Source organism: Streptomyces bathyalis (genome assembly GCF_015910445.1).
Classification (GTDB): domain Bacteria; phylum Actinomycetota; class Actinomycetes; order Streptomycetales; family Streptomycetaceae; genus Streptomyces; species Streptomyces bathyalis.
Genome location: NZ_CP048882.1, coordinates 1 through 113,704, shown reverse-complemented (window position 1 = coordinate 113,704; position 113,704 = coordinate 1). Strand labels below are relative to the sequence as shown.

Genomic DNA, 113,704 nt, shown 5'->3' with positions numbered 1-113,704 from the left:
AGTGCGAAGTTGCGGTTCAGGTGCGCTGATGTCTTGAAGTGGCTTGAACAGCAGAAGATGTGAAATGGGGAGTATGGTGGCCAGCAGTCTCGCGAGGGGCATGGGGAGCTTTTTTAAGAACTGCTCCTGCTCCAAGCCGACAAAGTGTGCTCACCTGTACACTATACGATTCCGCGACGGGGCCGGGAAGCAGCGCGAGGAGACTGGGTACCCAAATCAGGATGCTGCCAAGGATCGTCTCACGGCGCTGTATGATGCGAAGCGCAAGACTCCAGTTTCTGTGGCAGAGACTCGGTCGCGCCTGAGGCGGATGACATTTGAGGAGTATTCCGAGGAGTGGCGTGGCCGGCAGCGTGAAATTCTGGAATATTCGACTGGGGCTGGGCACAAGAGTCATCTGAGGGTTCATTTGTACCCGGAACTTGGCTCCAGGAAATTGGAGACATTCGATTCAATGGTGCTCGAGCGCTTCATTGCCACTATGGAGCGCAATGGTGTGAAGCTTGGCACTCAGCGCAATGTGTATGGAACTCTCCATGCTATTCTTCTGGATGCCTTCAGGAAGGGGGGTATCCCCGAGGATCCCACTCTTGGGGTCCAGCCGCCAAAGTATGTTCCTGACCGTGCTGTCGTGCCCGACCAAGATTACATACGGTTGGCTATGCGCAAGGCTGACTTTCAGCTCGCCATCTTGGTGACCATGATGTATGGGTGCGGGCTCCGCAACGGTGAGGCACGTGCCGTGAACATCAATAACATTGTTGCCGATGACGTGTACCGCGTGACGGAGCAAATTCATCACGACACCTACACGCCAGCCCCCTTGAAGCACCGCAAGGAAGGAGAATTCCGAGAGGTTCCGCTCCCATGGTCAGTCAAGCTGGCAATTGAGCGTTTTGTTGATGAGTATGGAATGAGCGACGATGGGTATCTCCTGCGCGGGCCGAGGGGTTACTTTACCTTCAGAATGGAGAGTAACCGTGCGGGTATGCTTTTCAAGCAGGCGCCTCCACCGGAAGGCATGACCCTGTACGGGTTCCGTCATTTCTTCGCCTCCAATTGCCTCAGTCGCGGTATCCCTATCACGGATGTGGCAGAGTGGATGGGGCATCGAAACATTCAGGTGACGTACCGGACTTACCGGCACCTCATGCCGGGGTCGATCTCGAAGGCCGCCAAGGTGCTTGAGCAAGGCCTAGCCGCGTGAGTCGAGGGGTGTCCCACATCGTCGCGGAGACTCGGTGGCCGAGCCGATCGACGTCTGGGCCAAGGCTGATGCTGACCTTCTGCTGATCCCAAGACCGCTACGTAGTGCCTGACCTGCATCGCGGCTGCATTGGTGCCCCTTCGGCTTCCACTGGCACCGGCCCATCCAGCAGTGTGCCAACAGCCCCATGGTCTGTTCCGGTTGCTGCTCGGTCTTCCGCAGAGAGGTGCTGGTGGACTTCGGCGGCTTCCCCGAGCGGACGATCGTCGAGGACATGGACTTCACCTGGTCCCAGCAGATCGCGGGACGCCGTGCGCGCTACGTCGGTGACGCGGTCGCTTTGGCCGCGGACCCGGAGACGCTGCTCTATATGCGCAAGCAGGTGTGGCGGTGGATGGCCGGCTTCTGCCAGAACGTGCGCCTGCACACAGGGCAGTTGCTGCGCAGGAAGCCGATACTCGCAGTGTGGGTGCTGTTGGCGATACTAGAGATCCTCACGGCGCCCCTCTGGTGGAGCGCTCCATTCGTCCTGACGCTCGGCATAGGGCGCCCTGCTCTGCCCACCGTGCTGTGGTGGCTGGGCGCGGAGCTGGCCTTCACGCTGCCGCCTCTGGTGTACGCAGCACGAAGACGCCAACTCCCGCTGGGGCGTGTGCTGTTGAACATCCCCTGCGTCTATCCGGCCAAGGTCGTGAATCTGCTCTACGCGTGGAAGGCCGTCGTGGTGGAGCTGGTGCTCGTTCCGCTGCGTCTCTCGCACGGTCTGATCGTCTATGAGAAGGGGAGGGGATCGGCGGTCGCATGAGCCCGTGCCGTCGGCGGCGTGACCCCCCGAGTCCAAGAATCGCCTAGTCGACCAGGGCAAGTCCCGCGTAGTTCTCAGCGAGTTCGGTGGCGGCGGCGCGTGAGGAGGCGATGCGGTCGAGTTGGGACAGCTGGAGCCGGGTGTCGAAGGGTGACTGATCGGGGGAGGTGTGCAGCGTGGTGGTCATGAAGTAGGAGAAGTGCTCGGCTCTCCAGACCCGTCGAAGACGGTCGTCGGAATAGCTGTCGAGAGCGGCAGTGTCACCGGAGGTGCAGTAACGGTCGAGCGCACGGGCCAGCACGGCGACGTCGGCGACAGCGAGGTTGAGCCCCTTGGCGCCGGTGGGCGGAACGATGTGGGCGGCGTCGCCCGCAAGGAACAGCCGCCCGTGTCGCATGGGTTCGGTGACGCTGCTGCGCATGGGCAGCACTGCTTTGGAGGTGATGGGTCCCCGGTTGATCCTCCATTCCTGGTCGTCGCTGAGGGCGAAGCGAGCGTCGAGTTCGTCCCAGATCCGCTCGTCCGGCCACTCACCGGGATCGGTTCCGTTCGGCACCTGCAGATAGAGGCGGCTGACGGATGGCGAACGCATGCTGTGCAGGGCGAAACCGCGCGGCGAGTGTGCGTAGATCAACTCGTCACAGGAGGGAGGCGCTTCGGCCAGGATGCCGAGCCAGGAGTACGGATACTCGCGCTCATAGGTACGGGCGACGGAGGCAGGGAGTGCGCTGCGTGAGATGCCGTGGGAGCCGTCGCATCCCACGACGAAGTCGCAGCGCAGGGTCCGCCGGCGGCCCTCGTAGGTGTAGTGCAGCACGGGCCTCTCGGAGTCCGAGCCGGTCTCCTGCGTTGCCTGTTCCCCTCCCTGGGTGAGGCCGGAGACCGAGTGGACTTCGGCGTCGAAGAGCAGGGGTGCGCCGTTGGAGAGTTCGGAGAGCTGAAGGGAGATGAGGTCTTTGACGATTTCCGTCTGGGCGTAGATCGTCACGCGGCGGCCGCCCGCGAGAGTGGGGAAGTCGATGTGCTGGGAGCGTCCGTCGAAGCGAAGCTCGATGCCGTCGTGCACCAGGCCTTCGCGGTCCATCCGCGCTCCGGCGCCGCAGTCGCGCAGCACGTCCACCGTCGTCTGCTCCAGCATCCCGGCTCGCTGCCGTTGCTCCGCGTAGGAGCGGTCACGACTTTCGAGGACGACGCTCGAGATGCCGGAGCGGTGAAGGAGCCGGGAGAGCAGCAGACCCGCCGGGCCTCCGCCGATGATGCCGACGGTGGTCTCCTCCGGGACGTGAGCTGCGGGGCCGCCGGTCGAGCCCTGCGTCATCGCCGGTCTCCGAGGCAGTGGACCGGCGCGGGATACGGGGGCGCGGCTTCGATGCGCAGGATGCACATGCGGTGATCGTCTCAACAGCGTGGGCGACTGACCAGTCTTACGGAACGCTGACATACCTCCCGGTTCGGCCGGTCAGGGATCCGCCAGCCGTAACGTGGCGACATGCGCGTACTGGTGACAGGCGGTTCGGGGTTCATCGGGTCTCACATCGTGACGGTGCTCGAAGCCGTGGGGCACGAGCCCGTGGTGTTCGACAGGGCAGCAACGGACGGGCTCCGCGGAGATGTACGGGACGCGGATGCTGTGAGGGAGGCTCTCAGAGGAGTCGACGCGGTGTGTCACCAGTCGGCGATGGTGGGGCTGGGCAAGGGCTTCGCGGATGCGTCCGCGTACGTGAGCAGCAACGACCTCGGTACGGCAGTGCTGCTGGAGCAGATGGCCGACGCCGGAGTGCACAGGCTGGCTCTTGCCGGGTCGATGGTCGTGTACGGAGAGGGGCGGTACAGCTGTCCTGTTCACGGGGTGGTGCGGCCCGGCCCTCGGTCCGTACCGGACCTGGACAGCGGCCGCTTCGAGCCCCCCTGCCCGCGGTGCGGAGCCGCGCTCGCCCCCGAACTCGTCGACGAGGACGCCCCCGCCGACCCCCGCAACGTCTACGCCACGACGAAGCTGGCACAGGAGCATCTGTCGGCCGCCTGGGCGCGTGCCACCGGAGGCCGGGCCGTCAGCCTTCGCTATCACAACGTCTACGGAGACGGAATGCCGCGGGACACCCCCTACGCGGGGGTGGCCTCGTTCTTCCGCTCAGCCCTGGAACGCGGGGAGGCCCCCCGGGTGTACGAGGACGGTTCGCAGCGGCGCGACTTCGTGCACGTCGACGATGTGGCGGCGGCGAACGTCGTCGCGCTGGAGGCCCTCGACGAACTGCCGGTCGGTGGCCTGCGCGCGTACAACACCGGGAGCGGACAGCCGCACACCGTGGGGGAGATGGCCGATGCGCTGGCGGAGGCGTTCGGCGGGCCGAAGCCGGTGGTGACGGGGGAGTACCGCCTGGGCGACGTACGGCACATCACCGCGTCCTCCGAACGCTTCCGCCGTGAGCTGGGCTGGAGCGCGCACGTGCCGTTCGCCGAGGGGATGGCACGCTTCGCGAAGGACCAACTGGCCGCCCCCGCCAGACCCTGAGAAGCCCCGCGGGCTCGCTCAGCATCCGTGCTCGTGGGGCGGTCGCGGGCATCGAACGGGTCCGGCGCGCCCACCGCCCCGTGGACCATGACCAGCCGCCTGCGGCTCCGAGGCCTCGCCGGTCAACTGCGCGTACGGAGCGGTCCGATGAGCTGACGTCCGCGTCGGGGGAGGTCAGCGGGCAGCCGGGAGCATGACGTCGAAGCGGCAGCCGCCAGGCACGTTGCGTACGGCGGCCTGCCCCTTGTGGGCCTCGACGATGCCGCGCACGATTGCCAGTCCGAGCCCGGCGCCGCCGGGCGGCGTGCGGGCGTCGGTGCCGCGCCAGCCGGTGTCGAAGACCCGTGGAAGGTCTTCCGCCGGGATGCCTCCGCAGCCGTCGACAACCGACAGCACCACCGAGTCCTCAACCTGTCGCGCGGAGACGGCGACCGTGCCGTCCGCGGGCGTGCGGCGAATGGCATTGACGAGGAGGTTGGCCAGAACGCGGGACATCTCCTTGCCGTCCACTTCCATCGGGATCTGCTCGACGCCGGCGGCCGCGAGGCGAACCCCTAGCTCGCTGGCGAGGGCGTCGGCGCCGGCGAGGGCGTCGCTGACGAGGTCGTACGCGGAGATACGAGTCCGGGACAAAGCGAGCGAACCGGCCTGGATGCGGGAGAGTTCGAAGAGGTCGCCGACCATGCCGGAGAGCCGTTCGACTTCCCCGCGTATCTGCCGGTGGTAGCGGGCCGGGTCCTCGGCGATGCCGTCCTCCAGCGCCTCGGCCATCGCACGCAGCCCGGCCAGCGGTGACCGCAGGTCGTGAGAGATCCACGCAACGAGTTCGCGGCGTGAGGCCTCCAGAGCGCGCTCGCGTTCGCGCGAGAGGGCGAGCCTTGCGCTGGTGTCCGCCAACTGCCGGGAGAGCGACGTCAGTTCGGCCGGCATGGGTGTGGTCGGCTGCACGAATCCGCCGACGGCCTGACCGGCCCCATCCGCCCCCGACGGGAGCAGACCCCCCGCCGCAGACTGACCGCCGTCTTCGCCACCGGGGGAGGCGGCACCCAGCGCAGTACGGTCTGCTTCGCCCCCGCCCCCGCCCGCCGTACCGCCGTTGCCTGCGGCTGCTCCGGAGCCGCCCGTCTCGCCCAGAGCGCGCGCCGCCCGCTCCAGCGCTCGGTGCCCGCCGATCACCCACCGGCCGAGCCACAGGGCGGTGGCAGTCGCGGTCACACCCGCCATCACGCACACCGTCGTGACCACGCCGAGGTCGTGCTTGTTGAGAAGCATCGCCCATGCCACCGACAGGGTCCCGGCCAGCACCGAACCGACCGCGACAGCGGTGAGGACCGCCAGCGACACGGCAACCGACCGGCGTCGCAGAGCGCGCAGCGCGACCAGTCCGGCCAGGCCGACGGCCGCCGCTCCCAGGGCCGCGTAGAGCGCGATGAGCAGCAGATCACGCATCACGGCCTCCACCGGCGCCGACGCCGCCTGCGCCCGCGTCACCGGCGGCCGGACCACCGCCACCGCCGTCGTCGAAGCGGTAGCCGACACCCCACACCGTCGTGATCAGCCGCGGGTGTGCGGGATCGGCCTCGACCTTGTGACGCAGACGCCGCACGTGGACGGTCACCGTCGACAGGTCGCCGAAGTCCCAGCCCCACACGTCCGCCATGAGCTGCTCCCGGCTGAACGCCCGCCCCGGATGCCGCAGGAAGTGCGCGAGCAGATCGAACTCTCGAAGGGTCAGCGACAGAGCTCCCCGTGCGTCGGAGACGGAACGGGCGGCCGGGTCGAGTGTGATGCCGCCACCCGTCAGCAGCGGACCCTCCGGCGGCGGCGACCCCGCGCGGCGCAGCACCGACTCGACGCGGAGCACCAGTTCACGCGGAGAGAACGGCTTGGTGACGTAGTCGTCCGCGCCCACCTCGAGGCCGAGGATGCGGTCCTCCTCGTCGCCGCGTGCCGTCAGCATGACCACCGGCACCGGTCCTTGCCGGCGCAGCTGCCTGCACACCTGAAGGCCGTCCAGTCCCGGCAGCATCAGATCGAGCACGACGAGATCGGGCGGGGCGGCCTGAGCCCGGGACAGGGCGTCGAGCCCGTCGGCCGCGCGGTCGACGACGAACCCGGAGCGGTCGAGGTAACCGGCCACCACTTCCGTGACGGTCGGATCGTCGTCCACGACAAGGACCCTGCGGGCCGCGGCCGAAGGCTGTGTTCGCATATGGCGAGTCTGGCACCGGGCCGGGCGCGGTGGCCCTGTCGAGGCGTCGCCCGGGCACGGATGTCAGCCTTCCGTAAGGTGGGTCGATCCCTTATGTCCGTTATGGGCTCGTAGGGTGAGGCAGATGGAGATGACCACCAACTCGCAGCCCTGGCACGGAGACCTGGTGCTTCCCTGCCTGAACGAGGCTGAAGCGCTGCCATGGGTGCTGGAGCGGATTCCGGCCGGATGGCGGGCGATTGTCGTCGACAACGGCTCGACCGATGGCTCCGCGGGCATCGCGCGCGACTACGGCGCCAGGGTGGTGCGCGAGGAGCGCCGTGGGTTCGGAGCGGCCTGCCACGCGGGGTTGTTGGCAGCGGAGGCCGAGTTCGTTGCGTTCTGCGACTGCGACGCCACGCTGGACCCGGGCATGCTGCCGCGCGTCTCGGCGCCGGTCCGTGAGGGAACGGCGGACCTCGTGCTGGCACGGCGTCGCCCGACACGGCGCGGGGCGTGGCCGCTGCACGCCCGCCTCGGGAACCGCGCCCTCTCACGCATGGTGCGGCGCCGAACCGGCGTGAGGCTGCACGACCTTGGTCCGCTGCGCGCTGCCCGTCGCGAGGCGCTCCTCGAACTGGGCCTGACGGACCGCCGCAGCGGCTACCCGCTGCAAATGGTGGTGCGCGCCGCAGACGCCGGCTGGCGCATCGACGAGACGGAGGTCGACTACCTGCCTCGTTCGGGCAAGTCGAAGGTGACCGGCACCTGGCTGGGCACCTGGCATGCGGTGCGCGACATGCAGGCGGTGCTGCGATGACCGGCGGCGGCCAGGACGGCAGCCGGGCCCTGCACGGCGACGCCATCGATGCCTCTCCACCCGCGCTCACCGCCGCGCGACTGCCGCTGCCCGCAGCGGCGTCAGGCTCCGGGACCGGCCCCGATCGACGCCCCGCACCGGGGGGACCGGGGGCCGCGAACGCACCCGCCCCCACGACACTTCTCGTGATCGCCAAGGAGCCTGTGCCAGGCCGGGTCAAGACACGGCTGACGCCCCCGTACCGTCCCGAGGAGGCGGCCCGGTTGGCCGAGGCCTCGCTCGCGGACACCCTGGAGACCGTCGCGCGTATGGACGTGCGCCGACGTGTGCTCGTGCTCGACGGGCGGCCGGGACCCTGGCTGCCCGCCGGGTTCGAGGTGGTGCCGCAGCGCGGCGGCGGACTCGACGAGCGGATCGCGGCCGCGTTCGGGCTGTGCGACGGCCCGGCGCTGCTCATCGGCATGGACACCCCCCAGATCACGACGGACCTGCTCGCCCTCGCCACGAACTCCGGCCCGTGGGACGAGCGCGACGCCTGGTTCGGCCCGGCCGCCGACGGCGGCTTCTGGGCACTCGGCATGGCGCGCCCCCAGCCCGAACTCGTGCTGGGCGTACCGATGTCCAGGGCGGACACGGGCACGCGGCAGCGGCGTCGGCTCATCGAGGCGAGTCTTTCCGTACGGGACCTGCCGGTGCTCCGCGACGTGGACACCGCGGCCGACGCCGCCCGCGTCGCCGAACTCTCCTCGGGACGCTTCGCCTCCGTGCACGCGGATCTCACCCGGGCGGTGGCGCCGTGAGCGCACCCGCCCTCGCGTGGTGTACGGAGCAGGACCCGTACGCCGACGCGCTCCGCGCCGGCCGTGGTCCGCTGTTCCTGCGGCGCCCCGACGGCTGGCTGCTGCCGCTGGAGGTGGAGCGGTGGTGCGCACGGGCAGACCGGGCGGACATGAGCGTCCTGCGGCGATGCACGGGAGCGGTTCTCGACATCGGCTGCGGCCCCGGGCGGCTGGTGGCCGCGCTGTCGGGGCTGGGCGTCCCCGCGCTGGGCGTCGACACCTCTCCCGCCGCGATCTCCCGCACGCGCGGGGCGGGTGGCGCGGCTCTCCAGCGGTCCGTCTTCGACCCGCTTCCGGGTGAAGGACGCTGGCAGAGCGCACTGCTGCTGGACGGAAACATCGGCATCGGAGGCGATCCGTCGAGGCTGCTGGAGCGCATACGTGAGCTCCTTGCACCCGACGGGCTGTTGTTCGCGGAGGCCTCGTCCGACGAGGTCGAGGAGAGGAGCGAGGTGCGCCTCTGTGACGGCACCGGCGGTCAGGGCCCCGCATTCCTGTGGGCGAGGCTGGGCCGCGAAGCGCTCCGGGAGCAGGCGGAGGCAGCGGGTTGGAGCGTCGTGGAGGAATGGCGGTGCGGCGAGCGGCCGTTCATGGCCCTCGGCCGCGCCGGCGCGGCGCGTCCGTCCTGGCGGCCAGGCAGCGGTTCGGGCCTCTCGGCCGTACTCACCAGCCGGTGATCAGCAGGTGATTGACCGTCAGTGCGGTGACCGCCTGCGCCCCAAGCCACCAGCGGCGGCCGCACTGCGGCAGCAGCGCCGTCGCCGGTAGCAGCCACAGGGTGAACGGCAGCCAGATGCGTTCCGTCTCGCCCTTGCTCATCCCCGAGAGGTCCGCGGCCAGGACGCAGCACACGCCACCCGCGACGAGCAGCAGCAGGGCGGCGCGTGCAGCCGGGCCCGTCCCCTCGACGCCGGCTGCCCCGCTACCCCCACGGTTCCTGCCGGCCCGGTGAGCAATGGCGGCGGCCCCCGCCCTGCGCAGTGAAGCGACGACGGCAGGGCCTGCCACTGCGGTCTGCGCCGCCAGGTTCGCCCAGACGAAGTAGCTATATGGGCGCACCGCTGCGGCCCCCTGGTAGTAGCGCTCGACGAGGGTGGACCAGCCCTCGAACCACCAGAACCCGGCCGCAGTGAAGAGTACGAACCACGGCGCCATGCCCAGCAGCACCAGGGGAACGGGACGCACCGCACGCGCCGCGACCAGCACCGCCAGGGCGAGGAACCCCATCAGGATCAGCCCGTACGACAGATAGCAGGTCAGACCGAAGAGCAGTCCCGAGCCCAACGCGGCGCACGCAGGGGCCCGTACGCTCCGCGTCGCCGACAGGGCGAGCAACGCCAGCGCCCAGGCGCTCACCGCGGTGAAGTAGCCGTCGGCCGAGACACCCGTCCACACCACGGCGGGTGCGAGCACCACAAAAGGGGCGCAGCTGCGGGCGGCCTGCTCCGAGACCAGTGAGCGGACGGTCACCAGCACAGCCGCGACCGCGGAGGATCCGGCGGTGATGACGAAGACGGTGGCCCAGACGCCGCCGCCGAGTCCGATCCGGTCGAGCCCGACGAAGGTCAGCAGCGCCGCGGGCGGATGGCCCGCGACATGCGGGGGCCAGTTGTCCGGCGCGCCCATGAGGATGCGCGCCGTGAAGCCACGCAGCGTCGCACCGATGTCGTCGACGTCTCCGACGGACTGCAGATACTCATAGCCCGTCGTGAGGCGCGTGGCGACCCCGCGATGCCAGCCGTCCACCAGCGTCAGCGACCAGCTCCACGCCATCCCGCCGGCCCACGCCGCGGGCAGCAGTGCGCGCCAGGGCAGGGCCCCGGCCAGGCGGGGCCCGTAGGCGATGACGAGCACGGCAACGGCGGGCGCCAGTACGGTGCCGGGTCCCGCATGCGGCATCCAGTACGCGTAGAGAGGCGGCCAGCGCAGCCGCAGCGTGCCGGCACTGTCGTCGTATGCGCGCCCCACGAGCGCCGCCGCCGCGAGGAGCACTGCGGCAGCCGCCACCGCGCAGAGGTCGGCGACGGTGCTGCGGCGGCCCGTCCCGGAACGGGCTTCGGTACCGACCGCGCCGGCTCCGGGGCGTCCGCTGCCGTTGTCCGGCCTGTCGATGCGGGTCGAGGTCGTCACCTGCTCACCGTAGGGCGCTGACCAGCGTCGCAGCGGCTCCTCAGAGCAGACGTCACGGAGCTGTCAGATCGGCGGCCTCACCCACGCGCCCCCCGGGGCGGCGATCGGTCCGTGAGCTGCCGGTCCCTCAGCAGACCGCGACCGTGGCACCGCCTTAAACGCCCAGGCGACCGGGCGAATGACCCCGGAAGGACTGCGTGGCGAAAATGTGACCCTCCGGCATCTTGCGCAATTAGGACATGCGAGCGCACTCTCGACATCAGTGGTCACCAGGGCTCGGCGACCGGCCCTGTACTCCCGTTCGCTCCCGTGGGGGGTGGCGAGCGGGGGCGCCCCGTCTGCTCCTGTGGGGGGAGCAGGCGGGGCCTCGCCTTTTGCGGCCCACTTGTGGCACCTCCCGCCCCGCAAGTAGGCGCCCCACCGGATGAAATCGCGACAATGTGAAAGTTCAAGCCGATAGCTTGCTTTCCAGACATCACGGGCGCACTCTCGGCATCACCCCCCACTCCGGCCCGGGCCTCATCCCGTCCGCCGGGTGGGGTTCTCCGTCTCCCGGTCCGTCGCCGCGGGGTACCGGCACCGTTCCCCCAGGGTGCGGGACATGTACGACGGCGGGCCGGGTCCATGGCTCCGGAGAGGGGCGCTGACGATGAGAACGCGAACTGCCCACGTGGGGCTCGCACTTGCCGTTGGCCTCCTGCTCGCCGGATGCGGGAGCGCCGGCAGAGGTGAGCCGAAGGCGGCCGGGGTCAAGCCGTCCGGTCCCGCGTACGGCACATTGATCGGCCAGTGGCTGGACGGCCAGCAGGATCAACTGACGTCCCTTCAGGCTCTGTTGACCGACCTGAAGACGGGTCCGCACCCCAGGGCCTGCATCACGCTTCAGGCCCTGGTCGAGAAGATGCGCCAGGGGAAGGGCTTTCCGGTGCGCGCCGATGAGGCGGACGCGTACGAGGGGGCGCGTGCATGGCGGGCCGGCCTGCGGCACTACGCGAACGCCGCGGACCACTGCGCCGAAGGCGACGAGGTCCTGATGAACCAGCAGATCCGGGAGGGCCGCGACCAGATGAGCACGGTCACCGACATCATCATGGCGCACTCTGAGTGAGAGCCCTCCAGACCGAGCGAACCCGCCAAGGTGGCGAGTCGTGTCCTGCAGCGAGGAGGTCGCCATGCGGAAGGCTCAACCGGCCCGCCGGGGCACACCGTTACCACCGTGACGACGCGCCCGGTGATCAATCAGCCGAAGCCCTCCCCACTCGGCCGTCGGGAGGGCTTCGGTGCATCCCGGCCGTCGTCCGTAACGGATTATGAAAGTTCTGCCGCTGACGTTGACGGCAAACAGGACAAGGCGCACGATTCCAGCCATCCGGTGCGGCCCGGTCCTCCCCGACTTCATCCGCACCGGAGATGGGCCCCGCCGGCCGTTGCCCTCGGCGGGTCGGTGGGGCCCTCCTCGATAGGACGCGGGGTCCGGGAAGGACGCATTCCCGCACCGTCCAAGCGGCAGGCGGCCGCCGATCCTTCCCGGCCGCGGGCCCGTGCCTAACGCGCCCGGTCCGCGTCCGTCGCAGCCCGCACGGGCGGCAGGAACTCGCGCACCAGAGTGCGGTGCCACCACTCGCCCGTCTCGCGCCGCTCCTCGCGTGTCGTGAACCGGTAGCGGTACAGCAACGCCCGTACGTGCGTGGGCGGTTCGTGCGGGAAGGGGTTGCGGCGCAGCAGCCGCAGCGTGTCGCGGTCACCCTCGAGCAGGCGGGCCACGAAGGGTTCGAACCAGCCGGCCGCATACGCGGGGGAGAGGGCGGCGAACCACATCTGCCAGTCCAGGCGCAGATGGTACGGAGCGAACTGGCGCGGCAGACGGCTCACATCACCGGGCTTGCCCTTGAAGTCGTACTCCCGCCAGACCGTCTCCCCATCGGGCGCTTCCTCGTCGGTGCCCTCCAGGACGATCTCGTGCCGCACCCGGGTGACGCTGCCGAAGGCACCGTAAGTGTTCACCAGATGCAGGGAGTTGAAGGAGGCGTTCATCTGCTGGCCCCGGCTGATCATGTTGCGCACGGGCCAATAGCTCAGCGCCAGTACGAGCGCCGTGACGGCGCAGACCACCACCACGTACCACAACGGCGGCGCGGCGAAGGACGGCGGCGGCCCGGAGAAGGCCGAACTGTCCACGGCGGCAAGGGCGATGACGATCGTCAGCCAGTTCAGCCACGAGAAGTTGCCGGACAGCACGAGCCACAGCTGGGTGACGATGACGATCGCTGCCGCGAACGTGGCAACCGGCTGCGGCATCAGCAGCCCGAAGGGCACCACCAGTTGGGCCACATGATTGGCCGCCGTCTCCACGCGGTGCAGCGGCTTCGGCAGCCGGTGGAAGAACCAGCTCAGCGGACCCGGCATCGGCTGCGTCTCATGGTGGTAGTCCAGGCATGTCAGCTCCCGCCAGCAGCGGTCACCGCGCCACTTGATCAGCCCCGCGCCGAACTCCAGCCGGAAGGCCAGCCAGCGCAGCAGCCAGAGCACGAGCACAGGCGGAGCGATCTCGTCGTTGCCGAGGAACACCGCAAGGAAGCCGGCCTCCAGCAGCAGCGACTCCCAGCCGAAGCTGTACCAGATCTGCCCCACGTTGACGATCGAGAGATACGCGAGCCACAGCACGGCCCACATCAGCATCGACGCCCACAACGGCACGGCGTCCGCGGCACCCGCCACGATCGCCGCCGACAGCGCCGCACCGCCCCAGCACACGCATGCGAACAGCCGGTCGGAGCAGCGCCACTGGAAGAGGCTCGGGAAGGCGCGGAAGGGCGCATGCCGCACGAACCGCGTCACCGGCGTCAGGCCGCGCTCACCGATCAGCGCCCGGAACTGCAGCGCTCCCGAGACGAAAGCGACCAGATAGATGCCGGCCAGTGCCCTCTGGAGCACGAGCCGGGTCAGCCAGTAGTCGGATGCCGCAAACCAGTCCATGTGGCACGGATACCACCGTCGCGGGCTGTCATGGGTGATGAACAGAGTGAAGAGGCCGTCGCCGGGCGGCCGCCGTGTGCCGTGCGATGCTGTGACCTGCTGGCCGGGCACGTGGACGGCCGGAGCGTTCGCCGAGGAGACACATGCCGCTGACCGACATGCCGCTGGAGCAACTGCGCAGCTACCGGCCCGAGACCGCCGCACCGGAGGACTTCGAGGACTTCTGGGCCGGCACCCTCTCCACAGCCCGGGAAGCGGCACGCGCGGCACCGCCCCCGACCTTCCCACGCATCACGGACTCCCCACTGCGCACCGTGGACGTCCACGACGTGCGCTTCCCGGGCTGGGACGGGCAGCCCGTGGCGGCGTGGCTGCTGGTGCCGCGGGGCGCGGACGCACCGCTGCCCACCATCGTCAACTACATCGGCTACGGCGGCGGAAGAGGACTCCACACGGAACATCTGCTGTGGAGCGCGGCGGGCTACGCCCACCTCGTCGTCGACAGCCGGGGCCAGGGCCACGCCACCCCCGACCCCGATCCGGTTCCGGGACCGCACTACGTGGGCGGCTTCATGACCCGCGGCATCGACGGCCCCGAACATCACTACTACCGCCGTCTCATCACCGACGCGGTGCGGGCGGCCGAGACCGTGCGAGGCCACCCCGCGGTCGATCCGGCTCGCGTGATCGTCACCGGCCACAGTCAGGGAGGCGGTCTGGCCCTCGCAGTCGCAGCCCTCGCCGGGACGGAGGTCGCGGCGGCACTCATCGACGTGCCCTTCCTGTGCCACATCCGGCGCGGCGCCGAGCTCGCCGTGGCCGGCCCGTACCCGGAGATCGCGCACTATCTCGGAGTCCACATGCGTGACGACCCCGAGAGTGTCTTCTCCACGCTCGACTACTTCGACGGGCTGCACTTCGCCCGGCGTGCCGCGGTGCCCGCGCTCTTCAGCGTCGCTCTGATGGACCCCGTCTGCCCGCCGTCCACCGGCTTCGCCGCGTACAACCACTACGCGCACTCCGACAAGGAGGTCGTGGTCTGGCAGTTCGGCGACCACGGCGGAGGGCGGGGCTCGCAGACCCTCCATCAGCTGCGCTGGCTCGAAGGCCGCGGACTCGGGCCGGACGGTGCGCAAGGGACCACCTGATCATTGCGTCGACCCGCGTCACCGCACCGCTCGCGCCACCTTCTCCGAGGCGCCGCCGACCGCCACGCCCAGCACGATCAGCGTGATGCCGGCGAAGACCTCGTAGCCGCTCAGGAATCCGATCCGGTGCACCAGGCCCCACAGCTTGAACCAGCCGAAGAAGTGATGGGCGACGGCCCCGACGCCCTGCGCGATCAGGATGAACGCGAGGAACTCCAGAAGTTTCTTCATGATCGCAGGCTAGGAACGCCGGTGCGGCGGGTCAGTCGGCCGAAGGTATCTGCCGTGGCAACTTCCGTCGCGTGTTCACCGCTCCGAATGTGGCCCTCGGTGGCAGGCCGCTGCCTCGGGCTCAACCGGCCCCCGCGAGATCAGTCAGCGGGCTGGGACGGCTCCGGCGGGCCGGTCAGTTCCCGCTTGAGGATCTTGCCCATGTCGTTGCGGGGCAGGGCATCCCGGAAGTGCACGCTGCGGGGCCTCTTGTGCGGGGCGAGCTGCCCGGCGACGAAATCCGCCAGCTCCTCGGCTGGCGGCGGCGACGCCGGGTCGGCCGGCACGATCCAGGCGACGACGTGTTCGCCGAGATCCGGGTCCGGTGCGGCGGTGACGGCGGCCTCCGCGACCCCCGGATGCGACAGCAGCACGTTCTCGATCTCGCCCGCACCGATCTTGTAACCGCCGCTCTTGATGAGGTCGGTGGCCTTCCGCCCCACCAGCCGCACGTAGCCGTCCGCGTCCCGCGTGGCCATGTCGCCCGTGCGGAACCAGCCGCCGTCGAAGACTCCGGCTGTGGCGTCCGGGCGGTTGAGGTATTCGGTGAACAGATTGGGGCCGCGCACCTGCACTTCCCCCACCACGTCCGTGCCCTCGGCTGATTCCTCGCCGCCCGTGCCGATCCGTTTGCCCGCGTCATCGACGAGTCGCAGGTCGACATCCCGCAACGGCACGCCGACGGTGCCGGGGCGGGGCTCCCCGTCGGCGCGCACGCTGGTGTTCATCAGCGTCTCTGTCATCCCGTAGCGCTCGATGACGTGGCGGCCCGTCGCCGCCGTGATGCGCCGGTGGTCGTCCAGCGGCAGCGGAGCGGAGCCGGAGACGAGCAGCCGCGCGCCGGAGAGCGCCTCAACGAGCCCGGGTTCGGAATCCAGGGCATCGGCCAGCCGGTGGTACATCGTGGGCACGCCGAAGAGCATGGTGCCGCCCCCGGTGAGAGCGTCCGCCACTCCCTGCGTGGAGAACCTCCCCAGGTGGTGGAGGCTTCCGCCGCGGCGCAGAGGCCCGAGGACACCCAGGATCAGGCCGTGCACGTGGAACAGCGGCAGCGCGTGCACGACGACGTCGTCGCCCGTCCACTGCCAGGCGTCCTCCAGCGCGTCGAGTGTGACGGCGACGGCTCGGCGGGAGAGGACGACGCCCTTGGGTGGTCCGGTGGTGCCGGAGGTGTAGACGATGAGCGCCGGCGATTCGGCGTTGGGCTCGGGTGCGAGGTTCCACGCTGTGGCATCGGCTTCCGCCGTGACGACGATGTCCGTGCGGGGAACCGCGGCCAGTGCCTCCGGCAGCTCGGCGTCCGGCTCTGCCAGAACCATGGCGGGTGCGCTGTCGGCGACGACGTGCGCCAGCTCGCGCTCGCCGCTGCGCGGGTTGACCGGCACCACCGGAATTCCGGCCAGCAGCGCGCCCACGACGGCGACGGCCGTCTCCAGGGTGGGGGTCGCCCACACCGCGATCCGTCCCGCGTCACCGATGCGGGTGGCCATCTCGCCCGCCGCGGCCGCGAGTTGCCGGTAGCTGAGGGCACGCTCACCGAAGCGCAGCGCAATGCGGCTGGACTCGGTGTGCAGCGCGGGCAGGAGCAGTGACACCCGGTTCTCCTCAGACGATCCCGACGTGGAACCGTCAGCATCTCATCCGGCTGTGACGTTGCCGCCTGCCTGGGGAAAGAGCGCTGTGAACGCTCCGGCCGGATCGGTCAGGCCGCGTGCGAACGGCTCGTCGAAATGCCGCACGAGGAAGAGCAGGAACGCGATCAGCGCGGTGAAGATACCGGCCAGCAGCAGCTCTCTCGTCGATCGCTGGATCTGCAGGGCGAAGAGCATCCCGACCGACACCACCGCACCGGCGAACAGTCCCAGCCAGACGACGCCCGGCAGAGTCGGCTCCGCACTGCCCGCACGGCTGGTGCGTGCGGCGTCGACCGCCGCGACCCTGTCCGCCAGTGCCGCGTAGGCCTGCTCCTCGCGTGCCGTGCTCGGCTCCCAGTCCAGTACGTCCTTGCGCAGGTCCGCCAGCAACTTGCCGCCGTGAGGGGTGAGCCGGCCATGCTCGACCATGTAGGGCCACTCCGTGGCGACGGTGTGATGCACATAGGCGGCGACGTCCGACCTGATCCGCTCGCGATGGACGGCGGGCACGGCACGCGCGCGTTCATGGACCTCGTGGAGGGCCTGTGCCTCGTCGGTGGCCACGCCGTCGGCGACGTTGCGTGCCTCCCAGACGCCCGCGATGGCCAGGCCGAGCACGATCGCGTACACGACCCCGGTCATCATCGTCATGTACTCGATCACGTCGGGGGTTTCGGAGGGGTCGTCACCGTCCGCGCGCCGCTGCCGGAGCACGACGGCCCAGGTCACGGCGGCGCAAGCGGTGAGGATCGCGAGGATGAGGACCAGCCATTCGGGCACGGTTGCACTCCCGGGTGATCGACGGGACGGACAGCGGACGGGGGAGTGAAGGCGCCGGGCGGGCGCCTTCACTCATCGGCCGAAGGGGGACGACGACGGGGGTGAGCCCGAACCGGCGCCGCCACGTTGCGAGTTGCCGGAGCGGCTGCGGGCGCGCAGTGCTGCTGCGGCGAGCACCGCGGGAGCCACGAGCAGCAGAAGGCGGCCGGTGAGCGGCAGCCGGGCGGTGTCGCTCCGGGGGACCGGTTCGAGGCGCGCGGGTGCGGTCAGACGGGAGTGAGTGGGAGCGGGGGAGGGGGCGGGTGCCGTCTCGGGTGGGTGCTGCCGCGTCTTGGGAGGCGGTACGTGTGCGGGGCGCGGCGAGCGGTGCACGACCGGGGCCTGAGCCTGTGGTTCGTCGCTGGGAGTCGGCCGCGGGGCGGCGGAGGACGGTGTCGGCTGGGGCGTGCTGGGGGACGGCGGCGGAGTGGGTGTGGGCGTGGGCGTCGGGACGGGAGGGGGCGGAACTTCGGGCTCGCACGTGCACTCCCAGGAGCAGTGCCGTGCGGCCAGCGCCAGCCGCAGGTGGGCCGCGACGACGGTGAGCGACACGACGTGGCACCTGCCGCCGTGCGCCGAGAGCTCGATCCGGGCACCGGCCGCTTCGAGTGAGAGGCCGAGGCCTTCGGGCAGGCGGTCCGGGACGTCGTTCACGCGCTCCGGGACGCTGTTCACGCGCTCCGGGACATCGCCCACGCGGGGTGTGGGTATCCGGCCGGTGCCGTCGTCCGCTCCGGCCGGCGGCGGGGAGGACCAGGCCGCCGCGGGTGCGCTGCACGTCAGAGCAAGTGCCGCACCGGCCACGGCGGTTGATGCTGCGCGGTGCCATCTGTGGCGTCGTGTCACATGATCGAGCATGTGGGCCGCCGCCTCCGCACGGCAGGGCATCACCCGGGTATTCGCCCGAAGTGCTGAACTGCGACGGCGAAGTTGACGAGCTGGTCGGTGCCGGAGGGCACGCCAGAGACCTTTGCCCCAGCTCATCGGCCGTCCGTACGGACGTGTGCGGTACTCGGGCTTCAGCGCGCGACGGCGTACGGCAACGGGTCGTCGAGCACGGACCGTACGACCGAGTGCGCCGCGCCCAGTGACGGACCGTCGCTGCCGACAGCCGAGACAGCTACCTCGGGCACCGCGTCCGGAGCCGCCGTGCGCTGCCGCAACTCCCGCTCCAGCGGGGGCAGTAGCCACGGTGCCAGCCCGGCGAGGGCGCCGCCGAGCAGCACCGCCCGCGGATCGAGGAGGTTGACCGCGCCGGTCAGCGCGATGCCAAGTGCCTTGCCCGCGCGGCGCAGAGCCCGCAGCGAGGCCTCGTCGCCGTCCTCGGCCCGGGCGCGCAGCCGTGCCAGCGCCGCGGTGCGCCCGCCGGCGCCGCGTACCGCGATGCCCGCGGCGCGCAGCAACGCCGCCTCTCCGGCGTACTGTTCGAGGCATCCGGAGCCGCCGCACGCGCAGCGCGGCCCGTCGGGCTGCACCGGGACATGGCCCAGTTCCCCGGCGAACCCCCTGGTGCCGCGCAGGAGTTCACCGTCGAGGACGACCCCGGCACCGATGCCGACCTCGGCCGAGACATGGATGAAGTCACGCCGTGCCGTGCTCTCTCCCGAGAGCCAAAGCTCCGCCAGCGCAGCGAAGTTGGCCTCGTTCTCCACCCTCAGCGGAAGCGGTGGTCCTGCCGGTGCGAGATGCGCCGCGAGGTCCGTGTCGTGCCAGCCGAGGTTCGGCGCGCGCACCACGTTCGTCGACGAACGGCTGACGAGCCCGGGCACGGCGACGGCCAGGCCCGCCGGGCGCAGCCCCGCGGCGCCGGCATCCGTGACGACGCGGTCGAGGAGCGAATTCAGCCGCCGCAGCACGGAGTCGGCCCCGGCCTCGCCGTTGGGTCTCTCATCGCCCTCACGGACCCGGACCCGGCCTCCGAGGTCGACGGCGCACACGGTCAGATGATCGACGCCGATCTCGGCACCGATGCCGCACGGGCCCATGCCGGTGAGGGCGAGCGCGTTGCCGGGCCTGCCCACGCCGCCGGAACGTCCCGGACCCAGCTCGACGAGGAAGCCCGCGCGCAGCAGCTCTTCCACGAGCGTGGAGACAGAGGCACGCGTCAGCCCGATCCTCGCGGCGATGGAGGCACGCGACACCGGACCGGCGGCGGCCACCGCGTACAGCACACGCGAGAGATTGCGCTGACGCATCTCCTGCTGCGAGTTGGGCGGGACTGCCATGAACCTAACGTCCGTTCCTCCGGGTCGAATCGACGTACCGCTCGCCGGGCCGGACGGTCCGCGGCGGGGGTGTCAGCGCTGCCGGAGCAGAGTATCCGCACCCGCGAGGGTGTCCGCGACACGGGTCAGAGTGGCTTCGTCCCGCGGGACGGCCTCGTAGGCAGGGCCGTCCGCGGTGCCCCAGCGCCGCGCCACTGCTGCCGGGTCCTCCTCCAGGAGCAGCCCCGCCGCCTGGGCCGCCGCCCCCAGCGCCACGAGCTCCTCGGCCCGCGGCACCTGCACCGGCCTGCCCGACAGGCGCCGCACCGTCTCGCGCCAGGCGGTGCCCTTCGCGCCGCCGCCGATCAGCAGCAGCGGTGCGTTCTCGTCGGCGTTCTCCTCCTCCAGCACCTTGTCGAGTGCCCGCAGCAGCGCGAAGACCGCCCCGTCGTAGGAGGCCTGCAGGATCTGGCCCGCGGTGGTGTCATGACGCAGGCCGCTCAACAGCCCTGATGCGTAGGGGAGGTTGGGCGTGCGCTCCCCGTCGAGGAACGGCAGGAGCGCCGCCTCGCCGCCGGCTTCGACGGCCTCGCGGTCCAGGGAGAGCAGTGCGGCGACGCGGTCGACGGCGAGCGTGCAGTTGAGGGTGCAGGCCAGCGGGAGCCAGTCGCCGCGTGCGTCGGCGAAGCCCGCGACAGTGCCGGTCGGATCGGTGGGCCGCCGCGAGGAGACCGCGTACACCGTTCCCGACGTGCCCAGGCTCAGTACGGGCTGCCCCGGACGCAGTCCCAGCCCGAGTGCGGCGGCCATGTTGTCGCCGGTGCCGGCCGCAACCAGCGCGCCCGCAGGCACCGGCAGCCCGGGCCGTACGGTGCCCGCCGCCTCGCCCGGCGTCGTCACGCGCGGCAGCAACTGCGGTGCGAGGCCGATGAGTTCGAGCATGTCCCCGTCGTAGGCGCCGGTCGAGCTCGCCCACCAGCCGGTGCCGGAGGCATCGCCCCGGTCGGTCGTGCCCTCGCCGGTGAGGCGCCCCGTCAGATAGTCGTGCGGCAGCCTGACCGCTGCCGTGGCGGCGGCGGCCTCGGGCTCGTTCTCGCACAGCCACGCCCACTTGGTGACGGTGAAGGCCGGTGCGGGCACGCTGCCGAACCGGTCGGCCCACGCGGCCGGACCGCCCAGTTGTGCGATCAGCCGGTCGCTCTGCGGCGCGGAGCGCACGTCGTTCCACAGCATCGCGGGACGCACCGGCCGTCCGTCCGCATCCAGTGTCACGAGCCCGTGCTGCTGCCCGCCGACGGACACCGCCGAAGCCTCCTGCGCCGCACGGCCGCACTGCTCGAGAGCGGTGCCCAGCGCCTGCCACCACTCCTGCGGATCGCTCTCGTGGCCCGGCCCCGGAGTGACGGTGTGCGGCGCCTGGCCGCGGGCGACGACCTCGCCGGTGGCGGCATCGACGACGAGTGCCTTGGTCGACTGCGTGGAGCTGTCCACGCCGATGACGAACGGTCCCTCTGGTGCGGACATGAAACCCCTCAGCCTCCTTCTTCGCGGCCTCTTCCCACGCTGCGGCCCTGGGCGCATACTAATTTGTCAACGGTCATGACTAATAGCCGTGTGCGCGAGGAAGCGCCACGGGGAGAGGGCGGCGGAATGAACTACGCGCCGACGCCGGAGGACAGGTTCAGCTTCGGTCTGTGGACGGTGGGTTGGCTGGGACGCGACCCGTTCGGCGAAGCGACCCGCGCCCCCCTCGACCCGGTCGAGGCCGTGCACCGGCTCGCCGGACTGGGCGCCTGGGGAATCACCTTCCACGACGACGACCTCATCCCGCACGGCTCCGCGCCTGCCGAGCGCGAGGGCCACATCAAGAGGTTCCGGCAGGCCCTGGAAGCCACCGGCATGGTCGTCCCCATGGCGACGACCAACCTCTTCTCCCACCCGGTCTTCAAGGACGGTGCCTTCACCGCCAACGACCGCGACGTGCGCCGATACGCCCTGCGCAAGACGATGCGCAACGTCGATCTCGCCGCCGAACTCGGCGCGAGGACGTATGTGGCCTGGGGCGGCCGCGAAGGGGCGGAGTCCGGTGCGGCCAAGGACATCCGGGCGGCGCTGGACCGCATGAAGGAGGCGTTCGACCTCCTCGCCGAGTACGTCACCGAACAGGGATACGACCTCCGCTTCGCCATCGAGCCCAAGCCGAACGAACCCCGCGGCGACATCCTGCTGCCCACCGTCGGCCACGCCCTGGCGTTCATCGACCGGCTGGAGCGGCCGGAGCTGTTCGGCGTCAACCCCGAGGTCGGCCACGAGCAGATGGCGGGCCTCAACTACCCCCACGGCATCGCGCAGGCCATGTGGTCGGGGAAGCTCATCCACCTCGACCTCAACGGCCAGTCCGGGATCAAGTACGACCAGGATCTGCGCTTCGGGGCGGGGGACCTGCGGGCCGCGTTCTGGACGGTGGATCTGCTGGAGAGCGGAGGCTACGAAGGACCCCGCCACTTCGACTTCAAGCCGCCCCGCACCGAGGACTACGACGGGGTGTGGGCGTCGGCGGCCGGCTGCATGCGCAACTATCTGATCCTGCGGGAGCGTGCCGCAGCATTCCGCGCCGACCCGGCCGTGCAGGAGGCGCTGCGTGACTCACGGCTCGACCAGCTCACCCTGCCGACCCTGGAACCGGGCGAGACGCCCGGCCGGCTCCTCGCGGACCGCTCCGCCTTCGAGGACTTCGACCCGGATGCGGCCGCGCAGCGGGGCATGGCCTTCGAACGCCTCGACCAGCTCGCCATGGACCATCTGCTCGGTGCCTGAGCGCCCGCCGCTCACCTCCGCGCCGTGCCCGCGGAGGGCGGCAGGCGCTCAGCGCGCGGCCGCGTCCGCGGGCACGGACTCCGGCAGCCCGAACAGGGGAAAGAGCTCGTCACCGAAGAAGGCACCCACGTGCGCCACGTGGCCGTCCTCGATCCCGAGCACCTGCAGCTGGAAGGGCTTGTAGTCACCGCCCTCGTGCCGGCTGTAGAGCGCGAATGCGGGCTGGCCGTTGGCAGCGGTCGGGATCATCAGACCCTCGCCGGGGGCTATAGGGCACTGCGCGCCGATGAGGCGCGCTATGGCATCGCGGCCGCGGAACCACTCCGGGAACGGAGGCATCTCCCAGACCGCGTCCTCCTTGAAGAGCTGGACGATCGCCGTGACGTCGGTGTTCTCGAACGCCTTGGCGTAGCGGTCGAGAAGCTCGCGCTGGGCGGGATCGGTCGGCTCGGACAGCTCGTCCTCCGTCAGCGCGGCCTGCTGCAGCTGCGCACGTGCGCGCTGCAGGGCGCTGTTGACGCTCGCCGTGGAGGTGTCGAGAAGTTCGGCGACCTCGGCGGCCCGCCACTTGAGGACCTCGCGCAGCAGCAGCACCGCCCGCTGCCTCGGCGGCAGATGCTGCAGGGCGGCGACGAGGGCGAGCCGCATGCTGGAGCGTGAGACGACGACCGCTGCCGGGTCCGAGGGCTGCTCACCACGGAACATCGTGTCAGGCACGGGCTCCAGCCACGGAACCTCCGGTGCTTCCACCACGGGTCGCTCCGGGTCGTCGCTGGGCGCGCCGATCCCGGACGGCATGGGCCGGCGTCCCCGGCTCTCGATGGCGGTCAGGCACGCGTTCGTCGCGATCCTGTAGAGCCACGTACGCAGCGACGAGCGGCCCTCGAAGCGGTCAGCGGCGCGCCATGCGCGCAGATACGTGTCCTGCACGAGGTCTTCGGCGTCGTGGACCGAGCCCATCATGCGGTAGCAGTGAGCCAGCAGCTCGCGGCGGTAGGGCTGCGCCCGGTCCAGCAGATCGTCGCGGCTGAGAGGGATGTCGGCGGACGGCGAGGTGACGGATTCGCCGAGGGTGCTGTCTGTCATGACCAGGCCTTTCGCCTTTCGACCGCGGTGGCGGGTGGTGACCGGCCCGTAAGTATCGCAAGAACGTACGAATTTCGGGAGCCGGAGGGGCAGATGTCTCGGTTCATACTGCTATCGATACGGACATTCTCCGCCCATCAGACCCCTGACCGGAATGGTCCGGCTGGTAAAGAAGGGTCGCGTGTAGGGGATTCCCCGGAATTGCCCGCCACGGAGCACGCCGGGCAGTAGTCGTTCAAGGCGCAGTGAGGACGGGCACGGACGCACCCGTCTTGGCCCACCGGCCGCGCGGCGGCGAGGGCAAGGGTCCTTGGCGTTGTGGCTGGTCTGTCAGTCGTCGTTGCCGCGGCGCCGCTTGCGCGCTCTGCGCCGGCTCTTGCTGAAGAACCACCCGGCGGGAGGAGCGTCCGCCCGCCAGGGCTGCGGTTCGGGCGGGCTCTGCCGCCAGCGTTCCCGCAGCATCCGCGTCCGCGCTGCCGGCTCCTTCACCTCGGCGCCCCGGATGAAGTTCTCATCCAGGTCGAGCCCCTCGTCCCAGTTCTGCCCGCTCTCCTGTTCGTCCCCGTTCCCGCTGCGGCCCCGTGGCTCGGTGTCCATGGGCCATGCCTCCATCCCTTTTGTCCGCCTCGTCGAGATCTGGTATTTCAACGCCTCGCCGTGCGCCTGTGTTCCACGTGTCCGCCTGGCGAGGTACCGCCGACGGAATGCGGATGCCCGGGCGATACCGACCGAGGCGGAATGTCTCGCTCCGCGCGATAGCTCCGCAAGTCACGACACCTCTGGGGAGCCACACATTCACCGTCCGTGACAGTGACACAGATCACATTGACCTTCCGGTCTTCCTGGCGGTTCAGTGGCCCACTGACTCAGTCCGCAGAGAATTCCTTGGCAGAACCTTTGAATGGAATCTCAGTTCAAGGAATTGCCCAGGGAAACAAAGGAACTAAGCAATGGGCATGCGACCGTCGAATGTAACTGAGAGTGCGGATGGCAAGCGCTCAGGGCATGCGCCTGCCGATGGGCCCGCGGAGCAGGACTCACTGAGAGCAGGCCTCAAGAACCGGCATCTGTCGATGATCGCGATCGGCGGAATCATCGGCGCGGGCCTGTTCGTGGGTTCCGGCGCGGGGATCGCGAAGGCCGGCCCGGGAATCATCGTTTCCTACCTCGTCGCAGGGCTGCTCGTCGTCCTCGTGATGCGGATGCTGGGAGAGATGGCGGCGGCCGACCCCTCCTCGGGCTCCTTCTCCACGTACGCCGACCGCGCCCTCGGACGATGGGCAGGCTTCACCATCGGATGGCTCTACTGGTGGTTCTGGGTCGTGGTGCTCGCCGTGGAGGCCACGGCTGCGGCGACCATCCTCACCGCCTGGGTGCCCGCCGTACCGCAGTGGACATGGGCGCTGATCGTGATGGTGCTGCTGACCGCGACGAACCTCGCGTCCGTCGGCTCATACGGCGAGTTCGAGTTCTGGTTCGCCGGGATCAAGGTCGTGGCGATCGTCGCCTTCATCGTGCTCGCGGCCCTCGGCGTCCTGGGGCTGCTGCCGGGCACCGAGGCCACCGGGGCATCGAACCTGACGGCACACGACGGGTTCCTGCCGAACGGACCGGGAGCGATCCTCTCCGGCATGCTGCTCGTCGTCTTCTCCTTCATGGGCAGCGAGATCGTCACGCTCGCCGCCGGGGAGTCGGCCCACCCGGAGAAGATGGTGCGCCGAGCGACCAACAGCGTCATCTGGCGCATCGGCACCTTCTACCTGGGCTCGATCATCCTCGCGGTGATGATCGTGCCGTGGGACTCCAAGGCGATCGTGGACAAGGGCCCGTACGTGGCGACCCTGGACCAGCTCGGCATCCCGCATGCGGGCACGATCATGGACGTCATCGTCGTGACCGCGGTGCTCTCCTGCCTCAACTCCGGTCTCTACACCGCCTCGCGGATGGCCTTCTCGCTGGGCCGCCGCGGTGATGCGCCCAAGTCGTTCTCGCAGGTGAACAAGAGGGGTGTGCCGGCCACGGCCATCTGGTCCTCCGTGGCCTTCGGATTCGTCGCCGTCATCTTCAACTACACCTCTCCCGACACCGTCTTCCAGTTCCTGCTGAACTCCTCCGGAGCGGTGGCGCTCTTCGTCTGGCTCGTCATCTGCTTCTCGCAGCTGCGGATGCGGCCACTGATCGAGCGGGAGATGCCGGAGCGGCACACCGTGCGCATGTGGCTGTTCCCGTATCTGACGTACGCGACGATCGCGCTGATGCTCTTCGTCATCGGCTACATGTTCTACGACTCCGAGGGCCGGCAGCAGATGATCATGTCGGTCGTGGTGGCGGCCGTCGTGCTCGTCCTCGGGATCCTGCTCCAGCGCAGGCACGGCCTGAAAGAGTCCGACGGGACCTCCGAGAAGGCGCCGGAGCGCGACGCGTCAGCAGTGGAGAAGTAGCGGCGCGGAGGCGGCTGTTGGCGGCGGGGCACCGGACCATCCGGAGCCCCGCCGCCCACACGTGCGTGATCAGTTGTCCGTCTCCGGGGACGAAGGTGCCTCCCGGAGAATCCGTCCGGTCGCCCTCCGCCGCAGCGCGCCGGGCATCCGCACGGACACCGTGAGCACCAGCAGTCCGCCCAGGACCAGTCCAGTGCCCGTCCACGCCCAAGCGCCGAGGCGCTCACCGACGACGGCCACGCCGAGAGCCGCGGCGACCACGGGCTCGAAGAGCGACAGCGTCGTCGCCGCGCCCGCCGTGACCCGGGCCAGACCGGCGCCGAAGAGCACGTAGGCCACGCACATCGGCACCACCGCCAGATATGCGGCGACCAGCACGCCGCGCGGCGCGCTCAGCAACGGTCCGCCCGTGAGGGCCAGCACGGGGAGCAGGACGAGAGCCCCCAGTCCGAAGAGGCTGCCCATCGCCGCGCGGGAGGTGTGTCCCGCGCGGATGATGCGTGCCCCGTAGCAGGTGAAGACGGCGTACGACGCTCCGGCGAGGAGAGCCAGCGCGACGCCGCCGGGCACGTCGTGTCCGGTCTGCGCCCCGTCCCCCGCCGTCAGTGCCAGCAGCGCGCACCCCGCACCCGCGGACACGGTCGCGGCGAGCCAGCGCAGCGTCAGCCGCACACCCACCAGCAGCCGCTCCAGCAGGGCAGCGAAGACGGGCGAGCAGCCGATGGTCACCACCGTGCCGGCGGCCACTCCCGCCCGGTCCATCGATGAGTAGAAGGCAAGGGGATAGACGGCGACTGCGACGCCCCCCAGGAGCGCCCACAGTGACACAGGCCGCCGGGCGCGCAGCACGCGGAGCGCCGAGCGTCCCGCGATCAGAAAGGTGAGCAGACCGCCGACGCCCATGGTGGCGGCGCCTGTCGAGAGCGGTGACGCCGAGGCGGGGGCGAAGCTCGCGGCCGTGCCGGTGGTGCCCCACAGCGTCGCCGCGGCGACCACGAGCACAGACCCGCCTCCGCCGCGCCGGGCGGGGGCCTTCGAGGGCGCGCCCTCGGACGAAGGCGGCCGGGGGGCGGGTGCGTCGGCATGCGGGTACGCGTGCGAGGACGAACTGGCAGAGAAGGAAGACATGCGGTTCGCGTCCTGATCCGTTGAAGGCCGGTGATGACGGTCATCGGAAGGGCGCAACAGCCATGGGCAGCGGGCGGGGAGACCCCGGTGGCGGCGCCGCGTCGAGCGGCCCGCCGGGGAGAGCCCGGACTGCCGGGGAGCGGGCGGAGCGTGGTGGCTCGCGCCCGTGGATCAGTGCGCCCTCAGCGGGACGCGGGAGGCGGTGTGACCGCGTGCCAGTAGATGCTGTCCATGCCCGTGAGCGTAACCGACGGGCGAGTGCGCGGGCACCGGGTTTCTCGCCCCTTGCACAGCACAGCGCCACCGCCCCCCGTGCCGGGGCGGTGGCGCTGCGCTGTGGCAGCCGGCGAGCGACGGAGCCGGCCACATGACGGTGGCGCCCTCAGTCCTCACTCGGGTTGAGGGAACAGGTCAGTTCCGCCCACACCGCGTGGCCGCTGTCGGGGCCGCCGTCGAGACTGCGGCGGATGCCCCAGTCGTCTGCGAGGACGCTGACCAGCAGCAAGCCGCGTCCGCTTTCCCCGTCAGAGTCCACCGGGCCGCCCGGGCGGGGCCGGAGCGGGTCGGGACCTCCGCCCTGGTCGGTCACCTCGAGGCACAACCGCAGGCCCACCAGCCAGAGTTCACAGCTCACCTTGTCGCTGCCGGTGTGGCGCACAGCGTTGGTGAAGAGCTCGGACACCAGCAACTGTGCGTCCTCGCAGGCCTGTTGATCGACTCGCCATTCGTGCAGGCGGTCGAGAACTCGTCTTCGCGCGCGCGACACCGAGGTGTCGAGGGCGGGCAGACGGAACGCGTCCCGGAGCGGGCGTACCGACACAGCTGAGGGCCGATCTTCTAAAGACAGGGCGTCATGGGGGGAAGCCACAGCTCCACTATGAGCTTGTTCAGTCACACCTGGCAAGGATCAGTCTGCAAATTACAGAATCGTTCGAGTCAGGCTGTCGTCCGACAAGGCGTCCATGCCAAACTGCTTGCCCATGCCAGGAGTTGGAGGCGAGCGATAGTGGTGGACTCGCGGACGGGCGGTGGGGCGCCCACCGTTCTGCGGGTGGTTCTGGGAAGGCGCCTGCAGCACCTGCGGGAGAAGTGCGGCCTGTCGTACGAGGAAGCAGGGCAGGCGCTCGACGTCACTCACGCCACTGTCCGGCGGATGGAGAAGGCCGAAGTCGGCCTGAAGGTCCTCTACGTCGAGAAGCTTCTGCAGACCTACGGCGTGACCGACCCGACGGAGCTCGAACAGTTCCTCGCCCTGGTGCGCCAGGCCAACCAGCCCGGCTGGTGGCACCGCTACCGCGACGTGCTGCCCGAGTGGTTCAGCGCGTTCGTCAGCCTGGAGAGCGAGTCGCACAGCATCCGCGCGTACGAACCGCACTACGTGCCGGGGCTGTTGCAGACCGAGGGGTACGCAAGAGCAGTGCTGCGCTCGGGGATGCCCCAGGCGCCGGAGGAGGAGATCCGGCGGCAGGTCGCGCTGCGGATGGAGCGTCAAGCCGTCCTCGACCGCGACGAACCGCCCATGCTGTGGGTGGTGATGGACGAGACCGTGCTGCGCCGCTCCCTCGGTGGGTCCGAGGTGATGCGTGAGCAGATCGACGTCCTCATCGAGGCAGGCCGGCGCCCGCACGTGCGGCTGCAGATCATGCCGTTCAGCGCCGGGCCCCATCCGGCGATGTACGGGCCGTTCCACCTCTTCCGTTTCCCCATCGACGAACTGCCGGATGTCGCATGCGCGGAGAGCCTGGTCGGGGCCGTCTACTTCGACCAGCGCGACGACGTGACGACCTTTCTGGAGGCACTGGACCGGATGTGTGCCCAGGCCGCACCCGTGTCGCGGACGGAGGCGATGCTCAGTGCAATGCGCAAGGAGATCTGAACCATGGGTCGTATCTACAACGGGATGCCCGCCAAGAATCTCGGCACGGAGGGCTGGCACAAGCCCTGGAGCGGTGGCAACGGCGGCAGCTGTGTGGAGGCTCTGAAGCTGGATGACGGGCGGGTGGCCCTGCGTCAGTCCACGGACCCCGACGGGCCGGCCCTCATCTACACCCCCCACGAGATCAAGAAGTTCATTCAGGGCGTTCAGGCGGGAGATGCCGACTTTCTGCTCGCCTGAACTGCAGGACCAACATGGAGGACGACGTGTCGGAGATGGGCTTCAGCCCTGAGCAGATCGACACCACCACGCCGCATCCGGCCCGGATGTACGACTACTACCTGGGCGGCCTGGACAACTACGAGGTCGACAGGGAAGCCGCCGAGCGCGTCCTCGGGCATGCACCGTTCATCCGTCCGACCGCCCAGGGGAACAGGGACTTCCACCACCGCGCGGTACGTACGGTGGTGGAGAGCGGCATCCGGCAGTTCATCGACATCGGCACCGGCATCCCCACCTCGCCCAACACGCACGAGGTGGCGCGCGCCGTCGCACCCGAGACCCGCGTGGCCTACGTCGACAACGATCCCATCGTGGCGACATACGCGGGCGCCAAGCTGACCAACTCGGGCAATGCGAGCTTCGTACTGGCCGATCTCCGCGAACCCGATGCGATCCTCGACCATCCCACCACGCGGGACCTCATCGACTTCGACCGGCCGGTCGCCCTGATGCTCGTCGCGGTGATGCACTTCATCCGCGACGACGAGGAACCCGGCAAGATCGTCTCGGCCCTCACCAGCCGTCTGCCGCAGGGAAGTTGCCTGATCCTGTCGCACATCACCTCCGACTTCGACGACGGTGAGGCGGGGGCGAAGGCCTCTGAGGTGTACAAGGGCTCGACCGCGCAGCTCATCTTTCGCAGCTACGACGAAGTCATGCCGTTCTTCAAGGGCTTCGAGCTCATCGAACCGGGCCTGGTGAAGCCGCCGTTGTGGCGTCCAGATGGTCCCGTTCCCGGCGAGGACGAACTCATCGATCACCGCGGCTACGCGGGTGTGGGATTCAAGCGCGGCGCCTAGCCGCGGAACCACCGCACACCGGCACGGTACGCACAATCGCATAGAGCCAGCCCCGGGCAGGGCCGCCGTCACGTGGGGGTGCGGTCCCTGCCCGGCGGTGTGTCCGCGTACATTTGTGGCCCCCGGCCCGAGGACGGGACACGTGACGCTTCGCTGCCAACTTCTCCGCACTCCTGACGGCGGCTGCATTCCTTCCGCGCCTACGCGCGTAACCCCCCAACTCCCTTCGCGTGTAGGGATCTTCGCCTGGTGGAAGCTAACTTCCGGTACCGCGTCCCGGAGTTCTGACCGCCGATCCGATCCGTGAAGGCGGGGTTCGTGCCCCGAGCTTCGTCAACACCCCTGCTGTGCAAGCCCGATCACACTTTCTGCAGCTTTCTTGACATGAGCACTTCCAGTTGAGCCCGGCGGCTGATACCTCTGTACATGACAAAAGCACCCTCCATGTCTCCCCCCACCATGAGAGGTTCCATGAAGCCACGCAGATGGACGACCACGGGCGCTGCCGTGGCGTCGTCGCTCGGAGTGATCACTCTTACCGGGGCCGTGCCCGCCGCCGCGCAGGACGCGGCCCCGGCGTATGTCGCCCTGGGCGACTCCTACTCCTCCGGTCTCGGAGCGGGCGACTACGGCGACAGCGGCGACTGCAAGCGGAGTTCCAAGGCCTACTCCCAGCAGTGGAGCGCGGCCAACTCGCCTGCCTCGTTCGACTTCACGGCATGCTCCGGAGCCGTCACCGATGACGTGCTCAACAACCAGCTGGGGCCGGTCAACTCCTCGACCGGCCTGGTGAGCATCAGCATCGGAGGAAATGACGCGGGCTTCGCCGACACCATGCAGGCATGTGTGCTGCAGGGCGAGAGCGTGTGCCTGGAGAAGATCGACGAGGCGAAGAGCTACATCTCGGGCACCCTGCCCGGCAAGCTCGACTCCGTGTACAACGCCATCAGCGACAAGGCGCCCTCCGCCAAGGTCGTGGTGATGGGCTACCCCCGCATATACAAGCTGGACGGCGAATGCTCCGTCGGCATCAGCGAGGCGTCACGCGCGGCGATCAACTCCGCGGCCGACGTCCTCAACGACACGATCGCCAAGCGCGCGGCCGATCACGGCTTCACGTTCGGCGACGTGACCGGCGCCTTCACCGGACATGAGATCTGCTCCGGCGACTCGTGGCTGCACAGCGTCACCTTCCCGGTCGGGGAGTCCTACCACCCGACGGAGGAAGGTCAGACCAGCGGCTACCTGCCGGTGCTGGAACAGAACGCGTAACCCCGCAGTACAGCCTCCCTGCGGGGTCGTGGCCCAGGCGGCAGACAGCGCCGCGTCCCGCACCGAAGGCGCTTTCCCCGGCCGGGGCGAGCAGGGCTCAGGCTCTCTCGCCCCGGCCGGGTTCGTCGTGCTTCGGGGTGCACGCGTAAGCGAGACCGGGGTCATCGGTCTATTCATCAAGTTTGAATAGCTTGTTTCGGGGAGGTCGGGGCGGCTTCAAGGCGCGAAAGAGCGGGGTCACGAAGGAACCCGAAAGCCCGAGTCGGAGTTCTAATGGATAGAGGCGGTCGGGCAGACCCGCCCTGAAGGAGGACGACAATGACCAACAGAGGCAAGATCGCCGTCGGTGGCGTGACTGTGGGGCTTCTCCTGTGGTGGCTCACGTCGTTCTGGATCGCCCTCGCGGTGATCGTCGGCGTACCCGCGATCGCCTACCTGGCGCTCGACCCCTCGCAGCGTCGCCGGCTGCGCCGGGTGAGCCGCAAGGAGCTCAACCGCTGACCGGGAGCACAGCGGCATCGGCCGTGGGGCAGGTGCCCGCACGCAACGTGCCCGCGGGTCAATAGAGTTGAGCCATGAGGTGGTTGGCGCTCGAGGCCGGTGACGCCGCGACGTGGGGCAGCACCGTGGTCACGTTCGGCATGGCGTGCTACGCGATCGCACAGGGCATGAGCCAGCGGCGCGATCTGCGCCGGCAGAACGAACTGCAGGCAGAGACATCGCAGTTGCTGCGACGGCAGATCGAGACGGCCGAGCGGCGCACGCTCGTCATGGAGGATGTTCTCTTCCGGATCAGCGCGGTGGCCTGGCCGGCGGCGCCGGATTCGTCACGCCGCCGGCCCGCGGCCGTTCAGGAGCCGGAGCCGTCCTTTGACGGTGGGCAGCCACCGCCTCCGCGGTACTCACGGGATGAGGTCGTCCGGGCTGCGGCCGTCCCGGATGAGGCCGTCCCCGAGGACGCCGACGAGCCGGACCCCGAGCCTCCCTACAGCACCGGGTCTGCCGGTCCGCCCGGCGGATACGGATCTCCTCCTCCGAGCACCGGGCCTGCCGGTCCGCCCGGCGGATACGGATCTCCTCCTCCGAGCACCGGGCCCGCTGGTCCGCCCGGCGGATACGGGTCTCAGCAGTGGCCGCCGCCGGCGCAGCAGCAGCGCGGTCCGGTCCCAGTCGGAGGTGCCCCGGCGGGCGGCAGCCCGGCCGGCTCTCAGGATCCTTTTACGGCCTCCTGGTCCTTGGCGGCCGCACCGCCGCTCTCGGTGCCGCCACAGCAGCAGGCGCCGGCAGGCCCCTGGCGCATCGAGCGTCTCGGGCGGCACAGCTTCGCTCTGCGCAACACAGGCAACAAGACGCTCACCGGCGTCCGCGTCGGCCGCGCCAATCTCCCGTCGTCCGCCCGCGGTGTTCCGGAGAACTCCGTGGTGTGGCCGGGGGAGACCACCGAGTTCTTGATGGCGGCCGAGCGCGGGCAACCGCTGCCGGGCACCGTTGCCGTCTCGTGGGACGGACAGCCCGTCGAGGTGCACGTACCGATTCCGCCCGGCTGAGGGGCGCTGCGATTTGCGTCTTCGCGGCAGCGGCGCCGGCGAAGGGCTCAGGCCGCCGGGCGGACCGCCATTCCGTCCAACGCCTCGAGCAGACCGGGCAGTTCGGCCCCGCGTCCGACCGGCAGGACCTCACCCGGCTCGTCGTCCAGAAGCAGGAAGGCGATGTCGTCGGTGCGGGCGACCATGCTCCATCCGGGCCCGTCCGCACGCAGGGTGCGCGCCTCTCCGGAGGCGAAGGCCGAGCGGACACGGCCGGGAGGCGGCGGGGTCTCCACGTACGCCCGCACCTCCTCCAGGACCCGCTTCACCGACGCGTTGGGGTTCTCGCCGGCCTCCACGAACTCGACGTCGTCCTCGACCTGTTCGCGCCAGACCGCCCACTGCAGTGCGATCTCGTCCGCGCCCAGCCGGCGCTGTGCCGGTCCCCACTGTTCCGTGTCCGGCGGCACGAGCGCGGAGCGTCCGCCGTCCATCTCCGGGTCGGGCTCGGGATCGTGCGGCGCGGGCACTCCGGGGGCGGAGACGGCCACGTTCAGCGGCCAGCCCGGCAGCGCCGCGGCCACCGAGCGGTCCGAGGGAGAGAGGTCGTACTCCATGCCGCAGTCCCACGCGGCGATCGCACAGGCCACGAGGGTCACATCGTCGGTGGCCACGGTCCAGCGGGCGCCGGAACCGTCCTGGCCGAGAACCAACCCGTAACCCTCGGCGTACGGTTCGAGGCCGAGTCTCGCGCACGCCTCTGGGTAGTCGTCGCCCAGAACGCTCGGAAACTGGGCGGGAGTCAGGAGTACAGCCGTCAGCACAAACAGCGCGTCATCGTCCTCGGCGGCCACGTGCCCTCCCCTTCCATGAGTTCTGGGGAACCTTAACTCTAGAGTCAGTTCGTTTACAGAGCAGGGCCGCTGACGGAGGGGACACGACGACGTGGGGCGATACGACCGGCTCAAGCACATCCTGCAACTCGACCCGGAGGAGGACTTCGAGGAGATCTACCGGCTCGCGGCGACCTACGAGTTCCCCTGGGACTTCACGCGTGCCCTGGAGTTGGCCCTCTACCGCACCTACGCGGTGCCGAGCATAGGGCGGCTGCTGGCGCACACCGCGGAGCTCACCGACCGCACGCAGAAGCGCTACGACGACACCACGCTGCTCCTGGACGCCGTCATGGAGCACGGCCACAGATCCGAGAAGGGCCGTACCGCGATACGCCGCATCAACCAGATGCACCGCAGCTATGACATCTCCGACGGCGACATGCGCTACGTGCTGTGCACGTTCGTCGTGATGCCGAAGCGGTGGCTGGACATGTACGGGTGGCGGCGACTGACACGCCACGAGCAGCACGCGTCCGCCGTCTACTACCGCGTGCTCGGCAAGCACCTGGGGATCACCGAAATCCCGGAGCGCTACGACGATTTCGAGACGTATCTCGACGAGTACGAGGAAGCACACTTCGGCTGGGACCCCGCCTCGCGCCGCGTCTCCGACTCGACGCTGGCGCTGATGGCGTCCTGGTATCCGTCCCCCCTCGCCCCGGCGGTGCGCGGCGCGAGCAAGGCGCTGCTGGACGATTCCCTGTTGCGCGCCTTCCGTTACGACCAGCCGCGTCCCGCGGTCCGCAGGCTCGTGCAGGGCGCTCTGCGGACGCGGGCGCGTGCCGTGCGCCTGATGCCACCGCGGCGCAAGCCGCACTACGCCCGGCAGAACCCGGAGATCAAGGGGTATCCGGGCTATCCGGTCGGCTACCGCCTGGAGGACCTGGGCACCTTCCCGCGGCAGGCGGAACGAGGCCTCGGCGGCGCGTGTCCTGTGCCGCACGGCAAGGTGTAGCGCCGGCGGTCCCGTCGGCCTGACTTCCGTCTGCCTGGCTGCCGTTCGCGGGCGGCGAGACGTCTGCGAACGGCTACGTCCGCGTTGCCAGGGCCAGATAGCGGTCGTCCTCGTCGGTGTACGAGGTCAGCCGCCAACCCGATGTGGCAAGCAGCGTACGGAGGTTGGGTTCGGCACGGATGTCGTCCGCGGTCAGGGCGCGGCCGTGGCGCGCGGCGAGCGCCGCGCGGCCGACCGGATGGAAGAGGGCGAGCGTGCCGCCGGGACGGACCACCCGGGCCAGTTCGCGGAGCCCGGTGTCCGGCCCGGCCAGGTGGGAGATCAGCCCTGCCCCGAAGACGGCGTCGAGGCAGCCGTCGCGCAGCGGAAGCCGGCAGACGTCCGCGAGCAGCAGACGCGCACAGGAGTGCCTTCCCGCGCGCACGGCCTCGGAGATCATCTCCGGCGTGAGATCGGCGCCGAGGACGGTGCCCGTGCGGCCGACCGCGGCACGGAGCGGCGGCAGCGCCCGCCCCGTGCCGCAGCCCGCGTCGAGCACGGCGTCGCCCTCGCGCAGACCGAGTTCGCCGACGGCCGCCTCGTATGCGGGGCCGTCGTCGGGGAAGCGTGCCTCCCAGCGGGCCGCGCGGGAGCCGAAGAATTCGCGCACCCGCGCGGGGTCGTTGCTCGTCTCGTCCTGCATGGACCTCATGATGGCCGACGCCGGTGCGGGGCGCCCCTGCGGACAGCCGCCCGGGGGCCCCGCACCCGGTGCGGATCAGTCCGCGAGGCCGGAGAGCGCCACCACCTTCGAGATGCGCACGCGGACGAGCAGCTCCCCCGGAACGGCGTTGCGCGCACCGAACCGCGGCCCGGCCTCCTCGCCCATGTAGCGGGTGCCGATGCGGGTCGCCCAGTGCAGCATCGTGTCCAAGTCGCGGCTCAGCTCCGCCCGCCCGGTGAGGACGACGAAGGCGAACGGAGGCCGTTCGTCGTCCACACAGATGGAGACGCGGCCGTCGCGGGCCAGATTGCGTCCCTTGACCGTGTCCTCACCTGTGTTGAAGAGCAGATCGTCCCCGTCGAGCACGAACCACACAGGCGCCACGTGGGGGCTTCCGTCGGCACGGACCGTCGAGAGTTTCCCCGTACGTGTGCCCTCGGAGATGAAGCCGCGCCACTCGTCTTCCGTCATCTTCTCAGCCATGCGTCCATACTGCGCGAGGCGTACACGGCTCGTGGCGCTGAGTGCGGCACGTGAGCGTGTGGTTGCTCCCCGCGTTGTGGTGGGTAAGGGTGGCAAGGCAGCAGCTGAGGAGAAGGGGGAACGCCGGGATGGCGCTGAACACAGGGCTCGACTGGCTGCTCGACGACCTGACCGACCGGATGCCGTCCGTACGACACGCGATGGTGCTCTCGACCGACGGTCTGGTCACCGCGAACAGTCAGACCCTGGAGAAAGCCGACGCCGAGCATCTCGCCGCAGTGGCATCCGGCCTGCAGTCCCTGGCGAAGGGCTCGGGGACGCACTTCGGTACGGGACAGGTGCGGCAGACGATGATCGAGTTCGAGGAGGGGCTGCTCTTCGTCACCTCCGCGGGCGAGGGCAGCTGTCTGTGCGTGCTGACGGGAGCCGAGACCGATGTCGGCGCCGTCGCCTATGAGATGACGCTGCTGGTGAGTCGCGTCGGCGAGCATCTCGGTCTGGCGGCGCGCAACGGGACGTAGCGGCGGGCCGCGCACCGTGCGGCACCCCGGTTCGTGCACGTGGCGGGAGTTATCCACAGGCCGAGCGGGATGCTCTTCCACCGTCTAATGTCGTCACTGTCAGTAGCTGGACCGCTGCTGGAGATGACGGTAAACGACGGGGGAAGACCATGCACGACGACGTCGCGATGAGTACGGCCGCGAAGGAACTGGGCCTGGAACCGGGCGAGATGGCGCTCGCCGCGCAGCTCGGGCACGTACGTACGGTGCGCGCAGAGGACTCGGCGACCACGCTGCGTGTGGGCCGGGGGCCGGTTCGCCGCCGGGTGCCCCGTGACGAACTGGCCAGGCTGCGGGCCGCGGAGGACTTCCCGAACGGGTTGCGGGAACGGCTGCGTGTCGTCGACGCGGGCGGCGGCGCCGAGCTGCTCGGCGTCACGGGGGCTCGGTTCGCCCGCCTGGCACGGGGCGGCTGTTTCAGTCCGGTGCGCTTCTACTTGAACCGGTACCGGACGGTGGTGTGGCTGTACCTGGCGCAGGAGTTGAACTCCTTCGCCGAGAACCGTCCGGAACTGCTCTCCGGAATCCTCCCGCGCGGGCTGCGCATGCTGTTGGCCGAAGGGGTGGACCTGCGGGCGGGGCATTGGCGTGGCCGCCGTGTGGGCCAGCTGTGCCGGCAGGCGGAGGGGCCGTGGGAGGCAGCAGCGGCCCGGGCGGCTGTGCTCAGCGAGGAGATCCTGCGGGAGGCGGTCCCGGACGAGGGCGAGCGGGCCCGTCTGAGCGCCTTGCGGCCCGAGTTGGTGCCCTTCCGCGGCAGACCCCCGGCCGTCCGGGAGGTGGCGGAGGAGCTGTGCAAGGCAGCCGCCGAGGATGAGATCTTCTGGCAACGCCTCATGCTGGCGGCCGACTTGGAGAGCGCACGCGCATCGGAGGCCCGCGCTCCCGAGGATGCCGCCGAGCTGGCTCACTCGGCCGGCCCGGCCCACGGCGCCGGTCCGTCCGATTCCACGGATGGGAAAGCCAGTTGGCCGGCGGGACGAACTCAGACGTGTACCTGGCGCCCGCCTGCGCGTACGGGACTTGGCCCGCCTCCGGACAGGGGAGCGCGGACGGGCGTGGCCGGCAGCCATAGCCACGGGAGGTCGCGCCCCGTCGAGCAAAGAGCCCGCGTGCTGAACGCCCTGCGCGCTCCGCGTCAGCGGCCACCCTGGTGGGGCAGCGCCCTCGGGCCTGAGCGCCCGAGGGGATTCAGCCGCCCAGCTTTCTGAACAGGCCCTCCTGCATCACCGAGACGATCAGTCGGCCTTCGCCGTCGAAGATCTGCCCGCGGGCCAGTCCCCGGCCGCCCGTCGCGATGGGGGACTCCTGCTGATAGAGGAACCACTCGTCGGCGCGGAACGGCCTGTGGAACCACATCGCGTGATCCAGGGAGGCCATGTCGAAGCCCCGCGGGCCCCACAGCGGCTCGATGGGGATGCGTACGGCGTCGAGGAGTGTCATGTCGCTGGCGTAGGTGAGGGCGCAGGTGTGCACGAGCGGGTCGTCACCGAGCGAGCCGATGGCCCGCATCCACACCCCGCTGCGCGGCTCGGTGTCCCGCAGCTCGCCCGCCTCCCAGCGCAGCCGCTCCACATAGCGGATGTCGAACGCCATCCGGCGTTCCATGCGCTCGAGGGATCCGGGGAGTTCGCCGAGGTGGTCGCGGATCTCGTCGGCCAGCTTCGGAAGACTCTCCGGGTCCGGCACGTCGGGCATCGGGACCTGATGGTCGATGCCCAGTTCCGGCTGATGGAAGGAGGCGGTGAGGTTGAAGATGGTCCGGCCCTGCTGCACGGCCACCACACGCCGCGTGGTGAACGAACGGCCATCCCGCACCCGTTCGACCTGGTACACGATGGGAACCCCGGGCACACCCGGCCGCAGGAAGTACGCGTGCAGAGAGTGCACGGGGCGCTGCCCGTCCGTGGTGCGCCCGGCGGCGACGAGGGCCTGCCCGGCGACCTGGCCGCCGAAGACGCGCTGGAGATTCTCCCGCGGGCTGCGCCCCCGGAAGATGTTGATCTCGATCTGCTCCAGGTCGAGCAGCCCGGCGAGCTGCTCTGCGGGGCTGGTCATGGGGCGTGCTCCTCTTTCGCGTGCCGCGGGCCCCTCACAGCCGGCCCACGTCGGTCACCTTGATCACGGCGCGGCCCTCCTCGTCGGAGGCGGTGAGGTCGACCTCGGCGGAGATGCCCCAGTCGTGGTCGTCATCCGGGTCGGCGAAGGTCTGCCGCACGCGCCACAGGGCCTCCTCCGGCACCTCCTCGATGCTCAGGAGGCCCGGGCCGCGGGCGTCGGGGCCGGTGCCCATGTCGTCGTACTCGTCCCAGTAGCCGTCCAGGGCCTCGGCCCAGGCGTCCTCGTCCCAGCCGGACTCGGCGTCCATCTCGCCCAGTTCCGCGACCTTGTCCAGCGCGGCGAGCTCCACCCGCCGGAACATCGCGTTGCGCACGAGGACGCGGAAGGCGCGGGAGTTGGCGGTGACGGGCCTGACGTGGTCGGCGCGTTCCTGCGCCTCCTCGGCGCTCTCTTCCTCCGGGTTGGCGAGCTGCTCCCACTCGTCGAGCAGGCTGGAGTCGACCTGGCGGACCATCTCGCCGAGCCACTCGATGATGTCCTGGAAGTCCTCGGACTTCTTCTCGTCGGGGACGGTGTGCTCCAGGGCCTTGTAGGCGCTGGCGAGGTAGCGCAGCACGATGCCCTCGGTGCGGGCCAGTTCGTAGAAGGAGACGAACTCCGCGAAGGTCATGGCCCGTTCGTACATGTCCCGGATGACCGACTTGGGGGAGAGGGGGTGGTCGCCGACCCACGGATGGGACTTGCGGTAGAGCCCGTAGGCGTGGAAGAGCAGTTCCTCCAGCGGCTGTGGGTGGCTGACGTCCATCAGCCGCTCCATCCGCTCCTCGTACTCGATCCCGTCCGCCTTCATCTGCGCGACGGCCTCGCCCTTGGCCTTGTTGGTCTGGGCGGCCAGGATCTGCCGCGGGTCGTCGAGCGTGGATTCGACCACGGAGACCATGTCCAGCGCGTAGGAGGGGGATTCGGGGTCGAGGAGTTCGAAGGCCGCCAGCGCGAAGGTGGACAGGGGCTGGTTGAGCGCGAAGTCGTGCTGGAGGTCGACGGTGAGGCGCACGGTGCGGCCCTGCGCGTCCGGCTCGTCGAGCCGCTCGACGACGCCCCCGTCCAGCAGCGAGCGGTAGATGGCGATCGCCCGGCGGATGTGGCGCAGCTGGGAGCGGCGGTCCTCGTGGTTGTCCTCCAGCAGCTTGCGCATCTGCGCGAAGGCGTCGCCGGGCCGCGCGATCACGGACAGGAGCATCGCGTGGGTCACGCGGAAGCGGGAGTTGAGGGGCTCCGGGTCGGAGGCGATCAGCTTCTCGAAGGTCTGCTGCCCCCAGTTGACGAAGCCTTCCGGGGCCTTCTTCCGCACGACCTTGCGGCGCTTCTTCGGATCGTCCCCCGCCTTGGCGAGAGCCTTCTCGTTCTCGACGACGTGCTCGGGGGCCTGGGCGACGACGAAACCGGAGGTGTCGAAGCCCGCCCGTCCCGCACGGCCCGCGATCTGGTGGAACTCCCGCGCGCGCAGCGTGCGCACGCGGCTGCCGTCGTACTTGGTGAGGGCTGTGAACAGCACCGTGCGGATGGGCACGTTGACGCCGACGCCGAGGGTGTCGGTACCGCAGATGACCTTCAGCAGACCGGCCTGCGCGAGCCGCTCCACGAGCCGCCGGTACTTGGGCAGCATGCCCGCGTGGTGCACTCCGACGCCGTGCCGCACGTACCGGGAGAGGTTGCGTCCGAAGCGGGTGGTGAAGCGGAAGTTGCCGATGATCTTGGCGATCTCGTCCTTCTCCGCGCGGGTGCACATGTTGATGCTCATCAGCGCCTGCGCCCGCTCCACCGCCTGCGCCTGCGTGAAGTGCACGATGTAGACCGGCGCCTGGCGCGTCTCCAGAAGCTCCGTGACGGTCTCGGTCAGCGTGGTGGTCCGGTATTCGTACGACAGCGGCACGGGGCGGGTGGCGGAGCGCACGACGGCGGTGTCGCGGCCCGTGCGCCGCGTGAGGTCCTCCTCGAAGCGGGTGACGTCCCCGAGAGTCGCCGACATCAGCACGAACTGCGCGCGGGGAAGCTCCAGCAGCGGAATCTGCCAGGCCCAGCCGCGGTCAGGTTCGGCGTAGAAGTGGAACTCGTCCATCACCACCTGGCCGATGTCGGCCTCGGCGCCGTCCCGCAGTGCGATGGAGGCCAGCACCTCGGCCGTGCAGCAGATGACGGGGGCGTCGGCGTTGACGGACGCGTCGCCGGTGAGCATGCCGACGTTCTCGGTGCCGAAGATCTTGCACAGGTCGAAGAACTTCTCCGAGACCAGGGCCTTGATCGGAGCGGTGTAGAAGGTGACCTCGTCCCGGGCGAGAGCCGCGAAGTGGGCGCCCGCGGCGACCAGGCTCTTCCCGGAGCCGGTCGGGGTGGAGAGGATCACGTTCGCACCGGAGACCACCTCGATCAGCGCTTCCTCCTGCGCGGGGTAGAGCGAGATCCCCCTCTCCTCCGCCCAGCCGGAGAAGGCTTCGTAGAGGGCGTCGGGGTCGGCGTCGCTCGGCATCTGATCGATGAGGGTGGCTGTCACGCACCCCATACTGCCTTCCTTGCTTCCGCTATTGGGAACCGGTGCTCGCGGCGTGATCATCTGCCGATACGCTGTCCCGCCGACAAGGCGTCAGCGCGGCGGGCGATCAGAGCGCCACAGGCGGCCAGTTGGGGCCGCGGCAGCCTGCGGCCCGCTGCGTCGTCGCGAGCAGCCACAGGGGTGGGGGACGGACATGATGGGACCGGCGCATTCGCTGTCGGGGGCGGCCGCGTGGCTGGGAGTAGGCGCGGCGGCAGCCGCCTTGGAGCACCCGATGCCCTGGCCGGTGCTCCTGGCCGGCGCCCTGATCAGCTCGGGCGCCGCCCTCGCGCCGGATCTCGATCACAAGGCCGCCACCATCTCCCGCGCCTTCGGCCCTCTCTCCCGCGGCCTGTGCGGAGTGATCGACAAGCTGTCCGAGGCGGTCTACAACTCCACTCGCGGCAACGGGGAGCGGCGCCGCTCCGGTGGGCACCGCACCCTCACGCACACCTGGCCCTGGGCGCTCTTCCTGGGCGCCGGCTTCTCGGCGGCGGCGGTCTTCGGCGGCCGCTGGGCGGTCCTGGTGATCCTCTTCATCCATATGGTGCTCGCCGTGGAGGGGCTGCTGTGGCGTGCGGCCCGGGTCTCCAGCGACATCCTGGTGTGGCTGCTCGGCGCGACGAGCGCCTGGAGCCTCGCCGGCGTGCTCGACCAACCGGGCAATGGCGCCGGATGGCTCTTCGGCGGGCAGGGCCTGGAGTATGTGTGGCTCGGGCTTCCGATCGTTCTCGGGGCACTGGTCCACAACATCGGCGACGCGATCACCATTTCGGGCTGCCCGATCCTGTGGCCCGTCAAGATAAGCGGCAAGCGCTGGTATCCGCTGGGCACGCCGGAGTTCATGCGATTCCGCGCCGGAGCGTGGGTCGAGACGCGGCTGCTGATGCCCCTGTTCATGCTGCTCGGCGGCGTGGGAGCGCTCTTCGCGCTCGGCGTCTTCGGCTGAGGGGCTTCCGGGGGAGGCAGGCGCCGGCGGGGATGCCGGCGTCGTGCCGCCTGCTAGGGCCCGGGGCTCTCTCAGCCGTGCCAGGAGCGCCAGAGCGCCGCGTACGCGCCGTTCTCCTCGACCAGGGCGTCGTGGCTGCCCAGTTCGCTGATCCGGCCGTCTTCCACGACGGCGATGACGTCCGCGTCGTGAGCGGTGTGCAGCCGGTGCGCGATGGCGACGACCGTGCGCCCATGGAGCACCTGTGCCAGGGAGCGCTCCAGATGCCGGGCCGCACGCGGGTCCAGCAGCGAGGTGGCCTCGTCGAGCACGAGCGTGTGCGGGTCGGCCAGCACCAGCCGCGCCAGCGCGATCTGCTGTGCGTGCGCCGGGGCGACGAAGATCCCTCCGGAGCCGACCTCGCTGTCCAGGCCCTCCGGCAGCGACCGCGCCCATCCGTCGGCGTCCACCGCGGCGAGCGCCGCCCACAGTTCGGTGTCGCTCGCCCCCGTGCGGGCCAGCAGCAGGTTGTCGCGGAGCGAGCCGACGAAGACGTGATGCTCCTGGTTGACGAGCGCCACGTGACGGCGGACGCGATCAGCGGGCATCCTCGACAACTCGGCCTTCCCCAGGGCGACTTTGCCCGTGCGGGGACCGTAGATGCCCGCCAGCAGCCGGCCCAGCGTGGACTTGCCCGCCCCGGAGGGCCCCACGAGCGCGACGCGGGTGCCGGGCGGCACGCGCATCGTGACTCCATGCAGCACATCCGTGCCGGTGCGGTAGCCGAACCGCACGTCGTCCGCGCGCAGTTCGCGGCCCTGCGGAGCCAGCTTCCTGTCGCCGGAGTCGGGTTCGATCTCCCGGACACCGACGAGCCGGCCCAAGGAGACCTGGGCGACCTGGAGTTCGTCGTACCAGCGCAGGATGAGCCCGACGGGTTCGAAGAGCATCTGTGCCAGCAGCGCGCCCGTCGTCAGCTGGCCCACGCCGATCCAGCCCCACAGCACGAACGTGCCGCCGAGGATCAGCACACCCGCCACGAGCAGCAGATTCGTGACGTTGACGACCGGGAAGAGGACGGAGCGCAGCCAGAGCGTGTAGCGCTCCCAGGCCGTCCACTGCGAGATGCGCTGCTCGGACAGTGCGACGCGGCGGGCGCCCAGCCGGTGGGCCTCCACCGTGCGGCCCGCGTCGACGGTCTCCGCCAGGGCACCTGCCACGGCCGCGTATCCGGCGGCCTCGGAGCGGTACGCGCTGGGTGCGCGGCGGTAGTACCAGCGGCAGCCGATCAGCAGCACCGGCAGCGCGATGAGCACCGCAAGCGCCAGCGGAGGAGCCGTGGCCGTGAGCGCCCCGAGCAGCAGCGCCGCCCACACGACACCGACACACAGATGCGGTACGGCCTCGCGCATCGCGTTGGCCAGCCGGTCGATGTCCGTGGTGATCCGGGAGAGCAGATCCCCCGTGCCGGCCCGCTCCAGCACCCCCGGCGGCAGCCGGACCGAACGCACGAGGAAGTCCTCACGCAGGTCCGCCAGCATCCGCTCACCGAGCATCGCCCCGCGCAGCCGCACCTCCCGCACGAAGAAGCTCTGGAGCACGAGAGCCAGCAGGAACAGGCCGACGACGCGGCCGATCTGCAGGTCCCGGCTGCCGGAGGTCAGATCCTCCACGAGACCGCCCAGCAGATAAGGGCCCACCATCGACGCCACTACCGCGACGGTGTTGACGAGGATGAGCGTGACGAAGGCGCGTCTGTGCCTCCGCAGCAGCTCGCTCACGTAGCCGCGGACGGTGGCCGGGCCACCGACCGGCAGCGTGGTCGCGTTCTCCGAGGCCGCGGGGTCGTAGCCGGGCGGGGCGACGCCGACGCGGACGGTGGAGTCGGTTGGGGCCGCGGAGTCGGCCTGGTCGGCGGAGCCCCCGGGGGCGGGGGAGGCGGTCGGCGTTGTCGGCGCGGTCATGCGTGCTCAGCTCCTTCCGCCTGGGCGAAACGGGGACCGTCGGGTACGGGGGAGGGCGCGGCGGCGGGGGAGGCGTCGACGGAGCCATCCGCCTCCGGCCCGGCTTCCTTCTCCGGCTCGCGCGTGACGACGGCCCTGTATCCGGCGTGCGTGCGCAGCAGTTCGCGGTGCGATCCGGCGGCGAGCACCTGCGCGCCGCGTACGAGGACGACCCGCTCCGCCTGGTCCAGCATCAGCGGGCTCGAGGTGAAGACGACCGTCGTACGGTCTGCGCGCACCCGGCGAAGGGACCGTGCGATGCGGGCCTCGGTATGGGCGTCGACCGCCGACGTCGGCTCGTCCAGAACCAGCACCTGCGGGTCGGTGACCAGCGAGCGCGCCAGCGCGAGTCGCTGCCGCTGCCCGCCCGACAGCGACCGTCCGCGTTCGGTGACGGATGCCTCGAGCGGATCGCCGCCGGTCTCGGGAGCGCCCTGCATCAGCGCGTCCAGCACGTCTCCGCACTGGGCGGCCTCCAGCGCGTGCTGCTGCGGCACCGCACCGGAGCGGGGCACGTCGAGCAGCTCCCGCAGCGAGCCCGAGAGCAGCACCGGGTCCTTGTCCTGGACGAGCACCGCTGAGCGCGCACTCGCGAGCGGTACGTCGTCGAGTGGCACGCCGCCGAGGAGCACCGATGCGGAGCCGTCGGCTTCCGGTGGGTGACCGCCGAGCCGGTCGGCCAGCCTGCCCGCCGCCTCCGGGTCGCCGCACACCACGGCGGTCAACTGCCCAGCGGGAGCGAGCAGTCCGGTGACGGGGTCGTAGAGGTCGCCGCCCAGGGCGTCGTCGGCCTCCGGCTGCGTCTCGGCTCTCTCCGTCCGCGCCGCGTCCTCTCCCGCCTTGGCCCGGGCGGTCTCCCGGGAGCCGTCGTCGCTGTCCGCGCCGCCGCCCCTGCGAAGGGACAGAACACGGACGGCACGCTGAGCCGACGGGCGTGAGAAGGAGTAGGCCATGGCGAACTCCTGGAACAGGCGCAGCGGGAAGAGCAGGAAGGTCACCGCGCCGTACACCGTGACCAGTTCGCCCACGCCGATGCGTCCGTCGAGTGCGAGGCCCGCCCCGTGCCATACGACGCCGACGAGGAGCAGGCCCGGAAGTGCGACCTGAACCGCCTCGATCAGTGCCCACATCCGCGCGGTACGCACGGCCGCACGGCGGACCTCCTGGGATGCCTGCCGGTACCGGGTCAGGAAGAGCTCCTCGCCGCCGATGCCGCGCAGCACGCGCAGGCCCGCGACCGTGTCCGCGGCCAGCTCCGTGGCCCGTCCCGCCTTCTCACGCTGCAGGTCTGCACGGCGCGTGGCACGGGGAAGCAGCGGAAGCACCGTGAAGGCCAGCACCAGCATCCCGGCGGAGACGAGCAGCCCGAGCTGCGGTTCGTAGACGACCAGGCCGGCGCAGACGCCGACGGTGGTCAGCAGGGCCGCGCTGAAGCGCGAGGCGGCCTCCACGCACCAGCCGATCTTCTCGATGTCTCCGGTGGAGACGGCCACCACCTCACCCGCCGCGACCCGCTGAGTGAGTGTCGCCCCCAGGGCGGACGTCCGGCGTGCCAGCAACTGCTGCACGCGGGCGGCCGCGGTGATCCAGTTGGTGATCGCCGAGCGGTGGAGCATCGTGTCCGCGACCGTGACCGAGACGGCGATGACGAGGAGCAGCCCGCCCGCCTCGGCGAGGCCGCCGCCCGAACCGGACACCACGGCCTGCAGGGCCAGCCCGACGATCGCGGGGACGAGGGCGACGGAGGCCATGTGCAGGGTGCCCCAGCCAAGCGCCTTGGCCTGGCCCCCGAGCTGCATGCGGCCCAGCCACAGCAGGAAGCGCGGACCTGACCGCACATCGGGAACGCCGGGGTCGGAGTAGGGAAGATCGCGAATGTGCATGACGTCCCAGAGCGGTCGGTACGAGTGGTGACCCGGTGTGTGTGCGGCTCGACAGGGGTTTGTCCGCTCCGCAAGACTCGCCGTGTCCGAGCTGCCACGCAACGGGTTTTCCGGCGCGGTGCGCCGACCGGCCCAACTCCCGCCACCCTTCCCGGACCTGCGGAAGTGAGCGGCTCCGCGGGGTTCGCGGGCGCTCGGGCCGCCTGCCGCCACCGGGGGAGTGCGACCATGGTGGACATGCGCAGGACTGGGGTGGACCGGGTACGGAACGGGCGGACATCAGTGGGCCGATCGTCAGGGGAACGGGCGGCGAGGGCGGCCCTCGCCGGCTCCGTGGCCGTGGCCCTCGCCGTGACGCTGGCGGCGTGCGGCGGTGGCGCCGGTGCCGCCAAGGAACCGGGAGGGAAGCCCGGCGGCGACGCGGCACGCAAGACCGACCCCACCCGCATCCCCGGCGTGGGCGATGCCCTGCACAAGCGCATCCCCGGCAAGTCCCGCCAGGTGGTGGCCGTCTACGGCAAGGGAAAGGACTCCGCAGCGGCGACCGTGCGGCTGTTCACCAAGAAGGGTGAGAAGTGGACCCCGGGGCGCACCTGGAAGGGACACAACGGCCGCAAGGGCTGGACCCGTGACCATCACGAGGGCGACAAGCGCAGCCCCATCGGAGTCTTCACCCTCACCGATGCCGGCGGCGTGCGTTCCGCACCGGACGCGAAGCTGCCTTACACCGCGAGTGCCGCCTTCGCCCCGCCCACCTACTGGCCCAAGAAGACCCGGCACGACTTCGATCACGTCATCGCCATCGACTACAACCGCAACAAGGGAACCTCCCCGCTCGACCCGGCCCGTCCCGACGGCGAGGCCAAGGGCGGCAGCATCTGGCTGCATCTGGACCACGGCAGCGGCACATCAGGCTGCGTGAGCATCCCCCGGGCCGGCATGGAGTATCTGCTCCGGACCCTGGACCCGGACGAGCACCCGGCGGTGGTCATGGGAGACAGGGCGGCCCTCGCCCGCTGACCGGGCGGTATGCGCGCGGTGCCGCTTCCGGAGGCCTCAAGTGCCACCGCCAGGCAGCGCGTTGGCCGACTCCCCCTGGACGCAAGAGTTTTCAGAAAACCATTGGAATCGCTTGCTTCGCATCTTGACGTGCACACGAGCGCAGCGGCAGGCTCCCTTCCAACCCCCCACGGCGGCCTGGCGCGTGGCTGCCTTCCTCGGCACCTCTGTGTCCGACGACGAAGGAGCCGCACACGATGAGAAAGCGTCTGATCTGCGCGAGCACGGCCGCGGTCCTGGCAGCGGGCGGCGTCACGGCACTCAACGCATGGCCGTCCCAGGCGGCGCCCCCGGGCGAAAAGACAGTAACGGCAACGCTGTTCGAGAAGCCGTACGCCGACGTTGGCAAGGAGTGCAAGGACACCCTCGGCCCGGCGGGCTACGGCTACGTCGAGGTCTCGCCGGCCACGGAGCACATCAAGGGCGAGCAGTGGTGGACGTCGTACCAGCCCGTCAGCTACAAGATCGCGGGTCGGCTCGGCGACGCCGAGGCGTTCAAGAGCATGGTGAGCGCCTGCCACGATGCGGGGGTGAAGGTGATCGCCGACGCGGTCATCAACCACATGGCCGCCGCCTCCGGTACGGGCACCGGCGGCACTCAGTACAGCAAGTACGACTACCCCGGCACCTACGGCGACTCCGACTTCCACGGCTGCCGCAAGGACATCTCTGACTACAAGAACCGGGAGGACGTGCAGACCTGCGAACTCGTCAGTCTGTCCGACCTCGACACCGGAAGCGACAAGGTGCGCTCCACGATCGCCGGCTACCTCGACAGCCTCAGGGACATGGGCGTCGACGGGCTGCGCATCGACGCCGCGAAGCACATGTCCGCGGACGACATCAAGGCCATCAAGGGCAAGATGGCCGACCCCGGCTTCTGGGTGTCCGAGGTGATCCACGGAGACGGAGAGGCCGTCCAGCCCGAGGAGTACACGGACCTGGGCGACGTGGACGAGTTCCGCTTCGGCAAGCACCTCAAAAGCGCCTTCCAGGGCGGCGACGTGGGCGGCCTGAAGAACATCGCCGAGGGCAAGCTGGCCGCCGACAAGGCCCGTACGTTCGTCGACAACTGGGACACCGAGCGCAACGGTTCGACGCTCACCTACAAGGACGGCGACCTCTACAAGCTCGCCAACGCCTTCATGCTGGCCCACCCGTACGGCGCGCCGAACGTCTTCTCCGGCTACGAGTGGTCCGAGAAGGACGCGGGCCCGCCCAGCGGCGACGGAGGCTGGACGAACATGCACGCGCAGCGGGAGATCACCGGCATGGTCGGCTTCCGCAATGCCGTCGGCGGCGCGGAGTTGACCGACTGGTGGTCGGAGGGCTCCGCCCTGTCCTTCGGGCGGGCCGGCAAGGGCTTCGTCGCCCTCAACGCGGGCGGCGGAGAACTCAAGCGGACCTTCTCCACGTCGCTGCCCGCCGGGACCTACTGCAACGTCGCCAAGGCCTCGCCGGACAAGTGCGACGGAAACACCGTCACCGTCGGCGACGACGGCAAGGCGGAGGCCACCGTCCCCGCGAAGGGCGTGGTGGCTCTGCACGCAGGCGCCAAGTCCTAGTGCGAACGGTGCCGATGGGCCGACAGCTTCACGGCTGATCTGACCTTCCAGGGCCGCTCCCGGGCCCCCGCCGGGTGCGGTCCTGGGGTTCAGTCGGGCCTGGTGGCACGCTCCAGCTCCAGCAGCACCGAACGGTAGCCGCGGCCGCCCGTCGCGTGGTCCATGCCCACCTCGCACATCCGGTTGGCCGACAGGTACGCGTCGAAGTCCCGCGCGGTCACCTCCGCCGCCTCGCGCGCCGTCGCGGAAGCGGTGAGCTCCTTGTGCAGCATGCCCCTGTCGCCGGCGAAGCCGCAGCAGCGCGCGTCCACGGGTACGACGACCTCCTCGGCGCACGCCTCCGCCACCGTGCGCAACTGCTCGGTCCCGCCCAGGTGTTGCATGGAACAGGTCGGGTGGAGCACCGCCGAGCCCCGCCGCCGCTCCACCGTCAGCCGCGGCAGCAGCTCCTGCGCCGCCCAGGCGACGGAGTCGATGACCTTCAACTGGTCGTGCAGCTTGCGGTTGGCCGGACTGAGATACGGCACGACCTCCTCGCCGATGCCCAGCGTGCAGGAGGAGGCGTCCACCACCAGCGGCAGTTCACCGCCGTCCGTCCACCGCCAGGCGGCCTCCACGATCCGGTTCGCCATCAGCGCGTTGCCCGCCGCATAGCCCTTGGAGTGCCAGATCGTCGCGCAGCAGGTGCCCACGACGTCCTCGGGAATCCACACGGGCCGCCCGGCCCGCGCGGAGACGATCACCATGGACTGCGGCAGCGACGGGCCCTCGTGTCCGTCCGGTTCGCCGAAGATGCGGTTGACGCACGCCGGGTAGTAGACGGCCGCCGCGCCGTTGCGGTCCGTGGCGGGCAGCTGCTTGGCCGCCGCCGAGGGGATCTGCGGCAGCCACTCGGGGACGAGGTCGGGGCGTACGGCCTTGCGCGCGGCGCCCGTCAGCGACTCGAGCAGCCGCTCGCCCCGTCGCGGCAGCACCCTGCGGCGCAGCGTGTCCGCCGCGGCCACCGCAAGCCGCGCCGAGCGTTCCACGAGATGGAAGCGCCGGGCGGCACGCTCCGCGTTGCGCTCCTCGCGCGGCGAGTGCCGCTGGTGCCGGAAGTCCTTCATCATCGCGCCCGTGTCGATGCCGACCGGGCAGGCGAGAGCGCACGTCGAGTCTCCCGCGCAGGTGTCGACGGCGTCGTAGCCGTAGCTCTCCAGCAGGCTCTCGTTGACGGCGGACCCGGCCGGCTGGCGCAGCATCTCCCGGCGCAGCACGATGCGTTGACGCGGTGTGGTCGTCAAGTCCCCGCTGGGGCAGGTCGGTTCGCAGAAGCCGCACTCGATGCAGGGGTCGCCCACGGCCTCGACCTTCGGGATGGACTTCAGGCCGCGCAGATGAGCCTTCGGGTCGCGGTCCAGCAGCACTCGCGGCGCCAGTACGCCCGCCGGGTCGAGGGTCTGCTTGATCCGCCACATCAGCTCCGTGGCCCGCTCACCCCACTCCAGCTGGAGGAAGGGCGCGATGTTGCGTCCGGTGGCGTGCTCCGCCTTGAGCGAGCCGTCGAAGCGTTCGACCGTCAGCCGGCAGAACTCGTCCATGAACGCCGCGTACCGCGCCACGTCTCCTTCGTCGGCGGCGTCGAAGGCGAGCAGGAAGTGCAGATTGCCGTGGGCCGCGTGCCCGGCGACCGCGGCGTCGAATCCGTGCCGCTCCTGCAGCGCGAGCAGCGCCTCGCACGCCTCGGCCAGACGGGAGGGCGGCACGGCGAAGTCCTCCGTGATCAGCGTCGTGCCCGAGGGACGGGAGCCGCCGACCGCCGAGACGAAGGCCTTCCGCGCCTTCCAGTAGAAGCCGATGGTCTTGGGGTCACGTGTGAAGGAGTTGGTCACCGACGGTACGGGCGCGACCAGTTCGAGGTCCGCCATCACGGCGGAAGCCTCCCGCTCCCGCTCCTGCTGCGCCGCCTCGTCCGGCTCCCGGAACTCCACCAGCAGCGCGGCGGTCTCCTTCGGCAGTCCGGCCCAGTCGGCCGGCACGCCCGCCACGCTGACCGAGGCGCGCAGGGTGTTCCCGTCCATCAGCTCCACCGCCATGGCTCCGGCCTCGTTGAACCGTGGCACCGCCGCGGCTGCCGCGGAGAGCGAGGGGAAGAACAGCAACGCGGTCGAGGTGTGCCGGTTCAGGGGGAGGGTGTCGAAGACGACCTCGGAGATGAAACCGAGGGTGCCCTCGGAGCCGACCGCGAGGCCGCGCAGGATGCTCACCGGGGTGCTGCCGTCGAGGAAGGCGTCGAGGCGGTAGCCGTTGGTGTTCTTCAGCTCGTACTTGGCGCGGATGCGGGAGGTGAGCTCCGCGTCCGCCTCGATGTCGGCCTTGAGCGCCAAGAGGCCCTCGCAGAGGGCGGGTTCGGCGCGCGCCAGAGCTTCGTCGGCGTCAGGGGCGGCGGTGTCGACGACCGTGCCGGACGGCAGGACGAAGGTGAGCGAGGCGAGCGTGCGGTAGGAGTTGCGGCTCGTGCCGGCGGTCATGCCGGAAGCGTTGTTGGCGACGACTCCGCCGAGGGTGCAGGCGATCGCGCTCGCCGGGTCCGGGCCCAGCAGCCGCCCGTACGGAGCCAGTGAGGCGTTGGCCCGCACCACGGTCGTACCGGGGCCGATGCGCGCACGTGTGCCGGCCTCGTCGAGCACCTCGACGCCCGCCCAGTGGCGGCGCACGTCCACGAGGATGTCCTCGCCCTGCGCCTGGCCGTTGAGGGACGTGCCGGCGGCGCGGAAGACGACCTGTCGCCCCTGGTCGCGGGCGTAGGAGAGCACTGCCGAGACGTCGTCGGCGTCCTCGGCGACCACGACCACCTGCGGCACGAAACGGTACGGGCTCGCGTCGGAGGCGTAACGCACAAGGTCCGAGACCTTCCACAACACCTTCTCCGGGCCCAGCAGCCGTACCAGATCCTCGCGCAGCGGCTGCGGCGTGCCACCCGCCAGAGCCTCCGGAACCCGGTCGTGCGCGGGCGCGTGGCCGGCGCTCGTACGGGGCCGCAGGGCGCCGTGTCCTGGGTCGAGCAGCGGCATGTTCTCTCCTGGGAGGGCGCACGGACGGGTGTCCGGCCCATGCTAGGGGCAGACATCGGGTCCGGTTCCGGCTGGATTCCGCGTTCGGCGGCTCCGCCGACGGCGCGTAGTCTCGAATGACCGTTTGACACCCGGCGTCCGGACCCGCCCCGGAAGCCCGGCCGCCGCACCGGTCCGGGCCCCAGGCCCTTCCGGATCCCGAATCCCGAGCCCGAGGAGCCCGTTGCACCACGAGACCACCGAGTGGACCCCGCCGAAGAAGGACGGCGACGCCACCGGGGAGCCGCCCCGGGAAGTGAGGCGCATCCTGCGCATCTTCCGCCCCTACAGGGGGCGGCTGGCCGTCGTCGGACTACTGGTCGGAGCCTCCTCGCTGGTCTCGGTGGCCTCGCCCTTCCTGCTCCGGGAGATCCTCGACGTCGCCATTCCCGACCGGCGCACGGGACTGCTGAGCCTTCTCGCGCTCGGGCTGATCCTCATCGCGGTCGTCAGCAGCGTCTTCAACGTGCTGCAGACGTATCTGTCCACGACCGTCGGGCAGCGCGTCATGCACGACCTGCGCACCGACGTCTACGCCAAGCTCCAGCGGATGCCGCTGGCGTTCTTCACACGCACCCGCACCGGTGAGGTGCAGTCCCGCATCGCCAACGACATCGGCGGCATGCAGGCGACCGTCACCTCCACCGCGACCTCCCTCGTCTCCAACCTCACCGGCGTCGTCGCGACCGTCGCCGCCATGCTCGCCCTGGACTGGCGGCTGACGGTCGCCTCCCTGCTGCTCCTGCCGTTCTTCGTGTGGATCAGCCGCCGCGTCGGACGGGAGCGCAAGCGGATCACCACGCAGCGGCAGGCACAGATGGCCGCGATGTCCGCTCTCGTCACGGAGTCGCTGTCCGTCAGCGGCATCCTGCTCGGGCGGACGATGGGCCGCGCCGACTCCCTCACCCGCCACTTCGCCGACGAGTCCGAACGGCTGGTCGGACTGGAGGTCCGCTCGCACATGGCGGGCCGCTGGCGGATGTCGACCATCGGCATCGTCATGGGTGCCATCCCGGCGCTGCTGTACTGGACGGCCGGGATGCTCGTCCACATGGGCGGGCCGGGCCTGTCCATCGGCACCCTCGTCGCCTTCGTCACCCTCCAGCAGGGCCTGCTGCGGCCGACGGTCTCCCTGCTGTCGACGGGCGTCGAGATGCAGACCTCGCTCGCTCTCTTCCAGCGCATCTTCGAATACCTCGATCTGCCGGTCGACATCGAGGAACCCGCCTCGCCCGTCAGGCTGGAGCGTGTGCGCGGCGAAGTCCGCTTCGAGCAGGTCGACTTCGCCTACCACGGGAAGGACGCTCCCGCCACCCTGCACGGCATCGACCTCACCGTGCCCGAGGGCACCTCCCTCGCCCTCGTCGGCGTCACCGGTTCGGGGAAGACCACGCTCGGCCATCTCGTGCCCCGCCTGTACGACGTGACCGGTGGCCGCGTCACCCTCGACGGCGTCGACGTGCGTGACCTCGACTTCGACACCCTCGCCCGGGCCGTCGGCGTCGTCTCCCAGGAGACCTACCTCTTCCACGCCTCCGTCGCCGACAACCTGCGCTTCGCCAAGCCCGACGCGACCCGCGAGGAGCTGCACGACGCCGCCCGGGCCGCTCAGATCCACGACCACATCGCGGCGCTGCCCGACGGCTACGACACCCTCGTCGGGGAGCGGGGCCACCGCTTCTCCGGCGGCGAGAAGCAGCGCCTCGCCCTCGCCCGCACGATCCTGCGCGACCCGCCCGTCCTCATCCTGGACGAGGCGACGAGCGCGCTGGACACCCGCACCGAGCGTGCCGTGCAGCAGGCCGTCGATGCCCTGTCCGCGGGCCGCACCACCCTCACCATCGCCCACCGCCTCTCTACCGTCAGGGACGCCGACCAGATCGTCGTGCTGGACGCGGGACGCATCGCCGAGCGCGGCACGCACGCCGAACTGCTCGCCGCCGGCGGGCGGTACGCGGCCCTGGTGCGACGGGATGCCCGCGTCGCGGCGGCAGCCCCCGCCCGGTCCGGTGCGGCCCAGGCCACGCTGCCGGGTTCGGCGACCGGCGCCGGACCGGCGACCGCACAGGACGACTCCCAGGCCGACGCCCCCGTGCACTGACTGCCATCGGTCTGCAATGCCGCCGGCGCCGGCCGTGGGTGCCGAGCACCGGCGCCTCCGGGGATGCAGCCCCGCCGAACGGTACGCGGTGATACGGATGTGCCATGGAGCTTCGCGTGATGACGTTCAATCTCCGCTTCGCCGACTACGACCCGGCGGTCCCGCACTCCTGGCCGGAGCGACGGCCGGCGGTGGCCGCCCTGCTGAAGGAGGAGTCACCAGACCTCATCGGCACCCAGGAGGGGCTGCACCGTCAACTGCGGGACATCCACGAGGACATGCGGCAGTCCGGCAGGAGATACGACTGGATCGGCCTCGGCCGGGAGGGCGGCAGCCGCGGCGAGTTCATGGCGGTCTTCTACGACGCCGGCCGCCTGGACCCCCTGGAGTACGAGCACTTCTGGATCGCGCCGGACCCGCACGCGGTCGGGCAGAAGTGGCCCGGTGCGGGCTCACCGCGCATGGTCACCTGGGTGCGCTTCCGCGACCGGACGGACGGCGCCGAGTTCTACGCGCTCAACACCCATCTGGACAACGTGAGCGCCGAGGCCCGGCTCGAGGGTGCCCGTCTTCTCGTCCAGCAGATGCGCCGCCCCGGTGCCCCGCTGCCGCCCTTCGAGCCGGGCCTGCCGTGCGTCGTCATGGGCGACTTCAACGTCCCGCCGGTCCTGGGCGACGGCGGTGTCCACGAAACCCTCGTGAAGGACGGCGAGTTGACCGACTCCTTCACCGCCGCACCGGCCGGCCGGCGCGGCGAGGACCATCACACCTGGCACAACTACGCGGGCATGTCGTCGAGCGGCGCCCGCATCGACTGGATCCTCACGTCTCCGGGCGTCACTACGACGTCGGCCCGGATCAGCACCTTCACCCACGAGGGCCGGTACCCCAGCGACCACTTCCCGGTTCTTGCGACGCTCGACCTCGGCGGGCCCTGACCGCGCCCTCGGCGGCAGGCCCGCACGGTCGGCGGCGCCCCTAACCGTCACGAAGGCACGCGCTGCAGGGCGACCAGCGCGGCGTCGTCGCCCAGCGCCCCGCCGACGTGACGGCTCAGGTCGTGGCTGATCCGCTGCAGCAGCTCCTCCGGGCCCGATCCGGCCCAGGCCACGACCCGGTCCGCCAGCGGGTAGAAGTTGCCGTAGCGGTCCCGGGCTTCGGTGACGCCGTCCGTGAAGAGCAGCAGCACGTCCCCGGCCCCGAGTTCGAAGGTCTCCGCGTGGTACTCGGCTCTCGCGAGCAGGCCCACACCGAGCGGGGGAGCCGGCTTGTGCGGAGCCACCTCCGACACATGGCCCTTCCGCAGAAGCAGCGGCGGGGGATGCCCGCAGACGACCATGGCCGCCGGACGGTCCTCGTCGGGGATGTCGAGGAAGGACGCCGTGATGAAGATCTCCTGGGCCTGCTCGGCCCCGACCGGGTCGCCCAGGTTCCACGAGACGCTCTCGTCGAGGAACGATGCCGTCCCGATCAGGCTCGTACGCTGGTGGACGGCCGCCCGGAACGCACCGAGGGCGAGGGCGGCGTCGCCGATCGCGGTGATGCCCTTCCCCCGCACGTCGCCGATGATCAGCCGGGTGCTGTGGTCGGTGCGGGCAGCGGCGTACAGGTCTCCGCCGATCCGGGCCTCCGCCTCCGCGGCGAGATACATCGAGGCCACCTGCAGCGACCCGATCCGCTGCGGCAGGGGCCGCAGCACCAGCCGCTGCGCGACCTCGGAGACGTGGCGGACCTGGGAGAGCACCCGCTCGCGTCGCTCCCGCACGACGCAGTAGGCCACCAGCGAGGCTCCGACGAGGACCAGCGCCGCGATCTGGGCCTGGTGGTTGGCCGAGAAGAGCTCGTCCCTGTCGCGCAGCAGCGCGATGACGGCCTGGGCGGCCACGGCGAGGAAGGCGATCAGTCCGGTTGTCCACGCTCCCGCGAACGAAGCCGTGAGCGCGGGGGCAGCCACCAGCAGCGGACCGAGGTGGATCTCGGGGGGCGCGGCAACGTCGACCACGACGACGATCACCAGCCAGATGACCGGAACAGCGATCATCCAGGGGCTTGCGTTCAGGGACCGGCGAAGGTCGGCGAACCGCTGGGACATATCTACTCTCTACCTCTGTGCCGTGTGCCGCGCCGAGCGGCCCACCTGTACGTACGCAGGGCCCCCGCTCCGTCCCCGCCCGGCACGCCCCGAAAACGGCGGCCGCCCGGTCTGCTGTCCGGTCAGCCGTTCAGGTGGTACCGGAGCCGGACGATGCCGTCGCGCAGGGACTCGTTCGCGACCAGTTCGAGCGCCGCGCCCGAAGGCCGCGCGCCGCCGTGCCACACGTGGCCCCCTTGCGGTCCGGCCAGCACGGGGTGGACGAGAAGGCTCAGCTCGTCCAGGAGCCCGGCCTCGATGAGGGCACCTGTCAGGGCTCCGCCGCTGTCCACCCGCACGACGTGCGCGCCCTCGTCCTCGCCGAGTGATCTCAGCACCTCTCGCAGGTCGACCCTTTCGGCACCGGTGACCAGCTCACGCACCTCACGCCCCGCCGGACGGGGCGAGGTGGAGGGGCAGTGGAGGGCGAGCACGTCGGACCAGTGGCCGGCGTCGCGCAGCTCGGACCAGCGGCGCACGCGCCCCCGGCCGTCGACGACGGCGAGCAGCGGTCCGTCCGGCGCGGGTCCGGGGCCCGCGATCGAGCCCAGGAGTTCCTCCTGGGCGAGGATCGTGTCGGCTCCTGCCAGCGTGACGTCTTCCTGCCAGGCTCCTGCCAGCTCGTAGAAGAGCCCGATGTCGGGTTCGAAGCCCGTGGTGGCGCCGTCGAGGGAGACGGCGAGGTGCGCTACGACGTGCGGTCGGCCCATGGTGCGGAGTTCGGCGGTCGGCATGGGTGGAGAGTAGGCCCGGGTCCGACAATGCGGCTCCCAGCCTCCGGCTGCTCGCTCCGGCGGCCGGGAGCCGTGAGCGTCACTGCTTCCGCAGCGTGGGCCGCAGCGCCTCCAGCACGCTGGCGTCGTCGATCGTGCTGGGCACGGGCTCGTCGGTGCCGTCGGCGATGCTCCGCATGGACTTGCGCAGGATCTTTCCCGACCTGGTCTTCGGCAGCGCGGCCACGACGGCGACGTCCTTGAGCGAGGCGACGGCCCCGACCTGGTCCCGCACCAACTGCACCAGTTCCTGGCGCAGTTGCTCCTCGTAACCGTCCCTCGTCGCGTCGACGCCGGACTTGAGCACCACGAAGCCGCGCGGCACCTGCCCCTTCATCTCGTCGGCGACTCCGATGACGGCGCACTCCGCGACGTCCGGATGACCGGCGAGCGCCTCTTCCATGCCGCCGGTGGACAGACGGTGACCGGCGACGTTGATGACGTCGTCCGTGCGCCCCATCACGAAGAGATAGCCGTCCTCGTCGAGATAGCCGCCGTCGCCGGTGAGGTAGTAGCCGTCGAAGGCCGACATGTACGACTGCACGAAGCGATCGTCGTCGTTCCACAGTGTCGGCAGAGCGCCCGGTGGCATCGGCAGCTTCGCGACGATGGCGCCATTGGTTCCCGGCGGGACCTGCTTGCCGTCGCCGTCGAGCACCTGGATGTCCCACCCGGGCAGCGGCTTCGTCGGCGATCCCGGCTTGACCGGCAGCAGTTCGATCCCGGCGGGGTTGGCGACGATCGGCCAGCCCGTCTCGGTTTGCCACCAGTGGTCGATGACGGGGATGTCCAGCAACTCCGAGGCCCAGCGGTAGGTTTCCGGGTCGAGCCGTTCCCCCGCGAGGAACAGGTACTTCAGCGACGACAGGTCGTACTGCCGGGCCAGTTCGCCGTCCGGGTCCTCCTTCTTCAGCGCCCGGAAGGCCGTCGGCGCGGTGAACATCGAGCGCACGCCGTACTCGGAGGCCACGCGCCAGAACTGTCCCGCGTCCGGAGTGCCGACCGGCTTGCCCTCGTAGAGCACCGTCGTCGCCCCGGCGAGCAGCGGCGCGTAGACGATGTAGGAATGCCCGACGACCCAGCCGACGTCGGAGGCGGTGAAGAGCGTCTGCCCGGGCCCGACGTCGTAGACGTTGGTCATACTCCAGGCCAGGGCGGTGGCGTATCCGCCGCTGTCGCGTACGACGCCCTTTGGCTTGCCGGTGGTCCCGGAGGTGTAGAGGACGTAGAGGGGGTCGGTGGAGCGTACGGTCACCGGGTCGGCTGGCGAGGCCGCGGCGCATGCCTGCGCCCAGTCCACGTCCGTCGGGCCCATCGCCGCCTCGGCCTGCCGGCGTTGCAGGATGATCTGGCACGTCGGCTTGTGCGAGGCCATCTCGATCGCCTGGTCCAGCAGCGGTTTGTACTCGATGACGCGGGATCCCTCGATGCCGCAGGACGCCGAGACAACGACAGCGGGCGAGGCGTCGTCGATCCGCACCGCGAGTTCCTTCGCCGCGAACCCGCCGAAGACCACGGAGTGGACCGCGCCCAGCCGTGCGCAGGCGAGCATCGCCACCGCGGCTTCGGGGACCATCGGCATGTAGATCACGACCCGGTCGCCCGCCGAGACGCCCGCGTCCCGCAGCACGCCCGCGAAGACCGCGACCTCGTCCCGGAGTTGGTCGTAGGTGTAGGTGGTTTTCACGCCGGTGACGGGGGAGTCGTGGATCAGCGCCGCGCGGCTTCCGTGGCCCGCTCCGCAGTGGCGGTCGAGAGCGTTGTGGCAGACGTTCAGCTCCCCGTCGGGGAACCAGCGGTAGAAGGGCGGCCGCGAATCGTCCAGCGCCTGCGACGGCGCCCTGTGCCAGTCCAGCGCACCGGCCGCGTCGAGCCAGAACCGCTCCCGGTCCGCGACGCTCGCACGGAAGATCTCCTCGTACTCGCCCACCCTGGGCCTCCTTCCGGGCGGTCCGGCGGAGCCGCCCGCTTGTGCGTTGTCGTCCGACGGTGAGCGTGCCCGGCTGGGACGGAACCATGGCCGCCGCCGCGGCCCGGGGGCGCGCGGCGGGCGCTCACCGCCCCGGCAGGTACGGCGACGATACGGCCGCGCGGCGCGGCGGTCAGCCTCGCGGACGCCTGTGTCCTGTGCGGATTGCTGCGACGGGACGGTCCGGAGCTCTGCTCGCACGGGGGCGGACGGCAGCCGGCGGCCGGTGCGCCACCGCCGGCCGGTCAATTCCGCGTGCGGACGAGTCAGTCGCCGGAGGCGGGGATGCTGGCAGTGAGAAGGATGCTCACGGCGTCGCGGGCCTGCAGGGCCGCCTCGGGCATCCCGCTGACGGTTCCCACGGTGATCGCTCCGTCGAAGAGCACGATGATCTGTCCCGTCACGCGCTCGGGGTCCGCAACGCCGGTGCCGTCGACCAGGCGTCTGAAGATGGCCCGCAGAGCCGCCTTGTGTTCCCTGACGACCTGGGCGACCGCGGCCGAGCCGCTTCCGAGTTCGCCGAAGGCGTTGTTGAACGCGCAGCCGTGGAAGCCGGGTTGCTGGAACCACGCGTGCAGCCACTCGAACATGGCGAGGAGCTTTTCCCTGGGCGTCTCGTAGCCGGCGATGTGCTCCTCGATCGCGCCTCGTGCGATCTTGTCGCGGCGGCGCAGATAGGCCTCCACGATGGCGCCCTTGGACGGAAAGCACTGGTAGAGGCGTTTGAGGGACACCCCGGAGGAGTCACGTATGCGGTCGATGCCGACCGCCTGCACCCCGTGCGCGTAGAAGAGGGCGTCCGCTGCGTCCAACACCCTTGTGCTTGTTGGGACTTCGGTATCCATGCCGCCTCTTCGACACTTGATGAACCATCCTTGCGCACTGTACTCTCCGCGGAGGAGAACGGTCGTTCTCAAGCTGTTCGGCCAGGCGGGCCGCGCCGGGCGGCGTCCCGGTCGGCTGCTTGGGGGGCCGCCTGGACGGACAGCTCACCCGGGCAGCGGGGGGCGAACCGCTCCGCGGCTGTTCCGCGTCATGTAGGGGCATGGACGGGATATCGCGGGCGGTGCGCCGGCTGCTGCTCTTCGGCTGGCTCCAGGCGCGCTGCTGCGCCTTCGCCGCCGCGCTGCTCGGGGGGATCGCGGCCTCACGGCTGCTGCCCGAACTGCCCATGGCCCGCTACGACATCGTGCTGCTCTACGGCATTGCGCTGGCGCTGCTGGCCAGGCGGGTGGGCTGGGACAGCGCGCGGGACACGGCGGTGATCGCCGGGTGCCACGTCATCGGCCTCCTCTTCGAGTTGGTCAAGGTCCAGCTGGGTTCGTGGAGTTATCCGGAGGCCGCGCTGACGAAGATCGCCGGAGTCCCGCTGTACGGCGGATTCCTCTACTCCGCCGTCGGGAGCTATGTGTGCAGGTCCTGGCATCTGATGCGGCTGCGGCTGACGGGTTACCGTCCGCGCGTCATGGCGCTGCTGGCGTGCGCGATCTACCTCAACTTCTTCAGCCACCACTGGCTGCCCGATGCCCGCTGGGTGCTTGCGGGGCTCATGCTGCTGGCGACGACGGGGAGTTGGGTGCACTACACGGTGGGCCCGGAGCGCTACCGCATGCCACTGGCCCTGGCGTTCGGGCTCATCGGATTCTTCCTCTGGGTCGCCGAGAACATGGCCACGTACGTCGGTGCGTGGAGCTACCCCGACCAGCTGGACGGCTGGCAGCCGGTGTCCCTGGCGAAGGCCGGGGCCTGGGCGCTGCTGATCAGCGTCACCTTCGTCATGGCGGCGATCTCGCGTAAGGGCACGGCTCCGCCAGGACCGGAGCCCGCGGCGTTGCAAGCGGGCGATCCGGCGGAAGAGCGGCCGGCGGGGGAGAGGGAGGAGAGGCCGGAACCGGTGGCGCGGTGAGGACCGCCCCGGATCCGTACGGTGGCCCTCCACGGTTGCGGCCGGATCCCTCCGGGGCCCGCACCGTGACCGCTGTCGTCAGCGAGGAAGACTGGCGCCCGTCACGCGGGTGCCGTGCGTGAATGTGCCCGCAGGGGCGGGGGAGGGAGAGTGCAGTGCGATACGGCGTCAACATCCTGAACTTCGGTACGGGCACAGGTCCGGACACGCTTCTCCGCTGGGCCCGGTACGCCGAAGAGCGGGGCTTCCACTTCGCGATGATCTCCGACCACGTCGCGGTCACGCCCGAGGTCGCCGAGCAGTACGAGGCGCCGTTCTACGACCCGTTCACGACGCTGGCCTGGCTCGCGGGGCAGACCGAGCGCATCGAGCTGGGGACCACGGTGACCGTGCTGCCCTTCCGGCATCCCCTGCTGACCGCCCGCGCGGCGGCGAACATCGACAGGTTCAGCGGCGGACGGCTCATCGTCGGCGTCGGCGTGAGCTGGAGCGAGAGCGAGTACCGCTCGCTCGGGGTGGACCACCGGCGGCGGGGTGCCATCACCGACGAATACCTGGACGTTGTCACCAAGGCCTGGCGGCACGAGAAGATCTCCCACCACGGTGAGTTCGTCTCGTTCGAGGATGTCGCCACGGGACCGCTGCCGGTCCGCGTACCTCCGGTGTGGGTCGGCGGCGGCAGCAAGGCCGCGCTGCGCCGGGCCGTCCGGCACGGTGACGCGTGGCATCCGCTCAATCAGAGCATGCGCTTCTACCGGGACGCGGGACTTCCCGCGCTGCGCCGCATCGCACAGGAAGAGGGCAGGCCCGTACCGCAGTTCGCCCCTCGGCTGCCGCTGAGGCTCACGGACTCGCCGCTGCCGGAGGAGACGCGCCTGGCGGGGCAGGGGACCCTCGGCCAGGTCAGGAGCGACCTGGAAGGGCTCGAGGAGCTGGGCGCGACGCACGTCCTCTTCGACACCTATCGCGGCGAGCCGGCATCGATGCGGCCGCAGAAGGAGGACGAGGAACTGCTCGAGACGCTCGCCGAGCACGTTCTCGGCGACGGGGCCCGGTCGTCCTCTGCGGGTGAGCCGCTCGGCAGCTGAGCGGAATGGTGCATTCCCTAGAGTGGTTCAGGTAAGGGTCCGCGACACCCGCGCTGACACGCCGGAACCGAGGAGTCGAGGAACGCCACGTGAGCACGATCCCCGAAGTCACCCTGAACAACGGAATCCGCATGCCGCAGCTGGGCTTCGGCGTCTACCAGGTGCCGGAGGACGAGACGCACAGCGTGGTCGCCACCGCGCTGGAAGCCGGCTACCGCAGCATCGACACCGCCGCCCTCTACCGGAACGAGGCCGGCACCGGCCGCGCCCTCGCCGAGTCCGGAATCCCCCGCGAAGAGCTCTTCGTGACCACCAAGCTGTGGAACACCGACCAGGGCCACGACGCCGCGCTGAAGGCCTTCGACGCCTCCATGGCGAAGCTGGGACTGGACCACGTCGACCTGTACCTCATCCACTGGCCGCTGCCGGCGCGCGATCTGTACGTCGAGACGTGGCGGGCACTGGAGAAGATCCACGCCGAGGGCCGGGCCAGGGCGATCGGCGTCTCCAACTTCCAGCCCGCGCACCTGCGCCGGCTGGCGGAGGAGACCGACATCGTCCCCGCCGTCAACCAGATCGAGCTCCATCCGCGCCTCCAGCAGCGGGAGTTGCGCGAGTTCGACGCCGGGGCCGGCATCGCAACCGAGGCATGGTCGCCGCTGGGACGCAACAACGGCGTGCTCGACGACCCGGTCGTGACCGGCATCGCGGAGAAGCATGGCAGGACCCCGGCGCAGGTGGTACTGCGCTGGCACCTTCAGCTGGGGAACGTCGTCATCCCCAAGTCGTCCACCCCCGCGCGCATCCGCGAGAACCTCGACGTCTTCGGCTTCGAACTGGACGAGGACGACCTCGCCGCCGTCGAGACCTTGGAGACCGGCGTGCGCGTGGGGCCCGACCCCGACACCTTCAACTGACAGGCCGCCGTACGGGCTTGCCGCGTGGCGGGTCGTCCGCCCCGCGAGCAAGCCCGTCCGGCAGGCAGCCGGCGTCTTCGCCGCCCGGCTTCAGCCGAGCGACGGCCCCTGCGCCAACAGATCCTCGATGCGGGCCAGTTCGTCGTCCGCGAAGCCGAGGCGTTCGGTCGCCGCGACGCTGTCGGCGAGCTGTTCCGGGCTGCTCGCGCCCACGAGAGCCGATGTGACGCTGTCGCGCAGCACCCACGCCAGCGCCATCTGCGCCAGCGACTGCCCGCGCTCACGCGCCAGTTCGTTCAATCCGCGCAGCATGGTGACCGTCTCCGCGGTGATCTGCTCACTGCTGAGGAAGGGGCTCCCCCCTGCGGCACGCGAGCCCTCGGGCACGCCGTCGAGGTAGCGGCTGGAGAGCAGCCCCTGCGCGAGCGGCGAGAAGACGATGCTGCCGGCGCCGATGTCGGTGAGGGCCTCCAGCAGACCCTGCTCCGGCCCCCGGTCGAGCATGGAGTAGCGCGGCTGGTGGATGAGCAGCGGCGTGCCCAGCTCGCGCAGAATGCGGGCGGCCTCCCGTGTCTGCTCCGGCGAGTAGTTGGAGATCCCGGCGTAGAGGGCCTTGCCCTGGCGCACCGCCTGGTGCAGGGCCCCCATCGTCTCCTCCAGCGGCGTGTCCGGGTCGGGCCGGTGAGAGTAGAAGATGTCGACGTACTCCAGGCCCATGCGGCCCAGGCTCTGGTCGAGGGACGCCAGCAGGCTCTTGCGGGAGCCCCATTCTCCGTACGGGCCGGGCCACATGAGGTGCCCCGCCTTGGTGGAGACGAGGAACTCGTCCCGGTAGGGGCGAAGGTCCTGGTGGACGATCCGGCCGAAGGCCGTCTCCGCCGCACCGGGCGGCGGGCCGTAGTTGTTCGCCAGGTCGAAGTGGGTGACGCCCAGGTCGAAGGCGCGGCGGACGATGGCCTGCTGGCGCTCCAGCGGCCGGTCGGTGCCGAAGTTGTGCCACAGGCCCAGCGAGATCGCCGGGAGGCGCAGGCCGCTGCGGCCGGTACGGCGGTAGGGCATCGACTCGTAGCGGCCGTCGTCGGCTATGTACACGGGGTCTCTCCTCGGGTGTTGCGGGACGGATCGGAAGGCGCCGGAAGGGATCGGAAAAGGACCGGAAAGTCAGCGAAGGCAGGACGGGCCGCCGCGGCGGAGCAGGCCGGCGGCTCCGGGCGTGCGGGTGCCTCAGGCCACTCCCTCGGGGCTTGCGCCCTCGATCTGGACGCCGTCGGCGGCGATGTCTTCGATCTCGGCGAGCTCGTCGTCGCTCAGGGTGATGTGCGCGGCGGCGGCGCTCGATTCGATGCTGGAGCTGCTGCGTGCGCCCACCAGCGCCACGTCCACGCGGGCCAGCACCCAAGCGATCGCGATCTCGCTGACGCTGTGGCCGCGTGCCTCGGCGAAGTCCGACAGCCGCCGCACCACGGCGAGGTTCTGCCGCAGCGCGTCACCGGTGAAGGCCGTGGCCTTGCTGCGCCAGTCGTTCTCGTCGAAGCGGGTGTTCTCGTCGAAGCGGCCGGTCAGCAGTCCGCTGGCGAGCGGGCTGTAGGCGAGGGCGCCGATGCCGTGCTTCCGCGTGTACGGAAGGATCTCCGCCTCGATGCCGCGCCGGAAGAGGTGGTACGGCGGCTGGAGCGTCTCCACCGGGCGTACGGCGGCGAACTCCGCCATCTGCGCGGCGTCGTAGTTGGAGACGCCGACGTGGCGGAGCTTGCCCTCGTCGGCCATCTCCTGCAGCGCGCCCGCCGTCTCGGCGGCGGGCGTCTCCGGGTCCGGCCAGTGGACCTGGTACAAGTCGATGGTCTCCACGTCCAGCGCCCGCAGGCTCTGCTCCACGCCTTCGCGGAGGAAGGCGGCCGAGGCGTCCCGGCCGCCGCCGTCCGGACGCACACCGCCCTTGGTGGCGATCACGATGCTGTCGCGGTCTCGGGCGAGGTCCCCGCGCAGAGCCTTGCCCAGAAGGCGCTCCGAAGCGCCGAAGCCGTAGGCCTGAGCGGTGTCGAAGAAGTTGATGCCCAGATCCCGGGCCCGGCGGATGGCGGCCGTTGCGGCGTCCTCATCGAACGGGCCCCAGTCACCGCCCAGTTGCCAGGTGCCGTACGCGACACGGGAGACCTCCAGGCCGGTGGATCCGAGTGTGGTGGTCCGCATGCTCTCGCTCCTTCTCACGGCAGTGGACCTCTCCAGCCTCGCCCGCCCCGGGCGACGCGTCCAATAGAAGAAAGTGAACGGATTCAGCAGCTACTCTTCTCAATCGTGGAACTACGGCATCTCGAGTACTTCGTCACCGTCGCCGAGGAGCGGCACTTCACCCGCGCCGCCGAGCGGCTCGTGGTCTCCCAGTCCGGGCTGTCGGCGTCCGTTCGCGCGCTGGAGCGGGAGCTGGGCGCCAAGTTGTTCGTACGGACCACCCGCAGCGTCGAGCTGACCGGCCCCGGCAGGGCACTCCTGGACGAGGCCACCCGGACGCTGGCGAGTGTCCGCGCCGCCAAGGAGGCCGTCGCCGCCGCCCAGGGACTCCTGCGCGGCACCCTGTCCGTCGGCACCGAACAGTGCATCGCGGGCGTGCACGTGCCGCGGCTGCTGGCCCGGTTCCGTGCGGAGCACCCGCAGGTGGAGATCCGGCTGCGGCAGGCCGGTTCGCGCCGGCTCGCCGAGGACGTCGGCGCGGGGCGGCTGGACCTCGCCTTCGTGGCCCTGTGCGGCCCGCCCCCGCAGGGCGTGCACCTCACTCCGCTGACCGGGGAGCCGCTCGTAGTGCTCTGCCACCCGGGGCACGCGCTCGCCGGGGGAGACGCCGCGCGCTGGGCGGAGCTGAAGGGCGAGGCGCTGGTGGACTTCCAGCCCGACTGGGGTGTGCGGCAGCTGACGGACCGTACCTTCGCCGCGGCCGGCGTGGAACGGCAGGTCGCGCTGGAGGTCAACGATGTGCACAGCCTCATCGAACTGGTCGAGCAAGGCCTCGGAGTGGCCGTCGTCCCGGGGCACTTCGCACGCAAACCACAGGCCGCGGGCTTGTGCGCCGTGCCGCTGACGGAGGGACCGCAGCCGGTGTGGGAGGTCTCGCTCGCCCGGCCCACGGGGGACGCGGCCAGCCCCGCCGCGCGGAAACTCTGCGCCCTGCTGGACCTGCCGCGGGGCGAGACGGACACGCCGTCGGCATGAGCGTCCCGCCGCCCTACGGCTGAAAGCCTCACGGCTCAACCGCCCTGTGTGTACGCGGTGTTGACCAGTGCTGCCGTCCTGGACACCATCGGTGATCTGCCGCGCCGGGGGACGCGCACGATCACTTCCGCCCGCGGTGATCCCACGCCGGACCGGTGCCCGGGAGGGCCGATGACTGCCACAGAACCCGTCGACGAGGCCGCGACCACCGCAACGGACGGACCGCAGCCTGCCGAAGGGGCGGTGCACCGGCTCAGCCCGCTCTCCCGGGCCGCCCGGCTCTCGCGCCGCCGCTTCCTCGCCACGGCCGCGGTGGGCGCGGCGGCCGCCGGCAACGTCGTGGGGTCGCCGGGCTCAGCGGTCGCGGCACCGGCCGCCGCGCTCTCCGGCTCCCCTTCACGCATCACGCTCTCCTTCACCGCCGCAACCAACGGCGCGGCCACCCTCGCGCCCGGCGGCGACCATCTCGTCGCGGAGGTCCAGAACATCCTGTGGTCCGTGCCTCGCGAGGGCGGACGCGCCGTGCCGCTCACGGACCCCGAACTCGAGCCCACCCGCCCCGAGTTCTCACCGGACGGCAAGCAACTGGCCGTCTGCGCCTTCAAAGGCGGCGGATTCCACCTGTGGACGATGCGTCCCGACGGCTCCGGACTGCGGCAGCGCACCGACGGCCCCTGGGACGACCGCGGCCCGGCATGGTCCCCCGACGGAACGCGCATCGCCTTCTCCTCCGAACGCGGTGGCGACACCGTCACCGGCAGCCCGTACCGCATCTGGATCCTGGATGTCCGCACCGGTGCACTCACCCGGCTGACGGGCCTTCCCGGCCAGGACGGACCCCAACAGGACGGCGCATGGGAGGACTTCGACCCCGCGTGGTCACCGGACGGCGAGCGCGTGCTGTTCGTGCGCGGCGTCCCCGCCCAGGGGGAGAACGGGCCGGTGCTGCGCAGCCGCACCATCGCGTCGGTGCGGGCCGACGGCGAGGGAGCGGTGCGCACGGAGTACACCGAGAGCGCCGAGGCCGATGTGATGACCCCCGCCGTCTCGCCCGCCGGCAGGCTCGCGCATCTGCGCACCACGCCCTCGCCCGCCGCCTCCTGCACGCTGCTCGTGGACGGTGAAGTCCTCGACGTGGACGGCCAGTTGCTGCCCGTGCCGCCGCGCTGGATCTCCGCCGATGAACTGCTGCTCACCATCGACGGACGCTTCAGCATCGTGCGGACCGCGGCTCCGAAGGACGCCGAACACATCCCCCTCTCGGCCTCGTTGCCCGTCGAACGCCCCAAGTACCAGGTCAAGGACTACGGCTTCGAGGCCGGCGGGGGACCTGTACGCGCCCTGCACCTTCCCGCCCTCTCGCCCGACGGCCGCCGCGTCGCCTTCGCCGCCCTCAACTCGTTGTGGGTCGCGCCGACTTCGGGCGGCGGGCGGGCCCGTGAGGTCGTCAAGGGCAGCCCGACCCGGTACCCGCTCGCCCCTACCTGGACCCCGGACGGGCACGGCCTTGTCTACTCCGACGACGGCGACGGCCTCCTCGCCGCCCGCAGGCACGATCTGCGCACGGGCAAGGAGACCGTGCTCGCGGACGGCGGCCGCGTCTTCCCGGTGCTGTCACCCGACGGCTCCCGCCTCGCCTGCCTCGACATGACGGGCAACCTCGTCCTGAAGAACCTGGACGGCGGGAGTGAACGCGTACTTGCCGAACCCCTCGGCGCCGCCGGCCTGCCCGGCCGGCCCAGCTGGTCGCCCGACGGCCGGTACCTTGCGCTGTGCGACCGCAACCGTCTCAACCAGCGCTTCCGCGAGGGCTACAACGTCATCCGCGTCGTCGACGCGCACAGCGGGGACGACCGGCTCCACGCCCTCGCCCCGCACACCTCGCTGTCCGACCGCTACGACAGCGGCCCTGTCTGGTCGCCCGACGGCGCGCACCTCGCCGTCATCAGCGAATCGGCGCTGTGGCTGCTGCCCGTACGGGCCGACGGCACCCCCCGTGGCGAGCCGCGCCGCCTGACCGACGAGAGCGCCGACCACCCCTCCTGGTCGGCCGATTCGGGCACGCTGCTGTATCTGTCGGCGGGCAGGCTGCGCCGGCTCGACGTCCGCGGCGGCGACGTGCGCACCGTGCCCGTCCGGCTGCACCACCGGCCGCCGCGCGCCCGCGACACCGTCGTACGGGCCGGAAGGCTCTGGGACGGCACCGACGAGAGCGTCCGCGAGGACGCCGACATCGTGGTGCGTGACGGCCGCATCCGGGCGGTGCTCCCGCACCGTGGAAGGCGTGCCGCCGCCCGTCACATCGACGCGGAACGGATGACCGTCGTGCCGGGCCTGTGGGACTCCCACACACACCCCTGGCAGAGCACCTACGGCGCACGGCAGACCGCCGCACAACTCGCCTACGGCATCACCACCGCCGTATCCCTCGGCGGCTTCGCCTACGAGCAGGCCCGCATCCGCGAAGCCGTCGCCGCCGGAACTCTCGCAGGGCCGCGGCTGCTGGCCACCGGCGAACTCCTCGACGGTCCACGCGTCGCCTACAGCATGGGCCGCGCACACCGCACCAGGGACGGGCTGCGGCGCTCACTGGAGCGCGCCGAAGGCCTCGACTGGGACTTCGTCAAGACGTATGTGCGGGCGCCCGGCTGGATCATGGCCGAGGCGGCGCGGTTCGCGCACGAGAGGCTCGGCGTGCGCGCCGGAAGCCATCTGTGCACCCCCGGCATACAGCTCGGCGGTGACCTGACCACCCATCTGCAGGCCACGCAGCGCCTGGAGTTCGGGCACGCGACAACCGCCACGGGTCACGCGCACCAGGACGTCGAGGAGATCTACACCGCGCGCGGCGCCCGCTTCCACCTCATCGCCACCCCGTTCACCGCGGCGCCGCTGCTGGGCGCCGACCCGTCCCTCGCGGACGACCCGAGGGTGACCCGTCTGATGCCGCCCTGGGACACCGGAGCAGTCGAGGAGCTCGCCGGCACACCGCCCACGGACGCCCAACTGGCAACGCTGGCACGCGAGACGGCGATCTACCGGCGGATCCTCGACGGCGGCGGCCTCGTCGCGCTCGGCACCGACCAGCCGCTCGTGCCGGTCGGCCTCCACCTGCATCTCGCTCTGCGGGCTCTGCACCGCGGTGGCCTGTCACCGGCGGCGGCCCTGCGCACGGCGACGGTGCTGCCCGCGCGGGTCTTCGGCGCCGAGGACGACCTCGGCACGGTGGAGGAGGGCAAGCTCGCCGACCTCACCCTCGTCGACGGCGACCCCTTCACCGACTTCGCCGATCTCGTACGGACGGATTCGGTGCTGCGCGGCGGCCGTCTCTTCCGAGCCTCCGAGCTGACCGACGCCTTCCCCGAGCGGGACGTGGAGACGGCGAGCGGCCCCGAGGCTGCAGGCCCGGCGGCCGACTGGCGTCGTGTGAGCCGCCAGCTGCGCCGGGAGGGCTGCTGCGACATGGGCGTCTGAGCCGGGCTCCGGCTCCCTCCGGCCGGGCTTCCCGTCCGCCCCCCTCGCCGCTCCTCCGCCCGCGGCTGGTTCCTGCGGCCGACGGGAGGCTGTTGACTGGGGGAGTGGACTGCATCTTCTGCGACATCGTCGCCGACCGGCGTGAGGGCCACCGCGTCTTCGAGGACGAGCGCGTGGTGGCCTTCCTCGACGCGCGGCCGCTCTTCCCCGGCCACACCCTCGTCGTGCCTCGCGAACATCACGAGACGCTGACGGGCCTGCCCGCGGAGACGGTGGGCCCCTTCTTTGAGCGGGTACAGCGCATCACCGCCGCGGTGGAGTCCGGCATGGAGGCGGCCGGCTCCTTCGTCGCCGCGAACAACCGGATCAGCCAGTCCGTGCCGCACTTCCACATGCACGTCGTGCCCCGCAACCCCAAGGACGGGCTGCGCGGCTTCTTCTGGCCCCGCAGCCGCTACGCCGGCGAGGACGAGGCCGAGGCAGTCGCGGCCCGGCTGCGCTCCGCGCTGGGGGAGTGATCCGCAGGGCCACGGCTCGCGTGCGGCACGGTTTGCCGCGGAGACCGCCGTACCTACTTGGCGTCCGCGTAACACTCCACGACGGCAGTGCTGAAGGCGAACCGCACCGGAGTGTCGCCGAACGCCGCCCGGCCGGCCCGCTCTCCCGCCTCAGTGATCGCCTCGGCGACCTGCTCCGCCTGCTCCTCGGGGCAGTGCACGATCACCTCGTCGTGCTGGAAGAAGACCAGCTCGGCCGGCGAACCGGCCAGCGTCTGGCGGAGCGCGGCCAGCATCAGCACCGCCCAGTCGGCCGCGCTGCCCTGCACCACGAAGTTCCTCGTGAAGCGCCCGCGCGCACGTGCCGCGCCCGAACTCGCCCCGTACCCCGCCGACGGGGCGGGCGGCATCTCCCCGCCGCCTTCCCAGGCTCTCTCCGCCTCCGGCCCGGTGCTCTCCTCATCCCCGGCCGGGGACCCGGCGGGCGGGCAGGTGCGGCCCAGATGCGTACGCACCAGCCGCCCCTCCTCCCCGGCCTTCGCCGCATCGTCGACGTAGGCGACCGCGTGGGGGAAGCGCCGGCGCAGCGCCGCCATGTTGCGCAGCCCGTCGCCGCTGGTCTGCCCGTACACCGCGCCGAGCAGCGCGAGTTTGGCCTGCGCACGGTCCCCGCCGAATGCCCTTTGCGACAGCCCCGTGTACAGGTCCTCGTCGCTGCCGGCGACCGCCATCAGCCCGGGATCCCGTGAGACCGCCGCGAGCACCCGCGGCTCCATCTGCGCGGCGTCGGCCACGACCAGCCTCCAGCCCGGATCGGCGACGACCGCGCGCCGCACCACCTTCGGGATCTGCAGCGCGCCACCGCCGTTCGTCGTCCAGCGCCCCGACGCGGCGCCGCCCGGCACGTACTCGGCGCGGAAGCGGCCCTCCCGAACCCAGGAACGCAGCCACGACCAGCCGTGCGCGGTCCACAGCCGGTAGAGCTTCTTGTACGCCAGCAGCGGTTCGACCGCCGGGTGATCGACATCGCGCAGTTCCCACGCCCTCGTCGAGGACAGCTTCACGCCCGCCTGCGCGAAGGCCCGCAGAACGTCAGCCGGCAGATCGGGACGCACCCGCATCCCCGGGCCGAACGCCGCGGAGATCTCCTCCTCCAGCTCGGCCAGCCGCCGCGGAAGACCGCCGCCCCCGTACCGCTCACCGAGCAGCTCCTCCAGCAGCTCACGGTGGACGTCCGCCCGCCAGGGCACCCCCGCACGCCCCATCTCCACCGCGACGAGCGTCCCCGCCGACTCACCGGCCAGCAACAGCCGCATCCGCTCCGGGTGTTCGGCCGCCCGTGTGCGTTCCAGCTGCGCGGCGTAGACCTCCAGCAGCGCCGTCATCGGCTCGACGCCGTCCGGCAGCGGCGTGGGCCCCGCGTCGAACAGCGACGGTTCCTCCTCCGCGCCCCGCGAGGCGGCCGGAGGGTCCTGCGGTACGGGCAGGCCGTGCAGCCGGGCCCATGCCGCCGCCAGTGAGCGCGGGGCACCGTGCCGCCCCTCGTACGCCAGCAGCAGGGCCTCCGCCGCCTCCACGTCGTAGCACCGCTCCACGTGCACGCCCGCCTCGGCCAGCCGCGGATGGACGACGGCGCTCGACCGCCACACCCACCGCCCCACGCCGGGCCGTGAACGCACCGCCGAGACGCAGGACTTCTCGGTGCTGACGGGCCCCGCCGGCTTCCCCTTCTCGTCCAGCGGGCAGACCTGAGCACGCCCGTCCTCGCTCTCGGCCAGTGCCCATCGCACCGCCGTGCCCAGGTCACCCGTCACACGGGGGAGTCTTCCACCGGGCACTGACAACGCCTCGCGCCCCGCGAGGAGATCCACGGGGCGCGAGACGGTGACGGTCCCGGGGGGCTGCCGGGTCTAACGGATCGCCTTGATCAGCTCGCCGTCAGGTGTGTCACCGCTGAGTTCCCAGACGAAGGAGCCGCCGAGGCCCTGCTGAGTGCCCCAGTCGCTCTTGCTCCCGATGGTCGCCGGGGTGTCGTAGCTCCACCACTGGCTGCCGCAGTGCGCGTACGCCGTGCCCGCGACCGTGCCGGTGGACGGGCAGCGGCTCTTGAGGACCTTGTAGTCCTCGATGCCCTGTTCGTAGGTTCCGGGCGCCGGTCCCGTCGCGGTGCCGCCGGGCTCCGACTGACTCACCCCGTTCCAGCCGCGCCCGTAGAAGCCGAGGCCCAGCAGGAGTTTGCTCGCGGGCACGCCCATGCTCTTCAGCTTCGTGACGGTGGCCGCGGTGTTGAAACCGTCCTTGGGGATGCCGTCGTAGCCGGTGAGCGGGGAGTGCGGCGCGGTCGGCCCCTGAGCGTCCCAGGCGCCGAAGTAGTCGTAGGTCATGGGCAGATACCAGTCGACGTACTGCGCGGCACCCGCGTAGTCCGCCGCCTCCAGCTTGCCGCCGGCCGACGCGTCGGCGGTGATCGCCGCCGTCACCAGCTTCTCGCCGCCGAACTTCGCGCGCAGCGCCTTCATCACCTCGGTGAAGGCGCCCCGGCCGCTCGCGTCGCACGTCAGACCGCACGCGTTGGGGTACTCCCAGTCGATGTCGATTCCGTCGAAGAGCCCTGCCCAGCGCTCGTCGTTGAGGAGCTTGTGACAGGAGTCCGCGAACGCCGCGGGGTTCTTCGCCGCCTCGCCGAAGCCGCCGGACCAGGTCCAGCCGCCGAAGGACCACAGCACCTTCAACCCCGGGTGTTTCTGCTTGAGTTCGAGCAGCTGGTTGAAGTTGCCGCGCAGCGGCTGATCCCAGCTGTCGGCCTTTCCGTCGACGCTCTGATCGGCGGTGTACGACTTCTCGTAGTCGGCGAATCCGTCTCCGACGGTGCACTTTCCGCCCTGCACATTGCCGAACGCGTAGTTGATGTGCGTGAGTTCGGCGGCGGAGCCAGAGGTGTCGATGTTCTTGACGTGGTAATTGCGCTGGTAGACGTCCCAGTTGGCGAAGTAGCCCACCAGTTTTCCGTCGGCCTGTTGCCGGTCCTGCGCGGGGTGTGCGGCGACCGCCCGCTCACCGGCCGAGGGGGCCGCGGCCGCGCCTGTGCCCGGGAGCGTGAGGGCGAGCACGGCCGCGCATCCCGCGGCGGCGAGGGCGAGAAGGCGGCGCCGGGGAGCGGGTGGGACAGGTCTGCGTCGTCGTACGAACGGTCCGGTCATGGCTCTCCTCAAGGGAGTTGTGGGGAGGTGCTCCTGAAGACCCCTCGGTGCGAGGTGGGGGTGACTGACCGCCACGAGTGCGGGGGAAGTTACCGCGGGAATCTAGAAGGACTAGACCAGTGCGTCAATGGTTTGAACCAATCTGATTTCCGGCCCTTTCTCCGCGCAGTGCCGCACCCGTTCCTGCCGCCGGTGACGCGATGCCTCCGATCGGGCATACTTTTTTCGCCGCAACCCCTGGTCAGCCGCCGTCGTAACCCGGCGCGGCGACGAGGGCGAAGCGGCCTCGCACAGGTCCCGGCCTCCGGTCGCGGCCCTGGTACGGCGGCGCCACCACACCCCGGTCCGCCGCCGCAGCCCCCGAACAGGAGGAGAGCGTCGTGATGCCTCAATACGGACCGCAGCCGGTCCAGCGTCAAGTGCCCACGCAGGAAGCCCGCGACCTGCTGGCCCTCGTACGCGAACTGGTCCAGCGGGAGATCCGCCCCGACGCGAGCGACGAAGAGGCCGCTGGCCGCTTCCCGCGCGAGCTCTTCACCCTGCTGTCCGAATCGGGGCTGCTCGGGCTCCCGTACTCGGAGGAATTCGGCGGCGGCGGCCAGCCCTACGAGGTCTACCTCCAGGTGCTCGAGGAACTGGCGGCGGCGCGCCTGACAGTCGGCCTCGGCACCAGCGTTCACACCCTCTCCTGCCACGCGCTCGCCGTCTTCGGCACCAAGCAGCAGCGCGCGGACCACCTCCCCGCCATGCTCGGCGGCGGCACCCTGGGCGCGTACTGCCTCTCCGAGCCCTCCTCCGGCTCCGACGCCGCCTCCCTGCGCACCCGCGCCACGAGGGACGGCGACGAGTGGGTCCTGGAGGGCACCAAGGCGTGGATCACCCACGGGGGAGTCGCCGACTTCTACACCGTGCTGGCGCGCACGGGCGCGGAAGGCCCGCGCGGCATCACGGCGTTCCTCCTGCCCGGCGACGCCGAGGGCCTGAGCGCCGCTGCGCCCGAGCGCAAGATGGGGATGAGCGGATCGCCGACCGCACAGGTCCACTTCGACGGCGTACGCGTCAGCGACGCCCGCCGCATCGGCGACGAGGGCCAGGGCCTGACGGTAGCGCTCTCCGCCCTGGAGTCCGGCCGGCTGGGCATCGCCGCGTGCGCCGTCGGCGTCGCACAGGCCGCGATGGACGAGGCACTCGCGTACGTTCTCGGACGCGAACAGTTCGGCCGGCCCATCGCCGACTTCCAGGGCCTGCGCTTCATGATCGCCGACATGGCGACGCAGATCGAAGCCGGACGTGCCCTGTACCTGAGCGCCGCCCGGCTGCGTGACGCGGGGGCCCCCTTCGGGAAGGAGGCCGCCATGGCGAAGCTGTTCTGCACCGACGCCGCGATGCGGGTGACCACCGACGCCGTCCAGCTCCTCGGCGGATACGGCTACACCGCCGACTTCCCCGTCGAGCGCTACATGCGAGAGGCCAAGGTCCTGCAGATCGTCGAGGGCACCAACCAGATCCAGCGCATGGTGATCGCCCGTCAGCTCGCCGGCCCGGAGAGCGGCCGCTGACGCCGGCCGGCGCGTCGCGCCGGTCCGTCCGGAGGAGCACGGCGCCCCCGCGTCCGCGCGGGGGCGGCAGCGCTACACCGCTGCCCGCACGTCCTCGACCACCTTCTTGTCGAGCGCCGCACGCACCAGCGCCGCCGCGAATCGCGCACGGTCACGCTCGGCGACCAGCCCGGCCAGCCGCGAGGACGAGGTGGGCAGCCCCAGCCGCTCCGCGCCCTGCCGCGCCTTCCCGTCGATGTACGGGCCGGTCTCCGGCCACACCTCCTGGGCCTCCCGCAGGAAGATGTCGACGCCCGTCGGCCCGATCCCGGGCACCTCGCGCAGCCCTTCCTTGATCCGTCCCTGCTCCCGCATGCGCCGGATGTCGCCCTTGTACTCGCGCAGCAGCAGCTCCGCACCGTCTCCGAGCTGTGTGGCGGTGCGCTCGTCGTAGCGCCTGTAGTGGCCCACGCCGAGGGCGTCGACCCGTTGCTGCCACGTCGCATCGGCCATCCGCTTCGCGTCGGTCATGCCGGCGTCCGACAGCGCGCGCGCCGCGGCGACGGCGGTGTCCGCGCGGATACGGGCGGAGAGCAGCAGCGAGAGCACCAGCAGCCGGTACAGCGGCGACGGGGTGTCACGCAGCTTGATGCCTGCCTGATCGGCGTAGGTACGGCCGTGTGTCTCCAGCAGAGCCCGTACTTTCGCCCGGTCCGCGGACTCCCGCGCGGGCTTCGTCCCGGGCCTGCTCTGTGTCTGTGTCATGGGGGCCTCGCTCGAGTGGATGCGGTGCCTTCAGAGACGGGACGAGTGCCCACCGAAAGCGCCGTATCCACCTGCCGGGCGACGAACCAATGATCCGCGGGCGGAGCCCCCGCGCCCCCTGTGCGGGCTACGCCTCGCCGAGCAGCGACGGCGTGCGCGGGCCGCTCGCGTGCGAGAACGGCTGCATCCGCCAGTCCAGCCCTTGCGGGAGCGTCAGCAGCGCCGTCAGCCCGTGCTCGTGCACCGCTTCACCGTCGCGTGACGCCGCCTCCGACGCGGCACGGCCGGACCCCTGGCAGACCGTCAGCCCGAACGGATTCCACGGCGAGGCGCACAGCGCGTGCTCGGGGAGCCTTTCCTCCTCAGCGAGAAGCGCGATCGGCTGGCCGCAGTCCGGGCAGGTCACCCGGAAGATGTCGAAGCTGTCCTCTTCGTACGCCCTCTCGGCGGCCGCGTCCTCCTGTACCGCCGTGGCGGCCTCCTCGGAAGTGCGGACCCGCTTCTCAGTGCGCATGCAAATCCCCCTCTGGTGGACCTGCCGGGCATCGTGCCCCGGCCTCAGCAAGCACTTCCCGTGGCGTCATTCGCATAATCGCCGCACGCGGGGGGACACGGGAGCACCGGTGTGGTCTTGGTCACACGCAGGCCTCTGATGTGCGCTCCTCCCTGCGCCCGGTGTGCCGGAGTGCGCCCGGCAGCGTAGGTTGACCTGCTGTGGAGGAAGTGGATCGCCAAATCGTCGAGCTGCTCGTCAAGGACGGGCGGATGAGTTACACCGATCTGGGCAAGGCGACGGGCCTGTCCACCTCGGCCGTGCACCAGCGCGTGCGGCGGCTCGAACAGCGCGGGGTCATCCGCGGATACGCGGCTCTCGTGGACCCGGAGGCCGTCGGCCTGCCGCTCACGGCCTTCATCTCGGTCAAGCCCTTCGACCCGAGCGCACCCGACGACATCTCCGAACGCCTCGCTGAGGTACCGGAGATCGAGGCGTGCCACAGCGTCGCCGGCGACGAGAACTACATCCTCAAGGTCCGCGTCGGCACGCCCATCGCGCTCGAGCACCTCCTCGCCCGCATCCGCACCCTCTCCGGCGTCTCCACCCGTACGACGGTCGTTCTCTCCACCCCGTACGAGGCGCGCCCCCCGTCGATCTGACCCGCCCGGAGCCCACTCGCGGCGTGGCGGGAGACTTGTCGCCATGAGTGAGCGCACCGCCCACGGGCACGAGACCCGCACCGTCCTGCTGCGTGGCGGGGAGGTGCACAGCCCCGCGGATCCCTTCGCCACAGCGATGGTCACGCAGGGCGGCAGCATCGCCTGGATCGGCTCCGAGGGAGCCGCCGATTCCTTTGCCGACGGGGTCGACGAAGTGGTCCAACTCGACGGAGCACTCGTCACCCCCACCTTCACAGACGCACATGTGCACACCACCGCCACGGGCCTTGCCCTGACGGGTCTCGACCTGACCGGCGTGGTCACGCTCCGCGACGCCCTGGACCGCATCCGCGACTACGCCGCGTCGCGCCCCGCCGACACGGTGCTCCTCGGCCATGGCTGGGACACAACGCACTGGCCCGAGGCGCGTCACCCCAGCCGTGCGGAGCTGGACGACGCCACCGGCGGGCGGCCCCTGTACCTCTCCCGTACGGACGTCCACTCGGCGCTCGTCACGACATCCGCCCTCGAACTCGTCCCCGGCATCGCGGAGTTGGCCGGGTTCGCCGGCGACGAGCCGCTCACGCGCGACGCCCACCACGCCGTACGCGAACGGGCACACTCCACCCTCACACCCGCCCGACGCGCCGAGGCCCAGCGGGCGGCACTGGCCCACGCCGCCTCCCTGGGCATCAGCGACCTCCACGAGTGCGCGGGCCCGGCCATCTCCAGCGAGGACGACTTCACCGCGCTGCTCTCCCTCGCCGCGCAGGGGGACGGACCCCGCGTACACGGCTACTGGGCGGAACCCGTCACGTCCGAGGCGGACGCGGCCCGCATCCGCGCTCTCGGCGCCGTCGGCGCCGCGGGCGACCTCTTTGTGGACGGTTCGCTCGGCTCCCGCACCGCACACCTGAGTGAGCCCTACGCCGACGCGCCTCACACCGGCAACGGCTACCTCGACGCCGCCGGCGTCGCCGCCCACGTCGCCGCCTGCACCGAGACCGGCCTGCAGGCGGGCTTCCACGCCATCGGAGACGCCGCGGTGGCGGCGGTGACCGACGGCGTACGGGCCGCAGCCGAACGCGTCGGCACGGACCGGGTGCGCGCCGCACGGCACCGCGTGGAGCACGCCGAGATGCTCAGCGAGGAAACCATCGCCGCCTTCGCCGAGTTCGCCCTCACCGCCTCCGTGCAGCCCGCATTCGACGCGGCCTGGGGCGGCATGGACGGCATGTACGCCGCGCGGCTCGGCCAGGAGCGCGCCGCCGGTCTCAACCCGTACGCGGCACTGCAACGCGCCGGCGTTCCCCTGGCCTTCGGATCCGACAGCCCCGTGACGCCGATGGGCCCATGGGCCGCCATCCGTGCCGCGGCCTTCCACCGCACGCCGGAACACCGCATCTCCGTGCGTGGCGGCTTCACCGCCCACACCCGAGGCGGCCGACGCGCCGTGGGCTCCGACGACGCGGGGGTGCTCGTCCCCGGCGCCCCCGCCGACTACGCGCTCTGGCGCACAGGTGAACTGGTCGTGCAAGCGCCCGACTTGCGCGTCGCCAACTGGTCGACCGACCCCCGCTCCGGGACCCCCGGGCTGCCCGATCTGACTCCCGGTGGCCAACTGCCCGTCTGTCTGCGGACGGTGGTAAGGGGACGGACCGTCCATGAGCGGCCGAACGAGTGATGTATGAGTGTCCGTTACGGGTCGCCGACGGCCCCTCAGACTGTGACGCCCGCGTTCCTTGCGCCTTACTGACCTGCTGATTCGGCGAAACGCCGCAGGTAGCGTCGCTGTTGACAGGCGCTGCCCGGCGACGGGTAGGTTCGGCCAGGTCCACCACAGGACGTCCGGCCAGCGATTCCCCGCGCAGTCGTCGAACGCCGCTGGGCCAGGGGGTGGTGTACCGCACCGGGACACCACCACTGGGAGCCAGGTCCAGCGCCAGCGGCACGGGGTTGAAGGTCGAGGCTGGCCGGCGGGTGTGACCCGGGTGGGGCCCGGATGCTCAGTAGACAACGGCTCTCGGTCGACTCGCAGCCAGCGGGTCCCAGGTCGGCCCGAAGGGCACCGGGCCCCGACCCGCAGACACATTGCTCCTTGGCCCGTGATCCACGGGACCGAGCCACTGTCACCCGATTCCGTTCCTGTCTCCCGCTCTGCCGGGATCACCCCCTCAGGGCCTTCGGCCTCGGGACCTCGACGTCCTTCCCATGTCTCCGTCCGAGTCGGAGTGCGGTGGCACGTCTGGGGCGTGCCGCAGGCTGCCGCACGCCCCTGGTCCGCTGTGGCATTCCCGGCCCCGGCCCCGCAGAGGCGCATCGCCGTTATACGGTCGCTTTCACCACCGCACGACCTGCAGGAAGGGCGCACTCTTGCCATCGGGTTCCGACACCACCGCCGAATCCGCCGCCGGCGGTCAGTCCGCCGACCGGGCGAACGATGCGGAGGAGTCGCCGCGCCCACAGGACGCGCAGGGCGGCGAGGCAGCCGCAGGCACAGAGCGGGACTCCGTAGCGACGCAGCCACCGCCCCCCACCGCGGAGACGGCGGCCGACGGCGAGGGCCCGGCAGCGGCAGCGCGCGGCGGCGGCAGGCTGCGACGGTTCCGTGCCCTCGTCAGGCGCGAGGCTCTCCGCACGGTGGCGGCGGCCGTCTCCGGTCTCGCTCTCGCTCTGGCCTTCCCGCCCTACGACCTGTGGCCGCTGTCGCTGCTGACGGTCGCCGCACTCAGCCTGCTCACCCGCGGCCGCACCCTCCGCCAGGGCGCCTGGACGGGGTTTGCCTTTGGGTGGCCGTTCTTCGTCCTGCTGCTCCAGTGGCTCCACGTGATCGGATGGGACGCGGTCCTCGGGCTCGCCTTCATCGAGTCGATGTTCGTCGCCGCGCTCGGTGCCGCACTCGCCGCCACCTCCCGCCTGCCGCTGTGGCCGCTGTGGGGTGCGTGCCTGTGGGTCGCCGAGGAGTGGACCCGCGACCGTGCCCCCTTCGGCGGCTTCCCCTGGGGACGGCTCGCCTTCGCCAACACCGGTTCGCCCTACACACCGCTCGCCGCGCTCGGCGGCGCGCCGCTGGTCACCTTCGCCGCTGCACTTACGGGTACGGCGCTCGCCGCCGCGGCCCTCGCGCTCTGGCACCTCCGCGCCATGAGGGCCGCGGGCCAGGAGCAGCTGGAGGAGCGCGGGAGGCAGGAGGCCGGGAGTGCTCCCGCCCCGGCGCGCACCGCCGTCCGCCGGCCCCTGACGCCGCTGCTCTCCTCCCTGGCCCTGGCGGCGGCCGTCACCGCCGCCGGCTACGCCGTGCCCGTCCCCACCGCCGCGGACGACACGGCAGACATCGCCGTCGTGCAGGGCAATGTGGAGCAGCCCGGAATGAACTTCCTCGGCCGCCCCATGAAGATCCTCAACAACCACGTCGACGCCACCCTCGACCTCGCACGAAAGATCAAGGCGGGCAAGGCCGAGCGGCCCGACCTGGTCATCTGGCCGGAGAATTCCTCCGACCTCGACCCGTACCGCTGGCCCGAGGCACGCGAGCGCATCGACCAGGCGGCCAAGGCAGTAGGCGTCCCCATCCTGGTGGGGGCTCTCGTCGATCATCCCGGCACCCAGGGGTACGTCGAGAACCAGGGCATCGTGTGGGACCCGAAGAAGGGGCCGGGAGCCTCGTACACCAAGCAGCACCCCGTGCCCTTCGGCGAGTACGTGCCCTTCCGCGACGAACTCAGCAAGGTCATCACGCGCCTCCAGCAGATCCCCCGCGACTTCTGGCCCGGCGACCACACCGGCGTCCTGCAGACGGGTCCCGCGCGGCTCGGCGACGTGATCTGCTTCGAGGTCGCCTACGACGAGATCCCCCGCGCGACCGTCAACGACGGAGCCCGTGCCCTCGTCGTCCAGACGAACAACGCCACGTACGGCAGGACGGGTCAGCCCGAGCAGCAGCTGGTGATGTCCAAGCTGCGGGCGGTCGAGCACGGCCGGGCGGTCGTCACGGCGGCCACCAGCGGCATCAGTTCCGTCGTCGGTCCCGACGGCACGATCAAGCAGCGCACACAGGAATTCGAGCGCGACGTGCTCAGCGCCACGCTTCCCCTTCGTGACGACATCACGATCGCCGACCGCGTCGGCGCCGCCCCGGAGTGGGTGATCGCTATGGTGGGCGTTCTCGCCTGCGCCGCGGCCTGGTTCACAGGCCGGCGCGGCCGGACCGACCACCGGCGGGCGCAGCGGGCGGGGCAGGTGCAGCAGACCGATGCACAGCGGAAGCAAGAGGGGCAGCAGCGGTGACGGACGGCGGACAGGCGCGGCAGTACGGCCCGCTGGGCACGGTTCTGGTGATCATCCCGACCTACAACGAGGCCGGCAACATCGAATCCGTCACCGCACGCGTACGTGAGGCCGTGCCCGACGCGCACATCCTGGTCGCCGACGACAACAGCCCGGACGGCACCGGCAAGATCGCGGACGATCTCGCCGCGCACGACGAACAGATCCACGTCCTGCACCGCCCCGGCAAGCAGGGCCTGGGCGCCGCCTACCTCGCGGGTTTCCGCTGGGGCATCGACCACGGCTACGGCGTGCTGGTGGAGATGGACGCCGACGGCTCACACCAACCGGAAGAACTGCCCCGCCTGCTGACGGCCCTCAAGGGTGCCGACCTGGTGCTCGGTTCGCGATGGGTGCCGGGCGGACGGGTCGTCAACTGGCCGCGCTCGCGCCGCCTCATCTCCCGGGGCGGCAGCGTCTACTCGCGTGTGATGCTCGGACTGCCGCTGCGCGACATCACCGGCGGCTTCCGCGCCTTCCGCAGCGAGACCCTCAAGGGACTGGGCATGGACGAGGTGGCCTCACAGGGCTACTGCTTCCAGGTCGATCTCGCGAACCGGGCGGTGAGCGCCGGATATCACGTGGTCGAGGTGCCGATCACCTTCATCGAGCGGGTGCGGGGCAATTCGAAGATGAGCCGCGACATCATGGTCGAGGCCCTGTGGCGGGTGACCGCATGGGGTGTCGAGGGCCGCGTGAAGCGGGTGCTCGACCGCAGGCACACTTGAACCATGACGAGTCGCGCACCGTACCCCTTCGAGCCGCCTGACGACGAGCAGGGCGCAGGCCGTTCCACGAGCGGGCGGCAGGGCCGGGGCGGCCCTCGCCCCTCACGCGTCCGCAGGTTTCTGCCGCTGGCGGTGGCGGCGTGGGCGATCCTGGAGATCTGGCTGCTGATCATGATCGGTGAGGCCGCGGGCGGCCTTGCCGTCCTGGGCCTGCTGGTCGCCGGATTCCTGCTCGGCGTCTTCGTCATCAAGCGCGCCGGACGCCGCGCCTGGCGTCGGCTCGCGGAGACCGTCCAGCAGGCTCAGCAGGCCGCTCAGACGGGGCAGGCCCCGCCGGAGAGCCCGGAGAGTTCACGCGGTGGCAACGCGCTGACGATGCTCGGCGGACTGCTCATCATGGTGCCGGGTGTCGTCTCGGACGTGGCAGGGCTGCTGTGCATCTTCCCGCCCACGGCCGGCCTGATGAGGCGCACCACGCAGAGGTATCTGGAGCGGCGTTCCGGGTTCGCGCCCGGCACCATCGGCGACGCCTACCAGCAGGCCCGCAGGGCGGAGGAGCAGATGCGCATGCACAAGCCCGACGGCAAGGTCGTGGAGGGCGAGGTCATCCGAGACGATGAGCCGCCCTCCCGCTGAACGTCCCGGGTGAGGCCGCGTGGCTCCGGCTGACCACCGCCAGCGCCAGGCAGGAACCTGCAGTGAAGAAAGGACGCCCGTAAACAGCAGAGCGCGGCCCGATGACCTGTTGAGGTCATCGGGCCGCGCTCTGCTTGCGTGGACCGTGGAGCGTTCCGCGGTGCCTTACGCGGACTTGCGCTTGTTGTTGCCGTCGCGCGGGTGCACCGCGAGGTTCATCGTGCCGGACCTGAGAACGGCCAGCCGCTCCGCGAGGACCTCCTCCAGCTCCTCGCGGGTGCGTCGCTCCATGAGCATGTCCCAGTGCGTACGCGCGGGCTTGCCCTTCTTCTCTTCCGGGCCCTCGCCATCCACCAGGAGTGCCTGTGCGCCGCACACCTTGCACTCCCACTCCGGCGGGATCTCGGCCTCCACAGAGAACGGCATCTCGAATCGATGCCCGCTCTCACATGCGTACTCCACGGCCTGGCGCGGTGCCAGGTCGATACCGCGGTCGGTCTCGTAGCTGGTCACCACGAGTCGCGTGCCGCGAAGAGCTCGCTCACTCATGAATTCGTGCCTCCCGGGCTTGTCGCCCACAGGACAGGTGTCGCTGTCGTCGTCATCTGCTCAACGTCCGGTCGGCGGTGAAGATTCCCGAATCGGGAGATGCGTCGCCCGTCGTGCCGCCCTTCGTGTACCCACCAACGACCGGTTTGTCACAACTGACAGGAGATGTCACCCAGCGTTCGCATCTCTTTGGCGTGCAGTAACGGTCCATCCGGCGAGCCGAGGGCGTACACTACCGCGCCGCTGCCCCAAGTTCTAAATCCGGTCGGGTAGGGGGTTGCCCGCGGCCACCGCCGCCCGTCCCACCGGTACCCGCAGCAGCAGAACGAAACCGAGGACGAAGAAGACCACCAGCGAGATGATCGCCGCACGATAGCTCTCCGTCAGTTGGTAGGCGAGCCCGAAGACGAGCGGTCCGAGCCAGCTGGTTCCGCGATCGCTGACTTCGTACAGAGAGAAGAATTCCGCCTCCTTGCCCGCGGGCACCAGCTGCGAGTACAGCGACCGGGAGAGGGCCTGGCTCCCGCCCATGACCAGGCCGATGCCCGACGCCAGGGCGAAGAAGAAGACCGGCGCCCCGGCAGGCAGGAAGTATCCCGCACCGACGATCACCGTCCACGCCACGAGCGAGCCGAGAACCGTGCGCTTCGCCCCGTAGCGGACCGCCAGCCTGCCCATCAGCAGCGCCCCCGCCACCGCGAGCACCTGCACGAGCAGGACCGCGACGATGAGCGTCGTCTGATCCACGCCCAGCTCCTCCGAGCCGAAGACCGACGCCTGGGTGATGACGGTCTGCACCCCGTCGTTGTAGACGAGGTACGCCAGCAGGAAGGCCATCGTCAGCCGGTAGTGCCGCAGTTCGCGGAAGGTGTGGGCGAGCTGCCGCCAGCCGCTGAGCAGCGAGACGCGCGAGCCCGCCACCGCACCCGGCCGCTCCCGCAGCCGCAGCAGCGGCACCACCGTGAATATCGCCCACCACATACCGGCGGAGGCCAGACAGATCCGCACGGCGGACCCCTCGGAGACACCGAGCGCCTCGTGCTGGAGGAAGAGCGCCAGGGTTCCCACCAGCATCACCGAGCCGGCCGCGTAGCCGAAGGCCCAGCCGCGGGAGGAGACCCTGTCCCGCTCCTCCGGCTTGGCGATCTGTGGGAGGAAGGCGTTGTAGATGACGGCCGAGGTGGCGAACGACACGTTCGCCACCACCAGCAGCACGCCTCCCAGGACATAGCGGTCGCCCTCGAGGAAGAACATCGCGGCCGTCGCGCCCGCGCCCAGATACGCGAAGAGCCCCAGGATGGGCTTCTTACGGCCCGTGCGGTCGGCGACCGCACCCGCCAGCGGCATCACCAGCACCGACAGCAGGACCGACAGCGAGACGGTGTAGGCGAAGTAGGAGCCCGCGCGCACCGGGAGGCCCAGCGGATGCACGTAACCGTCGGCATCCGCGGCCGCCTTGGCGACCTCCGTCAGATACGGGCCGAGGAAGACGGTCAGGACGCTGGTGGAGAAGACCGAGTTCGCCCAGTCGTAGAAGTACCAGCCACGCTGTTCACGGCGGCGTTCGGCCGTGCCGTCCCCGGCACCGGTCACGACAGCAGTCACAGCCATGCCCCCCTTGTCTCCGGCGCCGTACGCGGCCCCGGTACGCGGCGCCGCCCCGTGCGTGCGCGGGCGGCGCTCACGTCACGCAGCCGCTCTACCGGGGGCCAGGTCCCGGCTTCCACGCACCCCGCTCGGTGAGGACGTCGCGCAGTGTCTCGATGTGATCGGTCACAATGCCGTCAACTCCCAGGTCGAGCAACTCCCGCATCCGGTTTCTTTCGTTGACGGTCCATACGTGCACCTGCATCCAGCGTGCGTGTGCGGCCCGTACGAACGCAGCGTCCACTACCCGGATCCCTGACCGGTGTTCGGGAACCTGGACGCACACGGCGCTCTTGCGGACCGCCCGGGCGGGCACCAGCCCGTAAGAACGCAGCCGCAGCCGCACCACGCCGCGCGTTCCGAGTGACGTGGCCAGCCGCGGTCCGGCCATGGCCTGCGCCCGCGCCACCCGGTCCTCCTCGAAGGAGCCGACGCACACACGAGCCCAGGCGTCCTGCTCGGACAGCAGGTCCAGCAGCGGCAGGAGGGCCGACTCGGCTTTGACGTCGATGTTCCACCGCGCCTCGGGGAAGGCACGCAGCAACTCCCGCATCAGCGGCAGCGGTTCACTGCCGCCGACCCGGGCACGGCTCACCTGGGACCAGGGCAGTTCACTGATCGGGCCGCTCGCGTCCGTCATCCGGTCCAGCGTCTCGTCGTGGAAGGCGACGAGACGGCCGTCGGCCGTGGCGTGCACGTCCGTCTCGAGGTAGCGGTAGCCCAACTCGACGGCGCGGGCGAAGGCGCTGTGCGTGTTCTCCAGCCCGTCCGCCGCGCCGCCGCGGTGGGCGAGGGCCAGCGGGCCGGGGTGGTCGAGGAAGGGATGGCGCGGCTTGCGGCGCAGTGCTGCCGGATGGGCGGGGAATGCGGGGAGGTGGCTCGGGTCGGTGGACATCACCGCCGCAGTATCGCGCCCCCGCGCCACCACGCGCGCCGCCGCCCCCCGGCTGCGTCCTCGTCGCGTCCGACGGTGCCGCGCGCCACCACGTGCGAGGCGCCCGTGCCGGTGCTTGGCGATCCGTCCGCGGATTCCGGCTGTGCTGCCGGCACGGCGAAGACCCGCAGGAAGAGCTGCGAGAGCGGGCCGATCCCGAGCGCGTACACGACGGTTCCGACGCCGGCCGTGCCGCCGAGCAGCAGACCGGACACCAGAACGGTCGCCTCGATCCCCGTACGTACGAGGCGGACCGAGCGGCCCGTGACGCGGTGCAGGCCGGTCATCAGCCCGTCCCGCGGGCCGGGGCCGAAGCGGGCGGAGATGTACAGGCCCGTGGCGACCCCGTTGAGCACCACAGCGAGGGCCAGCCCCGGAATCCGCAGCGCGAGTGCGTCAGGTGTGGGCGTGAGCCAGATCGTGCCGTCCATCGCCATGCCGACCAGGACGACGTTGGAGACGGTGCCGAGGCCGGGCCGCTGCCGGATCGGCACCCAGAGCAGCAGCACCACGGCACCCGCGACGACCGAGGCGGTGCCGATCGAGAGTCCGGTGTGCCGGGCGAGTCCCTGGTGCAGCACGTCCCACGGTGGGAGGCCGAGACCGGACTCCACCATCAGCCCGATGCTTCCCCCGTACAGGAGCAGGCCCGCGTAGAGCTGGACCAGGCGCCGGCCGATGTGCCCTCCCGTACCCGACGGGCGTGACGGACGAGACAAGGGAAGCTCCTTCCCCTCCGGTGCGGTGCCGGTGGCCCGCTGGCTCCGGTCAGTGGTTGCGTGGCAGTCTGGTCCCAGGAATCAGGCCACATCCATGGCCAATCAGGGAGAGGTGGACCGCAATCATGGTGCAGTGGACCTCAGCCGTGGGTGCTCCGCAGCTGTCCAGACTCCTGGCGTCGCAGCGCGCGGCCACCGCGGCCGACGCGGGTCACCGTGTACCGGCCTACCGTTCGCTCGCCGACGGTGTACGACTCCTCGTGCTCGAGGGCCGCATCCCCGTGGCCGCCCGTCTGCCCGCCGAGCGAGAGCTCGCCGCGGCGCTGCGCGTCAGCCGTACGACCGTGGCCGCCGCGTTCGAGGCGCTGCGCAGCGAGGGATTTCTCGCCTCGCGGCGCGGCTCGGGCAGCTGGACCGCCGTGCCGGCCGGAAAGCCGCTGCCCACCCGCGGACTGGAGCCGCTGCCGCCCGAGTCCGCGGGATCCGTGATCGATCTGGCCTGTGCGACCTTCCTGGCCCCCGAGCCGCACCTCACCGACGCCTTCCAGGGCGCCGTCTCGGACCTCGCGCCCTACACGGACACCCACGGGAACTACCCCGGAGGGCTGCCCGCCCTGCGCGAGGCCCTGGCGGCGCGCTACACCGCCCGCGGCGTCCCGACGATGCCCGAACAGATCATGGTCACCACCGGTGCGATGGGCGCCGTGGCAGCGCTCGCACGGCTGCTGGTCCCGCGTAGCGAACGCGTCGCCGTCGAGCACCCCTCGTACGCCAACGTCCTGCACCTGCTGCGCGACGCCGGCGCCCGTCTCGTGCCCGTACCGATGGCCGACGGCCTGGCCGGCTGGGATCTGCCCGCCTGGCGGCAGGCGTTCCGGGAGAGCGCCCCGCGCATGGCCTACGTCATCGCCGACTATCACAACCCCACGGGCGCACTCGCCCCGGACGACCAGCGGCGGGAGATGGTGGCGGCGGCACGCGCGGCCGGTACGGTCCTCGTCGCCGACGAGTCCATGACCGACCTGACGCTGGACGAGGACGTCGAACTGCCGCGCCCCATGGCCGCGTTCGACCCCGGCGGCTCCGCCGTGATCACCGTCGGCTCCGTCAGCAAGGCCGTCTGGGCAGGGCTGCGCATCGGCTGGGTCAGGGCGGCACCCGAAGTGATCCGCAGCCTCGTCGCGGCCCGCGTCTACGCCGACTTGGGCAGTCCGGTGCTGGAACAGCTCGCCGTGGCACGGCTGATGACGGGCGACGGCTGGGAAGCGGCGGTCGCGGCACGCCGGGCGGGAGCCCGCGAGAATCGCGACGCGCTCGTGGCCGCGCTCCATGACAGGCTGCCCGACTGGGAGTTCACCGTTCCCCGCGGCGGATTGACCCTGTGGACACGGACCGGCGGCCTGTCCGGCTCGCGCATCGCCGACGCGGGGGAGCGGATCGGGGTTCGCGTCCCGGCCGGAACCCGCTTCGGCGTCGACGGGGCCTTCGAGGGCTATGTGCGGCTGCTGTTCACCGTCGCCGGACCGGTCGTCGACGAGGCCGTTGCCCGGCTGGCCAAGGCGGCGGACCTCGTCCGTACGGGCGCGGTGGCCGACGGCGACGTACCCCGCACCTACGTGGCCTGAGCCCTCGCCTCCGGCTTCGCACGCGACGCGTCGGACGGCTGCCCGGCCTGCGCCCCCAGCGCCCTGGCCTGCGACGCGGTCAGCGGCGGCAACAGCCCCAGCACGGCCTGCCGTTCGGCCTCACCCGCCGCGTCGTCCAGGGGATCGGGCGCCGCAGGCACCTGAAGCCGGAGCACCGGCCCCGCGCCGAGCCGCGCGAAGCCACGCCCCGGCGCGGCGTGGGTGCCGGGCGGCGGGACCGTGGCCTCGCCGAGCACGGCCCACATCTCCTCCGGCGAGGCGTCGCCGAGCAGCACCCGCGCCCTGGTCTGCGAGCGCACCGCGCGGCCCAGCTCGTCCGCGCACTCGAAGTGCTCCGCCACCGCCACCGTCACCTGCGCCGCGCGTCCGTGACGCAGCGGCACCTGAAGCAGCTCCCGAGGGTCGCGCCGCCCCTCCGTGCGCGCGAGATGGCTGACTGCCGCGGGCCGGTCGACGACCACCCACAGCGGCCGCCGCGCGTCCTCCGGAACGGGGTGGCCGGCCTGCCGTGCGCGGCTCGCCGCCGTCAGCCGCCGTTCCGTCTCGTGCACCACCCACTCCAGCGACGCCACGGCCCCGGTCGCCGAGGTCTCCACGGCCAGCACTCCGTCGCGCCCCGCCAGACATGCGAACTCGCCGGAGCCGCTGCCGTCCACCACGAGAACATCGCCGTGCTGGAGCGCCTGGAGCACCACCGAACGCAGCAGCGTGCTCGAACCCGCGCCCGGCGCACCCACGACCAGCAGATGGGACTCGGCCGAGCGGGCACCCGTACGCCACAGCACCGGAGGGACGTCGAGTGCCCGCTCACCGTCGTTCACCGGGATACGGCGGTGCACCGCGTCGGCGTCCGTGAACCCGAGCACGATCTCGCCGGGGCCCGTCACGAACCGCTGGGCCCTGATGCCCTGCGGCAGGGGACCGGGGACGGTCATCTCCAGCTCGTTGCGCTCCTCGTCCCAAACGAAGCGGTACTCGCGGTCCCGTCCGGACTTGGCGCCCAGCCGCTGCTCCACGGCCAGCCGGTGCGCGGGGTCGCCGTCGGGGAAGTGAGCCGGGTACCGCACCAGAAGGCGTTCGATGCGGCCCTCATCGGTGAACTCGGCCTCCTCGAAGGCCCGTTCCCAGGCACCGTCGTGTGCGTAGAGCGGATCCGGGTCGGGGTCGTTCTGCAGGGCGAAGAACGGCACCAGCGCGTCGTAGACGGCCTGGAGGCGCGTGTTCTCCGCGTCCTCACGGGCGGCTCCGGCGACCGTCCGTGCACCGTCGCGTCCCTGCCAGGCGGCCGCACCGACGACGACCGCCACGGCGAAGGCCGGACCCCACGGCATCAGCGCCACCACCATCACGGCCACCGCGGCCAGGAAGAACACCGGGCCGCGCCGGTCCTTGGGGGCCCTGGCCCACCAGCGCAGCACCAGCATCGTCAGCCGGGCCAGGCCGCGTACGACCACGATGAGCGGGTGCAGCACGTCGAGCGCTCCGGCGGCGCCGGCCCGCAGGACGCGCAGGGCCGGACGCACGGCAGCACCCGTACCCGCCGGCTGCCGGGGGAACGGCCAACGCACCACGGAACCTCCTGTGACGAATGCGCCGCACAGCGCGCGGGACGAGCCGGTCCGCGCACGCGCCGTGCGCGCCGCGTTAGAACTTCAGTCCGCTGAGCAGCCCCGCGAGGCTGGCGCCGCCCGCCTTGATGCTGGGCGCGAGGGCCGTGCCCGCCAGGTAGAAGCCGAAGAGGGCGCACACCAGCGCATGCGAGATCTTGAGCCCGTCCTTGCGGGTGAAGAGGAAGATGATGAAGCCGAGCAGGAGGACGCCGGAGATGCTGAGGATCATGGGGGACTCCTGATGTCGGGGGTGGTCACCCTGAGTTCTCCAAGAGTCACAGAAAGTGCGAGAGCAGGGAAACTGGCACACGGGTGATTTGCCGGGCGGGGCCTTGATGCGGCCCGGGCGTGCCCGCGGAACTCCTGCCGCGGTGGGGGGTGTTGGGGGCCAAGGGCCGACCGGTACCTCGCCGTCGGTGGCGATGGGCTGGTCCTGAAGTATGCAGGTGGGAGGGCGTGAGCGCCGATATGCGGGACCGCAGCCCAATCCGGAGCCGGTCCCGTGGGCCGAGCGGGAGCGCCGCCCCTTGATTGCGTCCGCTTCAGAATTCGGTTGAGCGCTTTTGTGCGCAGAATGACTGATTCGCCATGGAATCATTCGCGCTGTGCTGTCGCTGATCCTCCTCCACTTCGCCGGAGCCTGCTGTGCTCCGCTCCTGGTGCGGTGGACCGGCACGCGCGCGTTCCTCTTACTGGCCCTGATCCCGGCGGCGGCACTGGCGTGGGCGGCCTGGCAGTACGCGGACATCGCGGACGGGGAGGTGCTCGTCGAGCGGTGGCCGTGGATGCCCGCCCTGGACGTGGGCCTGGACCTGCGATGCGATGCGCTCGCCCTGCTGATGGTGGCCGTCGTCGGCGGCATCGGCGCCCTGGCGCTGGTCTACTGCGCGGGCTACTTCAGCCGCCCGGCGTTCTCCCTGGGCCAGTTCGCGGGGACCTTCACCGCGTTCGCCGGCGCGATGCTCGGCCTCGTCCTCGCCGACGACCTGATCGTCCTGTACGTCATGTGGGAGCTGACCACGGTCTTCTCCTTCCTCCTCATCGGCCACGTACCGGAGCGCCGCCGCAACCGGCTCGCGGCGCTCCAGGCGCTGATCGTGACCGTTGCCGGCGGACTGGCCATGCTCGTCGGGTTCCTGATGCTGGGCCATGCGGCCGGCACGTACCGCGTCTCCGGCATCCTCGATGACCCGCCGCCCGCGGACGGCACCGTAGCCGTCGCGATCGTGCTGATCCTCGCCGGTGCCCTGTCGAAGTCCGCCCTGTGGCCGTTCAGCTTCTGGCTGCCCGGAGCCATGGCCGCGCCGACGCCCGTGTCCGCGTATCTGCACGCGGCGGCCATGGTCAAGGCCGGTGTCTACCTCGTGGCACGGCTCGCTCCCGCCTATGCGCACGCGCTGCCCTGGCAGGTGACGGTGCTCTGCTTCGGGGCGGCGACGATGCTGCTCGGCGGATGGCGTGCGCTGCGCGAGAAGGACCTCAAGCGGCTGCTGGCCTTCGGCACCGTCAGCCAGCTCGGCTTCCTCGTCGTCCTGACCGGCACGGGCACACGCGACGCCGCGCTCGCCGGTACGGCCATGCTGCTGGCGCACGCCCTGTTCAAGGCCCCGCTCTTCCTCGTCGTCGGCATCATCGACTACGCGACCGGCACCCGGCAGACGGACCGGCTCTCAGGACTGGCACGCTCAATGCCCGCCGTCTGCGCCGTCGCCGTGACGGCGGGGGCGTCCATGGCTGCGCTGCCGCCCGTGCTCGGATTCGCCGCGAAGGAAGCCGCGTTCGCCGCCCTAGTGCACACCGGCAGCGCGGGTCTGCCCGGTCCGGCGTCGGTCGCGGTGACCACGGCGGTCACGGTGGGCTCCGCGCTCACCGTGGCGTACACGCTGCGCTTCCTGTGGGGAGCCTTCGCCACGAAAGCCGCCGGGGACGGCATCCATGAGCCCACGCCCATGCGGGCCCGCACCGGCGTGCTCCTGACCGCACCCGCCGCCGTGTGCGCGCTGGCCGGAGTGGCCCTGGGCCCGGGCGTTTTCAGCATCGCACCGCTGCTCGCCCGCTACGCCCGCGCGTATCCCGCGCCCGGGCAGGCCTACCGGCTCGCGCTGTGGCACGGACTGAGCGTCTCGCTGCTGCTGTCGGCTCTCTCCTGGCTCGCGGGTGGCGCACTCTTCCTCATGGCGCGTCAGATGGAACGCCTGGGGGAGAGGCTGGCGGTCCCGGACGCCAAGCAGGTCTTCGCCCGCTTGCTGTCGGGTCTCGAACGCACCGCCCTCGAGGTGACGGGAACCGTGCAGCGCGGTTCACTGCCGGTCTACCTCGGAACCGTCCTCGCCGTGCTGATCGCCGCACAGAGCACCGCCATGATCGTCGACCCGCCGTGGCAGCACGCCGGTGCGGTGCGCTGGTTCGACTCCGTGCCGCAGCTCGGTGTGGCCGTGGTGGTCTGCGTGGTGGCCGCGCTGTGCATGGCGTCCCGCCAGCGCATGACGGCGGTGGTACTGGCCGGCGTGACGGGCTACGGCACAGCGGTCCTGTACGTGCTGCACGGCGCACCGGACCTCGCGCTGACCCAGTTCACGGTCGAGACCGTCTCCCTCGTCGTGTTCGTGCTGGTGCTGCGCAGACTGCCGGCCCGCTTTCCCGACGAGCGCCGCACCAGCATGCTGCGGCGCGTCACGCGGCTCGTCATCGGTGTGGCCGCGGGAGGGTTCGCCGCCGTACTGACGTACGTGGCCGGGGCCGCCCGGGAGGCGCAGCCGGCGGGCCCCGAACTGACCGCCGCCACCGCACATCACGGGCTGAAGAACGTGGTCTCCACGACCCTCGTCGACCTGCGCTCCTGGGACACCTTGGGCGAGTCGGCGGTGCTCGGCGTCGCCGCCGTCGGCGTGACCAGCCTCGTCTTCCTGCGCCGCCGCTCCGGGAGCCCCGTCACTGCGTGGCCGACCGCAGCCGTGCCGCCGGGCGCGGGCCCGTCCGCCCATGTGCGCCGCGGGCCCGGCACCGAGGCCCGCGGCACCCAACGCGCGGGGCACGTATGGCCCGTGCACGCGGAACATGTCGAGAGCGGCGCACCTCCACCACGCCGCGGAGCGGGCGCCGTCCCCCGCCGCACATGGCTTACCGCCAGCGGCACCCTCGACCCCGAACGACGCTCCGTGATCTTCGAGGTGCTGGCGCGGCTGGTCTTCCACCCCATCGTCGTGCTCTCCCTCTACCTGCTCTTCTGCGCCGAGAACCTGCCGGGCGGCGGCTTCAGCGCGGGCCTCGTCGCGGGGCTGGCGCTGGCGGTGCGCTATCTCGCGGGCGGACGGTACGAACTCGACGCGGCCGCACCCGTCGACGCGGGTTTCCTGCTCGGGCTCGGGCTGATGACGATGACCGCGACCGGGCTCGCCGGGCTGGTGCTGGGCGGCTCGGTGCTCCGATCGGGCACCTACCACGGGGAGTTGCCGGTCATCGAGAAGTTCCACGCGGCCAGCCCCGTGCTCTTCGACACCGGCATCTACCTGCTCGTCCTGGGAGTCGTACTGGACGTGCTGCGCAGCCTCGGCTCCGAGATCGACCGGCGCGTCGAGCGAGCGCTCCGCGAGGACGACGGCGGAGCCCGCGCAGGCGGAGAGGCAGGCAGATGAACGAGACGATCGCGCTGGTCGTCACCGGCGGTGCCCTCATCGCAGCCGGCACGGTCCTGCTGCTCAGCCGCCCCCTGAGCCGCATCGTCCTCGGCACGGTCGTGATCGGCAACGGTGTCAACCTCCTGCTGCTGGCCTCGTCCGGGGCGGCCTCCCGCGCCCCGCTGCTCTACAAGGTCTTCGGGCCCCAGCGGATCTCGGACCCGCTGCCGCAGGCGTTCGTGCTGACCGCCATCGTCATCACCCTCGCCCTGACCGCGTTCCTCTCCGCGATGGCCTACCGCGCCTGGCAGCTGTCCGGCAGCGACGACGTGCAGGACGACGTGGAGGACCTCCGCGTCGCACACCGCGCCGAACACGGCGAGGAGCACCGAGAGGAGGCACGGCGGCCTCGGGAACGTGAACGTCGCGCCAGGCGCCGCGAGTTGCTCGCGGTCGGCGAGGAGGACGAACAGCCGGGCCAGGAAGGCGTGTCCAGGCGTCTGCGGCGCGCCGGATCGCACTACCGCGAGGCGCGGCGCCGGGCCCGCGCCGAGGCACGTCCGCACCACGGCCGTGCCGCCCGCAGCGACGAGGACGTGGCGGACGACCTGTGGGAGACGATCCTCGGGGCGGACCGTTGAGCGCCCGGGGGACGGCCTTTGTCCTCAGCGCCACGGGAGACCCCGGATGATCGCCGCGGGGTCCGCGGGCGTCGACGGCCCCGCCTCCGCGCTGGTGGCCCTGCCGGTCCTGCTCCCTCTCTTCGCCGCGGGCCTGAAACTCGGCGTCGGAGTACGGCTGCAACGCACCCAGCGGGTCATCAGCACCGTCGTCCTCTCGACCGTCCTCGCCGTCGCCCTCGTCCTGCTCATCGACGCCGACAGATACGGCCCGCAGGTCATGTACGCCGGAGGCTGGAAGCCGCCCGTCGGCATCGTCCTCGTCGCCGACAGACTCTCGGCGCTGATGCTGGTGATCTCCTCGTCCGTGACGCTGTGCGTGCTGCTCTACTCCATCGGCCAGGGCATGGCGGACCGGGAGGAGGGCACCCCCATGTCGGTCTTCCACCCCGCCTACCTGGTCCTGGTCGCCGGGGTCTCCGACACCTTCCTTGCCGGCGATCTCTTCAACCTCTACGTCGGTTTCGAGATCATGCTGACCGCCAGCTATGTGCTGCTGACGCTGGGCGGCACGGTCACACGCATCCGGGCCGGGGCAACCTACGCGATCGTCTCGCTGCTCTCCTCCGTGCTCTTCCTCGCGGCGGTCGCCGTCGTCTACTCGGCCACGGGCACCGTGACCATGGCCGAGCTCGCTCGCCGCTTCGACGAACTGCCCGGCGGCGTGGCCGTACTGGCACAGATCTCGCTGCTTACAGTGTTCTGCACCAAGGCCGCCGTCTTCCCCCTCGCAGCGTGGTTGCCCGACTCCTATCCGACGGCGCCCGCCCCCGTCACCGCCGTCTTCGCGGGACTGCTGACCAAGGTCGGCATCTACGCGATACTGCGCACCCAGACCCTGCTCTTCCCGGGCGACAGGCTCAGCGACGCACTGATGGTGCTCGCGCTGCTGTCCCTGCTGGTGGGGATCCTGGGCGCGGTCGCACAGACCGACCTGAAGCGGCTGCTCTCCTTCACCCTCGTCAGCCACATCGGATTCATGGTCTTCGGCATCGCCCTGGCCACCCGTGCCGGATTCTCCGGCTCGATCTTCTACGTCGTGCACCACATCACGGTGCAGACCACGCTCTTCCTCGTCGTCGGGCTCGTCGAACGCCGCGGCGTCACCACCGATCTGCGGCGGCTCGGCGGCATCGCGAAACTCTCGCCCGCCCTGGGGCTCGTCTTCTTCGTCCCGGCCATGAACCTCGCCGGGGTGCCGCCGCTGTCGGGTTTCCTGGGCAAGTTCGGGCTGCTGCGCGCGGGCGTCGCGCACGGCGGCGCCATGACGTACGTGCTGATCGCCGCCGGCTCCGCCACGAGCCTGCTCACCCTCTACGCGCTCGCCAAGGCGTGGAACCTCGGCTTCTGGCGGGCGGCGCCGCCGCAGCTGTACGTCGTGGGGGTCGTCCTCGACACCGTCGAGACGGACGAGGAGTCACCGCGCGAGCCTGCCGCCGTGTCCGAAGCGGGAGCGAGCTCCGGGGGGAGCGGGGCGGTCGACGTGGATGTGCTCGCGGGGCGGTCCGAGGCTGCGAGCTTCGGAGGCCGCGCCATCACCACCGGTCAGCCTCCGGCCGCGATGCTCGGACCGACTGCGGCGCTGGTCGCGTTCGGCCTGGCCTTCACCGTGTTCGCCGGGCCGCTGTCCTCGCTGACGGTTCGCGTGGCGGACGAACTGACCGCACGTACGCCCTATGTGACGGCGGTGACGGGACGATGAGCGAACCGTCGGAGACCGGGCGCGGCGGGCCACGTGGCACCCCAACGGAGGGATCGGCGGGCGCCGTACCCGGCGGACGACCGGGGGGTGGCTCCCTCCGGCGCAGACGCCTCCCGGCAGCACAGTGGCCGACCGTGCTCGGACTGACCGTCGTGTGGGTGCTGTTGTGGGGCACTGCGAGCGTCGCCAACGTGGTCACGGGCATCCTCGTCGGCGTCATCGTCTGCGTCGTCTTCCCGCTGCCGCCGATCGAGGCCCAGGTGCGGCTGCGTCCCGTCGGCCTCCTGCGCTTCACTGTCCGCTTCCTCATCGACATGGCCGTCTCCAGCTGGCGCCTCAACCGGTACATCCTCGGGGCGCGGCGGCCCCAGTGCGCAGTGCTGGCTGTACGGATGCGCACCCCCAGCGACCTGATGCTGACGGCCACCTCCGTCGCGGTCGCCGCCGTCCCCGGCAGCAACGTCCTCGACGTGCACCGTGCGTCCGGGACGCTGTTCGTGCACGTGGTGGGCGCAGGGGAGGAGGCGGAGCGGGAGCGGGCCCGCTACGAGGTGCTGCGCCTGGAGGACCGCGTCGTACGGGCCTTCGGCACTCGCGCGGACGTCGCCGCGCTCGACGCCCGGGAAGGCCGCTGGCCGGCGGACCGACAAGGGGGCGGCAACGCAGGAGGCGGCAACGCCGGAGGCGGTGGCCCCGGAGGCGGCACAGGCGGCGACAGTGACACCGATGGGGGGAGCGGTCCGTGGAAGCGGTCCTGAGCATCGTCATCGCCCTGCTGCTCGCCTCCGGGGTGCTCGTCACCGTGCGGCTGGTTCGCGGACCCTCGACGCTGGACCGCGCCGTCGCCCTCGACGCGCTGGCCGCGGTGGTGATGGCCGGCATCGGCGTGCTCACGGCGGCGCGGCAGATCCCGTACTACCTCCCGGCGTTGCTCGTCCTCTCCTTCCTGGGCTTCACCGGATCGGTGAGCATCGCCCGCTTCCTCGCGCTGCGGGACGAGGCCGGGAGCGAGGATCCCGACCTGGGCGACGGAAGGGGCGGAGAGAACGACGGCCCGGAGAGTGCCGCCCCGGACCGCGGACGGGGCGGCGGCCCCGAACAGAACGGCGGCGCGGCGGAGCAGGGGAGCGGCGGATGAACTGGAACCAGCACAACTGGTCGGAGGCCGCGGACGTGGCGTCCCTGGTCTGCATGCTGGCGGGCGCCGTGCTCTGCCTGCTCGCCGGCATCGGATTGGTGCGGCTGCCGGACGTCCTCACACGCATCCATGCGGCGACCAAGCCGCAGGTGGCGGGTCTGCTGCTTGTGCTCCTGGGTGCCGGGCTGCGGCTGCGCGACGTGGCGGACCTGGGAACGCTGGTCCTCGTCGGCCTGTTCCAGTTGCTGACCGTCCCGGTGGCGGCGCACATGGTCGGACGGGCCGCCTACCGCACCGGCAGGACGGACCGTGAGCATCTCGTCGTCGACGAACTCGGCACGGCGCTGGACAAGTCCCGCGGAGACCAGGGCGAATAGCCGACGGGAACGGGTGGTCGGCGGACGGACACTTCCCGGCAGTGCGGAGGGTACGGCCTGCTTTCGAGCGGAACGCGACGGATTGGTGGATTTTCCGTGACCGGATGCGTCCGAGCCGGTTTCCCTGAGAATGCTCCCGCGCCCCAAGGGAAGAACACCCGAAGGTCTGGATTCGCGCATCCGGCCGCCCCGCTCGCACGGGGTGGGAGCCGGAACCGAGGGGAAGTGAGCGTCATGCGCGTGAGCCCGCGTCCCTCGCGGCGCACGGCACGCGTCGAGTACACACTGCCGCGGAACGCGGCGTCGGCCCGCACCGCCCGCCAGTTGACGACCGGATTCCTCACCGGCTCTCGCACGCCGCCCGAGGCGGCCGGGCAGGTGGAAGAGGCCACACTGGTCGTCTCCGAACTCGTCACCAACGCGGCGCTGCACGGCAGGGGGCGGTGCCGGCTGCGGCTGAGCAGTGGCGAGGGAACCGTCACCGTCGAAGTCCGCGACGACGGCGGCCTGTTGCCCCGCGTTCGCCGCGCGGGGAGTGACTCCGAGAGCGGGCGGGGCATCGCGATGATCAGCCGGCTCGCCAGGCGTCTGGACGTCACCACCGCACCTGGTGGAGGCAAAACAGTGAGCGCCGTACTGGACGCCGCGTAGCGCTCCTCCGGCTGCCGGACCTCAAGCACCTCCGGCCGATTCCCGCCGACTCGGGCCTGTTCAGGCCCGGTTGCTCGCCTCTCAGGGCTGCCGCGACCACTCCGCCCACGCGGAGGCGACGTCCGAGTGGAAGCGGCATCGCGCGTCCGCTCCGAGCGGCACCCGGAAACTCTCGTGCGCTCCGACGATGTGGAAGCGCAGACGGCTGCCGGGCGGCAGCAGCCCGGGAAGTTCGGCGGTGGGGAGCGCGTCGCCGCGCTGCACCGCGTTGAGGTCGAGATAGAACTGCGTCCGCTCATCCGTGACGCGGGCGCACAGACTGTAGTGCAGGACCCTGAGCGTCGCGGTGCACAGTGTGCCGCTCACCGCCATCCACACACGTCGGCCCGCGACGGCAAGGACTCGGACCTGTATCGTCGGCGTCCCCATGAAAGCCCTTGTCCAGACGGTACGTTCCGGCGCGCGACGAGCAACACCCGTACCCGCTCCGGACCGTACTGATCATTCGGTGTAGCTGCCGTTCTCGTTGGCGCACACAACTATCACGGGCGGTACAGCAATCGGGCAGGTGGGTCACCGACCGGCACGTTCTCCCCGCATTTCCTCACGGGAACACCCCGGTTCCCGCCGGCTGGTCCGCCGGCGAAGGTCGCACAGGGGCCGGCCACGAGCCGCTCTGCCGCAGCGGCGCGGTTGGGCAGGACCGCTGGTCATGGCGGAACGCGGTTGCGGTGAATGCCCAACTCGCCGCGGAGGCACCGGCACCTGGTGGTTGCCTCCGGAGTGAACGCGGCAGCCGCAGGCTTCCCCGGCTTCCCTTGACGCAGACGCCCAACGGCACGGCCTCGGCGCGTACTTGACGCCGCACGAAGGCGCCAGCAGGCTCCATGCGACGGAACCGGCGGAACGGGGGCGCTGTGCCTGGCACTGAGGCGGCGGATTCACAGCATGGCGAGGTACGGGACAACTCCTCGGGGAGGATCGCCGTGGAGGCCAACGGCCTCGACGTCATCGCCGACGCCGAGCGCAAGGGCCGGCCCGCCCAGCTGTTCTGGCCGTGGTTCGGATCCAACGTCTCGGTGCTGGGCCTGAGTTACGGCTCGTTCGCGCTCGGTTTCGGCATCGGGTTCTGGCAGGCACTGGCCGCCGGCATCGTGGGCATCGTCTTCTCCTTCCTGCTCTGCGGATTCATCGCGGTGGCAGGGAAACGCGGATCCGCACCGGCGATGGTTCTCAGCCGCGCCGCGTTCGGAGTACGGGGCAACAGGCTTCCCTCCGCGGTCTCCTGGGTCCTGACCGTCGGCTGGGAGACCGTGCTGGTGATCCTCGCGACGCTCGCCACGGCGACCGTCTTCGACAGGCTGGGCTGGGGCGGAGGCACGGGCACGAAGATCGCCGCCCTGGTCGTCGTCTCGGTGCTCACCGTGCTCGCCGGGGTGATCGGGTTCGACCTGATCATGCGGATGCAGACGGCCATCACCGTGGTGACGGCCGCGCTGACCGTCGTCTACGTCGTCCTGGCCGCCGACGAGATCCACTGGGAGTCCGTGCGAGCGCTGCCCTCCGGATCGGCGCAGGAGGTCATCGGCGCGCTCGTGTTCCTGATGACGGGCTTCGGCCTCGGCTGGGTCAACGCGGCGGCGGATTACTCCCGTTACCTGCCGCGTCGCACCCGGGGCGCGGCCGTCGCGGGCTGGACCGCGTTCGGCGCGTCCGCGGCCCCGGTGGTTCTGCTCGTCTTCGGTCTCCTGCTTGCGGGCTCCTCGAAGGACCTCAGCGAGGCGATCGCGGCAGATCCCGTCGGTGCCCTCACGGGCGCCCTTCCGGGGTGGTTCCTCGTACCGTTCGCGCTCGTCGCCGTGCTGGGACTCGTCGGCGGCGCCGTACTCGACATCTACTCGTCCGGCCTGGCGCTGCTGGCACTCGGAGTGCGGATGCCGCGCTGGGCCGCCGCCGCTGTCGACGGTGTACTGATGGTGGCCGGGACCGTCTACATCGTGTTCTTCTCCGAAGGGTTCCTCGGCTCCTTCACCGGATTCCTCACCACTCTCGGCGTGCCGGTGGCGGCATGGTGCGGCATCATGCTCGCCGACATCGCCCTGCGCTCCCGCCCGTACGACGACGGCGACCTCTTCTCGCGCAACGGGCGTTATGGCGACGTGCGTTGGCTGCCCGTCGCGGTCCTGGCCGTGACGACGGCCGCGGGCTGGGGCCTGGTGACCAACGCCGCCGCCGGCTGGCTCTCCTGGCAGGGCTATCTGCTGGGGCCCTTGGGGCTGGGCGGCACGGCGGGCGGGTGGGCGTCCGCGAACCTCGGTGTGCTCGCCGCCCTTGTCCTTGCCTTCGCGGTGACGCTGCTGACTCAACGCGGCAGGATCCGGGCGCAGGAGAGCGCACCACCCTCCCTGCCGCCGGGACCGGTAAGGGAGCCCGGGGAAGCCGTGGACGGCACCGGTACTTCCGCCTCCGCCGCAACAGGCGCCTAGCGAGGGCAGGTTGACGCCTGCGCCCCACGCTGCTTCGTCCCGGTGAGAACCGTTGCGCCCAGCTCCTCGCAACGGTCCACGCGCACCGTCAGCCCGCTGCCCTCCACAGCTTCGGTCGCCGCCTCGACCTGGGCCTCGGTCGTCTCCATCAGCAGATGTCCGCCCGGGGCGAGCCACTCCGGCGCCGACGCCGCGACCCGACGCAGCATGTCCAGTCCGTCCCTGCCGCCGTCCAGCGCCGCCCGAAGCTCGTGGACGCGTGCCTCGGACGGAAGCAGACTCAGCGAATCCGTCGGTACGTAGGGGACGTTGGCGATCAGCACCTCGATGCGGCCCCTCAGCTCGGGCGGCAGTCCTTCGTAGAGATCCCCCTCATGGACACTGCCGCCGACGGCCGCGACGTTGTGCCGCGCGCAGCGCACCGCCGCCGGGTCGATGTCGGCGGCGTGCAACTCGACCCCGCCGCAAGGCTCCTGACCGGACCGTGCGACCGCCGCCGCCAGCGCCACACCCAACGCGCCGGAGCCGCAGCACAGATCGAGGACAAGGGCCCCTGGACGTGTGAGCGCCGCGGCGCGCCGCACGAGGAACTCCGTGCGCCGGCGAGGGACGAAGACCCCCGGCTCCACCACGATCCGCAGACCGCCGAACTCCGCGTGGCCCAGGACGTGTTCGAGCGGGAATCCTTCGGCTCTGCGCTCCGCCATCCCCGCGAGTTCCTCCGCCGTGCGGGCCGCGGAAAGCATCAAGTCGGCCTCGTCCTCGGCGAAGACACAGCCGGCGTCGCGAAGCCTGGCGGCGAGGGCGGAGCGGGAGGGCAATGAGGGGAAGGACGGGGGAGTCGCAGTCATACGGGCGGGCCTCTCGGGATTCCGGAGGTGCTTCCGGCTCCGGCTCCGCAGGGCCTGGACCAGCGGGAAGGCAGGCCCTGGGGAGAGGAGAGGAGCACCGCCTTCCACAGCGGTGATCGGTCCCACCTCCCCGGGAGATGTGTGCGGCCGGGTCGGCAACCCTACCGGGCCGACGCGGCGGTCGCGGTGGCGCCGGCCTGGGTGGTGAAGCCGACGAGCGCGGTGAATGCCTTCTCGCCGTGCTGCGTGATGCTCACCGTCAGCGTGCGCTCCCCACCGACCCGGTCGCCGCGCCCGGAGCCGTCCGGGCCCGATGAGACCTCGACCCAGCTGGCGGCGTCGAGATCGACGTAGCGGTGGAACTCCGCCTCCATACGGGTCAGGCTCGGCCGGCGCGGTGATGTGGCCAGGTGCACCGACTGCCGTGCTGCCTCCATCAGCAGCATGCCGGGAGCGTGGTCGACGGGGTGGTCGAAGAGCCAGGGGCTTGTTGTGAGGACCCGCAGCTGCCGACGCCCCATGCTCCTGTCGGCGGACGGAGCGAGCACCACCTCGCGCTCGCTCTCCCGGCCCACCAGCGAGGGAGTCAGAGCCGGCGGCGGTGTGAGAGCGGCGGCCATGGCGTCCGGGGGTGCGGGTGTTTTGGGCCCGCGGAGTCTGCCGTAGACCTGCGGGCTGTGCGCGGTGTACACGGTGGAGGCGCTGCCCAGGGTCCGGTCGCCACTCCGGACGGTCATGCTCAGCCCTATCCGCCGCGGCCGCATGCCGCGGTCAGGGGCCTCCGAGGCCGACAGGTGCAGCACGACCTCGGCAGGGGAGCCGGTCACGGGTAAGAACGGCGTGGAGAAGGCGCAGTGGTGGTGATCCCATATCAGCTGGTGTCCCGACGGCACCCCGTAGGCGGCATGCGCGATCAGCGGCAGAACCTGCCGGGTCGTCTCGACCAGCAGCATCGGATCCTGTACGCCGTACTCGTCCGTCCGCCAGAAGCCGTGGTCCCGCGGCCACTGGGCACCCACCTCGAACTCGCGCTCCCCGCACCGACGCCAGCCCGTCAGGAGCACTTCCGCGTGAGCCGTCTTGTGTACGAACTCCCGCGGTACCGGCCACGAGTACGCTGTGCTCTCCGGGAGATCGGGCACAGCGGGGGTGTGAGCCATGCGGTCCTCCGGGGGACGGTGCAAGGATGACGGTGACCTGTGCCTGAAAACGATAGAACCTTCTGGGGGCGAGGTCAGATGGTGCAAGCAAGATCCAAGCCGATGCAGCAACGAGCTGTCGAGACAAGGCAGTTGATCCTTGAAGCAGCGGCAGAAGTTTTCGACGAGGGAGGCTACAAGGCGGCAAGAATCTCGGAGATCATGCACCGGGCCGGCATCACTCAGGGTGCCCTCTACTTCCACTTCTCCTCGAAGCTGGACCTTGCCCGTACCGTCATGCTCGCGCAGCGCGACTCCGTCGTCCTGCCTCCCGGACCCGACGGGCTCCAGCGCCTGATCGACACGACCCTCCTTCTGGCGCACGAACTTCAGACCAACAAGCTCCTGCGTGCGGGGGTCCGGCTGGCGGTGGAGCAGGAGGAAGTCGGCTTCCACGACGACTCCCCGTACCGTGAGTGGGCGGAGGTCTTCCGAGGCCAGCTCGCCGCCGCCGCAGAACGAGGGCAGCTGCGCAGCGGAGTCGACGTGGAACGCCTCGCGATGCTCCTGGTCGGCTGCTACACCGGCGTACAGCATTTCTCCAAGCTCTCGTGCAAGCGGGCAGACCTGCCCGACCGCATCGCGGACCTGTGGCAGTACATGCTCCTGGGCATCGCTCCACCGCAGGTCGCGGCGGACATGATCGTCAGCACCGAAGCCCCGCTGCTGGCCGCCGGATGACGGTGCGTGTGGCACTGACGGGGGCGAGCGGCTTCATCGGTTCGGCCGTCCTGCGGCGTCTGGCACGGCACGATGTGGACGTACGGGCCCTCACGCGCCAGGAGCATCCGCTGCCCGCCGAGGTGGAACAGGTCCACGCCGATCTGGCCCGTCCCGAGTCCCTGGATGGCAGTTGTTCAGGTGCGCGCGTCCTGATCCACGCCGCTTCCTACGTGGGCCTCGACGAGCAACTGGCCACCGAGGTCAACGACTTGGGCACGGAAGCACTGATGAAGGAGGCGCGGCGCGCCGGCGTGGAGCGCATCGTGCAGCTGTCCACCACTGCCGTGTACGGGCGTGGGCCCCACCGCGGCGCGGCCGTCGGAGAGCTGGAACCCGATCCCGGATCCGCGGCGAGCCGCAGCCGTCTGGCGGGCGAGGAGCACGCCCTGCGCCAGGGTGCCGCGGTGTTGCGGGCCGGCCTGATCACCGGTCGGGGAGACCGCTGGGTCGTCCCCGCGCTGGCCGAACTCGTCCGCCGCGTACCGGGGTTCTGGCGGGCAGGGGAGGCACAGCTGTCGCTCATCGACGTGGATGATCTGGCGCGGCTCGTGACGCTGACCGCGCTCCAACTCGCCGGGCACCGCGGCTCCTCCGGCCCGGTCCGGGGCGTCCACCACGCCGTGCACCCCGTCCCCGTGCGCAACCGGGACCTGCTGGAGACGCTCGCTGGCCTGGACGTACTGCCCCCCGTCACAGGGGAGTTGGCCTGGGACGAATGCCTCGCCCTCATGGACGAGAACCCGGGACGCATCAGCACGAGCCAGCTCACACTGCTCGCCTTCGACCACCACTACGCCACTGATGTGTGGCAGGCGTGCGATGCGCCCCCAGGGCCGGGGCCGTTGGCAGCTCTCACCGAAGCGGCCCCCTGGTACCGCACCCATCTCGCCGGTACTGCCCGCCCCTGACGGCGCGGCCCCTCCGGTACCACCCGTCCCACTGGCCACATAGCGCACCCCTTGACGCTCTCCGTCAACGAACGGAGTCAGCCCTTCTGGCGCAAAAAAACAGAACACTTTGTATGTTTGTGGGGACGGCAGCTCTCATCTCCCCCCACAGCCGCCGCTCCTGACGGCCCGTCTCCCCGCGGACCGGAACGCATGAAGGGACACAGCCGATGAGGCAAGAGCGAGCAGAACTCACCCGTCAGGCACTGACGATGGCGGCCGCGAAGTCGTTCGACCGGCTCGGCTATCAGCGTACGACACTGTTCGAGGTCAGCCGCGGCGCAGCGATGAGCAAGGGCGCTCTCTCCTTCCACTTCGGGAGCAAGGAGGAACTGGCAGACACCGTGCGGCGTGAGGCGTGCAGGCGGTCGAACCAGGCCGCCGAGCTGCTGCGGGCGAAGGAACAGCCGGCCCTGCAGACCCTCATCGATCTGACGCACCTCGTTGCGCATCAGCTCGAGCACGACCACCTGGCGCGGGCCGCGGTAAAGCTCGCGCGCGAACTCGACACCCCTCCCGACCCTGAGATCAACCCGCTGGCCTGCTGGCAGCAGGTCTTCACCGACGTCGCACGTGAGGCGGGGAAGGACGGCACGCTGCGCTGCGAGGCCACCACGGAGGCCGTCGCCGAACTCGCCTTCTGCCTCGCCTCGGGTGCGCACTCGGTGCAGACGAACGGGACGGACGACTCGGCCGTCGATGTCCACCAACGCCTCGCCGCCCACTGGGAGTTGCTGCTGCATGGACTCGTGACGCCGCCGGGCCCGGGCGAGTTGTGGAGTGCGGGCACCGAGGCGGACTGGGCGCTGGCCACGCAGGGCGGGCAGCCGAGCCCCGCACACTGAGCCGACCGGTCGCGCCCCGCCTGTGAGACACGGCGGGGAGCCCGTGGTGAAGAGTCACGGTGACCGCCCTCAACGGTCACGGAGAGTACGCAGGATCCGATGGCCCGGCCGCGAGGGACGCCCCCGCAGGCCGGGATGTTGACCATGATGGACAACTGTCTGCGCTGCTTACCGGGCACGTGATACGCAAATGACAAGCCCCGGCGCTCCGCGCACGGGTGCAGCCCTCGCTTCCGCTGTGGCGAGGGAGTTCCGCCGCGGGTGTGCCGGTGGTAGAAGGTCAGCTGCCGGGCTGCCCCGGTCAACCGCTTGTGCACCGTCCGCAGAAGGAGTCCATCATGGCGAACGCGAGCGGCATTCCGCCGACCTCCCACGCAGGTTCACCGGCCGCCCGTTCCTCCCGTCCCAAGGGTCCGGCCCGCATCGCCCTCGAAGTCGCCCTGTGGGCCATCCAGCTCTACCTCGCCTACTTCATGATCACCGTCGGGGCGATTCCGGCGCTGACCGCCGACTCCGGCGCCAAGGGCACGTTCGAGGACATCGGCTTCGGCCTCTGGTTCATGTATCTGACCGGGGCACTGGAACTGCTCGGTGCCATCGGTCTCATCACCCCGTGGTTCTCTGGCCTCGCCGCGCTCGGCCTGATGTTCGTGATGTCGGGCGCGTGCCTCACGCACCTGACGCTCTACGACGGCAAGGGCGTCGAGACCCCGGCCATGATCCTCATCCCGCTCGCCCTCGTCGTCGTCGGCCGGTGGTCGACGGTGAAGAAGCTGGGCACGTGGCTGACGGGAGGCGTGGACCGGCGCTGAGCCGACGGCGCAGCACGACCGGGATCCGGCGAGAACGGACACCGGCCGAGCTGCGCCTCCCAGGCTTTCGGGCACGCTCCGCGCCGCACGCGAGCGCGTGTGAACAGGCTGCCGTCGCCGCGATGAGAAACGTGCGGCAGCCGGGTCTGCTCCGGGTGTGTACGTCCCGTACGCGCCCCTGAGAGGAGACCGTCATGAACCAGTCACCCGGAGCACCCTCCGGATCCCCGGCATCCGCCTCGGGCCCGGCGCCCGTCCCGGCCCGAGCGGCCCGTCACGACCGCGTCAAGCACATCTCCCTGCTCGCGCTGCAGGTGATACTCGGCCTGTTCTTCGTCATCGCCAGTGCCGTTCCCAAGCTGATCGCCCATTCCTCCGCGGTCGAGGGCTTCGAAGAGATCGGCTTCGGCATGTGGTTCATGTACTTGATCGGGGTACTGGAACTGGCCGGTGGGATCGCCCTGGCCACGCCGTGGCTCTCAGGTCTCTCCGCGCTCTCACTCATCGGCCTGATGATCGGTGCGTTCGTCATGCAACTGACCGTCTTCGACGGCGAGTACGCCGCCACGCCGCTGCTGCTGATCGTGCCGCTCGCCCTCATCGCATGGGGCCGCAGGGACACCCTCACGGCACTGCCGGGGCTGCTGCGGGGCAACGGACGTGGCGCAACGGCCAGTTGAGCGCAGACCTCATCCCAGTACGGACTTGACCGACTCCGGTGAGCGGCCCACCACCGCACTCCCGTCGTCAGCGGTGATGATCGGCCGCTGGATCAGGGAGGGGTGGGCCGCCAGCGCGTCGATCCACCGGGTGCGGTTGTCCGCATCGCGAGGCCAGGACTCCATGCCCAGCTCGCCCGCGGCGGGTTCGCCGGTGCGGGTGATGTCCCAGGGCTCCAGGCCCAGCCGCAGCAGTACGTCTTCCAGCTCCCGCACGCTCGGCGGCTCCTCCAGGTAGCGGCGGACCGTGTACTCGGCGCCCTCCGCGTCCAGCAGTGACAGCGCCGAACGGCACTTGGAACAGGCGGGGTTGATCCAGATCTCCATACTCCGGTCCTTTCGTCGGGCCTGGTTGTGCTCGCCGCTCACCGGCGGAGTGCCGGCGTGGAACGTCCGGCGGTGCGCAGCGGGGGCGACGCCGCGGCGGGCGGCGAAATGATGACGCAAGGTGTCGGCGCTGCCGAAACCGGAACGGGCCGCCACGGCCTCCACCGGCAGCGACGTGTTCTCCAGCAACTCCTCGGCGAGCTGGAGACGCTGGTCGAGGATCCACCGGTGCGGGGTCGTGCCGGTCGCCTCCTTGAACCTCCGGGCCAGCGTGCGCGGCGACATGGCGACGTGCGCGGCCAGATCCTCCACGGTCAGCGGCCGGTCCAGATGCGCCTGGATCCAGTCGACCAGCTCCGTCATGCCGTACCCGGCGCGGGCCTCGGGCAGGGGCATCTCGACGAACTGCGCCTGCCCGCCCGCGCGATGGGCCGGCACGACCATGCGCCGCGCCAGTGCGTTGGCGGTGGCCGCACCGTGCTCACGGCGCACCAGGTGCAGGCAGGCGTCTATCCCCGCCGCCGCTCCCGCGCTGGTGAGCACGGGCCCGTCCTCCACGTACAGCACGGCGCTGTCCACCTGCACGCGGGGATGGAGCCGGGCGAGACGGCCGGCGAACTGCCAGTGCGTGGCGGCCCTCCGGCCGTCGAGGATTCCCGCAGAAGCGAGCAGGAAGGCGCCCGTGCACACCGACAGGACGCGGGCCCCGCGGGCGACCGCCTCGCGCAGCGCCTCAAGCAGAGGTTCCGGCGGATTCCTCTCCAGCTGCGGCCATGCGGGAACGGTGACGAGATCCGCCTGCGCGATCCGCTCCGGGGCGTGCGTGACCTGGAGACAGAAGCCCGACGTCGTCGGGACGGGCCCGGGCGTGGCGCCGCACAACGCGAATTCGTGCACGGGGAGACCGTCGTCCGAGCGGTCCAGCCCGAAGACCTGAGCGACCACCCCCAGCTCGAAGGCGGCGGCCTGCTCACCGACGAGGGCGACGACATTCCGAAGCACCCGCTCATCATGGCAGGAAATGCCCGAGCCATGGCAGTCCTGCCACTGTCTCTTCCTCCCGGGCGGCAGCAGGATCCCGGTATGAAATCACCTGCGAACAGCTACAAAACGGACTCTGCCGTCGGGGCCTTCCCGCTGCCCGGCCTCCAGGACGGCCCCGCGACCGTGGCCGTCCCCGCACCCGGAGGCGGCCCCCAGCGCTGGGCCGGCGCGCCCAGCGCGCACTGGGACACCGACGGCTCGCTCCTGCTCGCCTACCGCGTACGGGCCGAGGAGGACTACAACGTCATCGCGCGCTCGGTGGACGGCAGCACCTTCACCACGCTCGCCGTGCTCACTCGCGACCGGCTGGGTGCCGCGATGGTCGAGCGCCCCGCGCTCGTGCGTACCGAAAGCGGCATCTGGCGGCTGTACGTGAGCTGCGCGACTACCGGCACGAAGCACTGGTGGATCGGCGTGATGGAGGCAGCCAGTCCCGAGGGGCTCGCGGACGCACCCGTACGCCCTGTCTTCGAGGGAGACCGGGAGACAGCCGTGAAGGATCCCGTCATCCGGAGAACTGGCGACGGGTGGCAGGCCTGGCTGTGCTGCCACCCTCTGGACGAGCCCGGCGAGGAGGACCGGATGTTCACCGGGTACGCAACCAGCCGCGACGGGCTGCGATGGCAGTGGCACGGCACGGTGCTCACGGGAACTACTGGCACATGGGATGCGCGAGGCGCACGGCTGACCAGCGTGCTGCCGGACGGACGCGCCACCTACGACGGACGGGCGTCCGCGCAGGAGAACTGGTCCGAACGCACCGGCCTGGCCGCACCGGCGGAGTCCGGTGGCAGCCCCCTTCTGGAGGCTGACGGAGACGGGCCCGCCGCAGCCGTGCGGTACCTCGAGGTCCTGGCCGATCCGCAGGGCGGCTACCGCATCTTCTACGAGGCGCCGCTCGCGGACGGAAGTCACGAACTGCGCACAGAATCGGTCTCCGCCCAGCGGGCCGTACCGACGGCTTCCCACTAGCGGGGAACGCCGCAGAGTCTTCCCGGCGTTACATGCGAGGGCCAAGTCCGCGGAGCACGGCGCTAGCCTTGTCCGGTGAGCGAGACATGGGAGCCGGCCAGTGCCGGCGTGCTGCGTCTTCCTTCGGGACGTCTCGTGCGTGGACGTGGTCTTCGCCGTCCGCTTCCGCCCGGCCCCGAGCCCGCCTTCTCCGTCTTCCTGCTCGGCAAGCAGCCGCCCCAAGTGGCCTGGGATTCCCGGTGGTTGCGCTGGCCGGACTTCCGGCTGCCGACGAGTCGTGTGCAGGCCCTGGCTCTGCTGAGCGAGGCCTGGTCACGGGCGGAGGCCGAACGCGTCGAGGTGGCGTGCGGTGGAGGGCGCGGACGCACGGGCACGGCGCTGGCCTGTCTGGCCGTGCTCGATGGCGTTCCGGCGGGGGAGGCGGTCTCATTCGTGCGCCGCCACTACGATCCTCGCGCAGTGGAGACACCGTGGCAGCGCCGCTACGTGCTCCGCTTCACGCAGTGATCCGGCGCCGGGCCACTGCGTCCGTCATGCCCCGGCGCTCTGGAGGAGATCCGGGTCCCGGCCCAGGACCGTGCGTCCGCCGTCGACAGGAAGCGTGACGCCCGTGATGTAGGCGGCCTCGGGTGAGAGCAGATGCGCGACCGCCGACGCGACCTCCTCCGGGAGCCCGGTCCGCCCCAGCGGATGCAGTTCGCGCATCTCCGCCTCGACCCGTGCCCCGACGTCCGGTTGCTGGGCGGCGAGAAGCGCTGCGTAGCGTTCCGTGCCGATCGATCCCGGCGCGACGGCGTTGACGCGGATCCCGTGCGGCCCGTACTCCACGGCCAGCGCCCGGGTGAGTCCTTCGATGGCGGCCTTCGCCGTCGCGTACGGGGTGCAGCCGGGAACGGGACGGCGTGCCTGGTGCGAGGTGATGTTGACGACGGACCCCTGCGTGCCTTCCGCGAGGAACCGGCGTACTGCGCTGGCGCACCCGGTGACCGCGGGGTCCATGACGGCCGATATCAGCTCCAGGACCGTCCGCGTCGGGGAAGTGTCGAGCGAGGCGTCGCGGAAGAGGGCCGCGTTGTTGACCCAGCCGCGAAGGGTGCCCGCCGACTGCGCGACGTCCGCGGCATGTTCGGTCACGGCTTCGTCGGAGGCGCTCCCTTCCACGAACGTGAAGCGTGAACGGGCGGGATGGTCCTCGGTCCAGCGCACGGACTCCGCATCCAGTTCGACCGCCACGACGCTGTGGCCGTCGGCGAGCAGGCGCTCCACCACCGCCCGGCCGATGCCGCGCCCTCCTCCTGTCACCACGTAGGCGCTGCCCATGGATGCCGCCTCTCCTTCGCCTCGCCCTGCGCGTACGGGGGCAGCCTCACCTCCGGCACGCCACCTGTCAACAGCATTTGTCGAAGCACTTCGATAATCACGGACAGGAAGGCGGCGATGATCGCTACGGTCCCTCAGGTGGAGCCGCGCCCGACGAGCTCCAGACGCAGCGTGATTTCCCGTACCGCCGAGGGCGCTCCGCCCATGCGTTGCATGAGGAGCTCCGCCGCGGCGCGACCGGAGTCCTCCAGCGGCTGCCGAACCGTCGTCAGGTCCAGGGCCTGCGCCAGCTCGGTGTCGTCGAAGCCCGCCACTGCCAGGTCTCCCGGCACGTCGAGACCGAGCGTGTGCGCCGCACGCAGCGCCCCGGCGGCGAGGGTGTCGTCGCCGGCGAACAGTGCGGCGGGCCGCTGCGGACCGGACAGCAGTTCCTCCGCCGCGGCCGTCGCCTGCTCCAGTCCGTGTTCCGTGAAGTGGACGCCCTCTGACGGGAGTTGGTGTCCGGCCTCGTCCAGAGCGGCCCGGAACCCCGCCAGACGCAGCTGTCCGGGAGAGACGTACGCTTCGGACTCCTGGGACTCGCCGAGGAACCCGAAGCTGCCATACCCACGCTCGACCAGGTGCTCCGCCACGAGACGGCCGCCCTCGGCATCGTCCGTGTGGACGGAGTCGAAGCCGGGACGGCTCACGTCCACCAGCACGACCGGCAGCCCCAGCCCGGTGAGTCGTTCGGCCGTGCTGTCCTCCATGGGGAGGCTCACGACGATGAGCCCGTCCAGCCGCCCCGTCAGGGGCAGCCCGGCGAGCAGGGGTGAGGGGGAGCGGGCCGCCGAGGGGTGGTCGAAGATGACGACTTCCAGCGGTCGGTCACCCACCGCGTGAAGAACACCCCGCAGGCGCCGTGCCACCGAGGGATACGAGGTGTAAGGGGCGATCACCCCGATCCGGCCGACTCCCTTGCGGGCCTTGGCCACCGCGTCCGGCTTGGGCGTGTAGCCGAGGCTGTCGGCGGCCTGGAGGACGCGCTGCCGCGTACGGTCACTGACCCGGGCGGGCGTGTTGAGCGCCAGCGACACCGTCGAGATGCTCACGCCCGCCTCGGAGGCGACGTCGTAGATGGTGGCCCGGCGCGGCAACTGCCCTCAGCTCTCCTCGACTTCGGAGCGTGACCACGGCATAGTACCGGGGCTCCGCGCGAACGCCCCGGGAAGCGCCCCACTACTGCACGTCGAACTCGTTGCCCTCGGGGCCGCCATCGTGAGGGGTCCTTCCCGGCTCCTCGACTGGTGCAGCGCCTTGGCTCCTCGACCTCGTATCCCAGGGCGGCTGAACAGACGCGGGGGAGCTGCAGCGGGTCGCCGCAGCCGACGGCGAATTTCACCCGAGAGCCGTCCGATCCTCCAGATCCGGCGGGGACGCTTCGCCGGCGGGCAAGGATCGTGATCCGTGAAACCACTTATAGTGGTTACATGACTGAGACGCCCAACGGGCTCGTCCTCCGCTCACCGGAGGGCACACGTTTCGTCTTCGACGCCGGGGCGCTGTGCCTCGAGTTCCTCACCACCGGTGGTCCGGGCGTCCTCTCCCGCAGCGAGACGCTGCACACGCCGGACGACCTGGCCACATGGTGCACCGCCTCCCGGCTCCGCCTCGCCCCAGGCGACGTGCACATCAGCGGCAGCGAGTTCCGCGCCGCCAGGTGGCTGCGCGATGCGCTGTCCCGCTTCGCGCGCGCAGTGGCGCACGGCCGGCCCCCGAACCCCCGGGACGTCGACGAGGTGAACCAGGCGGCTCAGCTGCCGCCGCTCGTCCCGCAGATCGCCGCGGACGGGCAGCACGGCAGCCACCTTCCCGCCGACGCCTTCCAGGTGCTCTCATCCGTCGCCCGCGACGCCGTCGGACTCTTCACGGGCCCCCTCGCCGCGCGGGTCCGCGAGTGCGGTGCCCCCGACTGCTCACTCGTCTTCGTCGACACATCTCGCCCCGGGCGGCGCCGGTGGTGCGTCATGGAGCGGTGCGGCAACCGGCACAAGGTGCGTGCGCTGCGCGCCCGGCGCGGAACGGAGCCCCACGAGGCAGGAGCCGAAGCCGCCGTGTCCTGACGCCCGCGCCCGCGCGGGTTATCGCTGGTTGTTGCGGTTGAGTTGGGTTTCTGCGGCGTGGAGGAACCATTCGTGGGCTGCGGCTGCGACCTGTTTCAGTGCGCCTGGCTCTTCGAAGAGGTGGGTGGCGCCGGGGATGATGTGGATCCGGTGTTCGGGGTGGAGGTGTTGTGCGGCGTCCTGGTTCAGTTGTAGTACTTGTTCGTCGTGTCCGCCGACCAGCATGAGTACGGGCACGTTGACGCGTTCCAGCGTGTCTCCGGCCAGGTCGGGTCGTCCGCCGCGTGAGACGACCGAGACGATGGGGCCGGATCGTGCTGCGGCGGCGACCAGTGCCGCCGCTGCGCCGGTGCTCGCTCCGAAGAGGTGTACTGGGAGTGCCTCGGTGACCGGGTACTTGCTGAGCCAGTCGACGCTTGCCACGGTCCGCTCGGCGAGGAGGGCGATGTCGAAGCGGTACTGGCCGGTCACCGCGTCGGTGCGCTCCTCCTCCTCGCTGAGGAGATCGGTCAGCAAGGTCGCCCAGCCTTGCCGCCGCAGGTCCTCGGCGACCGCGCGGTTGCGGGGGCTGTGGCGGGAACTGCCGCTTCCGTGGACGAACAGCACGACACCGCGCGGGGAGGGGGGTACCTCCATGTCGCCCGGGAGTTCCACACTGCCGGGCACCGCCACCGAGACCGTCTCCGAGATCATCAGCGCTTTCCCTTCGGGTTCGTGGTCCTTTCGGGTTCGTGGTTCTTGCCTTCCGGGGTAGCCGTGCTGCGGCCGTGTCATGCACGGACGGGAGCGCTGTACGGCGGCGGGCGCGCCGGACCGTCCGAGGGGACGGCCTGGCCCTGGCCGTGTCCGTGTCCGTGTACCGGCGGGGCGGCCGTGGCGCTCAGCGCTTGTAGAGGCGGAAGTAGTCGAACTGTGCCGTTGCTCCCTTCCCGCCCATCGAGGCCAGCCCGAAGCGCAGCCGCTCTCCGGCGGGAACCGTCCACGTGCCGCCCGCGATCCACTTCTCCCCGTCACGGCTGGTGAAGGCCTGGACGCGGTGCTCGCCGCTGCCGGAAGCGGTGGTGTGCTTCAGGCGCAGCCAGGTGGTGCGCGCCGGCGGGCCGACGGACGTGGAGCCGTACGCGATGTCATCGGCGTAGGGCTCCTCCTTGCCGTACTCGGTCTGCCGGGTGTTCCAGATGGCGGCGTGCGCCAGGCGCAGATACCTGTCGTCGCCGGCGTAGGCGACCAGCCCGGCCTGCTGATAGTTCCGGACGGTCTGCTCGCCCAGGTCGATGGTCAGCTTCGTCTCCACGGTGAAGTCGCCGCGTGGCACCTCCCGCAGCATCAGCGACGCGGTGTTCTCGTCCTTGTGCAGCTCGGCGTCCTGCGTCGGCCACACGTAGCGGCCGCCGGTCACCCGACCCGCGGGCTCGCGCACCCACTCCCATCCGGGGCCGGGCTGCCCGCCGTCGAACTCGTCGCTGCGGGAGGGGTCCACACGGCCCGGCCGCGGGACCACTGAGCCGGCGCCCTGTCCGCCGTCGGAACGCTGAACACCCTTGCCCGCAGCTGCCCTTGGCGAAGCGACGGGCGCGAGCTGCCTGCCCTCCGAAGCCCCCTTGCCTCCCCGCACGGCGGGCCAGCCGCCGCTCCAGTCGAGGCGGTCGATGAGCATCGGACGGCGATTGACGCCGAAAGGTTCGTCGAGATACGGCTCGGCGCGGTCGATGGCGTGGTAGGCCATCCAGTCCTGCCCGGCGAAGTCCTTCACCACGGCGTTGTGCCCGGTGCCCACCCACCGGTTGCCGTTGGGCGTGAGCGCGATCGTCCCGCCCGTCCGTGAAGCGGTCAGCGGCGCGCCTTCCCGGTCCGTGAAGGGACCCCGCACCGACCGGGAACGGCCGACGAAGACCGAATAACCGGTCGTCGGACCGGCGCAGCAGTCACCGGACGACGCGAACAGATACCACCAGCCGCCCCGCCGGATGACGTAGGCGCCCTCGAAGCGATTGTCCGTCGCGACCTTCGTGGGGCGGCCCTTGGTACGGGTGCCGTCGCCGGACAGCTCCGTCACCTCGATCCCGCCGTAGTACGAGCCGTAGTACAGATAGCGCCGCCCGTCCGGGGCCTGGACGTGTG

General features: G+C 70.9%; 101 protein-coding genes (1 of these 101 cut by a window edge). 54 read left to right on the top strand and 47 right to left on the bottom strand.

Features of this window, described 5'->3' with window-relative positions; genetic code table 11:
- The 3 genes from G4Z16_RS33165 to G4Z16_RS00495 all read left to right on the top strand — a co-directional run.
- Positions 1 to 63, top strand: the end of a protein-coding gene (locus G4Z16_RS33165; RefSeq protein WP_425508142.1) for a helix-turn-helix domain-containing protein. The gene continues 120 nt to the left of window position 1, outside the view; only the last 63 of its 183 coding nucleotides appear in the window; the start codon falls outside the window, past its left edge; it ends in the stop codon at positions 61 to 63.
- A gap of 247 nt (positions 64 to 310) precedes the next feature.
- Entirely contained in the window at positions 311 to 1,207 is an 897-nt protein-coding gene (locus G4Z16_RS00500; RefSeq protein WP_246530586.1) for a tyrosine-type recombinase/integrase, read from the top strand.
- Positions 1,208 to 1,331: 124 nt separating this feature from the next.
- Positions 1,332 to 2,012 (top strand): glycosyltransferase family 2 protein, encoded by a 681-nt coding sequence (locus G4Z16_RS00495; RefSeq protein ID WP_343070929.1) that lies wholly within the window; start codon positions 1,332 to 1,334, stop codon positions 2,010 to 2,012.
- A gap of 43 nt (positions 2,013 to 2,055) precedes the next feature.
- Here G4Z16_RS00495 and G4Z16_RS00490 read toward each other — a convergent pair whose 3' ends face one another.
- Positions 2,056 to 3,330, bottom strand: a complete 1,275-nt coding sequence (locus tag G4Z16_RS00490) for a 4-hydroxybenzoate 3-monooxygenase (RefSeq protein ID WP_197348617.1) — start codon at positions 3,328 to 3,330, stop codon at positions 2,056 to 2,058.
- A gap of 171 nt (positions 3,331 to 3,501) precedes the next feature.
- On the opposite strand from G4Z16_RS00490, the gene G4Z16_RS00485 reads away from it, so the two are divergent.
- Entirely contained in the window at positions 3,502 to 4,524 is a 1,023-nt protein-coding gene (locus G4Z16_RS00485) for an NAD-dependent epimerase/dehydratase family protein (protein ID WP_197348616.1), read from the top strand.
- Positions 4,525 to 4,698: 174 nt separating this feature from the next.
- Here the strand turns inward: G4Z16_RS00485 and G4Z16_RS32210 are convergent, their stop codons facing one another.
- A complete protein-coding gene (locus G4Z16_RS32210) occupies positions 4,699 to 5,973 on the bottom strand; it encodes a sensor histidine kinase (RefSeq protein WP_246530585.1) in 1,275 nt (424 codons plus the stop codon).
- Positions 5,966 to 6,736, bottom strand: coding sequence for a response regulator transcription factor (locus tag G4Z16_RS00475; RefSeq protein WP_197348615.1), 771 nt, complete (start codon positions 6,734 to 6,736; stop codon positions 5,966 to 5,968). The genes G4Z16_RS32210 and G4Z16_RS00475 overlap by 8 nt, the downstream gene beginning before the upstream one ends.
- Positions 6,737 to 6,860: 124 nt before the next feature.
- Between G4Z16_RS00475 and G4Z16_RS00470 the strand changes: the two genes are divergently transcribed.
- From G4Z16_RS00470 to G4Z16_RS00460, 3 genes are read left to right on the top strand one after another with little or no spacing between them, the layout of a single operon-like run.
- Positions 6,861 to 7,535 (top strand): glycosyltransferase family 2 protein, encoded by a 675-nt coding sequence (locus G4Z16_RS00470; protein ID WP_197348614.1) that lies wholly within the window; start codon positions 6,861 to 6,863, stop codon positions 7,533 to 7,535.
- On the top strand, positions 7,532 to 8,335 hold the full coding sequence (locus G4Z16_RS00465; RefSeq protein WP_197348613.1) for a TIGR04282 family arsenosugar biosynthesis glycosyltransferase: 804 nt from the start codon (positions 7,532 to 7,534) through the stop codon (positions 8,333 to 8,335). The genes G4Z16_RS00470 and G4Z16_RS00465 overlap by 4 nt, the downstream gene beginning before the upstream one ends.
- Entirely contained in the window at positions 8,332 to 9,051 is a 720-nt protein-coding gene (locus tag G4Z16_RS00460; RefSeq protein WP_197348612.1) for a methyltransferase domain-containing protein, read from the top strand. Before G4Z16_RS00465 ends, G4Z16_RS00460 begins: the two co-directional genes overlap by 4 nt.
- Here G4Z16_RS00460 and G4Z16_RS00455 read toward each other — a convergent pair.
- On the bottom strand, positions 9,038 to 10,504 hold the full coding sequence (locus tag G4Z16_RS00455; RefSeq protein ID WP_197348611.1) for a hypothetical protein: 1,467 nt from the start codon (positions 10,502 to 10,504) through the stop codon (positions 9,038 to 9,040). The two genes, G4Z16_RS00460 and G4Z16_RS00455, sit on opposite strands and share 14 nt — an antisense overlap.
- Before the next feature lie 649 nt (positions 10,505 to 11,153).
- Here G4Z16_RS00455 and G4Z16_RS00450 point away from each other — a divergent pair.
- Entirely contained in the window at positions 11,154 to 11,612 is a 459-nt protein-coding gene (locus G4Z16_RS00450) for a hypothetical protein (protein ID WP_197348610.1), read from the top strand.
- Between the two features lie 437 nt (positions 11,613 to 12,049).
- Here G4Z16_RS00450 and G4Z16_RS00445 read toward each other — a convergent pair whose 3' ends face one another.
- A complete protein-coding gene (locus G4Z16_RS00445) occupies positions 12,050 to 13,480 on the bottom strand; it encodes a lipase maturation factor family protein (RefSeq protein WP_197348609.1) in 1,431 nt (476 codons plus the stop codon).
- Positions 13,481 to 13,623: 143 nt separating this feature from the next.
- On the opposite strand from G4Z16_RS00445, the gene G4Z16_RS00440 reads away from it, so the two are divergent.
- Positions 13,624 to 14,628 (top strand): acetylxylan esterase, encoded by a 1,005-nt coding sequence (locus G4Z16_RS00440; protein WP_197348608.1) that lies wholly within the window; start codon positions 13,624 to 13,626, stop codon positions 14,626 to 14,628.
- Between the two features lie 18 nt (positions 14,629 to 14,646).
- On the opposite strand, the gene G4Z16_RS00435 is transcribed toward G4Z16_RS00440, so the two are convergent.
- From G4Z16_RS00435 to xylB, 6 genes are all read right to left on the bottom strand, one after another.
- The gene (locus G4Z16_RS00435) at positions 14,647 to 14,859 is read right to left on the bottom strand and encodes a hypothetical protein (protein WP_197348607.1); all 213 of its coding nucleotides are present in this window, start codon (positions 14,857 to 14,859) and stop codon (positions 14,647 to 14,649) included.
- Between the two features lie 140 nt (positions 14,860 to 14,999).
- Positions 15,000 to 16,493: an acyl-CoA synthetase gene (locus tag G4Z16_RS00430; RefSeq protein WP_197348606.1), complete on the bottom strand. Its 1,494-nt coding sequence runs from the start codon at positions 16,491 to 16,493 to the stop codon at positions 15,000 to 15,002.
- Positions 16,494 to 16,535: 42 nt separating this feature from the next.
- A complete protein-coding gene (locus tag G4Z16_RS00425) occupies positions 16,536 to 17,312 on the bottom strand; it encodes a bestrophin-like domain (RefSeq protein ID WP_197348605.1) in 777 nt (258 codons plus the stop codon).
- 72 nt (positions 17,313 to 17,384) lie between these two features.
- Entirely contained in the window at positions 17,385 to 18,047 is a 663-nt protein-coding gene (locus tag G4Z16_RS00420) for a hypothetical protein (RefSeq protein ID WP_197348604.1), read from the bottom strand.
- 323 nt (positions 18,048 to 18,370) lie between these two features.
- Positions 18,371 to 19,576: an ROK family transcriptional regulator gene (locus G4Z16_RS00415; protein ID WP_197348603.1), complete on the bottom strand. Its 1,206-nt coding sequence runs from the start codon at positions 19,574 to 19,576 to the stop codon at positions 18,371 to 18,373.
- A 72-nt stretch (positions 19,577 to 19,648) separates the two neighbouring features.
- Positions 19,649 to 21,079: a xylulokinase gene (gene xylB / locus G4Z16_RS00410; RefSeq protein WP_197348602.1), complete on the bottom strand. Its 1,431-nt coding sequence runs from the start codon at positions 21,077 to 21,079 to the stop codon at positions 19,649 to 19,651.
- 126 nt (positions 21,080 to 21,205) lie between these two features.
- On the opposite strand from xylB, the gene xylA reads away from it, so the two are divergent.
- Positions 21,206 to 22,372, top strand: a complete 1,167-nt coding sequence (gene xylA, locus G4Z16_RS00405) for a xylose isomerase (RefSeq protein WP_197354063.1) — start codon at positions 21,206 to 21,208, stop codon at positions 22,370 to 22,372.
- A gap of 48 nt (positions 22,373 to 22,420) precedes the next feature.
- On the opposite strand, the gene G4Z16_RS00400 is transcribed toward xylA, so the two are convergent.
- Both G4Z16_RS00400 and G4Z16_RS00395 read right to left on the bottom strand, forming a co-directional pair.
- Entirely contained in the window at positions 22,421 to 23,458 is a 1,038-nt protein-coding gene (locus G4Z16_RS00400) for a sigma-70 family RNA polymerase sigma factor (protein ID WP_197348601.1), read from the bottom strand.
- Positions 23,459 to 23,788: 330 nt separating this feature from the next.
- Positions 23,789 to 24,055 carry an SGM_3592 family protein gene (locus G4Z16_RS00395; protein WP_197348600.1) on the bottom strand — a complete coding sequence of 89 codons (267 nt, stop codon included), beginning with the start codon at positions 24,053 to 24,055 and terminating at the stop codon, positions 23,789 to 23,791.
- Positions 24,056 to 24,408: 353 nt separating this feature from the next.
- Here G4Z16_RS00395 and G4Z16_RS00390 point away from each other — a divergent pair, with 353 nt between their 5' ends.
- Positions 24,409 to 25,899, top strand: coding sequence for an amino acid permease (locus G4Z16_RS00390; RefSeq protein ID WP_197348599.1), 1,491 nt, complete (start codon positions 24,409 to 24,411; stop codon positions 25,897 to 25,899).
- A 69-nt stretch (positions 25,900 to 25,968) separates the two neighbouring features.
- Here the strand turns inward: G4Z16_RS00390 and G4Z16_RS00385 are convergent, their stop codons facing one another.
- Both G4Z16_RS00385 and G4Z16_RS00380 read right to left on the bottom strand, forming a co-directional pair.
- Positions 25,969 to 27,027 carry a DMT family transporter gene (locus G4Z16_RS00385; RefSeq protein ID WP_197348598.1) on the bottom strand — a complete coding sequence of 353 codons (1,059 nt, stop codon included), beginning with the start codon at positions 27,025 to 27,027 and terminating at the stop codon, positions 25,969 to 25,971.
- 382 nt (positions 27,028 to 27,409) lie between these two features.
- Complete coding sequence (locus G4Z16_RS00380; protein ID WP_246530584.1) at positions 27,410 to 27,847, bottom strand: ATP-binding protein; 438 nt, start codon at positions 27,845 to 27,847, stop codon at positions 27,410 to 27,412.
- Positions 27,848 to 28,078: 231 nt separating this feature from the next.
- Here G4Z16_RS00380 and G4Z16_RS00375 point away from each other — a divergent pair, with 231 nt between their 5' ends.
- The 6 genes from G4Z16_RS00375 (at position 28,079) to G4Z16_RS00350 (ending at position 32,804) form a co-directional block, all read left to right on the top strand.
- Complete coding sequence (locus tag G4Z16_RS00375) at positions 28,079 to 28,903, top strand: helix-turn-helix domain-containing protein (protein ID WP_425508037.1); 825 nt, start codon at positions 28,079 to 28,081, stop codon at positions 28,901 to 28,903.
- A 3-nt stretch (positions 28,904 to 28,906) separates the two neighbouring features.
- Positions 28,907 to 29,143, top strand: coding sequence for a DUF397 domain-containing protein (locus tag G4Z16_RS00370; protein WP_037975153.1), 237 nt, complete (start codon positions 28,907 to 28,909; stop codon positions 29,141 to 29,143).
- Positions 29,144 to 29,157: 14 nt separating this feature from the next.
- Positions 29,158 to 29,985 carry an SAM-dependent methyltransferase gene (locus G4Z16_RS00365; RefSeq protein ID WP_197348595.1) on the top strand — a complete coding sequence of 276 codons (828 nt, stop codon included), beginning with the start codon at positions 29,158 to 29,160 and terminating at the stop codon, positions 29,983 to 29,985.
- A gap of 471 nt (positions 29,986 to 30,456) precedes the next feature.
- Positions 30,457 to 31,257 (top strand): SGNH/GDSL hydrolase family protein, encoded by an 801-nt coding sequence (locus tag G4Z16_RS00360; protein WP_197348594.1) that lies wholly within the window; start codon positions 30,457 to 30,459, stop codon positions 31,255 to 31,257.
- Between the two features lie 318 nt (positions 31,258 to 31,575).
- Positions 31,576 to 31,758 (top strand): hypothetical protein, encoded by a 183-nt coding sequence (locus tag G4Z16_RS00355; RefSeq protein WP_197348593.1) that lies wholly within the window; start codon positions 31,576 to 31,578, stop codon positions 31,756 to 31,758.
- Positions 31,759 to 31,832: 74 nt separating this feature from the next.
- The gene (locus G4Z16_RS00350) at positions 31,833 to 32,804 is read left to right on the top strand and encodes a hypothetical protein (protein ID WP_197348592.1); all 972 of its coding nucleotides are present in this window, start codon (positions 31,833 to 31,835) and stop codon (positions 32,802 to 32,804) included.
- Between the two features lie 47 nt (positions 32,805 to 32,851).
- Here the strand turns inward: G4Z16_RS00350 and G4Z16_RS00345 are convergent, their stop codons facing one another.
- Positions 32,852 to 33,637 carry a hypothetical protein gene (locus tag G4Z16_RS00345; RefSeq protein WP_197348591.1) on the bottom strand — a complete coding sequence of 262 codons (786 nt, stop codon included), beginning with the start codon at positions 33,635 to 33,637 and terminating at the stop codon, positions 32,852 to 32,854.
- 91 nt (positions 33,638 to 33,728) lie between these two features.
- Between G4Z16_RS00345 and G4Z16_RS00340 the strand changes: the two genes are divergently transcribed.
- Positions 33,729 to 34,634, top strand: coding sequence for an oxygenase MpaB family protein (locus tag G4Z16_RS00340; protein ID WP_197348590.1), 906 nt, complete (start codon positions 33,729 to 33,731; stop codon positions 34,632 to 34,634).
- A gap of 73 nt (positions 34,635 to 34,707) precedes the next feature.
- On the opposite strand, the gene G4Z16_RS00335 is transcribed toward G4Z16_RS00340, so the two are convergent.
- Together G4Z16_RS00335 and G4Z16_RS00330 are read right to left on the bottom strand one after the other, a co-directional pair.
- Positions 34,708 to 35,325, bottom strand: coding sequence for a class I SAM-dependent methyltransferase (locus tag G4Z16_RS00335; RefSeq protein WP_197348589.1), 618 nt, complete (start codon positions 35,323 to 35,325; stop codon positions 34,708 to 34,710).
- A 66-nt stretch (positions 35,326 to 35,391) separates the two neighbouring features.
- Positions 35,392 to 35,820 carry a PPOX class F420-dependent oxidoreductase gene (locus tag G4Z16_RS00330; protein ID WP_197348588.1) on the bottom strand — a complete coding sequence of 143 codons (429 nt, stop codon included), beginning with the start codon at positions 35,818 to 35,820 and terminating at the stop codon, positions 35,392 to 35,394.
- A 128-nt stretch (positions 35,821 to 35,948) separates the two neighbouring features.
- Between G4Z16_RS00330 and G4Z16_RS00325 the strand changes: the two genes are divergently transcribed.
- Together G4Z16_RS00325 and G4Z16_RS00320 are read left to right on the top strand one after the other, a co-directional pair.
- Positions 35,949 to 36,341, top strand: coding sequence for a roadblock/LC7 domain-containing protein (locus G4Z16_RS00325; protein WP_197348587.1), 393 nt, complete (start codon positions 35,949 to 35,951; stop codon positions 36,339 to 36,341).
- Between the two features lie 149 nt (positions 36,342 to 36,490).
- Complete coding sequence (locus G4Z16_RS00320) at positions 36,491 to 37,588, top strand: DUF6397 family protein (protein WP_197348586.1); 1,098 nt, start codon at positions 36,491 to 36,493, stop codon at positions 37,586 to 37,588.
- Here the strand turns inward: G4Z16_RS00320 and G4Z16_RS00315 are convergent.
- Positions 37,569 to 38,435, bottom strand: coding sequence for an acyl-CoA thioesterase (locus G4Z16_RS00315; protein WP_197348585.1), 867 nt, complete (start codon positions 38,433 to 38,435; stop codon positions 37,569 to 37,571). The genes G4Z16_RS00320 and G4Z16_RS00315 overlap by 20 nt on opposite strands.
- A gap of 34 nt (positions 38,436 to 38,469) precedes the next feature.
- Positions 38,470 to 40,998 (bottom strand): DEAD/DEAH box helicase, encoded by a 2,529-nt coding sequence (locus G4Z16_RS00310; RefSeq protein WP_197348584.1) that lies wholly within the window; start codon positions 40,996 to 40,998, stop codon positions 38,470 to 38,472.
- A gap of 184 nt (positions 40,999 to 41,182) precedes the next feature.
- Between G4Z16_RS00310 and G4Z16_RS00305 the strand changes: the two genes are divergently transcribed.
- Positions 41,183 to 41,977, top strand: coding sequence for a metal-dependent hydrolase (locus tag G4Z16_RS00305; RefSeq protein ID WP_197348583.1), 795 nt, complete (start codon positions 41,183 to 41,185; stop codon positions 41,975 to 41,977).
- 71 nt (positions 41,978 to 42,048) lie between these two features.
- Here the strand turns inward: G4Z16_RS00305 and G4Z16_RS00300 are convergent, their stop codons facing one another.
- Positions 42,049 to 43,920: an ABC transporter ATP-binding protein gene (locus tag G4Z16_RS00300; protein WP_197348582.1), complete on the bottom strand. Its 1,872-nt coding sequence runs from the start codon at positions 43,918 to 43,920 to the stop codon at positions 42,049 to 42,051.
- Positions 43,917 to 45,842 carry an ABC transporter transmembrane domain-containing protein gene (locus G4Z16_RS00295; RefSeq protein ID WP_197348581.1) on the bottom strand — a complete coding sequence of 642 codons (1,926 nt, stop codon included), beginning with the start codon at positions 45,840 to 45,842 and terminating at the stop codon, positions 43,917 to 43,919. The genes G4Z16_RS00300 and G4Z16_RS00295 overlap by 4 nt, the downstream gene beginning before the upstream one ends.
- Positions 45,843 to 46,079: 237 nt before the next feature.
- Between G4Z16_RS00295 and G4Z16_RS00290 the strand changes: the two genes are divergently transcribed.
- Together G4Z16_RS00290 and G4Z16_RS00285 are read left to right on the top strand one after the other, a co-directional pair.
- Positions 46,080 to 46,862, top strand: a complete 783-nt coding sequence (locus tag G4Z16_RS00290) for a L,D-transpeptidase family protein (RefSeq protein WP_246530583.1) — start codon at positions 46,080 to 46,082, stop codon at positions 46,860 to 46,862.
- Between the two features lie 236 nt (positions 46,863 to 47,098).
- Complete coding sequence (locus tag G4Z16_RS00285; RefSeq protein ID WP_197348580.1) at positions 47,099 to 48,466, top strand: alpha-amylase; 1,368 nt, start codon at positions 47,099 to 47,101, stop codon at positions 48,464 to 48,466.
- A gap of 89 nt (positions 48,467 to 48,555) precedes the next feature.
- Here the strand turns inward: G4Z16_RS00285 and G4Z16_RS00280 are convergent, their stop codons facing one another.
- On the bottom strand, positions 48,556 to 51,519 hold the full coding sequence (locus G4Z16_RS00280) for an FAD-binding and (Fe-S)-binding domain-containing protein (RefSeq protein WP_197348579.1): 2,964 nt from the start codon (positions 51,517 to 51,519) through the stop codon (positions 48,556 to 48,558).
- Positions 51,520 to 51,742: 223 nt separating this feature from the next.
- Between G4Z16_RS00280 and G4Z16_RS00275 the strand changes: the two genes are divergently transcribed.
- Complete coding sequence (locus tag G4Z16_RS00275) at positions 51,743 to 53,659, top strand: ABC transporter ATP-binding protein (RefSeq protein WP_197348578.1); 1,917 nt, start codon at positions 51,743 to 51,745, stop codon at positions 53,657 to 53,659.
- A 119-nt stretch (positions 53,660 to 53,778) separates the two neighbouring features.
- Positions 53,779 to 54,597 (top strand): endonuclease/exonuclease/phosphatase family protein, encoded by an 819-nt coding sequence (locus tag G4Z16_RS00270; RefSeq protein ID WP_197348577.1) that lies wholly within the window; start codon positions 53,779 to 53,781, stop codon positions 54,595 to 54,597.
- A 47-nt stretch (positions 54,598 to 54,644) separates the two neighbouring features.
- Here the strand turns inward: G4Z16_RS00270 and G4Z16_RS00265 are convergent, their stop codons facing one another.
- From G4Z16_RS00265 to G4Z16_RS00250, 4 genes are all read right to left on the bottom strand, one after another.
- Positions 54,645 to 55,751 carry a PP2C family protein-serine/threonine phosphatase gene (locus G4Z16_RS00265; RefSeq protein WP_246530582.1) on the bottom strand — a complete coding sequence of 369 codons (1,107 nt, stop codon included), beginning with the start codon at positions 55,749 to 55,751 and terminating at the stop codon, positions 54,645 to 54,647.
- 122 nt (positions 55,752 to 55,873) lie between these two features.
- Positions 55,874 to 56,524: a dihydrofolate reductase family protein gene (locus tag G4Z16_RS00260; RefSeq protein WP_197348576.1), complete on the bottom strand. Its 651-nt coding sequence runs from the start codon at positions 56,522 to 56,524 to the stop codon at positions 55,874 to 55,876.
- A 79-nt stretch (positions 56,525 to 56,603) separates the two neighbouring features.
- The gene (locus tag G4Z16_RS00255) at positions 56,604 to 58,493 is read right to left on the bottom strand and encodes a propionyl-CoA synthetase (RefSeq protein ID WP_197348575.1); all 1,890 of its coding nucleotides are present in this window, start codon (positions 58,491 to 58,493) and stop codon (positions 56,604 to 56,606) included.
- A gap of 305 nt (positions 58,494 to 58,798) precedes the next feature.
- Positions 58,799 to 59,377 (bottom strand): TetR/AcrR family transcriptional regulator, encoded by a 579-nt coding sequence (locus G4Z16_RS00250; protein ID WP_197348574.1) that lies wholly within the window; start codon positions 59,375 to 59,377, stop codon positions 58,799 to 58,801.
- 200 nt (positions 59,378 to 59,577) lie between these two features.
- On the opposite strand from G4Z16_RS00250, the gene G4Z16_RS00245 reads away from it, so the two are divergent.
- The 3 genes from G4Z16_RS00245 (at position 59,578) to G4Z16_RS00235 (ending at position 62,443) form a co-directional block, all read left to right on the top strand.
- Positions 59,578 to 60,438, top strand: coding sequence for a DUF817 domain-containing protein (locus tag G4Z16_RS00245; RefSeq protein WP_197348573.1), 861 nt, complete (start codon positions 59,578 to 59,580; stop codon positions 60,436 to 60,438).
- Positions 60,439 to 60,593: 155 nt separating this feature from the next.
- A complete protein-coding gene (locus G4Z16_RS00240) occupies positions 60,594 to 61,526 on the top strand; it encodes a TIGR03619 family F420-dependent LLM class oxidoreductase (RefSeq protein ID WP_197348572.1) in 933 nt (310 codons plus the stop codon).
- 131 nt (positions 61,527 to 61,657) lie between these two features.
- A complete protein-coding gene (locus G4Z16_RS00235) occupies positions 61,658 to 62,443 on the top strand; it encodes an aldo/keto reductase (protein ID WP_197354060.1) in 786 nt (261 codons plus the stop codon).
- Positions 62,444 to 62,533: 90 nt separating this feature from the next.
- Here the strand turns inward: G4Z16_RS00235 and G4Z16_RS00230 are convergent, their stop codons facing one another.
- Both G4Z16_RS00230 and G4Z16_RS00225 read right to left on the bottom strand, forming a co-directional pair.
- Positions 62,534 to 63,535, bottom strand: coding sequence for an aldo/keto reductase (locus G4Z16_RS00230; protein ID WP_425508036.1), 1,002 nt, complete (start codon positions 63,533 to 63,535; stop codon positions 62,534 to 62,536).
- A gap of 132 nt (positions 63,536 to 63,667) precedes the next feature.
- A complete protein-coding gene (locus tag G4Z16_RS00225; RefSeq protein WP_197348571.1) occupies positions 63,668 to 64,633 on the bottom strand; it encodes an aldo/keto reductase in 966 nt (321 codons plus the stop codon).
- Positions 64,634 to 64,738: 105 nt separating this feature from the next.
- On the opposite strand from G4Z16_RS00225, the gene G4Z16_RS00220 reads away from it, so the two are divergent.
- From G4Z16_RS00220 to G4Z16_RS00210, 3 genes are all read left to right on the top strand, one after another.
- Positions 64,739 to 65,647, top strand: coding sequence for a LysR family transcriptional regulator (locus G4Z16_RS00220; RefSeq protein ID WP_197348570.1), 909 nt, complete (start codon positions 64,739 to 64,741; stop codon positions 65,645 to 65,647).
- 171 nt (positions 65,648 to 65,818) lie between these two features.
- A complete protein-coding gene (locus G4Z16_RS00215) occupies positions 65,819 to 69,121 on the top strand; it encodes an amidohydrolase family protein (protein WP_197348569.1) in 3,303 nt (1,100 codons plus the stop codon).
- A gap of 104 nt (positions 69,122 to 69,225) precedes the next feature.
- On the top strand, positions 69,226 to 69,639 hold the full coding sequence (locus G4Z16_RS00210; protein ID WP_197348568.1) for an HIT family protein: 414 nt from the start codon (positions 69,226 to 69,228) through the stop codon (positions 69,637 to 69,639).
- Between the two features lie 53 nt (positions 69,640 to 69,692).
- Here G4Z16_RS00210 and G4Z16_RS00205 read toward each other — a convergent pair whose 3' ends face one another.
- Both G4Z16_RS00205 and G4Z16_RS00200 read right to left on the bottom strand, forming a co-directional pair.
- Positions 69,693 to 71,432 carry a bifunctional 3'-5' exonuclease/DNA polymerase gene (locus G4Z16_RS00205; RefSeq protein WP_246530581.1) on the bottom strand — a complete coding sequence of 580 codons (1,740 nt, stop codon included), beginning with the start codon at positions 71,430 to 71,432 and terminating at the stop codon, positions 69,693 to 69,695.
- 96 nt (positions 71,433 to 71,528) lie between these two features.
- Positions 71,529 to 72,818: a glycoside hydrolase family 18 protein gene (locus G4Z16_RS00200; RefSeq protein WP_197348567.1), complete on the bottom strand. Its 1,290-nt coding sequence runs from the start codon at positions 72,816 to 72,818 to the stop codon at positions 71,529 to 71,531.
- Between the two features lie 383 nt (positions 72,819 to 73,201).
- Between G4Z16_RS00200 and G4Z16_RS00195 the strand changes: the two genes are divergently transcribed.
- Positions 73,202 to 74,377, top strand: coding sequence for an acyl-CoA dehydrogenase family protein (locus tag G4Z16_RS00195; RefSeq protein WP_197348566.1), 1,176 nt, complete (start codon positions 73,202 to 73,204; stop codon positions 74,375 to 74,377).
- A 72-nt stretch (positions 74,378 to 74,449) separates the two neighbouring features.
- Here the strand turns inward: G4Z16_RS00195 and G4Z16_RS00190 are convergent, their stop codons facing one another.
- Both G4Z16_RS00190 and G4Z16_RS00185 read right to left on the bottom strand, forming a co-directional pair.
- Positions 74,450 to 75,121 (bottom strand): endonuclease, encoded by a 672-nt coding sequence (locus tag G4Z16_RS00190; RefSeq protein WP_246530580.1) that lies wholly within the window; start codon positions 75,119 to 75,121, stop codon positions 74,450 to 74,452.
- Between the two features lie 127 nt (positions 75,122 to 75,248).
- A complete protein-coding gene (locus G4Z16_RS00185) occupies positions 75,249 to 75,635 on the bottom strand; it encodes a hypothetical protein (protein WP_197348565.1) in 387 nt (128 codons plus the stop codon).
- A 200-nt stretch (positions 75,636 to 75,835) separates the two neighbouring features.
- Here G4Z16_RS00185 and G4Z16_RS00180 point away from each other — a divergent pair, with 200 nt between their 5' ends.
- The 5 genes from G4Z16_RS00180 to fxsA all read left to right on the top strand — a co-directional run bounded on the left by G4Z16_RS00180 (position 75,836) and on the right by fxsA (position 81,966).
- Positions 75,836 to 76,276 carry an Lrp/AsnC family transcriptional regulator gene (locus G4Z16_RS00180; RefSeq protein ID WP_028434441.1) on the top strand — a complete coding sequence of 147 codons (441 nt, stop codon included), beginning with the start codon at positions 75,836 to 75,838 and terminating at the stop codon, positions 76,274 to 76,276.
- A gap of 43 nt (positions 76,277 to 76,319) precedes the next feature.
- Positions 76,320 to 77,960, top strand: a complete 1,641-nt coding sequence (locus G4Z16_RS00175; protein ID WP_197348564.1) for an amidohydrolase — start codon at positions 76,320 to 76,322, stop codon at positions 77,958 to 77,960.
- 689 nt (positions 77,961 to 78,649) lie between these two features.
- The gene (gene lnt, locus G4Z16_RS00170) at positions 78,650 to 80,563 is read left to right on the top strand and encodes an apolipoprotein N-acyltransferase (protein WP_425508035.1); all 1,914 of its coding nucleotides are present in this window, start codon (positions 78,650 to 78,652) and stop codon (positions 80,561 to 80,563) included.
- Entirely contained in the window at positions 80,560 to 81,330 is a 771-nt protein-coding gene (locus tag G4Z16_RS00165; RefSeq protein ID WP_028434439.1) for a polyprenol monophosphomannose synthase, read from the top strand. Before lnt ends, G4Z16_RS00165 begins: the two co-directional genes overlap by 4 nt.
- Before the next feature lie 3 nt (positions 81,331 to 81,333).
- Complete coding sequence (fxsA, locus tag G4Z16_RS00160; RefSeq protein ID WP_197348562.1) at positions 81,334 to 81,966, top strand: FxsA family membrane protein; 633 nt, start codon at positions 81,334 to 81,336, stop codon at positions 81,964 to 81,966.
- Between the two features lie 165 nt (positions 81,967 to 82,131).
- Here the strand turns inward: fxsA and G4Z16_RS00155 are convergent, their stop codons facing one another.
- From G4Z16_RS00155 to yczE, 4 genes are all read right to left on the bottom strand, one after another.
- A complete protein-coding gene (locus G4Z16_RS00155; protein ID WP_028434437.1) occupies positions 82,132 to 82,515 on the bottom strand; it encodes an RNA polymerase-binding protein RbpA in 384 nt (127 codons plus the stop codon).
- 255 nt (positions 82,516 to 82,770) lie between these two features.
- The gene (locus G4Z16_RS00150; RefSeq protein ID WP_197348561.1) at positions 82,771 to 84,126 is read right to left on the bottom strand and encodes an MFS transporter; all 1,356 of its coding nucleotides are present in this window, start codon (positions 84,124 to 84,126) and stop codon (positions 82,771 to 82,773) included.
- Positions 84,127 to 84,214: 88 nt separating this feature from the next.
- Positions 84,215 to 85,057, bottom strand: a complete 843-nt coding sequence (locus tag G4Z16_RS00145; RefSeq protein WP_197348560.1) for a glycerophosphodiester phosphodiesterase family protein — start codon at positions 85,055 to 85,057, stop codon at positions 84,215 to 84,217.
- Positions 85,057 to 85,815: a membrane protein YczE gene (gene yczE, locus G4Z16_RS00140; protein WP_246530579.1), complete on the bottom strand. Its 759-nt coding sequence runs from the start codon at positions 85,813 to 85,815 to the stop codon at positions 85,057 to 85,059. The genes G4Z16_RS00145 and yczE overlap by 1 nt, the downstream gene beginning before the upstream one ends.
- A gap of 125 nt (positions 85,816 to 85,940) precedes the next feature.
- Between yczE and yczR the strand changes: the two genes are divergently transcribed.
- On the top strand, positions 85,941 to 87,440 hold the full coding sequence (gene yczR / locus G4Z16_RS00135; protein ID WP_028434434.1) for a MocR-like transcription factor YczR: 1,500 nt from the start codon (positions 85,941 to 85,943) through the stop codon (positions 87,438 to 87,440).
- Here the strand turns inward: yczR and G4Z16_RS00130 are convergent.
- On the bottom strand, positions 87,428 to 89,032 hold the full coding sequence (locus G4Z16_RS00130) for an FtsK/SpoIIIE domain-containing protein (protein ID WP_197348559.1): 1,605 nt from the start codon (positions 89,030 to 89,032) through the stop codon (positions 87,428 to 87,430). The genes yczR and G4Z16_RS00130 overlap by 13 nt on opposite strands.
- 73 nt (positions 89,033 to 89,105) lie before the next feature.
- Positions 89,106 to 89,300, bottom strand: a complete 195-nt coding sequence (locus G4Z16_RS00125) for a hypothetical protein (RefSeq protein WP_028434433.1) — start codon at positions 89,298 to 89,300, stop codon at positions 89,106 to 89,108.
- A 376-nt stretch (positions 89,301 to 89,676) separates the two neighbouring features.
- Here G4Z16_RS00125 and G4Z16_RS00120 point away from each other — a divergent pair, with 376 nt between their 5' ends.
- The 7 genes from G4Z16_RS00120 to G4Z16_RS00090 all read left to right on the top strand — a co-directional run bounded on the left by G4Z16_RS00120 (position 89,677) and on the right by G4Z16_RS00090 (position 97,236).
- Positions 89,677 to 92,706, top strand: coding sequence for a Na+/H+ antiporter subunit A (locus G4Z16_RS00120; RefSeq protein WP_197348558.1), 3,030 nt, complete (start codon positions 89,677 to 89,679; stop codon positions 92,704 to 92,706).
- Entirely contained in the window at positions 92,703 to 93,329 is a 627-nt protein-coding gene (locus G4Z16_RS00115; RefSeq protein WP_197348557.1) for a Na(+)/H(+) antiporter subunit C, read from the top strand. Before G4Z16_RS00120 ends, G4Z16_RS00115 begins: the two co-directional genes overlap by 4 nt.
- A gap of 46 nt (positions 93,330 to 93,375) precedes the next feature.
- The gene (locus tag G4Z16_RS00110) at positions 93,376 to 95,070 is read left to right on the top strand and encodes a Na+/H+ antiporter subunit D (protein ID WP_197348556.1); all 1,695 of its coding nucleotides are present in this window, start codon (positions 93,376 to 93,378) and stop codon (positions 95,068 to 95,070) included.
- Complete coding sequence (locus G4Z16_RS00105) at positions 95,067 to 95,828, top strand: Na+/H+ antiporter subunit E (RefSeq protein WP_197348555.1); 762 nt, start codon at positions 95,067 to 95,069, stop codon at positions 95,826 to 95,828. Before G4Z16_RS00110 ends, G4Z16_RS00105 begins: the two co-directional genes overlap by 4 nt.
- Complete coding sequence (locus G4Z16_RS00100) at positions 95,813 to 96,208, top strand: MrpF/PhaF family protein (protein ID WP_197348554.1); 396 nt, start codon at positions 95,813 to 95,815, stop codon at positions 96,206 to 96,208. Before G4Z16_RS00105 ends, G4Z16_RS00100 begins: the two co-directional genes overlap by 16 nt.
- Positions 96,205 to 96,585 carry a monovalent cation/H(+) antiporter subunit G gene (gene mnhG / locus G4Z16_RS00095; RefSeq protein ID WP_197348553.1) on the top strand — a complete coding sequence of 127 codons (381 nt, stop codon included), beginning with the start codon at positions 96,205 to 96,207 and terminating at the stop codon, positions 96,583 to 96,585. Before G4Z16_RS00100 ends, mnhG begins: the two co-directional genes overlap by 4 nt.
- A gap of 240 nt (positions 96,586 to 96,825) precedes the next feature.
- Positions 96,826 to 97,236: an ATP-binding protein gene (locus G4Z16_RS00090; RefSeq protein WP_246530577.1), complete on the top strand. Its 411-nt coding sequence runs from the start codon at positions 96,826 to 96,828 to the stop codon at positions 97,234 to 97,236.
- An 81-nt stretch (positions 97,237 to 97,317) separates the two neighbouring features.
- Here the strand turns inward: G4Z16_RS00090 and G4Z16_RS00085 are convergent, their stop codons facing one another.
- Positions 97,318 to 97,602 carry a hypothetical protein gene (locus G4Z16_RS00085; RefSeq protein WP_197348551.1) on the bottom strand — a complete coding sequence of 95 codons (285 nt, stop codon included), beginning with the start codon at positions 97,600 to 97,602 and terminating at the stop codon, positions 97,318 to 97,320.
- Between the two features lie 620 nt (positions 97,603 to 98,222).
- On the opposite strand from G4Z16_RS00085, the gene G4Z16_RS00080 reads away from it, so the two are divergent.
- Positions 98,223 to 99,722 (top strand): purine-cytosine permease family protein, encoded by a 1,500-nt coding sequence (locus tag G4Z16_RS00080; protein ID WP_281393767.1) that lies wholly within the window; start codon positions 98,223 to 98,225, stop codon positions 99,720 to 99,722.
- On the opposite strand, the gene G4Z16_RS00075 is transcribed toward G4Z16_RS00080, so the two are convergent.
- Positions 99,719 to 100,573, bottom strand: a complete 855-nt coding sequence (locus G4Z16_RS00075; protein WP_197348549.1) for a putative protein N(5)-glutamine methyltransferase — start codon at positions 100,571 to 100,573, stop codon at positions 99,719 to 99,721. The genes G4Z16_RS00080 and G4Z16_RS00075 overlap by 4 nt on opposite strands.
- A gap of 161 nt (positions 100,574 to 100,734) precedes the next feature.
- Positions 100,735 to 101,733 (bottom strand): ScbA/BarX family gamma-butyrolactone biosynthesis protein, encoded by a 999-nt coding sequence (locus G4Z16_RS00070; RefSeq protein WP_197348548.1) that lies wholly within the window; start codon positions 101,731 to 101,733, stop codon positions 100,735 to 100,737.
- A 102-nt stretch (positions 101,734 to 101,835) separates the two neighbouring features.
- Here G4Z16_RS00070 and G4Z16_RS00065 point away from each other — a divergent pair, with 102 nt between their 5' ends.
- The 5 genes from G4Z16_RS00065 to G4Z16_RS00045 all read left to right on the top strand — a co-directional run bounded on the left by G4Z16_RS00065 (position 101,836) and on the right by G4Z16_RS00045 (position 105,779).
- Entirely contained in the window at positions 101,836 to 102,453 is a 618-nt protein-coding gene (locus tag G4Z16_RS00065; RefSeq protein ID WP_197348547.1) for a ScbR family autoregulator-binding transcription factor, read from the top strand.
- Positions 102,454 to 102,461: 8 nt separating this feature from the next.
- Positions 102,462 to 103,403, top strand: a complete 942-nt coding sequence (locus G4Z16_RS00060) for an NAD-dependent epimerase/dehydratase family protein (protein ID WP_246530576.1) — start codon at positions 102,462 to 102,464, stop codon at positions 103,401 to 103,403.
- Between the two features lie 209 nt (positions 103,404 to 103,612).
- Positions 103,613 to 104,287, top strand: coding sequence for a ScbR family autoregulator-binding transcription factor (locus G4Z16_RS00055; RefSeq protein ID WP_197348545.1), 675 nt, complete (start codon positions 103,613 to 103,615; stop codon positions 104,285 to 104,287).
- A gap of 338 nt (positions 104,288 to 104,625) precedes the next feature.
- Positions 104,626 to 105,099 (top strand): DoxX family protein, encoded by a 474-nt coding sequence (locus G4Z16_RS00050; RefSeq protein WP_197348544.1) that lies wholly within the window; start codon positions 104,626 to 104,628, stop codon positions 105,097 to 105,099.
- Between the two features lie 194 nt (positions 105,100 to 105,293).
- Entirely contained in the window at positions 105,294 to 105,779 is a 486-nt protein-coding gene (locus G4Z16_RS00045; protein WP_197348543.1) for a DoxX family protein, read from the top strand.
- Positions 105,780 to 105,788: 9 nt separating this feature from the next.
- Here the strand turns inward: G4Z16_RS00045 and G4Z16_RS00040 are convergent, their stop codons facing one another.
- The gene (locus G4Z16_RS00040) at positions 105,789 to 107,147 is read right to left on the bottom strand and encodes a helix-turn-helix domain-containing protein (RefSeq protein WP_197348542.1); all 1,359 of its coding nucleotides are present in this window, start codon (positions 107,145 to 107,147) and stop codon (positions 105,789 to 105,791) included.
- 81 nt (positions 107,148 to 107,228) lie between these two features.
- Between G4Z16_RS00040 and G4Z16_RS00035 the strand changes: the two genes are divergently transcribed.
- Together G4Z16_RS00035 and G4Z16_RS00030 are read left to right on the top strand one after the other, a co-directional pair.
- Positions 107,229 to 108,161 (top strand): glycoside hydrolase family protein, encoded by a 933-nt coding sequence (locus G4Z16_RS00035; RefSeq protein WP_197348541.1) that lies wholly within the window; start codon positions 107,229 to 107,231, stop codon positions 108,159 to 108,161.
- A gap of 75 nt (positions 108,162 to 108,236) precedes the next feature.
- Entirely contained in the window at positions 108,237 to 108,668 is a 432-nt protein-coding gene (locus G4Z16_RS00030; RefSeq protein ID WP_197348540.1) for a protein-tyrosine phosphatase family protein, read from the top strand.
- A 24-nt stretch (positions 108,669 to 108,692) separates the two neighbouring features.
- On the opposite strand, the gene G4Z16_RS00025 is transcribed toward G4Z16_RS00030, so the two are convergent.
- Complete coding sequence (locus G4Z16_RS00025; protein WP_197348539.1) at positions 108,693 to 109,481, bottom strand: SDR family NAD(P)-dependent oxidoreductase; 789 nt, start codon at positions 109,479 to 109,481, stop codon at positions 108,693 to 108,695.
- A gap of 134 nt (positions 109,482 to 109,615) precedes the next feature.
- Positions 109,616 to 110,617 carry a LacI family DNA-binding transcriptional regulator gene (locus G4Z16_RS00020; protein ID WP_197348538.1) on the bottom strand — a complete coding sequence of 334 codons (1,002 nt, stop codon included), beginning with the start codon at positions 110,615 to 110,617 and terminating at the stop codon, positions 109,616 to 109,618.
- A 333-nt stretch (positions 110,618 to 110,950) separates the two neighbouring features.
- Here G4Z16_RS00020 and G4Z16_RS00015 point away from each other — a divergent pair, with 333 nt between their 5' ends.
- A complete protein-coding gene (locus G4Z16_RS00015) occupies positions 110,951 to 111,583 on the top strand; it encodes a CGNR zinc finger domain-containing protein (protein WP_197348537.1) in 633 nt (210 codons plus the stop codon).
- A gap of 18 nt (positions 111,584 to 111,601) precedes the next feature.
- Here G4Z16_RS00015 and G4Z16_RS00010 read toward each other — a convergent pair whose 3' ends face one another.
- Positions 111,602 to 112,276: a dienelactone hydrolase family protein gene (locus tag G4Z16_RS00010; RefSeq protein WP_197348536.1), complete on the bottom strand. Its 675-nt coding sequence runs from the start codon at positions 112,274 to 112,276 to the stop codon at positions 111,602 to 111,604.
- Between the two features lie 187 nt (positions 112,277 to 112,463).
- The coding region (locus G4Z16_RS00005) for a family 43 glycosylhydrolase (protein WP_197348535.1) at positions 112,464 to 113,704 on the bottom strand (1,241 nt) is incomplete at its 5' end.

Bases quoted from the DNA above. Each gene is read 5' to 3' on its own strand.
- G4Z16_RS00500 (WP_246530586.1), top strand. From the start codon at position 311: ATGACATTTGAGGAGTATTCCGAGGAGTGGCGTGGCCGGCAGCGTGAA.
- G4Z16_RS00490 (WP_197348617.1), bottom strand. From the start codon at position 3,330: ATGACGCAGGGCTCGACCGGCGGCCCCGCAGCTCACGTCCCGGAGGAG.
- G4Z16_RS00485 (WP_197348616.1), top strand. From the start codon at position 3,502: ATGCGCGTACTGGTGACAGGCGGTTCGGGGTTCATCGGGTCTCACATC.
- G4Z16_RS32210 (WP_246530585.1), bottom strand. From the start codon at position 5,973: ATGCGTGATCTGCTGCTCATCGCGCTCTACGCGGCCCTGGGAGCGGCG.
- G4Z16_RS00475 (WP_197348615.1), bottom strand. From the start codon at position 6,736: ATGCGAACACAGCCTTCGGCCGCGGCCCGCAGGGTCCTTGTCGTGGAC.
- G4Z16_RS00470 (WP_197348614.1), top strand. From the start codon at position 6,861: ATGGAGATGACCACCAACTCGCAGCCCTGGCACGGAGACCTGGTGCTT.
- G4Z16_RS00465 (WP_197348613.1), top strand. From the start codon at position 7,532: ATGACCGGCGGCGGCCAGGACGGCAGCCGGGCCCTGCACGGCGACGCC.
- G4Z16_RS00450 (WP_197348610.1), top strand. From the start codon at position 11,154: ATGAGAACGCGAACTGCCCACGTGGGGCTCGCACTTGCCGTTGGCCTC.
- G4Z16_RS00445 (WP_197348609.1), bottom strand. From the start codon at position 13,480: ATGGACTGGTTTGCGGCATCCGACTACTGGCTGACCCGGCTCGTGCTC.
- G4Z16_RS00440 (WP_197348608.1), top strand. From the start codon at position 13,624: ATGCCGCTGACCGACATGCCGCTGGAGCAACTGCGCAGCTACCGGCCC.
- G4Z16_RS00435 (WP_197348607.1), bottom strand. From the start codon at position 14,859: ATGAAGAAACTTCTGGAGTTCCTCGCGTTCATCCTGATCGCGCAGGGC.
- G4Z16_RS00415 (WP_197348603.1), bottom strand. From the start codon at position 19,576: ATGGCAGTCCCGCCCAACTCGCAGCAGGAGATGCGTCAGCGCAATCTC.
- xylB (WP_197348602.1), bottom strand. From the start codon at position 21,079: ATGTCCGCACCAGAGGGACCGTTCGTCATCGGCGTGGACAGCTCCACG.
- xylA (WP_197354063.1), top strand. From the start codon at position 21,206: ATGAACTACGCGCCGACGCCGGAGGACAGGTTCAGCTTCGGTCTGTGG.
- G4Z16_RS00400 (WP_197348601.1), bottom strand. From the start codon at position 23,458: ATGACAGACAGCACCCTCGGCGAATCCGTCACCTCGCCGTCCGCCGAC.
- G4Z16_RS00395 (WP_197348600.1), bottom strand. From the start codon at position 24,055: ATGGACACCGAGCCACGGGGCCGCAGCGGGAACGGGGACGAACAGGAG.
- G4Z16_RS00390 (WP_197348599.1), top strand. From the start codon at position 24,409: ATGGGCATGCGACCGTCGAATGTAACTGAGAGTGCGGATGGCAAGCGC.
- G4Z16_RS00385 (WP_197348598.1), bottom strand. From the start codon at position 27,027: ATGTCTTCCTTCTCTGCCAGTTCGTCCTCGCACGCGTACCCGCATGCC.
- G4Z16_RS00370 (WP_037975153.1), top strand. From the start codon at position 28,907: ATGGGTCGTATCTACAACGGGATGCCCGCCAAGAATCTCGGCACGGAG.
- G4Z16_RS00365 (WP_197348595.1), top strand. From the start codon at position 29,158: ATGGAGGACGACGTGTCGGAGATGGGCTTCAGCCCTGAGCAGATCGAC.
- G4Z16_RS00360 (WP_197348594.1), top strand. From the start codon at position 30,457: ATGAAGCCACGCAGATGGACGACCACGGGCGCTGCCGTGGCGTCGTCG.
- G4Z16_RS00355 (WP_197348593.1), top strand. From the start codon at position 31,576: ATGACCAACAGAGGCAAGATCGCCGTCGGTGGCGTGACTGTGGGGCTT.
- G4Z16_RS00350 (WP_197348592.1), top strand. From the start codon at position 31,833: ATGAGGTGGTTGGCGCTCGAGGCCGGTGACGCCGCGACGTGGGGCAGC.
- G4Z16_RS00335 (WP_197348589.1), bottom strand. From the start codon at position 35,325: ATGAGGTCCATGCAGGACGAGACGAGCAACGACCCCGCGCGGGTGCGC.
- G4Z16_RS00330 (WP_197348588.1), bottom strand. From the start codon at position 35,820: ATGGCTGAGAAGATGACGGAAGACGAGTGGCGCGGCTTCATCTCCGAG.
- G4Z16_RS00325 (WP_197348587.1), top strand. From the start codon at position 35,949: ATGGCGCTGAACACAGGGCTCGACTGGCTGCTCGACGACCTGACCGAC.
- G4Z16_RS00320 (WP_197348586.1), top strand. From the start codon at position 36,491: ATGCACGACGACGTCGCGATGAGTACGGCCGCGAAGGAACTGGGCCTG.
- G4Z16_RS00315 (WP_197348585.1), bottom strand. From the start codon at position 38,435: ATGACCAGCCCCGCAGAGCAGCTCGCCGGGCTGCTCGACCTGGAGCAG.
- G4Z16_RS00310 (WP_197348584.1), bottom strand. From the start codon at position 40,998: ATGGGGTGCGTGACAGCCACCCTCATCGATCAGATGCCGAGCGACGCC.
- G4Z16_RS00305 (WP_197348583.1), top strand. From the start codon at position 41,183: ATGATGGGACCGGCGCATTCGCTGTCGGGGGCGGCCGCGTGGCTGGGA.
- G4Z16_RS00300 (WP_197348582.1), bottom strand. From the start codon at position 43,920: ATGACCGCGCCGACAACGCCGACCGCCTCCCCCGCCCCCGGGGGCTCC.
- G4Z16_RS00295 (WP_197348581.1), bottom strand. From the start codon at position 45,842: ATGCACATTCGCGATCTTCCCTACTCCGACCCCGGCGTTCCCGATGTG.
- G4Z16_RS00290 (WP_246530583.1), top strand. From the start codon at position 46,080: ATGCGCAGGACTGGGGTGGACCGGGTACGGAACGGGCGGACATCAGTG.
- G4Z16_RS00285 (WP_197348580.1), top strand. From the start codon at position 47,099: ATGAGAAAGCGTCTGATCTGCGCGAGCACGGCCGCGGTCCTGGCAGCG.
- G4Z16_RS00280 (WP_197348579.1), bottom strand. From the start codon at position 51,519: ATGCCGCTGCTCGACCCAGGACACGGCGCCCTGCGGCCCCGTACGAGC.
- G4Z16_RS00270 (WP_197348577.1), top strand. From the start codon at position 53,779: ATGACGTTCAATCTCCGCTTCGCCGACTACGACCCGGCGGTCCCGCAC.
- G4Z16_RS00265 (WP_246530582.1), bottom strand. From the start codon at position 55,751: ATGTCCCAGCGGTTCGCCGACCTTCGCCGGTCCCTGAACGCAAGCCCC.
- G4Z16_RS00260 (WP_197348576.1), bottom strand. From the start codon at position 56,524: ATGCCGACCGCCGAACTCCGCACCATGGGCCGACCGCACGTCGTAGCG.
- G4Z16_RS00250 (WP_197348574.1), bottom strand. From the start codon at position 59,377: ATGGATACCGAAGTCCCAACAAGCACAAGGGTGTTGGACGCAGCGGAC.
- G4Z16_RS00245 (WP_197348573.1), top strand. From the start codon at position 59,578: ATGGACGGGATATCGCGGGCGGTGCGCCGGCTGCTGCTCTTCGGCTGG.
- G4Z16_RS00235 (WP_197354060.1), top strand. From the start codon at position 61,658: ATGCCGCAGCTGGGCTTCGGCGTCTACCAGGTGCCGGAGGACGAGACG.
- G4Z16_RS00225 (WP_197348571.1), bottom strand. From the start codon at position 64,633: ATGCGGACCACCACACTCGGATCCACCGGCCTGGAGGTCTCCCGTGTC.
- G4Z16_RS00215 (WP_197348569.1), top strand. From the start codon at position 65,819: ATGACTGCCACAGAACCCGTCGACGAGGCCGCGACCACCGCAACGGAC.
- G4Z16_RS00200 (WP_197348567.1), bottom strand. From the start codon at position 72,818: ATGACCGGACCGTTCGTACGACGACGCAGACCTGTCCCACCCGCTCCC.
- G4Z16_RS00195 (WP_197348566.1), top strand. From the start codon at position 73,202: ATGCCTCAATACGGACCGCAGCCGGTCCAGCGTCAAGTGCCCACGCAG.
- G4Z16_RS00190 (WP_246530580.1), bottom strand. From the start codon at position 75,121: ATGACACAGACACAGAGCAGGCCCGGGACGAAGCCCGCGCGGGAGTCC.
- G4Z16_RS00185 (WP_197348565.1), bottom strand. From the start codon at position 75,635: ATGCGCACTGAGAAGCGGGTCCGCACTTCCGAGGAGGCCGCCACGGCG.
- G4Z16_RS00175 (WP_197348564.1), top strand. From the start codon at position 76,320: ATGAGTGAGCGCACCGCCCACGGGCACGAGACCCGCACCGTCCTGCTG.
- fxsA (WP_197348562.1), top strand. From the start codon at position 81,334: ATGACGAGTCGCGCACCGTACCCCTTCGAGCCGCCTGACGACGAGCAG.
- G4Z16_RS00155 (WP_028434437.1), bottom strand. From the start codon at position 82,515: ATGAGTGAGCGAGCTCTTCGCGGCACGCGACTCGTGGTGACCAGCTAC.
- G4Z16_RS00150 (WP_197348561.1), bottom strand. From the start codon at position 84,126: ATGGCTGTGACTGCTGTCGTGACCGGTGCCGGGGACGGCACGGCCGAA.
- G4Z16_RS00145 (WP_197348560.1), bottom strand. From the start codon at position 85,057: ATGTCCACCGACCCGAGCCACCTCCCCGCATTCCCCGCCCATCCGGCA.
- yczR (WP_028434434.1), top strand. From the start codon at position 85,941: ATGGTGCAGTGGACCTCAGCCGTGGGTGCTCCGCAGCTGTCCAGACTC.
- G4Z16_RS00125 (WP_028434433.1), bottom strand. From the start codon at position 89,300: ATGATCCTCAGCATCTCCGGCGTCCTCCTGCTCGGCTTCATCATCTTC.
- G4Z16_RS00115 (WP_197348557.1), top strand. From the start codon at position 92,703: ATGAACGAGACGATCGCGCTGGTCGTCACCGGCGGTGCCCTCATCGCA.
- G4Z16_RS00110 (WP_197348556.1), top strand. From the start codon at position 93,376: ATGATCGCCGCGGGGTCCGCGGGCGTCGACGGCCCCGCCTCCGCGCTG.
- G4Z16_RS00105 (WP_197348555.1), top strand. From the start codon at position 95,067: ATGAGCGAACCGTCGGAGACCGGGCGCGGCGGGCCACGTGGCACCCCA.
- mnhG (WP_197348553.1), top strand. From the start codon at position 96,205: ATGAACTGGAACCAGCACAACTGGTCGGAGGCCGCGGACGTGGCGTCC.
- G4Z16_RS00075 (WP_197348549.1), bottom strand. From the start codon at position 100,573: ATGACTGCGACTCCCCCGTCCTTCCCCTCATTGCCCTCCCGCTCCGCC.
- G4Z16_RS00070 (WP_197348548.1), bottom strand. From the start codon at position 101,733: ATGGCTCACACCCCCGCTGTGCCCGATCTCCCGGAGAGCACAGCGTAC.
- G4Z16_RS00065 (WP_197348547.1), top strand. From the start codon at position 101,836: ATGCAGCAACGAGCTGTCGAGACAAGGCAGTTGATCCTTGAAGCAGCG.
- G4Z16_RS00055 (WP_197348545.1), top strand. From the start codon at position 103,613: ATGAGGCAAGAGCGAGCAGAACTCACCCGTCAGGCACTGACGATGGCG.
- G4Z16_RS00050 (WP_197348544.1), top strand. From the start codon at position 104,626: ATGGCGAACGCGAGCGGCATTCCGCCGACCTCCCACGCAGGTTCACCG.
- G4Z16_RS00045 (WP_197348543.1), top strand. From the start codon at position 105,294: ATGAACCAGTCACCCGGAGCACCCTCCGGATCCCCGGCATCCGCCTCG.
- G4Z16_RS00035 (WP_197348541.1), top strand. From the start codon at position 107,229: ATGAAATCACCTGCGAACAGCTACAAAACGGACTCTGCCGTCGGGGCC.
- G4Z16_RS00025 (WP_197348539.1), bottom strand. From the start codon at position 109,481: ATGGGCAGCGCCTACGTGGTGACAGGAGGAGGGCGCGGCATCGGCCGG.
- G4Z16_RS00015 (WP_197348537.1), top strand. From the start codon at position 110,951: ATGACTGAGACGCCCAACGGGCTCGTCCTCCGCTCACCGGAGGGCACA.
- G4Z16_RS00010 (WP_197348536.1), bottom strand. From the start codon at position 112,276: ATGATCTCGGAGACGGTCTCGGTGGCGGTGCCCGGCAGTGTGGAACTC.